Genomic DNA, 112933 nt, shown 5'->3' with positions numbered 1-112933 from the left:
ACATGCCCGAGCCGGACAGGCCGTCGCACACCACCGGGCTGCTCGAAGGCGCGGCAGGGGTGCTGCTCGCCCTGCTCGGCACGGTCTCACCCGGAGCCTCCCGATGGGACGAGGTGCTGTTCCTGACACCGACGGCCACGAGCGCGGCATGAAGCACACCGGCCCCTACAAGGCGAGCGGGTTCTTCCTGCTCAGGGCACCCGCGCTGCCTGTCCGCCCGATGCTGGACATCCTGGAATCGTTCCCGGCCGGGGCGGGCGACGCCGGGGACGCCTGGCGGGACGGCCATGCCCAGGCCCTCCTGAAGCTGTGGAGCGTGCGCGGCGTGTCGTCCGCGATCCGGTCCGCGACCTCCGACCTCGCCGACGCCGTCGACCGCCTCGATGACCTTTCCCCCAGGGACCGGCGCCGGGCCGTCCTGAGCCTCGGCCGCTACCTCAACAGGATGAGCTTTCGCGCCACCCCGTTCGGGCTCGTCGCAGGGGTCGCCGGCGGCTTCTTCGGCCGTCCCGGCGGCCGAGCACACCCGCGGCTCGACGCCGGAGCACAGGCGCGGCTCGGTGACACCGCGATCGGCCAGGCGCGGGCCAGAGCCGACATGGGCTGGGTGATGCACCTGGCGAAACGCCTCGCCAAGGATGCGGGCTTCGCCCCTGAGCTGCTGGTACGCCACAACGATCTGCTCTGCACGGGACGCGGCAGGGTGTGGCTTCAGTCCGCCGACGGCTACGGGGCGAAAGAGAACCGCGCGGTCAGTGTCCGCTTGAACGGACCCGTCCTCGCCGTCCTCGAACACACGACGTCACCGAAGACCCTCGGCGACATACGCGCTCACCTGGTCGCCGCCTACCCCGGTGTCGCGGCGGAGAAGATCGACGGCCTTCTCCGGGAGCTTCTCGAACTCGACTTCCTCGTCACCGCCGAACGCCCCGGGATGCTGGCCGGTGGCGCGGGCGCCCCGCTCCGCTCCCTGCTGCCGGCCGTCGTGGACCCGGTGACGGCGCAGGCCCTCGACGACGTCGACACCGCGATCCGGGTGTTCAACCGGAACCGCGACGTGCACGGCGGCCTGCGCGCCCGCATCGAGTCACGGGCCAGGGCCGCCGCAGGGGACTACCAGGGTCAGGTACTGCAGATCGACTCCGCGCTGGCCTTCGCGGCGCCCCCCGTCCTTCCCGCGGAGGTGGCGCGCCTGGCGGAGGACGCGGCGCGGGTGCTGTCCGTCGTGGGATCCGATCAGTATCCGCCGGCACTGCGGGAGTACGCCGGCGCCTTCGTCGAGCGTTACGGGCTCGGCGCCGAGGTACCCGTCCTGGAGCTTCTTTCCGAGGAGTCCGGTCTCGGGCCCCCGGCGGGCTACCTGTGCCCGAAGCGGTCGTACCCGCTGCCGGGCGAGGAGGCCGATCCGCCGGCCTGGACCGAACGCGAGGCGCTGCTCGTGCGGCTGGTGTCCACCGCACTGGCCCGGCGCAGCATCGAGGTCTCCCTCGACGACCACCTCCTCGCCGAGTTCGCCGAGGCCGCGCACACGACCGGCGACGACCGGCCCCGGTGGCCCTCGATCGACGTCCACCTGCAGCTCACGCCCCCCGGCACCGGTGGCGAAGGGTGGCGCGGCGCCGTCACCGGGATCGGCGTCACCCTCGGCGGCCGGACCTTCGGACGGTTCCACGACCTGCTCGCGCCGGACGTCCGGTCCGCGCTGCGGGACCTGGCCGCCGCCGAGGAGGAGCTCATCGGTGACGCGCTGACCGTCGAGCTGACCTACCTTCCCTCGGACGCCCGCGCCGCGAACGTGTCGATACGGCCGCTGCTGCACGCGTGGGAACTACCGGTCAACGTGGCGACCGACCGGCCCGCCGACCGGCGGGTCGAGCTCGCGGACGTCGTCGCCGGCGTGGACGGCGGACGGCTCTACCTCTTCAGCCCGCGGCTGGGCCGGCGCCTGCACGTGACCCAGCGCTCGATGCTGAACCTGGGAAAGGCACCGAACGTCTGCCGTTTCCTCGTCGAGGTCTCCACCGCCCAGGCGCGGCGGGTCTCGCCGTTCGAGTGGGAGCGCCTCGCCGAAGCCACCCCGTTCCTGCCGCGGATCGAACGGGCCGGCCTCGTCCTGCGGCGAGCACGCTGGAGGCTGCGGGAGGACTCCATCGCCCGGGACGCGGGGTGGCGGCACACGGATCCGCTGGGCCCCTTCGCCGACGCCGTGCGGACCTGGAGGGAGACGTGGATGGTGCCGCGCCGCGTCCACCTGATCCAGTCCGACAACTCCATCCTGCTCGACCTCACGAGCGCGCCGTCCCTGGCCGAACTGCGCGCCGCGATGGCGCAAGCACGGGCCCAGGGCGGTGACGTGCTGCTGGAGGAGGCGCTGCCCGAACCGGACGAGGGCTTCCTCGCCGGTGCCTCCGGGGAGCGGTACGTCTCGGAGGTCGTGGTCCCGCTCGTGCGTGTCGATCCCGCTTCCGCCGGGCGGACCGCGCCGCGGAGATCCGGGACGCGGCGTGCGCCGTTCACCGAGCGCGTCAAGCCGGTCGGGAGCGACTGGCTGTACATCAAGCTCTACACCGAACCGGACGCGCACGACGCCCTGGTGACAGGCGACCTGGCCGCGTTCGCCGAGCGGCTGACCGCCCGGTACGGCGTCGCGGAACCGTTCTTCATCCGCTATCGCGACCCCGCGCCCCACCTCCGCGTCCGGTTCCACGTTCCGGACGAAGCGCTCCGCGAGAAGATCCTCGGCGAGACCGCGCGATGGGCGCGCATACTCACCACCAGCGGCCGCATCATCGAGTTCACGTTCGCCGCATACAACCGCGAGATCGAGCGCTACGGCGGCACCGAGCTGATCGGACACGCCGAACGCTGGTTTCAGCGGGACAGCACCGCCGCCACGCTGCTGCTCGGGCACCTGCGCCAGGCGCCGCCCGAAGATCGTGTGGCGATGACCGCGCTCAGCCTGGAGCACATGGGCCGGCTGCTGCTCCCCTCGCTCGAAGACCGCCGCCGCCTCGCCCGGTCGGCCGCCCCCGGCCGCATCGGTGGCGCGGAATACCGTGCGGCGGGACGCGCGCTCTGGGCGGACCTCACCGGCGGTGGTCCCGGCAGCCCCGTGCTCGGCGAAGCCGTGGAGATCTGGCGGCCCGCCGCGGCCGGGATCACGCACCGCACGGCCGAACTCGGAACGGACCGCGTGGCCCTCGCCGGGAGCTTGCTGCACCTCCACTGCAACCGGATGGGCCTGCTCCGCGACAAGGAGGAGATCGCGTTCGGCATCTGGCGTCGCCTCCTGGACAGGATCGCCAACACCTCGAACGCAGAAGCAACGCCACCCGAGCACCAGATCGCCGAGTTGAACGAACGCCCCGACGTGTGATTTCCGTGTGTGCTGTCCTTCTCGACGGGCGCGCACCAGGTACCCGACCTTGCTCCACTGTGGATCGATCCGGCTGCCCCACCGGCCAACTTGATCCCGCACTGTGCGCAGGCCTCGCGGTGACGCGGAACACCTGGGCACAGGACCCCGGCGTCGCAAGAGCACGCGCCGCTGCGACCCTTCTGGGCGGCTGGAGTGAGCGGGGCATTGTTCCGCCGCGCCGAAAGGCTGCCGACGCGTGCCGGACGCGGCACGCTGCGGCGGGGCGGCTCGGTGTGGGCCGGCCCGGCGGTGGGCCGCCGGGCCGGGGGCGGTGCGTCAGAGGCCGAGGGTGGCCGGGATGGAGAGCGGGCCGATGGTGAAGAAGGACGGGGAGTAGGGGATGTCGTCCGGGTCGACGGCGAGGGCGAGGCCGGGCACCCGCCGGTACAGCGTGGAGAGCGCCAGCCGTCCCTCCAGGCGGGCCAGTGACGCGCCGATGCAGTAGCGGGGGCCGTGGCCGAAGCTGAGGCGCGTGTTCTGTTCCCGGGTGATGTCGAACCGGTCCGCGGTCTCGCCGTGCTCGGCCGGGTCGAGGCCGCTCGCCTGGTAGACGACGCCGACCGCCTGGCCCTTGGGGATGTCGACGCCGGCGATGGTCACGTCCTCCGCGGTGAAGCGCCAGCTGGTCATCATCACCGAGTGGCGGTAGCGCAGGGTCTCCTCGACCACGTCGCCCCACCGGTCCTCGGCCTTGGCCAGCGCCAGCTGGTCGGGGTGCTGGGCCAGCGCCAGAATGGCGTGGCCGAGCAGGTGGACGGTCGTCTCGTGGCCGGCGACGAGCATCAGCCACAGCACGCCGACGAGTTCGTCGGTGGTGAGCCGGTCCCCTTCGTCGTGCGCCTGCACCAGGCCGGACGTGAGGTCGTCGCCCGGGGTCTCCCGTTTGCGCTCCACCAATTGATGCAGGTACGTCTGGAGAGCGTTCTGCGTCGCGAAGGCCTCCTCCGGCGATGTCGTGTGCGCGAGCAGAGCGGCGGTCCACCGGCGCATCTGCGGCCGGTCCTGGACGGGCACGCCGAACAGCTCGCAGATCACCCACATCGGCAATGCCTCGGTGAAGGCGGGGACCAGGTCGACGCCGTCGCCGACGGCGATCACGTTGTCGACCAGGTCGTCCACGATCTGCTGGACGCGCGGCTCCATCGTCTTGATCCGCGCGGGTGTGAAAGCCTTCCCGATCAGGCCGCGCAGCCGCCTGTGGTCGTCGCCGTCCTTGGTGGACAGATGGCCTCCCTGGACGACGGCGCGCAGCGGCCAGTCCTCGGGGATCGTCCCGTCGTGGAGGGCGGGCCAGTTCGCGGGCTCCCGCAGGAAGGTCCGGTTGTCTCCGGCGAGGATCTCCTGCACGGCGTCGTGGGTCAGCGCCAGGTAGCCGGCGACGCCTCCGGGAAACTCCACTTCGACCACGGGGGCGATCTCGCGCAGCCGGATGCAGGTGTCGAGCACCTTTTCGTCCGCGGCGGGAAAAGAAGGCAGAGTCTTCGACATGTGGTCCCTTTTGGGTGCGGGGAATGGGGGCATGCGAAAGCCATTGTAATGGCCCTCTTGATCATCCAGGGACCGAGTTATTTCAAAAGGCCGAGAAATTCAGCGCCCGGACGTGGTCTTGGCGAGAACGTACTCGACCATGGTTATCAGCACTTGCTTGGCCGAATTCCTGCTGCGCACGTCGCACATCACCAGCGGGACGTCATCGTCCAGGTCCAAGGCGATCCGCACGTCCTCGGGACGCTTGCGCTCGGCGCCGTCGAAGCAGTTCACCGCGACCATGAACGGGGTGCGGCGGTCCTCGAAGTAGTCGACGGTCCCGAAGCAGTCGGCGAGGCGGCGCACGTCGGCGAGCACCACCGCGCCGACGGCGCCGAGCGCCAGCTCGTCCCACATGAACCAGAACCGCTCCTGGCCCGGCGTCCCGAACAGGTACAGCACCAGGTCGTCCGGGAACGTGATCCGGCCGAAGTCCATGGCCACGGTGGTGCTGACCTTGCCGTCCACGCCCGTGGTGTCGTCGACGCCGACGCTCCGGTCGGTGAGGAGCTCCTCGGTGCGCAGCGGGCGGATCTCGCTGATCGAGCCCACCATGGTCGTCTTGCCGACCCCGAATCCGCCCGCGATGAGGATCTTGGCGGCGGTCAGCTGACCGCCGCCCCCGCCGGCGCCCGGATGGTGGACGGCGGTGTCAGAGTGCGCGTAGTCCATTCAGCAGTTTCCTTAGTACGAGCTCGTCCGGGACGTCGCCGGTGGGAGTCGGTTTCAGCACCCTGAGCGCGTTCTCGTCCCGTAGGTCGTCGACCAGCACCCGCACGACGCCGACGGGCAGGTCGATCTCGGACGCCAGGTCGGCGAAGGTGATCGGCCGCCGGCAGATCGTCAGCAGCCTGCGGTGCTCGGGATCGAGCCGCACCCGCCGGGGGATCGGCACACCGGTCGCCTCCAGCACGGAGATCAGGTCGAGGCCGTCGTCGCGGAGCCGGGTCCGGCCCCGCGTGACGGTGTAGGGACGGACGACGGGACCCGCTTCGCCGTCGAGCCATCGGTCATCGCTCATCGGTCACCCCGGTCTCACCTGGTGCCCGATCCCGCCAGCCGAGGAATGAACGGCGGCCGCTCGGCCAGCTCCTCGGCCAGCTCGACCATCCGCAGCACGACCGCGCCCGCGTCCGCGTTGGCGTCCGCCAGCAGGGCGAGGCACGCGTGCTCGCCCGCCGGCACCATGAACACCAGCATCGTGTCCATCTCGATGACGCTCTGCAGCAGCTCGCCGCCGTCGAACCGCCGGCACGCGCCGCGGGCGAGCCCCTGCACGCCCGACACCAGCGCGGCCAGATGCTCGGAGTCCTCCCGGGCGAAACCGGAGGAGCAGGCCGCGACCAGCCCGTCCCTGGACAGCAGGACCGCGCCGACCACCAGCTCCGCCCGGCCGCCGAGGCCGTCCAGGCGCCGGCGCACCTCAGCGGTCGAGATCGATGGTTCCGTCAACGTTCGCCCTCCTCGTCGCGTCCGGTGGGCCGGGCCGGCGGCGGTTCGCTGCGCCCGCGCCGCCACCCGCTCTGCATCGAGGCCATGACCGAACTGGCGCGCTCCGGCGAGCGGGCGCCCCGTCCGGACGGCCGCTTCTCCTCCCGGGCGGGCGGTGCGGCGTCGCGCAGCTGCGGCGCCAGGTTCGCGCGGCGCACGCGGCGCGGCATCCCCGCGTGGGTGCCCGCGGCCGGGGGCGCCGGCTGGGGCGGCTGGGTCGGCTGCGGCTCGAACGGAGTGCTCGGCTCGGCCGGGGCCGGCGGCGGCATGTTCAGCGGGTCGTGCCCGCCTTCCGGCTCGGTGCCGGCGGCGCGGTGCCGTCCGACGGGGTCCATCGCGTTCTCCTGCGTCTCGTGGCCGATGATGTCCAGAGGCCCGGTGTACGCCGGGTCGAAGGCCCCGTCCGCAGCGGGCAGGTCCGGGGCGTCCGCCCGTTCGGTGCCGGTGCTCCTGCTGCTCGCGCGGCCGACCTGGTCCGCCGGGACGACCAGCGAGTGCGGCAGCAGCACGACGGTCTTGATGCCGCCGTAGGAGTTCGGCTCCAGCGCCACCTTGATCCCGTGCCGGTGCGCGAGCGTCCCGACGACGAACAGCCCGAGCTGGTCGCCATGGGTCAGGTCGAACTCCGGCTCGCGGCGGAGCTGCTCGTTGATGGCCGCCAGCTTGTCCGGGTTCATCCCGAGGCCGCGGTCCTGGATCTCGACCACGAAGCCCTGGCCCACCAGCCCGGCGTCGACCTCGACCGGCGTGTTCGGCGGCGACATGACGGTCGCGTTCTCGATCAGCTCGGCCAGCAGGTGGATCAGGTCGGCGACGGCCGAGCCGACGATGCCCTCCTCCGCCGTGCTGACCACCTCGACGCGGGCGTACTCCTCGATCTCGCCGATGGCGCCGCGCAGCACGTCCAGGACGCCGACCGGGTGCCGCCAGCCGCGGCCGGGCGCGGCGCCGGACAGGATGATCAGGCCCTCGGCGTGCCGCCGCATGCGGGTGGTGAGGTGGTCGATGGCGAACAGGTCGGCGAGGGCGTCCGGGTCGGACGCCTTGCGCTCCAGCGTGTCCAGCATGGCCAGCTGCCGGTGCAGCAGCGACTGGTTGCGCCGGGCGAGGTTCTGGAAAACCTGGTTGACCGCCGCGCGCAGCTCGGCCTGGCGGACCGCGGCCTCGACGGCGGTGCGCTGCACGGACGAGAACGCGGCCGACACGTTGTAGACCTCGGCCGTCCGGCCGACCTCCAGCGGCGCGGCCTCCGTCGCCACGTCGACCTCGTACCCGCGGCTCAGGCGGCGCACCACGTCGGGCAGCCGCTCCTCGGCCATGGTGCGCGCGGCGCCCTGGAGACCGAGCAGGTCGCGGCTGATGCGGCGGCTGAAGCGGAACATGAGGAGCGCCGTCAGGGTGATCGCGACGAGGCCGAGGGCGCCGATGAGGGCGAGGCGCAGCAGGGTCTCGTCGGAGTCCTCCTTCGCCTGGGCGGCGTTCACCGCCCGGGACTTGCCGAGCGCGCCGTCGATCTCCACGATCGAGGCGCCCGCGACGGCCTTCCACTCGGTCGGAGTGATCCGCAGCCTTGCGCCGGGACGGGTCGCGAGGATCTTGTCCTCGGTCGTGGTGAAGTTCCTCTCGGCGGGGGACGCCAGCGCCTGCTTGAAGGGAGCGGCGATGGCCGGGTGGAGCTCGGCGAGGTTCGAACCCTCCAGGAATCGCCGCTCGTACACCAGCCTGCTGATCGCCGTGTACTCGCCGAAGGACATCCGGCCCCCGTCGGAGAGCACACCGCCCACCAGCGCGATCTCCCGTCCGCGCAACTCGATGCCGCGCGACATGGCGGCGGTGTGGGCGGACTGCTGGAGCCCGTCACCGGCCACCAGCACGTTGACGTATTGGAAGTGGGCTTCGAGGACTTCGTTGTACGCGTCGAACGCCTCCAGCCTCGTCAGGGTGCGGGAGTCGACCTGGCTTCGCAGTTCGCCGATGCCATTGAGCCTCTCCAGCAGCACCGACAGCCGCTGCTTCATCGCGCGGGTCAGCGTGGCCTGGAATTTGTCAGAGTTAACAGCTTTGTTCATTTGGACGATCGTGCCGTCCATCTTCCTGCGGACGGTGTCCATTGACGTGCGCGGCAGCCGGTTGTTACGGCTCAGCCAGATCACCGACTCCTGCCGCTCCTGGGCCAGGGCGACCAGCGTCGGCTGCGCGGCGCCGCCGTAGATCTCGTTGGTGGTGTCGAGGTTGCGCTGGTTGATGGCCTTGGACGCGGTGCTCTGCGCCGCGAAGCCCCACAGCGTGATCAGGGAGACCATCGGAACGATGATCAGGCCGACAAGGGAGAACCGGATCGAACGCCGGCGGCGTGGGCTCCTCACCGGGCGAAACGGCCGAGGTCAACGCGGTCATGATTGACGTGGTCGTTCATGGTGTCTCTCTCAGGCTCGGTGGGCACCGGATGGCCGAACTCGGCTTCACCGGGCCGCAAGTTTGATCATGCGTCTGGAATTCCGGTCACCTTGATGGTCCGCCGATGGCAACATGTGGCAACATTCGGCCGTCCCCGAACCCGCCTAATTTTTCGGAAGAGGAGAAGCCACGTGACGCAGCTGCGAGGCGATTCGACCAACCGGCTGGATTGGCTGATCGACGGGCTCGTCGAACGCGTGCCCCAGGTGAACAAGGCGGTGGTGCAGTCCGCGGACGGGATCCTCATGGGGGCGTCCGCCGGCCTGAGCCAGGAGGACGCCGAGCACCTGTCCGCCCTGGCCGCCGGCGTGCAGAGCCTCGCGCAGGGCGCGCGGGCCCAGTTCGGCGCGGGCGAGGTCCATCAGACGATCATCGAGATGCTCAACGCGTTCCTGTTCGTCACCGCGGCGGGCAAGGGCGCCTCGCTGACCGTGCTCTCCGACGCCAGCGCCGACCCGGCCCAGATCAGCTACGAGATGACCCTTCTGGTCGGACGGGTCGGGGAGCACCTCGCGTCCCGTCCGCGGAACCACGTCGGCCCCTGAGCCCGGGCCCCGCCGGTCGGCGCGGGAGGAAGGCGACCATCGCCCCCGACCGCGCCGCCCGCGACCGGTCCCGGACGAACTCCGGTGTCGGGAGCGCGCCGACAGCGCCGGCCGACCGAAGGCGGGTGTCGCCCTAGCAGAAAAGTTATGAAAGCGCTGACCAGTTTGGCGAAGTCCGGGTTTGTCTGACACCTGTGTGTTAAGGGAACGGCAGTATCCGCGCTTTCCTCGGTCGGACAGGCCATCGCTTATGACACAGAGCGGTGCTCGTTCAGCCGACTGATTCAAAACTGGCATTTTCGGCCTGGTCACCGGCGTCGGGCGGGGCGGTGATGCAACAGTCTTGAACCTTGTATTCAGGGGACGTGGCCATCGCATCGCCGTGCCGATCGGCGCCAGATTTGACCGAGGCGATGACGCCTTGGTCGACCGGCCGGATCGTGCACGATCACCGATCCGCCGGTGATCTCTGACAGCGCCGGTGATCTCTGACAGCGGCGGCGACGAGCACCCGGTCGCCGTGCGTTCGACGGTGCGTCGCGGCTGTCCGAAGTCCTCAGCCGGTCGAGCAGTGCATCGTCGGCGACCCGGCAGGACTGCCCCAGGCGCGCGACCACCCGGGGCCGTCACCTTTCGCGGATCGGTGACGCATTTTTGTGGGCTTTTGTGCTGGATCATGCCGATCTGCGTGGTCATCATGACGGCTGTTCGCTCCCGATCCCGACGTGGCCGGCCCGATGAGGGGGAACTTCTCCGGGAGGTACTCGTCGTAGGAGGCACCTGTGCTCGGAAAGCGCTCCCGACCGTCCTGGCCAACACGGGCCGCCGTCACCCTGGTCGCCGCGACGTGCGCGACGGGCGTCGCGGTCGACGTCCCGGCAAGCGCTACGGTCTACGACTCCTGCACGATCTCCCGCTGCTCCGACGGCCGCTACGCGGCCTCGGTGTGGGGCGGAAAGGGATGGCCGTCCAGCGCGGGCTGGTACTCCTGGCCGGACGGCCTGTCCAACTACACTGGCGGCGTCTACCACAACTACGACGGCCAGCTGCCCGCCGGCGCCACCTACCACGAGTACGACGTCTACTCGCGGACGGAGGGCTCCTCAAGGGACGCGTACCGGATCGTCCACAGCAGCACCGGCACGGTCTACTTCACCCCGGACCACTACTCGAACTTCTACCGGATCTCCTAGGACAGGCCCGCCCGATGACCTCGCTGCCGCCCTGGTTGACGGTGACCAGCGACCCGGTGCCGGCAGTCGTCGACGGGCACGCCTGCCGAACCCGCGCCGCCTTCTTCCGCGAGGCGGCGCGGGCCCTGGGATTCGCGGCCTACTTCGGGCACAACTGGGACGCCTTCCTGGACTGCCTGCGCGATCTCGACCGCCCCACCCTCACCGTGTCGCACGCCGACGAACTCCTGGCGGACGAGAGCCCGCACCAGCTCGCGATCCTCCTTGAGATCCTCTCCGAGCAGAACCTCCCCGCGACCTTCGCCACCACCCCCGACCGGATGCCCGCCCTCCACTCCCGCCTGTCCGCCGCCCTCCCGTGACAAGCCAGGCCGCCGCCACCCGGCACCCCGTACGTCGCCGGCCCGCCTGAGCGCAACCGCTGTCGGCGCGCACCCGTGCGGAGAGAAGGCACAGGGACGCAGCCGGAGTGACGACGAACCCGCCTGGTCTTGGCCCAAGTTTTCCCCGCCGGGGAGTCTCGAATGCGGCGGTGAGAGCGACCACGAGTCGGCGTAGGGGAGCCGTCGCCGCCAGATTCGCGGCCGGCCGTCGCGTGACCTCCTCGGCGGCGTGCCCCAGCCGCCGCTGTGCGGCCCGTTCCGGGACACGACGATGCCGTGCTCGTCCACCACCCATGGCGGCGTCGTCCCCGGGCCCGGGTACCTGGCGCCGGCCCGAGGGGCGCTGGGTGCACAAAGGTCACCCGGCATCAAGCGCGGCGCCGCCCTCGGTGATCGGGTTCCTTCGGACGGGAGGGCGCCCATGCGCCAGGCGTCCCGTCGCGCTTCTCTTCCAGCGCGAGCCGGGACAGCGCCCCTTTCAGGTGGCCGCAGACCTTCTCGATCTCCTCGAGGGTGTGGTTCCGTTCGGTGACGACCGCCGAGAGCAGCAGGGCCGTCAGGGCCACAGTGCCGTTGAAGGCCTGCAGGATGATCATCATGGCGAGCAGATCCCGGCCCGAGAACGGGCCCGACTCGACGGCCCCCGCGTAGACGGCGATCACGGAGGCGATCAGCGCGCAGGGCGCTGCGCCGACCAGCTGGAAGCGGAACGCCGCCCAGATCAGGAACGGGACGACGAGGAAGAGAAGTTGGAGCGAGGTGTCGGTGGCCAGCGCGGTGACCGCCGCCGTGCCGCCCAGCAGGGCCACCGCCTCGGCCCAGCGCAGGACGGGGACGCCGCGCGGCCATCGGACGGTGCGCGCGGCCAGCAGGAGCGGCGCGATGATCAAGACACCCATCGCGTCGCCCGTCCACCACACCGACCAGGTCGGCCAGAAGTCACGGGTCGACACCGCGTCAGAGGCCAGTAGGACGCCGGCGCCGATCGTCGCGCTGATCAGCATGCCGCCCAGCGCGCCGAGGAAGACCAGCGCCAGGGCGTCCTGCAGCCGGTCGAGAGTGAGACGGAATCCTGCCCGCCGCAGGAGGAGGTAGGCGCAGACGGGAGCGAGCGTGTTGCCGACCGTGATGGCGAGCACGGGGACGATCCCCGGCCCGAGCATCACGTTCACCAGGAATGCCCCGAGAGCGATGCCCGGCCACATGCGCGGTCCCCAGAACATCAGGGCGACGAGAGCGATTCCGGTGGGCGGCCAGAAAGGCGTGACCTGCCCTCGCACCAGTTGCTGCTCCAGTCCGATCTTGGCGGCGACGTAGTAGGTGACCACGACGGCAGCCAGCCGCAGGCCGTCGGCGGCGTACAGCCGACGTCGCTCAGCCGCACACGACACCGCCGCTCACCCTTCGTCCTGCCGCTGCTGGAGCCCTCCGTAACGGATGACGAGAGCCGCGGCGTCGTCGGTGTGGCCGGTGAGCTCCGCCACCTTGATCACCCGAGCGGCCAGCTCGCCCGGGTCGGTCCGGCAGGCGTCGACGGCCAGGTTCGCCACCTGTGCGAGCCCTTCCTCGATGGGGTAGCCGGGGCCTTCCACCACGCCGTCGGTGAGCAGGACGAACGCCCCCACGTCGGTCAGCACCCGGCGGGTCGACGGGTAGCTCTCGCCGGCGTAGATGCCCAGCGGCAGACCGCCGTCGGTCAGGACGATGTCGCAGCGGCCGTCGGCCGTGACCCAGACGGCGGGTACGTGCCCGGCGCGGGCGTCGGCGAGCTCGTTCGTGACGGGGTCGAAGCGCAGGAACGTGCAGGTCACGAACAGCTCGGAGTCCATGGCGACGAGCAGATCGTTGGTGCGCTGGAGCACCTCCGCCGGGTCCGTGGTGGCGACCGCGACGGCGCGCAGACAGGTGCGCACCTGCCCCATGAGGGCCGCGGCCTCGACGTCGTGCCCCTGGACGTCTCCGATCGCGAACCCCACGGATCCGTCCGGCATGAGGAAGCCGTCGTACCAGTCGCCCCCGATGTCCAGCCCGGCCCGCGCGGGTGCGTACCGTCCCGCCACCTGCAGGCCGGCCAGGACCGGTAGTCGGGCGGAGAGGACCTGGCGCTGCAACGCGGCGGCGAGTTCGACACGGGCCTGCTGGAGTTCGATCCCCTCCAGGATCCGGCCGGTGAGGTCCTCGAGCGTCTGCAGCAGCTCTCCGGAGCCATTGGAAGGCGCGGTGCGGTGACGGGGCATGGCATCACACCCCGGCCGGTTGTCTCGGAATTAGGTCATATATGCCAAATTCCACGACATCACGGTACCAACACCGACCTGACATAGGACCAGGTCAGACCGTGCCTTTGCCGCGGGCCGGGCGGATCCGGACGCGCCGTTCAAGCCGGGCGGGCGCCCCGACGCCGGGCTGCCGCCTGGCTGAGCGTGGTCACGGCCACCGTCATCAGGACTGCGCTCGACGCCCTGGGCGGCGAGCGTGCGCGCCCGGGAGCGGTACGTTGGCACCTGGCTGCCCGCACCGCTGGTCAGGCCCGCTTCCACGACCCGGCCGACCCGGTCACGCTGGACGAATGGCGTTGCTCGTCGTCCTGAGCGATGTTCTTCCGCCAGCGTCCCCGTGCCTGAGATCGTCGAGGTCGTCGGCCGCTCACCCGCTGCGGTGCACCAGCTCGCCTCGCGGGCGCGCCGACAGGGGCGATGGCGGGCCAGGGTCGCCTGTGCGTCCAGGTCTGATCACGGTCCTGTCGGCGCTTGATCCATCTTGGTGCAGTTCGGCCACGTGCCCTACGCGACATATGCGCTGAGTTCATGGCAACTAATACAAATCTGAAGTGGTGCTCATAGCGAGGTCGGTTGATGCTGCTTCTATGACCCCCGGCTCACCATCACACCGATCGGCCAGCGGCCGGCGTGCGTCGGCTCTGCCGGGTGGACCATCGCCGTCTGGACTCACGCCGATCCGCTCATCCGATCGGCCGGCACCGCCGGAACACCCCAGTGTTCCCAACCGGATCCGGGAGGCCGCGCCACGTCTACGGCCATCACTGATGGCCGTGAACCCGGACGGCCCTGCCAAGAGGAGGAAGCAATGCAGATCGCCATCGCCCTGTTCCCCAAGGTGACCATCCTGGACGCTCTGGGCCCCTACCAATTCTTCTCGGCCGTCCCAGATGCCGAGGTCGTCGTTTGCGCCGCGCAAAGGGGCCGGCTCGCCGACGCCAAAGGACGGCTGCACATCGACGTCGACCACGTCTTCGAGGATGTTCCGAATCCCGACGTCCTGCTGGTGCCCGGCGGAAACATCACCCGGGAGATGGCCCGTCAGGGCGACCCCGTCATCGACTGGATCCGCTCAACGCACGAGCACACCACGTACACCACGTCCGTCTGCACGGGATCCCTGCTGCTCGGGGCGGCCGGCCTCCTGCAAGGAAAGAAGGCGACCACGCACTGGTTGGCCTACGACGAACTGCGCAAGTACGGCGCCGAGCCCACCGAGCAGCGGGTGGTGTTCCAAGGAAAGATCGTCACCGGTGCCGGAGTGTCCGCCGGAATCGACCTGGCCCTGGAGGTCATCGCCCGGCTGAGCGGAGCCGAGACCGCCCAGTCCGCCCAGCTCCTCCTTGAGTACGACCCGCAGCCGCCCTACGACACCGGCTCTCCCCGCAAGGCCCCCCAAAGCATCAGGGACATGCACAGCGACCTGGTCGGTTGGTGGAGTTAGTCGTCGACGACGCACACGAAACGCGGACCTGCGAGCCGACGCCGGGACGGCCATCGGGCGGCACGGCCGCCCCGTGGCCACCGCCGCGCTGGAGAGCATCGGCCGATCCACGATGCTCCACCGAACCGGGCGGCATCTCTCACAGCTCCTTCTCACCCCGGTCGGTTCGATGCTGTGCGGCGATGGCGGTGAGCAGGGTGAGCATCGCCGACACCGCCGGCGGCCGGTATGGAGATGCGGTCACGGCGGCGAACAGCCGGCGCGCCGGCAGCGGCGGGCTGGTGGTGCGCAACGCAACGTCCGCGCGGATCGTGGCCCGCGCCAAGGTGGGCACGAGGGTCACGCCGGCGCCGGCGGCGACAAGAGCTTGCTTGCCGTTCCAGTCGTCGCAGGTGAACCCGATGCGGGGTGGGTTGCCCAGCACGTCGGCGAGGCGCGGGATGGGGCCTAGGCAGTCGGGGTGGGCGCCTTCTATCCACGTTTCGTTCCGCAGGTCACGGAGGCGAACCGAGGTGTGCCGGGCCAGTGGGTGGTGCGAGGGCAGGGCGAGGAGGAGTTCCTCGTCGAGCAGCGGGATCAGTTCCACGGCGGCCTGGTCGTTCACTGGTTGCCAGGAGGTGACCAGGGCCAGATCGACGCGGCCGTCCCGGACCGGCATCAGCGGATCACCCTGGTCGGTCTGGTTGAGGCTGAGTGTCACGCCGGGATGGGCGTCACTGAAGCGGCGGATGGCCTCCGGCACGAGGAACGTGTTCGCACTCGGGAAGGCGGACAGCCGCAGCTGGCCGGCGTCCAGGGTGGCGAAGGCGGCCAGGTGGTCTTCCATCGCCCGCAGGCGGGCAAGGATGTCGCGGGCGAGTTCGATCGCGACCTCTCCGGCGGGGGTGGGGCGCACTCCGCGGGGCAACCGCTGGAAGAGGTGGATGCCGAGCCGCTTTTCCAGCCCGGCGATCTGGCGTGAGACCGCCGGCTGCGTCATGGTCAGCGCCTCGGCGGTCGCGGAGAACGAGCCGCGGTCGGCCACTTCCACCAACACCCGCAAGGTCCACGTATCAAGCATGTGTTGAGTTTATGGGAAGTCATACAAACCCGCAGTGGCGCTCATGGCGAAGCCGGTCGAGGCTACTGCCGTGACCATCACATCGACGGCCCAGCAACTGGCCTTTCTCGCCGAACACCTGCCCGCGCCCCCCGCCCGCGTCCTGGACGCCGGATGCGGCCGCGGTGAACTCGCGGCCGCTCTGCAGGACCGCGGCTACGAGGTGACCGGCATCGACAGCGACCCGCACGAGGTGGCCGCCGCCCACGACAACGCAGCCCCGGTCATCGAGGCCGACATCACCCGATACCGTGACCGACCCTTCGACGCTGTGCTGTTCTCCTTGTCCCTGCACCACGTCGACCGCCTCGACGCGGCGGTCGCACGGGCCAAGGCCCTCCTGAAGCCGGACGGTCTTCTGATCGCCGACGAGTTCGCCTGGGAACGCGCCGACCGGGCGACCGCCGCCTGGTTCTACGACATCGCCGCCTTGATCTCGTCCGCCGGCCTGCCCGGATGGCGCGGGCCCGCCGAGCCGGCCGACCAGCCGCTCCAGCAATGGACCCGCCGCCACCGCGACGGCGACCCGTCGCACACCGGAGCCGCGATGACCGACGCGATCGCCACCCGGTTCGACCTGACCGAATCCGCCCGCGTGCCCTACCTGCACCGCTATCTCGGCGGATGGCTGCCCGACGATGCCACCGGCCGACGCTGGTTCGCTGTACTGCGGGACATCGAGCAACGTCGCGTCGCCGACGGAACCCTCACCCCGGTAGGGCTCCGACTAGTAGCACGACCAAGTGAGACGACGCCGAGGCCGGCGCACTAAGCCACCGCCGTCCCGACCCCGCAAACCCCGCGTACCCCCTGAGCTGCTGGGACGCGCCGTCCGGTCAGTTCGGCGCGGCGTGTCCGGCAGCGGACTGGACGACGACCACCGGGAGACCGGGGCCTGGATGAAGTGATGGGTCGGCGTGCGATGAATCGAGCCACCGAGCAGCCGGTGCCAGAAGGCGCGCTCCGCGTCGACGTTGGCAGCGTCGATGACCACGGAACTCAGGGTGATGGCCCTGTTCTTCGCGCTGGCCGGTGCTCAGACGGTCGGGATGATCCCGCCGTCGCTGCAGCATCCCGCGCTCGACCGGCTTGCACTGCCAGACCGCATCCCAGCCCCGCCGAGTCCACCTGCGAGCCGACAGGCCCCCGGGCCATGCGCCTAGGCGAGATCCACCAACCGTCCGCCGTAAAACCTCGTTTCGCTTGGGGAGTCTCGGCGGTGGCAGATGAGCGTGGCGGCGATGCCGACGAAGGCCGGGAAGTGCTCGGGCTTGGCCCCTGCCGGCGAAGGTGTGACAGATCTGGAGCATGCGGCGCTTGCTAGCTAAGAGGTTGCGGATTCCCCGCCGTGACCGTGTGCCGGGATGTTGATCGGACTGAGGCATCCCTCGGCGCCGGCCCCGCCCCTCGCCCCCGTAGGGGCGGGGCCTTCCCGGTGGATGAACTGCTTGCCGGCAGAGGCCGGCGCGGGCGCCGCCGAGGGCGGTGAGCGTACGAGGCCCGGGCCCAGTGGCGGTCTGCGATGGCTCCAGCGTGACGTCGCTGTCGCTGCGAGCGCTCTAAGAGGAAGGACACGGGTCGATCGGACGATCCGGCTGGCGCCACCTGGCGACGGACGTTGTGGTGGCGTTAATGGGAACTGGGGTTATGGGACGACATGGACGCACGGCCGATGGCACGGTGTTGCTGGCGGGCCGTTACCGGCTGATCGAGCCGATCGGCCGGGGCGGGATGGCCGAGGTGTGGTGCGCCGAGGACATGTCGCTGGGGCGGCGGGTCGCGGTCAAGCTGCTGGATCCCGCGTCCCCGGCCGCGGGGACCCGCGACGAGTCGGTCGGCACGGTCGGTGAGCGGGTGTGGCGGGAGGCCCGCGGCGCGGCGCGGCTGGTGCATCCCAACGTGGTGCAGGTCTATGACGTGGCGGCCGACGGTGACCGGGTGTTCCTGGTGATGGAGCTGGTCACCGGCCAGGACCTGGCCGCGATGTTGGACGTGAGGGGACCGTTCCCGCCCGGGCAGACGGCCGGGCTCGGGGCGCAGGCGGCCCGCGCGCTGGCCGCCGCCCACACCGCCGGCGTGGTGCACGGTGACGTCAAGCCGGCGAATCTGCTGCTGTCCGACGACGGCGTCCTCAAGCTCACCGACTTCGGCATCGCCCGTCCCCTGCACGTCCCCGCCACCGAAGAGGCGGCCGGAAAGGTGGTGGGCACCGCCGGGTACCTGGCCCCCGAAGTCGCTCTCGGGCAGCCACCCGGCGAGGCCAGCGACCTGTACGCGCTGGGCTGCGTGCTCTATGAGCTGTCCACCGGACAGCCGCCGTTCACGGCCGACACCTCCGTGTCGGTGCTCCACCGGCACCTGCACGACCCCCCGGTCCCGCCAGGACGGCTGCGTCCGGAGGTCCCGCCGAACCTGGAGCAGGTGATATTGCGGCTTCTGGCGAAACACCCCGAGAGGCGGACCAGTGACGCCGCCCGCGTGGCCGAGGTGCTGGAGCTGATCGGTCAGGCTGGAACCCCGAGCCCGGTGACGGACAAGCCGTCCAACGTCACCGAAGTGCTTCCCGCCCTTGCTCCGACCGGCGCCCGGCACGCCCGTCCGCACACCAAGGTGCTGCCGCCTCAGTCTTCCCTGGTGGCATGGCTCGCACGGCGCCCGCTGCTCGTCGCCGCACTCGGCGCGGTGGCCGTCATCATGGTCGCCGTCATGGTCGCCGTCATCGGGCCGGAAGACCGACCCGCCGCGGCTCCCTCCCAGTCCACTGGTCCGTCGGCCCAAGGTCCGAGCCGGGCGCGATCAACCGAACCGGCGACGCGCCCGCCGTCCACGGCATCGACACTGATCGCCCTCCAGCAACGCATAGCCCGGCAGGCCGACAGCGGACGGCTCGACGAGGAGACCGCCGACAAGGTCACCGAACACCTGGAGAAGATCGCCGAACACCTCCGCGAGGGCAAGGACGACGAGCTCGCCGAAAAGGTCGCCGAGATACGCGACAAGCTCGACGAGGCCTCCCGCCGAGGCGGCTGGACGCCCGACCCCACCACCTTGCGCCTCCTCGACACGTTGTCCGGCGCAGAGTGACAGCCTCCAGATCAACGGTCATGTCGGCGTTTCGATATCGCTTTGGTCTATGGGAGCTGCGAATGGCGAACGAGAAGAATGAACCACACAGTTTGTGACGACGAGTTCGCACGCCCCTACAATGCGTGGGCATGGCACATCCTCCCCCGTACGGTCAAGATCCCCGCCACGCTCCCCCATACGGCCAGGGCCCTCACCCGCCGCCGCCTCACCCTGGGGTAGACCCGTATCAGTCGCGCCACCACGCCCGCCGCCGCCATGACGGCTCAGCGGCTGTGGCCAACGTCGTTCGCGTGGTCACCGGCACCGTCGCCGTGATCTTCCTGCTGCACATCCTGTTCGTGGTCTTCGACGCCAACCAGGGCAACGGCTTCGTCCACGGCGTCTACAGCGTCGCCAAGGCCCTCGTCCTCGGCCTCGGAGACGTCTTCACCCCCGACGACGCCACACTCGGTGTTGTCCTGAACTACGGATTCGCCGCGCTGCTCTACCTCGTCGTCGGCCAACTCATCGTTCGTGCCCTGAACCGCCCTTGATGCCTCGACACGGCGACCGGCCTTCAGAGTCATACGGGTCTGGGCCTGCCGGGTTCGGGGAGCGGTCACACGCGGCGGGATCACCGCGATGGTCCGGCCGCCTGGGTGGCAAGGACAAAAGGTGGCTTGGTGGAACGGTGGCGGTGGCGGCCTGGATCACGTCCTCGATCCGCGATCGTTCTCGATGGGATCAGGTTCGTAGGCGCGTGACCGCCTCTGCTGCGTTGTCCTCTATGCGTCGTCCGAGATGGGCTAGCAGGGCGACGAATGTGTCGGCGGTCGGGCTGATGAGCACGGGCTCGGCGAACATGCCGGCTCGACGCTGGGCATCGCCGACTCCCTGCCTGGCGTATGCCCAGACCGCGTCGATGATGTCCTCGTCGGCTGGATGGTCGAGCTTGGCGCCTTGGGCGATGTCCCATCCGTGGACGAGGCTTTCGACGAGGGAGATGGAGGCGAGTTCCGTTCCGTGGGCCGGTCCGGCGAGGAAGGGGAATTGCCGTTCCAGCGCCCCGGGTTCGCTGAAGGCGGCCAGCGAGCGTTCGGCCACCGCGCGGAAAGCCGTGGCGGGGTCGGTGCCGAGATGGTCGGTGTCGGCCTGGCGTTGGGCGTCGGCTTCGGCGGGGTCGAGGGGGGTGCCCTCGGCTACCTGGGCGATCAGGAGCAGCCCGCCGGTCAGGTGGTCGGCGGTCTGCCGAACCGTCCATCCGTTGCAGGGGCCGGGGGAGGCCCAGCCTTGAGTGGTGATCTGTTCGATCAGTTCGGCCGTGGCGTCGTAACTGCGCCGCAGCAGCCGCAGCAGGTCGCTCGTCCTGACCGTCGCGCGGCGCAGGTCTTCGGCGTCGTAGATCAGCTCTGCCCGGACGATCTGCCCGTCACGGATGTGCAGCAGTTCGGCGGCGGTGAGGGTGCCGGGCAGCGGGTCCATTTCCCAGTCGATGATCGAGCAGACCGTCTGGCCGGTGACGAATCGGTGCCGGACGCGGAAGCCGCGCACGGCGGCGCCCGCCTTCCGGGCCATCGCCCGGTAGCCGTCGGCGGTGCGGAAGCTGGCGACCGGGCCGGTGAAGGTGAGGTCGGCGGCCAATGGGACGTCGGTCATGTCACCGGCATGGTGGATCCAGGCGTCGTAGTACTGGTCGGCGATGGCGAGGACATCCACGGTTTCTCCCGGGGATCGGGCCGCGGCGCGGCCGTGCACCCTGACAGATCCTCGGGAGCATGACGACTCATCGGTGCCATGGCGCTCGTCCTACGGCCATTTGCCCCGGCGGCCGGCGCGCCCAACTCCGCGAGTGGCCAATGAGGTGGATCTGGTTCTTGCAGACCCTCATGACCTGTGCGATGGCCGCCTCGCGCTGACCTTCGGTTGCGCCGTCACACGTGGATGGGGGCGTTGACCGGCGGGTGCGAGGGCGGGAGAGCGAACCAGCCGAAGACGTCGGCGTTCGGAAACCCGGTGATCTCGGCGATTCCCGCCGGGTGGATGGTCAGCACCATGATGCCGTAGCCGAGGCAGGTACCGGTGGCGTCCGGCAGGTAGGCGGCCAGGGCGGGCTGGCGGTTGGCGGCGGTCTGCACCAGCCGGATCCGCTCCAGGCGGCCGCCGGCGGGCTGGGTGGCGAAGAAGCCGATGACCGCCGCGCGTCCGACGAACTCGACCGGTTCGGGCGGCATGCGCAGGACGGCGTCCTCACGCAGCAGGGCCGCCAGCGCATCAAGGTCGCGTCGTTGCCAGGACCGGACGAACCGTCGCAGGATCCGCTGCTCATACGCGTCCAGTGCACGCTCTGGAGGTGCGGCCTTGGAGCGCAGGGTGGCGCGGCCGCGCTGCAAGGCGCTGTTGACCGCGGGGACGGTGGTGCCGAGATAGTCGGCGACCTCGGCTGCGCTCCAGCACAGCACCTCGCGCAGCAGTACCACCGCGCGCTGTGTGGCGGGCAGTAGTTGCAGGGCCGCCACGAAGGCCAGGGCGACCGATTCGCGTTGCTCGACCACGTGGACGGGGTCGAGTTCGTCCAGAAGCCGGTCGGGGTATGGCTGCAGCTGGCCGACCTCGGCCAGCACGGTGGGTGTCCGGTTGCGGCGCTCGATGCTCTTCAGGCAGGTCGTCGTTGCGATCCGGAACAGCCAATGATGAAACGGGGCGCGAGCCTGGTAGGTGTGGAGGCTCCGCCAGGCCCGCAGCAGGGTGTCCTGAAGGGCTTCCTCGGCCTCGGTCAGTGAGCCGAGCATGCGGTAGCAATGCAGGTGCAGGGCTCGCCGGTGCGGTGCCATCAGGGCTTCGAAGGCCACCTCGTCACCCGACCGCGCGGCTTCCAGCAGCGCCGCCGCGTCGGCGTCGGCCGTTTCCATGCCCAGCACAGTAGCCGCCCTCCCCGACACGACCGATGAGTCGGCCGCCCACGGCGGATCGAACATGGCGACGACCGACGACGGCACGGGAGGGCACTGTGACTCCGGAAGAGCTGTTCTGGGAGCTGGCCGAGCCGATGCTCGCCGACAGCGCGATCACGCGTTCGACCATGATGGGGCTGCCATGTCTGCGGCATCATGGACGTTTCTTCGCCGCACTGGACCGCCGGAGCGCGGCGCTGCTGATCAAACTGCCCCGGTCACGTGTCGCGCAGCTCATAGCCGACGGTCGCGGCCGTCCGTTCGCTCCGGCGGGACGAACGTTCCGTGAGTGGGTCGCGTTGCCCTCGCCGGATCGGCGACTGTGGAGGGCTCTTCTGGAAGAGGCCCGGGGATTCGCCGCCGCTTCGACGGCGTAGCCGGCCGTGACCGGCACCGCCTCGGGCGGCCGGCTACGCCGGAGGAAGCCGCGTTCGGCCGATCGGGCTTTTCCTAGGTGCGGCGCTGCGGTCAGGTTCCGGCGACGGCTGCGAACGGGCGGACCTCGATCGGGGCGCCGATGGCGGCGGTGACCTTGGACGCCCAGTTCAGCGCGACGTCCAGATCGGCCGCCTCGATGATGTAGAAGCCGCCCAGGTGCTCTTTGGACTCGGCGAAGGGACCGTCGGTGGTCAGCACTTCGCTGCCGGACATGCGCACGACGGTGGCCGTGTCGGGCTCATGCAGACGGGCGGAGAACACCCACGCCCCGGTCGACTTCAGCTCCTCCTCCACGGTGGCGAGCCGCTCGTAGGACCGCCGCATCTCTTCCTCCGACGTGGGTGCGCGCGAATGGTCCTGGGTGCTGTGGACCGACAACATGTAATGCGTCATGAGGTCCTCCTGACATGGCGGGCGCTTCCCGCTTCACCCTCACTACGAATGGGCTGCCCTCGAATCGACACCTCCACCGAGATTCGTCGGTCTGGCGTCTCTCACAACTCGGAGTTCGAGGATTCGCCGCTGTTTGCGCCGCGATGGCTCCCGTCACGGCGACCGCGACACAGCTGAGGAGGGCAGTGTCGACCGCATCGGTGAACGCGGTGTGGACCATCGTCCGGATCTGTTCCGCGTCCGGGCTGAGGCCGTCTCTACTGAGCGCTTCGTTGGCGGCTGTGACGAAGCGGTGTTGCCATACTCCCGAGACCACCGTCACACCGGCGGTGATCCCCAGGAGGTAGGCGACGTAGGAGACGTTGCGCCCGCTGATCGACCGCTCGGATGGGACGTGCTGCAGGGTCGCGGCGGCGGTCGGGTCTTCCTGGAGCCCGAAACCGGCGCCCGCGATCGCCGGCGGGGCCAGGAAGAACGTCCAGCCGGGATGGGCCCCGGGGCCTTGCCGGTGAGGGATTCGGCGATGGGCGCGACGACGACCGCACCGGCGATGATCGACATCAGCAACGCCCCGGCTACCAGGGCCGAGTGGCCGAGTTGGACCTGCAGGAGATGGGACAGGCCGAAGAACAGGCCGAGGCTGGCGAACTCTCCGAGGCCGCGCGTTAGATTGCCGGCGGCGAAGCGATGCGAGGCGGCCAGGTCGCGGTCCACGAGCGGGGCGTCGGCGCGCCGCTCGTGGAGGACGAAGAGGCCGAGGAGGACGACCCCGGCGACGACGAAGGCCACGATCGGCGGTGAGCTCCAGCCGCGCGACGGGTCGTCCTTCGAGCATCGATCCTCAGTGCGCACCTGGCTGTACCGGATCGCGACGAACGCCTGCCTGACGGCTTCCGCGCAGAACGCCCGCAGACCGCTGCCGTCTGGGATGGCCGGCCCGAGCAGTGACATCAACGTGCCGGGCACCCCCGACGGAACCGACATCGGCTGGTTGCAGCCGTTCCCGACCGCATCGACCCGGCCAGGACCTTCTGACCCGCCGTGGGTCATCGAGTCACGCGGGAGCCTGCGTCTCGCGTTCATCGCGGCACTGCAACTGCTGCCACCCAGGCAACGTGCCGTGCTCATCTGCGCGACGTCCTCGCCTGGCGAGCCGCCGAGGTGGCCGACCTGCTCGGCATCTCGCCGGTCGCGGTCAAGAGCATCCTGCAGCGTGCCCGGGCCCGACTGGCAAGGACGGCTCCCAACGAGGCTGAGATCACCGAACCGGCGGAGCCCCGACTGCGCAGGCTGCTCGAAGCCTGTGTGTCGGCGTTGGAGAACGCCGACATCACCACACTGGTGCAGTTGCTACGGGCGGACGCCCGTTTCGAGATGCCGCCGTTCTCGACGTGGTTCGAGGGACGTGACGCCGTCGCACGCTTCATCGGTTCCCGGGTGCTCGACCGGCCGGGCACGTCGCGGCTCATGCCCACGCAGGCCAACGGACAGCCGGCCGTCGCGGCCTACCGGCGCGGCGTCGATGGTATGCACCGGGCACACGCCATCCATGTGCTCACGATCGACGACACGTCGATCACCCGGATCGTCGCCTTCCTCGACGCTGACCTGTTCTCCCGCTTCGACCTACCCAAGCGAGTACCCCACCGCCGCGCAGAAGTGAAGGCCAGCCTCCCTGCCGACGAACGCACCGCTTGGATCATCCAGGGGTGCCGAGCGAAGTGAAACCTCCGACTATTGCTCCGAAGGCAACGTGGGCGAGGACGGTGACCAGTGGCGTGCTGGGTCCGTAGTTGAGCATCAAGAAGCCCGGGGGTTCCAGCTGGGCGGCCTTGGGAGCGCTGGTCATCGGGCTGCCCATCCGCGGGTGGACCAACGGCAGCAGGACGTTCACCAGCGCGGTGCCGGCGAAGATCCCGTGCATGAGACCGAAGAGTGCTCCGAGCCACCAGCCGGCGTGGCCGATGGCGAGAAAGACGGCGTAGTAGACGAACGCGAACAGCTCCCCGTTGACGAAGTGCATGAGGTAGCCGATCGCCTTGGCGCGGGCCCGGTCGCCGGTCACGGCGGTGCCGAGCAGGAACGGCAGGTCCATCCGGGTGAGTTTGAACTCGCTGGCGGTGCGCAGGACGGTGGTCAGGACCAGTGTGCCGACGAACGCGCCCGCGGCGGTTCCCCCGGCGCTCACCTGCCCGCCTTCCCCGCGACCGAGTCGATGGTGCACGCGGCACTGATCAACGCCAGGTGGCTCAGCCCCTGGGGCAGGTTTCCCAGGAAGGCGCCGGTGTCCGGATCGATCTCCTCGCCGTAGAGGCCGACGTCGTTGGCCAGCCTGATCAGGTCGTCCATCAACGCGACGGCCTGGGCGAGGCGCCCGGTGCGGGCGAGGCACTCGGCCAGCCAGAAGGAACAGGCCAGGAACGCGCCCTCGGTGCCGCTCAACCCGTCCTCGCCGGAGTACCTGTCGACGAACGGACCGTGCCGCAGTTCCTGTGCCACCGCGTCGACCGTGGCGCGCATGCGGGGATCGCCGGGATGCGAGTAGCCGTGGAGAAGGCCGGAGAGCACGGCGGCGTCCAGGTCCGAACTGCCGGCGGAGCGCGTGTAGCAGCGGCGACGGGGGGAGAAGCAGCGTGTCTCGACGAAGTCGCGCACCTGGGCGCGGGCGAGTCGCCAGCGGTCCGAGCCGCGGTCGGGGATCAGGCCGCGCTCGCAGAGGTCGATGGCACGGTCGAGCGCGACCCAGCACATGATCTTCGAGTGCGTGAAGTGCAGGGGAGCGCTGCGGACCTCCCAGATCCCCGAGTCCGGCGACCGCCAGGCGGCGCAGACGAAGTCGGCCAGCTCGGCCAGGCGCCGGGCGATGTCCGCGTCCAGGCGTCCGGCGGCGCCGGCGTGCAGCCAGCCGGTCTGCATCAGCTCACCGTAGGTGTCCAGCTGGTCCTGGGCGCCCGCCGCGTTGCCGATCCGCACCGGTCTGGAACCGCGGTATCCGTCCAGGGGGAGTACCCGTTCCGGCGTGTCGGGGCCCCCGTCCAGCCGGTAGAGCACCCGCAGTCGCGGATGCGTGAGCTGGGTGGCGTGCATGAGCCACCAGAAGTAGGCGTGCGCCTCGGTGGAACATCCGAGCCGCAGTAGTGCGTCGAGGGTGAACGCCGAGTCGCGGACCCAGGAGAAGCGGTAATCCCAGTTGCGTTCGCCTCCGATGTGTTCCGGCAGTGAGGATGTCACCGCGGCGGCGATCGCCCCCGAGGGCGCGAAGATCAGGAGCTTGAGCGCCAGTGCGCTGCGCAGCACGGCGTCGCGCCACATGCCTTCGTACGAACGTTCCCGCGACCAGCCCTGCCAGACCGCGATGGTGTGCTCCATACGGGCATCGCATTCGGAACGGGTCGGCAGGACGAGCGGTTCCTGGTGCGCGAACGGCATCGCCAGCAGGGCTCGCCGCCCCTCTCTCAATTCAAGGCGGCCATTGATCGCCTGGTCAGCGCACTCCGGCTCACCCGCGTCCCAGGCACAGACGGCGAGGGCGTCCCCGCCTGCCTCCGCCACCGGTACACCGGCGCGCCTTGTGATGCGTGGACGGTGAGCGCCGTAACCGAACCGCGGCTGCACGCTCCAGCGCACGGGCACGGTCCCGGCCACACCGTCGAAACGCCGTTGCAGCTCCCGCATCGGCCCCAGCGTCCCGTCGCCCTCCAGGGTCAGCGCATCGGTGACCCGCAGACTGCCGCGGGCGGTGGTGAACGTGGTCTCCAGCACGTTCGTGCCCGGCAGGTACCGGCGCGCGACCGTGAACGGCTCCGCCGGCTCCAGCAGAAAATGCCCGCCCCGGACGGGGTCCAGGACGGCGGCGAACACCGAGGGTGAGTCCAGGTCCGGCATACCCAGCCAGTCCACCGACCCGTCGGCGGCGATCAGCGCGGCACTCCGCCCGTCCCCGATCACGGCGTAGTCGCGCAGCCGGGCGTAGCCGTCCCTCCGGAAGGCTGTCATGCGCCTGGACCGTGCGAGGCGTCACCACCAGGGCCGCCGACTTCCATGGATCCATGCTCTCACCTGGTCACGGTCCGTTGCTTCCGTCTCCTCCACATGTGACGTCAAGGCTTCGCGTGTTTCACCGCCGTCCGCCAGAAGGCTCCGGGAGATCCTCAAGCACGCAGTCCGACGAAGAGGTAGAGGCGCGCTTTCAGGATGCACGCCGAGACGGCGAGGATCACTGTTCGGTGGCGGGCATGGGTTTGCGGGGCTTCGCCGGTGCGCCCTGGACGGCCGCGTGGACGACCTCCGCGACGTTGTAGCCGAGGATGCCCGCCACGTCGGTAAGTCCCGGAGTGCTGAGGACCGCGTTGGCCTCGCCGGCCTTCAGGCTGCGCCGCCAGCGGGTGTCCTCCCGGGGCTTCTCGTCGTTCCAGTACGCCCGCGCATGCCTCACGAAGTCCTCAGCCTCCGCACGCCCGGGACCGTCGAGCCGCCGAATGTAGCCCTCCAGCTGCTCCTTCCCCACATATGGGACGAAAGAGCTCCAGTTGCCGCCGGTGTCATGGATCCTCGTGTTGTCGGGCTCCGCGTCCAGCGGAAGGTGCAGGAAGCCGGCCAACCGCTCCAGGGACCGTTCCGGGCGCGCCATGTAGTCCTCGTAGCGGACGACCATGTGCGGCAGACCGTACGTGTTGACGGTGCGGAGGGCGTCCACGTACGTGTCCCGCCAGATGCCCGCGCCCCGCCACAGCGGCTCCCCCGTCCGGTTCTGGTAGCTGAGCGCGAAGGCGATCGGGTTCCGCGCCGTGACGATCACGGATAGCGTCGCCCGGCTCGTCGGGTCGGCGAGCTGCTGCTCGACGGCCTGCCGGAGCCAGGCGACGTACTTGCTTCCGTCGACGACCACCGAAACCCCCAGTGACCGGGCGAACCGCCGGTGCATGCCGAGGATGTCGTCGTACGACACCCGCTCCCGGAGCGCGTCCGTGAAGTGCCGGCACTCCTTGCCGAGCAGTGAGCAGGGCCCGCAGACCAGTCCGGCGTCTTTGTGGCTGTACTCGGGCATCTGCGTGAAGTTGTTCAGCTCACCGACGTAGTGGGCGCCCCGGATCCGAGCGGTCATGTCCCGCCCGAGCAGGGTCGAGCCCGAGAACAGCGTGCCGACGACGAAGACCGAGGTCGGCAGGCGGTCCTGCCCGTCGCGGAGCCTGGACCGGAGGTTCGCGAACCGGCCAGGCTGAACGGGGACCGCATGCTTCTCAACGTCCATGTTCACGCCTACGGGAAAGATGAGGACCAGCCGGCCGGAAGGAGGTGACCGTGCAGAGCATTGTGCACGCTACCGCCGTCCACTGCGAGCGGCCCGGCAATCGCTCTGCCAGCATGAATCCGGCTCCGCCGCTTCCCTGCGGACCCCGGATCTTCCATCAGTCGATCCGGCTGCGGCGTCCTCGCGAGGCGCGATGTGGGCGATGCCCTCTCAGGTACTGCCGATCGGGTGCTCACGTGTAGTTGAGTATCAGTGCTCAAGGCCGGGCACCGGTCGCCGCCTACGTTCTAGACCATGAGTTCTGGACAGCAGACCGTCGGGTCGATCGGCGAGGCGCGGGCTTCGCGGAAGGCGAGGGGGTCGGCGTCCCTGGTGCTCGGTGCGCTCGCCGTGGCGATGATCGCTTGCCCTTGGTCGCCGTCCTTCGCGTCGCCGTGGATTCGGTTTCTCCCCGTATACCTGTTCGTGCCCACCGTCATCAGCGCGCTGGTCTCCGGAGGCGTCGCTCTCCAGCGCATGCGGGGTGACGAGGACGCCGACCGTCGCCGGGCGCGGGCCGGGATCACTCTCGGGCTGGTGGCCATCGCGCTGGCGCTGGCGACGGTCGCCTGGGCGATCTGGACTCTGAGTCAGGTTGAGACGTACTGACGAGGGGCAGGGCGCCCGGAGCCGGCCGAGCGCCCTCTGGTGACCGCTGGCGTGACATCGGCGCTGTGCGGGGTGGGCGTAGCTGTTGTCGCCAACATCCCCGGTGAAGGTGTCAACGAGTACCAGCGCACCGGGCGGCGTCCGGACGATCCGGAAAGCTGGTCTGCTGGGCTGGCTCTGGCGTTGACGGCCTGGGACATCACCACTGGCGAACGGCACGGCCCGTTCCATCCGGCCGGCGTTCCGGACGAGGAGTGGTGCTTGACCCGGTCCCTGGGTGCCGGTGCGGTGGCGCCGGACGACTCCGGTCAGCTCGCGGAACTCTCCGCGGGGCCGCTCCACAAGGGTTCGGGGACCTCGGCGCCGAACGGGCGGCTCCAGTGGTTGCGGGAGGCCACCTCGTGCACGGGGCGCCGGTTGGCCGCGACGCCCCACCGGCCCAGCGGGTAGCCGAAGGCCAGCATCGCCGTCAGCCGCCACCCCTGCTCCACGGGGACGCCCAGCATGTCCGTGACCGTGTCTTCGGCGTAGCGGAGGACGGTGCTCATGACACCGCCGACGCCCTCGGCCCGCGCGGCGAGGAACGCGCTCCAGATCGCGGGATAGATGTTCGCGCCGCCGTGGTCGTCCACGGCGAACACGAAGATCAGGAGCGGGATCTCCTCGAAGTGGTCGGTGAAGTACCCGCCGGACGCCTTGATCTTCCGCATGGTCTCGGTGCGGCCCGCGTCGTCGCCCGGGACCGTCATGCCCAGGGTGCCCGCCGCGAGGTCTCGGCACTCCAGCTCCCGGCACTCGCGGTAGAGCTCGGCGAGCCGCCGCTTGTGGTTCGGGTCGTCGACGGCCAGGAAGTGCCAGCGCTGCGTGTTGCCCCCGTTCGGCGCGCGGATGGCCGCGTCGAGGATGCGGCACTGCGTCTCCAGCGGGACGGGGTCGGGCCGCATCCGGCGCATCATCCGGGTGGTGTAGAGCGCTTCGTGGACGTCCAAGGGTCATCCTCCCGCCGGCGGGTTCGTGGCGGGGATATTGCCACGCTGATTCATTACAGTCAATAGCTGTAACGAAAGTCGCCCGAGATGTCGTGCGAGGTCACGGCGCCGCCGGTGTTCCGCGAAGGTAGTTAAGTTACAAGTCTTGACTGTAACTAATCTCCCCAGCAAGATGAGCGCACCACGCCGCAGGGCCGGTCCTCCAGGCGAGGTGTTCATCATCTTCGGCGACGGGAGAATCTCGTGGCGTCCATGAACCTCACAACACGATCGTGGCTGGTGGTCTGGGGGAGTACCGCGGCGCTGACCGTGAGCGCCTCACCGCTCGTCCTGCAGACCGTCGGCCTGTTCATGAAGGAACTCGGCGAGGACTTCGGCTGGACGCGCACCGAGGTCAGCGGCGCGAAGAGCCTCGCCGGGCCGGTGGCCGCGCTCGGCGTCCTGCTCTTCGGCTTTCTCATCGACCGGTTCGGGCTGCGCCGGGTGATGATCCCGGCGCTCGTCCCCTTCGCCGGCAGTATCGCGCTGCTCGCGCTGACGCCGGACTCGCTGCCGGTGTTCTACGCGATCTCGATGCTGGTCTCCCTGCTCGGCGCGGCCCAGCAGCCGCCCCCCTACACCAAGGCCGTCGCCGGATGGTTCGACGCGCGGCGGGGTCTGGCGATCGGCATCGCCGTATGCGGCATCGGGCTCGGCACCTCGCTCATACCGCAGTACACGCAGTTCCTCATCGACCACGTGGGCTGGCGGGGGGCCTACGCGGGCCTGGCGGTGCTCCTGCTGGTCGTCGCGCTGCCTCCGTGGATCCTGGTCATCCGCGAGCCGAACGCGCAGGAGCGCCGGCGGCTCACCGGGGACGCCCCGCGCCCGGCGCCCGGCACGGAGCAGGCCGGCGAGGCGCCCGGGATCGAACGCCGCCGGGCGCTGCGCACGCGGTCGTTCTGGATCCTCGCGGCGGGGACGTTCGTCGCCTCGGTCTCCCTGAACGGCAGCATGACGCACCTCGTCCCGATGCTGACGGACCGGGGCATGACGGGCGCCGCGGCGGCGGCCGTCCTCATCCCCGTCGGCATCGCCTCGCTCGTCGGGCGGCCGGTCGCCGGGATGCTGCTGGACCGGTTCCGGGGGCCCCGCGTCGCCTTCGTGCAGCAACTCGTCCCCGTGGTGGCCTTCGTGCTGATCGGCACCGGCGTCTCGCCCGTCCTCGGCGCCGTCTGCCTGGGCCTGGCCGTGGGCCTCGAGGTCGACCTGGCCAGCTATCTCACGAGCCGGTACTTCGGCCTGCGCAGCTTCGGGCAGATCTACGGGGCCATGTTCGCGATCTTCGTGCTCGGTGCCAGCGCGGGAGGACTCCTGTTCGCGGTGTTCTACGACAGGCTCGGCGGCTACGACCCGGCGTTCTACCTCTGCGGTGGCGCTCTCGTGGCCACGGCCTTTCTCTTCCTGCTGCTCGGGCCGTACGCCTATCCGACGGCGCGGAAGGTGCGGGGCTCGGCGCCGGCCGCGCCGCCCGCGCGGTCGGCCGCGAGCGGCGAGTAGCCGGGGTCAGCCGTGCGCGCCGCTCCCGGTGCGGACGTCACGGTGGTCGGCGGCGATCGCGGGCCACACGGTGTCGACGATGCGGTCGGCGAAATCGGCGCCGGGGCTTTCGCCCGTGCGGAGGTAGTCCGCGAAGTAACTGCCGAAGCACATGGTCACGACGATGTCGAGATCGATGTCCGGGCGTACCGCGCCGCGCTCCCTGAGCAGATGGAGCGTGGTGATCAGCTCCTGGCAGCGCGGCCCCACGCCGTGCTCGCGCAGTTGTTCCAGCAACCTCGGTTCGCGATCGGCCTCGGCCATGAAGTTTCCATGCAGGGCCATTGCGGCTTTGTTGTTGTAGCGCGGGTCAAGTCGGCGCACGGCCTCCTTGAAAGCGTCGACCGGTTCCAGCCGATCCCAGTCAATGGCGGGATAGGCCTCGCGCTGCATGCGCAGTCCGTATTTGAGCGCGTCGACGACCAGGTCGTACTTGGTCGCCCAGCGGCGGTACAGCGTGGGGCGGGTGACGCCCGCGTCGGCCGCGATGTCGCCGATGGTCATCTGGGAGTAGCCGTCGCTGGCGAGGCGCTTGCGCGCGGCCTGGATGATCGCGTGCTCGATCGCGGGATCGCGGGGACGGCCGCCGGCGCGCGACGAACGGGCGCCGGCGGCTCCGCCCCGGGGCGTCCGGCCCCGGTCGTCCTGGTCGCTGTTGCTCATCTGTGCACCTCCGGCGCCAAGGATAGCCGGGGAGGGGGTGGCCCGAGGTCGTTTCGTTACAGCTATTGACTGTAACGAAACCCTGTGTGAAACTCGTCCGCGGCGGGGCCATCCGCCTGTCGGGGGCGCACGGATCGTCACCGATTTCCGGACATCACTGAATCCTGGAAGGACGGCGATGGACAGCAAGCGCGCACTCATCGAGTGCAGCATTCCGTTCCTGAGCGAGATCAAGAACCGTACCGCCGGAAAGGAGCTCGAATCCTGGCTGAACGCCACGTACTCGGCGGGGACCGGGCTCTACGACGAATTGTCCAGGCTGATCAGAATCGGAGTCCTCGAGGAGGGCTGGGCGGCCGACACCGAGGTCGACGGCCCGCGCTACCGGCGCGGTCTCATCACCGCGCCCTCGGAGGAGACCTCCTACTTCAGCATCACCGCCGTCTACATGGACAGCGTGGCCCGCTACCGGGGGCAGTACCACGCGCACCCGTACGGAGAGGTCAACATGGTCGCGCCCATCAGCCCCGACGCCGAACTCCTCGGCCCGCGGGGCTGGCAGGGCGCGGGCTGGACCGCCCCCGCGCCCGGCAGCCACCACTATCCGGAGGTGCGCGGCGGCGCGCTGATCGCGCTGTTCTACCTGCCCGCGGGCCGCATCTCCTACGACATCCGGCCCTCCGAAGCGGCGCGGTGACGGGCCGATCATGACTCTCGACATCGTCGCCCTCTCCGGCAGCCTGCGCCGCACCTCCCACAACACCGGACTCCTCCGCGCGCTCCAGGCCGTTGCCCCGCCGGGCGTCGCCGTCCACCTCTGCGACCGCCTGCGCGCACTGCCGCTCTTCGACCAGGACCGCGAGCGCGAGGACGTCCCCGCCCCGGTCGCCGATCTGCGCCGGCGCATCAAGGAGGCGGACGGCGTCGTCATCGCCACCCCCGAGTACAACTCCGCGATCCCCGGGGTGCTCATGAACGCCCTGGACTGGATGTCCCGTCCCGCCGACGACTCCAGCCTCCGCGGCAAACCCGTCGCCATCCTCGGGGCGTCCCCGTCCCAGTTCGGCACCGCCCGCGGCCAGACGGTCCTGCGCCAGGTGCTCCACCGCATCCAGGCACCGGTCGTCGTGCAGCCCGAGATCACCGTGTTCCGCTCCCACGAGCGCTTCACCCCTGACGGCACCCTCCTTCCCGACGAGGTCACCGAGGACCTGATGCGCCGCCTGCTCGACGAGCTGGTCCGCCTCATCGAGGCGACCACCCGCACCGCGGCCGCCGCCTCGGCCTGACCGCCCTGTCCGGCTCGCTTCGCCCACCCCACCGATCGAACCCCGAGGAGCCCGCATGCCGATGGAAACCGCCTACGGGCGCGCCGCCGCCACGCACAATCCGGAACTGACACACGTCGGTCCCGGCACACCGGCCGGCGAGCTGTTCCGGCGCTACTGGCAGCCGGTCGCCCTGCTTGCCGACGCCACGACCACCCCGCGCAAGATCAAGATTCTCGGCGAGGATCTCGTCCTGTTCCGGACCCGCAAGGGCGAACCGGGCCTGGTCCACCCCAACTGCGCGCACCGCGGTGCCTCGCTCTACTACGGCAAGGTGGAGGACGACGGCATCCGGTGCTGCTACCACGGATGGCTCTACGGCACCGACGGCGCCTGCCTCGACCAGCCCTGCGAGCCCGAGGGCGGGCGGCACCGCGACCGCGTCCGCCAGCCGTGGTACCCGCTGCGCGAATGGGCCGGGCTGATCTTCGCCTACATGGGCCCGCCGGACCGGATGCCCGTCTTCCCGCGCTTCTCGATCTTCGAGGACCTGGGGGAGGGCGAGGCGCTGGTCGCCGACGACCGGAGCATCGGCGCGGGCGGCCCCGTCATCGTCGACTTCAACTGGCTGCAGCATTTCGAGAACGTGATGGACCCGTTCCACATCCCGATCCTGCACGGCTCGTTCTCCGGCGTGCAGTTCGTCAGCGAGATGGGCGTCCTGCCAGAGGTCCGGTGGGAGCTCACCGGCCTCGGCGTCCGCAGCGTCCAGGACCGCCGCCTCGACGACGGGCGCACCTACCGGCGCCGCACCGAGGTGGCCCTGCCGAACTTGCGGATCGTCCCCGACCCGGTGCTGGACGTCCTCGGCCCGGCCGACTCCCTCGGCTGGGTCGTCCCCCTGGACGACACGGCGTTCCGCGTCTACACGGTGTTCCGCACCGGGAACCCCGAGGCGATCGCGAAGATCCGCACCCGCTTCGACGGGCGTCCGTGGGAGGACCTGACCGACGAGGAGCACCAGCGGATGCCCGGCGACTACGAGGCGCAGAAGGGCCAGGGCGACTTCGCCGACCACGCCGCCGAGCACCTGGCCACCACCGATCGCGGCGTCGTCATGCTCCGCCGGTTGCTCAAGCGGCAGATCGACGCCGTCGCGGCGGGCGAGGATCCGGTCGGCGTGGCCTTCACCGAGGACGACGCGCTGCTCCGGCTGGACGCGGCCGCCTTCATGGTCGAATGAGCGACCTGCTCGTGCGGTCACTGACCTGGGAGGCCGACGGCGTCCTGTCCGTCACGCTGGCCTCGCCCGACGGCGCCGCACTGCCCCGCTGGTCGCCCGGCGCGCACATCGACCTGATCCCCGGCGGCGCTCCCACCCGGCGGTACTCCCTGTGCGGCGACCCCGCCGACCGCCACCGGTGGCGGATCGCCGTGCTCCGCGCGGACCCGAGCCGCGGCGGGTCGGCCTACGTGCACGACTCGCTGCGGCCCGGCTCGCTCGTCCGCTACGACGGCCCGCGCAACAACTTCGCTCTGGCCGAGGCCGCGAGCCACCTGTTCGTGGCGGGCGGCATCGGCATCACGCCGCTTCTCCCCATGGCCCACGCCGTCGCCGCCGCCGGCACGCCGTGGCGGCTGCTTTACGGCGGCCGCACCCGGACGTCGATGGCCTTCCTCCTTGAACTCGGACGCTACGGCGAGCACGTCGTCGTGAGGCCGGAGGAGGAGTACGGCCCTCTCGATCTGGACGCCGCCCTGGCGGAAGCCCGCGAAGCCTCCGGGACGGGCGGGTCAGCGCAGGGCCTCGCCGTCTACTGCTGCGGCCCGGCGTCTCTGCTGGCCGCGATGGAGGAGCGGGTCCCGGACCTGCGTGCGGAACGCTTCGAGCCCCGGACCGAGCCTTCGCCGGGCGAGCCCGGTGCCTTCGACGTCGTCCTGCGGAGATCGGGCGTCACGCTGCACGTCCCGCCGGACCGCACCGTGCTCTCCGTCCTTGAGGAGGGCGGCGTCCCGATCCCCAGTTCCTGCCTGGAGGGAATCTGCGGTTCCTGCGAGACCACCGTGCTCGAAGGCGACGTGGAGCACTTCGACTCCGTGCTGACCGAGGACGAGCGCGCGGCCGGGAACACGATGTTCCCCTGCGTCTCCCGCTGCCGCTCGCCGCGCCTGATCCTCGACCGGTAGAGCCCTCGATCGGTAGAGCCCTCGATCGGTAGGCCTCCGTGAGGAGCCGGCCTTGCACCGGGTCCGGGCCGGGCGAGCGGACGCGCCTCCGGACGGCGCTAGGAGCCCCTGGACGTGCCGGCGACGATCTTGTCCGCGCCGTCGCCGAGCTGCCGCACCTCCCGGTAGACCCGGCCGCGGAGCCGGGCGAAGCCGGGAAGCTCCTTCGTGGTGAGCTGGTCGCGGGGGCGCGGCAGATCGACCTCGACGATGCTGCGCACCCGGGTGGGACGGTTCGTCAGTGCGATCACGCGGTCGGCGAGGTAGACCGCCTCGTCGATGTCATGGGTCACGAAGATCACGGTGACGCCGTACTCGTGGCGGAGCTTGAGGGTCAGGTCCTCGAGGTCGGCGCGGGTCTGCGCGTCCAGCGAGGCGAACGGCTCGTCCATGAGCAGGATCTGGGGCTCGTAGGCGAGGGCGCGGGCGATGGCCACGCGCTGCTGCATGCCGCCGGAGAGCTGCCACGGGAAGCGGGCGCCGGCGTCGGCGAGGCCCACGGCCTCCAGCGAGTCGGCGATCAGCTTCCCCCGCTTCCCGCGGTCGAGCTTCTTGCGCCGCAGCGGGAAGGCGATGTTCTGTTCCACGGACATCCACGGGAAGAGGGACCTGCTGTAGTCCTGGAAGACGATCGCCATGTCCTCCGGGGTGCGGTCGATGGGCCGTCCCTCGATGCGGACCCGGCCCCTCGTGGCGGGCATCAGTCCGGAGAGGCAGCGCAGCAGCGTGGTCTTCCCGCAGCCCGAAGGACCGACAACGCAGACGAACTCGGAGCGTTCGACGGTGAAGCCGATCTCGTCGATCGCGTGCACCGCCTGATCGCCGGTGCCGTACACCTTGCCGAGGCCCTCGACCTCCAGGATCGGCGTTTCGTTGGTCATCAGGACGCTCCTTTTCGTGCTCCGCGGTGCCAGCGCAGCGAGCGGCGCTCGACGATGCCGAAGGCGAAGTTGAACAGGAATCCGAGGATTCCGAGCAGCACCATCCCCGACCACATCTCGGGGATCGCGAAGGTGCGCTGCGATTCGAGGATGAAGTAGCCGATCCCCTTGGTGCTCGCGACCATCTCGCTGATCACCATGAGGATCAGCGACAGCGACAGCGCGACGCGCACGCCGGCGAAGATCTGCGGCGCGGCGGCCGGGACGATGACGTGGACGAGCCGGTCGCGCCGGCTGACGCGATAGGCGCGCGCGCTGTCGAGCAGGTTGGGATCGACGCCGCGCACGCCGTCGATGGTGTGCATCAGGATGGGGAACAGGCTGACCATGAGGATGATGAACACCTTCATCGTCACGCCGACCCCCAGGACGACGATTCCGAACGGGATCAGCGCCGGCGGCGGGATGGCCCGGACGAAGTCGATGAGCGGCGTCACGGCCGTGCGGAGCCTGCGCACCAGGCCGACGAGGATGCCGAGCGGGACGCCGATGACGATCGACAGCGCGAACCCGGCGAACATGTTGATCAGGCTCGGGACGACGTCCGAGCCGACCCGGTCGAACAGCCAGGTGTCCTTGAAGACCGCGAGGATCCGCGTGAGCGGCGGGTAGAACATGTTCGTGCTGCCCGCCGACCACAGCCCCCAGCCGAGCAGGACGAGGACGGGCGCTCCGATCTGGATCCCGAGGAGCATGGCGCGCCGGTTCACTGGACGACCTCCTGGGCTCGCTGCGAAGGGTGCCACCGGAGGAGCCGTTTCTCGATCGCGACGAACACCAGGTTGAGCAGCACCCCGAGCATCCCGGTCGCGATGATGAGCGCGTACATGAGCTGGTACTGGCCGCCCGCCTGCGCCACGGTGATCGACTGGCCGAGTCCGGGCGCACCGATCACCAGTTCGGCGGTCACGCAGAGGATCAGCGCGGTGGTCGACGCCACGCGCAGGCCGGTGGCGATGTAGGGGACGGCGTTGGGCAGGACCACCAGGAACAGCCGGTCGAGCGGCCGCGCCCGGAACGCGTGCGCCGTCTGGAGGGCGACCGGTTCGATGTCGCGCATGCCGTAGATGGAGGCGATGAGAACCGGCCAGCCGGCGGCGAACGCGGCGAGGAAGATCTTGCTCTGCAGGCCGGTGCCGAGGACGAGGACGACGAGCGGGATGAGCGCGACCGACGGGATCGGGCGCATGAACTCGATGAGCGCGGTCGTGGCGGCCCGCAGGAACTCGTTCGAGCCGATCGCGACGCCCAGGAGCACCGCGATCACCACGGCGATGGCGAAGCTGACCGCCCACCCCTGCAGCGTGTGGCCGATCGCGGTCCAGAGTGCCGGGTCGCCGGTCAGGTTCACGAGTTCGCGCAGATCGCTGCTGATCCGGGGGAACGTCTTCTCCGGCAGCGCCCCCGCGATCGTCGCGAGTTCGAGGACGGCCAGCGCGGCCACGAGGCCCGCGGCGCCGAGAACCCCGTCGCCGAGCTTCGGCGATCGCGGGAGGCGCCGTCTCGGTCCGGTGGATTCCGACATCGGCATGGTCCAGGTCCGGGTCAACGGAAGCTCCTTCCGGGCATGTGTCGGCCGCGTCCGCGTCAATGGGGGCGGCCGCCGTCGGCCACATGTGGCGGGTTCGGGCGCACGCCGGGAACTCCGCGAAAGTTCTCGTGGGACGCTGTCCGCCACAGGACGGCGTCCAGCCGTATAATGAAGGTATTCACTATGATGATTATCTGTCAAGGGTGCCGGGGTGCCGCCCGGCACCGCTGACCAGCCGCCATCCGATCGACCCCAGGCATGGAGAGCAATCGATGAGTCGTCCTGACCCCAGTGGCCGCACCGAGTGGCGGCCGTCCCGTGCCGAGGCCATCGCGCACGAGATCGAGCGGAAGATCATCGAGTCCGCGCTGCCCGACGGGAGCAGGCTGGGCACCAAGGAGGACGTGCGCCAGGAGTACGGCGTCGCCGTCGGGACCATCAACGAGGCCGTCCGGCTGCTCGAGACGCGCGGCGTGGTGGCCGCCAAGCCCGGTCCGGGGGGCGGGCTGTTCACGCTGCGCCCGCCGAGCCACGTGCGGGTCAACCATCTGATCCTCGGCCTGCGCGAGAACGGCGTCAACAGCGCGCACTGCCTTGCGGTACGGGACGCGCTCGAGGAGCCCATCCTCATGGACGCCGCCGCCCACCGCACCGACGCGGACATGGCGGAGCTGCGCGAGCTGCTGGACCGCATGGACGAGCAGCGCACCGACGCGAGGGCCTTCCTGCGGGCCAACTGGGCGGTGCACCGGCGGATATCGGCGATCTCCCCCAACACCGTGCTGCGCGTCATCTACAACACGATGCTCGACACGATCGAGAACGAGATCGAGGACGTCAGCTCCGACGACCTGTTCGCGGCGAGCAAGACCTTCCGCGTCCACGTGGCGCTCGTCGACGCGGTCGAGTCGCAGGACCCCGCGCAGGTGCGCCGCGCCGTGCGCCGGCACAGCCCGCCGACCTCGGTCATCGACTGACGCGGGCGCGGGCGCCCCCGGCGCCCGCGCCGGGGGCCGGCGGCTAGGCGCGGTGGCGGATCTCCCCGTCGACCGCGGTGGCCAGGACCGGCAGGTCGCGCAGGTCGTCCGGGGCGCACCGGGCCGGGTCGGCGCCGAGCGCCACCCAGTCGGCGCGCATGCCCGGCCGGAGCACGCCGACGGCGTGGTCGTTGAACGCGGCGTAGGCGGCGTCGGCGGTGTACATCCGCAGGGCGGTCGCGACGTCGAGCCGCTGGTCGGGGCCGAGCGGCCCGGCGCTGGGCGCGTGGTGGCGGGTGACCGCCTGCCAGATCCCGCGCAGCGGCTCGTACGGCGTGACCGGCGAGTCGGAACCGCCCGTGAGCCGGACGCCCGCGCGGTGCCAGGTCGCGAGCGGCGTCGCCGCGGCGGCGGCGTCGTGGCCGAGCTGGGCGATGAGGCGGTCGGCGAACTGCTCCTGCATGGTCGGCTGGGTGGCGACGACGACGCCCAGCCGCCGCGCGTCGGCCACGTTGCGCTCCGACGGCGTCAGGTAGGCGTGGATCGCCTGGCAGCGCAGCGGCTTCACCGGAGCCGTGCGATCGGCGTGGTCGAGCACGTCGAACAGCAGGTCGAGGGCGCCGCCCCCGACGGCGTGCACCCCCAGGGACCAGCCGCGCGCCGCGAGGCCGGACGCCAGCGCGCGCATGGTGTCCGGGTCGAGCAGGAGCTGCCCGTGGTCGCCGCACCGCCCGGGCCAGGGATCGCGAAGGTAGGCCGTCCCGAGCGAGCCGCCGCCGTCCAGGAACACCTTGACGGGGCCGAGGCGCAGCCGGTCGTCGCCGAAGCCGGTTCGCACCCCGAGGCCCGAGAGCCGGGCGATCTCGTCCTCGACGGACGCGCCGGCGGTGAGCAGCGGCATCGCGGTCACCCGTAGCGGCAGCTCGCCGTCCGCGTGCATCCCCTGGTAGCCGGCGATCTCCTCGGTCCGCAGCCCGGGCTCGATCACCGACGTCAGGCCGGCGGCCAGCGCCTGCCGCGCCGCGACCGCGATGGCGGCCCGCCGGGCCCGGTCGTCCTGCGGGGGCACGTGGCGCCGGACCAGCTCGATCGCGGGGGGCTCGATCAGCTCGCCGTCGAGCCGTCCGGAGGCGTCCCGGCCCAGGCGGCCGCCGGACGGGTCGGGGGCGCCGTCGGTCAGGCCCGCGAGGGCCAGCGCGACCGAGTTCGCCACGCCCTGGTGCCCGCACCGCAGGATCAGCACGGGGCGGTCGGGGCAGGCGCGGTCGAGTTCGTCGCGGGTCGGGAGGCGGCGTTCGGCGATGTCCTCGATCTCCCAGCCGTCGGCCGACACCACCCAGGGAGCGTCGGGGTGGGCGTCGGCCCAGGCGCGCGTCGCCGCGACGATGCCCGCGATGCTGCGCTCGCCGGACAGATCGAGCAGGACGTGCGCGAGTCCGGTCCACAGCAGGTGCATGTGGGTGTCGATCAGCCCGGGCACGACGGCCGCGCCGCCCAGGTCCAGGACGGGCGCGTGCTCGCCGAGGGCCGCGCGGGCGGCGTCGAACGAGCCGGCCGAGACGATGCGCTCACCGCGGACCGCGAGGGCCTCGGCGCGGGGCGCCGCCGCGTCCATCGTGTGGACGGTCTCGGCTCGGACGATGTAGCCATCCTCATGATTCATCATAACGATTGCAGGTTATCAGGTGCATCTTCCCTCGGTACACCGTTGCTTTCTCTGGTGAATTGAAGATAATCGTTCTACTCAGTACGGCACGATCGCCGTGTCCCACTCACGAGGAGTGCAGCCATGATGAGAACGATCCGACGCGGTGGGCTCCGGGTGGCCCTTGCGGCGCTGACGGTCGGCCTGGCCGCGGGCTGCGGCTCGGGGGGCACCTCGGCGGGCAGCACCGACGCCGACGGTGTGACGACCGTGAAGGTCGGCCTGATCCCGATCACCGACGTCGCCCCGCTGTACCTCGGCGTCCAGAAGGGCTTCTTCAGCGCTCAGAAGCTCAAGATCGAGCCGCAGCTGGCCGCGGGCGGCGCGGCGATCGTCCCCGCCGTCATGAGCAACAGCAACCAGTTCGGCTTCTCCAACAACGTGTCGCTCATCATCGCGAAGAGCAAGGGGGTGCCGCTGCGGGTCATCACGCCGGGCGTGGGCATCGCGCCCAACGCCAACGAGGCGTGCCAGGTGCTGGCACCGAAGGACGGCGACATCCGGGACGTCGGTGACCTGGCGGGCAAGAGCGTCGCGGTCAACACGCTCAACAACATCGGCGACGTCACGATCCGCGCCGCACTGGAGAAGCGCGGCGTGGACCCGAACTCGATCCAGTTCACGGAACTCGGCTTCCCTGACATGGTCACCGCGGTCGATACCGGACGCATCGACGCCGCCTGGGAGTGCGAACCGTTCGTCACGACCCTCCTGGAGCAGGGCGCCCGGCCCATCCTCAACAACTACGCCGACACCCATCCGAATCTGGCGGTGGCCTCGTACTTCACCTCGACGGCCTACGCCAAGAGCAACCCGGACGTGGTGCGCCGGTTCGACGCGGCGGTGCGCCGGTCGCAGGCGTACGCCAACGCGCACCCGGACGAGGTCCGCGCGATCCTTCCGTCCTACGCCAAGATCCCGCCGGCCCAGGCGAAGAAGATCAACATGATCGCCTGGCCCGCCACGTTCCAGCGGGACTCGATCGAGGAGCTGGTGCGGCTGAGTGAGAAGTACAAGCTCATCAAGAAGCCGGTCAGAGTGGAGGAGCTCATCCAGGAGCCGGCGGGCTGAGTCCCTCGCACCACGGGCGGAGGCGGGCCGGACGCGACGTCCGGCCCGCCTTTCGCGCATCGGCACGGTCGTGTCCCGGGAAACGACTGAACCGGGGAGGACGCGGGTCCTCCCCGGTTCGGGGCCGAGGCCCGGGGGCCGCGGCCTTCCCTCAGCCGCGGCGGCCCACCGCGGACACGCTGCCGAGCCCGGCGACGTCCGCCACGACCCGGCCGGGCGGGAACGGGGCCGCGGCGGTCGCCCCGCCGGCGAGGACGACGTCCCCGGCGCGCAGCGCCATGCCCTGCCGGCGGGCGATCTCCAGCAGCGCGGGAAGGGCGCGGTCCGGATGCCCGAGGATCGCGCTGGTGGACCCCGTCTCGACCGTGTCGCCGTTGACGGTGAGCCGGACGGCGAGGTCGTCCAGGTCGACGCCGGCCGGCTGCCAGGAGCCGATGACGAACCCGGCGGACGACGCGTTGTCGGCGATCACGTCGGGCAGGCTGAAGCGGAAGTCGCGGTAGCGCGAGTCGATGATCTCCAGCGCGGGCGCGACGGCGTCGACGGCCAGTTCCCCGTCGTCCGGGGTGACGTCGCGGGCGATCCGGTAGGCGACCTCCGGCTCGACGCGCGGGTGGATGAACCGGTCGAGCGCGACCTCGCCGCCGTCGGGGACGCGCATGGCGTCGGTGAGCCGCCCGACGATCACCTCGGACACGCCCATCTGCTCCATCTTGGCCTTGCTGGTGAAGCCGAGTTTGAGCCCGGCGGGGCGCTCCCCCCGCGCCAGGCGGCGGCCGATCACCGAGTCCTGGATCGCGTACGCGTCCGCGGGGGTGAGCCCTCCGGGGAGTTGCTCGACCGCCTCGGCGGTGTGCTGCGCGGTGTCCAGGCGCTCCGCCGCCCGATCGAGCGCTCCGGTGTCGTTCGTCATGGGCGGACCTTCTCTGTCATCTCGGTTCGGGAGTCGCGCCGGTGGATCCGCCCCACCGGCGGCATCCCCACGTAGTTCTCGCAGAAGCTCTTCATCGCCGCTTCGGACGTGCAGAGGTGCTTCAGCTCGGCGTGCTGCAGCCGCCATTCCATCGGGGTGCTCGGGTCGTGGTGCAGGAGCGACGTCATGGACCGGGAGAACTGCTGCGCGCGCCACACGCCGCGCAGCGCGTCCTCGGAGTAGCGGTCCAGCGCGGACCGGTCGCCGGACTCGTACCAGGTGCACAGCGCGTCGGCGAGCAGCCGGACGTCCGCGGCGGCCAGGTTGAGGCCCTTCGCCGCGGTCGGCGGGACGATGTGGGCGGCGTCCCCGGCCAGGAAGAGCCGTCCGTACTGCATGGGCTCCACCACGAAGCTCCGCATCGCGGTGATGCTCTTCTTCGTGATGGCGCCCTCGGCGAGCGTCCAGCCGTCGTCGGTGCCGAGCCGCACCCGGAGCTCGCGCCAGATGCGGTCGTCGGGCCAGTCGGCCAGATCCTCGTCGGCCGTGACCTGGAGGTAGAACCGGCTGACCTTGCTCGACCGCATGCTGTGCAGAGCGAACCCGCGCTCGTGGCACGCGTAGATCAGCTCGAACGTGGACGGCGGGACGTCCGCGAGCACGCCGAGCCACGCGAAGGGGTAGTCGTGCTCGTAGGCGGTCAGCACGCCGTCCGGGATCGAGCCGCGGGACACGCCGTGGAAGCCGTCGCAGCCCGCGATGAAGTCGCAGGCCAGCACGTGCTCGGTGCCGTCGGCCGCCCGGTAGCGCACCGTCGGCCCGGCGCCGTCGAGGCCCTCCAGCCGCACGTCGTCGACGTCGAACTCCAGGGGGAGGCCCGAGGCGACGCGGGCCTCGACGGCGTCGCGGACGATCTCCTGCTGGCTGTACATGACGGCGGTGCAGCCGCCGGTCAGCTCCGCCATGGGGATCTGGTGGCGCCGGCCGTCGAACCGCAGCTCGAACAGGTGGTGGACCGCGGCCTCCGCCCGCATCCGCCCGTCCAGGCCCAGCTCTTCCAGGAGCCGCGCGGTGCGGTGCTCCAGCATGCCCGCCCGGATCCGGCCCTCGACATAGGCCCGGGTCCGGTTCTCCAGGATCACCGCGTCGACACCGGCGAGTTCCAGCATCCGGCCGAGGAGCAGCCCGGCCGGGCCCGCGCCGATGATGGCGACCTGCGTTCGTTCCATATTGATTTCTCCCTGAGACCGCACGGGGTCGGCGGCGCGACGGGTTCAGTAGGGCTGGAGCACTTCGCCGCAGGCGCCGCAGGTGCGGGCCTCGACGTCGTCGAAGAAGCGCTGGTACGCCTTGCCGACCGGGTCGACCGTGTAGTCCTCGACGAAGCACGACTCCTCGTGCAGGAACTCGCCGCATCCCTGGCAGAACCACTGGAAGCGGTCGAGCTCGCCGGGACGGCGGAGGCGTTCGATGACGATGATGAACGCGTCCGGATCGAACCGGGGCGAGTGCGGGAGGCGGGACGGCGTGAAGATCGCCGACCCCTCCGGGATCACGTCGACCACTTCGGTACCGTCCGGCTGCCTGCTGTGCAGGCGCAGCTCGCCCCGGATCGTGTACATCACCTCGTCGCTCGGGTTGAGGTGGAACTCGGAGCGGTACTCGCGCCCGCGCGCCACGAAGGCGAGCGACTCGCTGTGCTGCCACAGCACTTCGACGCGCTTGCCGCTCTTGCCCAGACGCTCGGCGATCGCGTCCAGATCGACGACCGGCATGCGGTACGGCTCGGTCATGGTCGGTGGCCTTTCTCTCGTGCGCGTCCGATGCGCGGTTTCGTCACCCGGCCGGTTCAGCGCTTCTCGGCGACGGCGGCGACGCACTCCACCTCGACGAGCACGCCCGCGCGGTGCGGCGGGGCGTTGACGGTCGTGCGCGCGGGAAAGCTCTCGCAGTCGGCGAAGAACTCCCGGTACGCCTGGTTGAACTCGGGGAACTGGGAGGCGTCGCGCAGGTAGCAGTTGCACTTGAGGATCGAGTCCTTGGTGCCGCCCGCGGCCTCGACGACCGCGACCAGGTTGGTGAGCGTCTGCCGCACCTGCTCGGCGAGGTCGTCGGAGACGATCGTGCGCGTGGCCGGGTCCAGCGGGCCCGTCCCGGAGCAGAAGATCAGGTCTCCGTGCACGATCGCCTGCGACAGCGGGGGAACGGTCCCCGAGGAGAAGCCGACCTTGGGCGCGTTGCTGGAACTGATCGAGATCTTCGACATGTGCATTCCTCGCTCGACTCGGTACGCGACCGGCGGGCACGACCCGGGAGCACCGGCGCCCACCGCTCGCCCGAGGCTAACCATCATATTGGTTAGAGTCAATAGTCGAGGTCTGTCGCATGCCCTCTGACCTGGGGTGTAACGCAAGGTCATTGTCTAGCGGAGCCGAATCAATCATAATGGTTATTGGAAACTTGATTCGGAGGTAGGCATGAGATCGACCAGCGAGCCCGCCTCGCCGGGGCCCGCTCCCGCACCGGACGGCCCGGCGGCGGTGGACGTCCACGCGCACGCGCTGCCCATGCCGCTGCTCCGGCACCTCGCCGACCGCGGCCTCGCGGACCTGTCCCAGGTGGATTCGGGAACGCTGCTGCTGGACCCGGGCCTGTCCGGGGTCGCCCAGGGCGCCCGCATCCCGCTGCCCGCGGACCAGTACGACGCCGGACGGCGCCTCGCCTCCCTGGAGGCGGCGGGCATCGATGTCCAGCTGGTCGCGGCGCCGCCGTTCGTGTTCGGATCGACCTCGCCGGACGACACGCTGGTCATGGAGGTCACCCGCCGGTCCAACGACGCGCTCGCCGCGTACACGGCCGAGGGGGACGGCCGGCTCGCGGCGCTCGGGACGGTGCCGGTGGGCCTGCCCGGCGCGGCCCGGGAGGCGGCCCGGTGCCTGGACGAACTCGGCATGGCCGGGCTGACGGTCGGCACCTTCGGCGGCGGCCGCGAACTCGACGACCCGGTCAACGAGGACCTGTGGGCCCTGCTGACCGAGCGACGGGCGTTCTGCCTGGTGCATCCCAGCCGCGCGTCGTCACCCGCCCGGCTCCGCGACTTCCACCTGGTGCAGTTGCTGGGCTACCCGGCGGAGACGGCGCTCGCCGCCGCCCGGCTGATCTTCGGGGGCGTCCTGGACCGGCACGATCCGGTGCTGTGCCTGGTGCACGGCGGCGGCTGCCTGCCCGGGCTCGTTCCCCGGCTGGACCTCGGCTGGCGGCGCAAGCGGGAGGCCGGAACGATCCCGGCGTCGCCGCGCGCTCATCTGCGGCGGCTGTACTTCGACACCGCTGTGTTCGACGACGCCGCGCTCCGCCGCCTGATCGAGGACGTCGGGCATGAGCGGGTGCTGCTGGGCACGGACCTGCCGTTCGATCTCGCCGACGTCGACGCGGTCGCGACGATCCGGAACCAGGGACTGGACCCGGCGGTCGAGCGCGCGCTCCTCGCGGGCAACGCGCTGCGGCTCATCCCCTCCCTGACGGCACAGCGGTGAAATGGAGGACCCGATATGCCTCTCGTCCACATCAGCCTGGCCGAGGGACGGCCGCCCGACCAGGTCCGGGCCCTGATCGGTGAGGTGCACGACGCGGTCGTGCGCGCCACCGGCACCGATCCCGCACGGGTGCGGGTGCTCGTCCACGAGCTCCCATCGACGCACTGGGCCGCCGGCGGCGTCACGCTCGCCGAGCGAGAAGCCGCCGGCACGCCGGCTCCCGGCACAACAGAGGAAGAGGGTTGACAGCACATGGAGTTCTTCGGGCACTTCATCGACGGTGAGGAAGCCGACTCCCAGGACGGGGCGCGCTTCGACACCGTCGATCCCTGGACCCGGCGGGCCTGGGCCCAGGTGGCGCTCGCTTCCGCGAGCGACGTCGAGCGGGCCGTCACGGCCGCCCGGCGGGCGTTCGACGACGGGCCCTGGCCGCGCATGGGCTACGCCGAACGCGGCCGCCTCCTGCACCGGCTCGCCGATCTGGTCGAGGAGCACGCACGGGAGCTCGGCATGGCCGACACCCGTGACATGGGCAAGCCGGTCTCGCAGAGCGTCGGCAACGACGTCGGCCGGTCGGCGCACAACCTGCGGTTCTTCGCCGACCACGCGCAGCTCGCGGCGGCCGACACGCTGCCGATGGACAGCGGCCACCACGCCTACACCGCCTACGGGCCGGCCGGGGTGGTGGCCGCCATCGCCCCGTGGAACTTCCCGCTGATGCTGGAGACCTGGAAGATCGCGCCCGCGCTGGCCTGGGGCAACACGGTCGTGCTCAAGCCCGCCGAGGACACCCCGTCCTCCGCGACGATCCTGGCGCGGCTCGCGGCCGAGGCGGGACTGCCCTCCGGCGTCCTCAACGTCGTGCACGGCCACGGCCCCGGATCGGCCGGTCAGGCGCTGATCGAGAACCCCGGGATCAACCGGATCACGTTCACCGGCGCGTCCAGCACCGGCCGGGTCATCGGCCGCACCGCGGGCGGCGGCCTGGTGCCGGTGAGCCTGGAGCTCGGAGGCAAGGGCGCCAACCTGGTGTTCGCCGACGCGGACCTGGACAACGCTGTCGACTGGTCGATCCGGGCGATCTTCACCAACGCCGGCCAGGTGTGCCTGGCGGGCAGCCGGCTCTACGTGCAGCGCGAGGTCTACGACGAGTTCCTCGGCCGGTTCGCCGCCGCCGCCGAGGCCATGGAGGTCGGTGACCCCTCCGACCCGGACACCCGGCTGGGCCCGCTCGCCTCGGAAGAGCACTACAAGAAGGTGCGCGGGTACGTGGAGACCGTCGAGGCGGAGGGCGGCCGGATCCGCACCGGTGGGCTCGGCGAGGGCTGGTCGATCCGCCCCACGGTGATCACGGACATGCCGCCGGAGGCGCCGCACTGCCGCGAGGAGATCTTCGGGCCGGTCGTCGTGGTGTCCCCGTTCGACACCGAGGCCGAGGCGGTCGGCCAGGCCAACGACACCCCGTACGGCCTCAACGCCATGGTGTTCACCGAGAACCTGAGCCGGGCGCACCGGGTGTCGGCGGCGCTCCGCGCCGGCACTGTCTGGGTGAACTGCTTCTTCATCCGCGACCTGCGCGCGCCGTTCGGCGGTGTCGGGGCGTCGGGCGTCGGCCGCGAAGGCGGCGACTTCAGCCGGGAGTTCTTCACCGAGCCCAAGGCGGTCGTCATGCAGATCGACCAGAACCGCCCCTAGGCGCGACTTGACGCCTCTCTTCCCCACGCGTGGCGGGCACGCCCGACGCCCGCCACGCGTATGGCCTCTGTACGCGGGATGCTTCTGGGCGGGCGCCACCTCGCTCGCGCGGTCCGCCCATTTCTTCGGGGGTGGCGGCCGCGTGAGACGTCGGTGACATGACACACCCGGCCCGACTTGCTTAACTATGGACGATCTTGTCGTTACTGTCGTACGCCAGGGTCGGCGAAGCGGTCACTGGAGGTAGCGATGAGGTCCGGACGGTGGATGCTCGTCGCCTGGCTGATCATTGGAGCGCTCGCCGCGGGACAGCGCGACTACTACGCCCAGTTCGACGGCAGCTGCGCCAAAATCGCCACGATCGGAATCACCTTGGCCTCCGGTCCGCTCAACTACATCGGTCTCAACCCCACCGCCAACTGCAAGGTCCCCCAGCCGAGCACATGACACGTCGGCCTCATCGTGAGGGCTTCTGACGGCATGGTCGCCGCATCGCCTGTCCAGTGCGACGCAGGTCAGTGGCGGGGGAGCACACCCAGGAGGGTCGCGGTCAGGGTCACCTTCAAGGAGTCCTTCAGGTCCAAGTGGAAGCGGGCCAGGTCGGGCTCGGCCTGGTAGGCCGCCTGCAGGCTGGGCGGGGGGGTGCTGTACGCCGACAGCGCGCCGGCCATGACCATGGCCTGCAGGCTGAACTGTGTCGCGTTCTCGCCCAGCTCCGGCAGGTACTTCTGGATCAGCGCGGTCATGGTCGTCAGGCGCTCCAGGGAGGCGCGCTTGTAGCGTGCTACGACCTCGACGGAGACGTTGTGTTCCAGGACGCTGCCCTGCGCGCCGAAGAGGTCGCACAGCACCACTCGCCCGGAGAGTGAGCGGCTGAGGATCTCGGCCACCGCTGCCGCCCGCTCGGCCATGGGGAGATTCTCGTCGACGCCGGCGGCCAACTCGCCTGCCAGTTCCGTGAGCCACTCCTGCAGGAACCGGTCCAGCAGTTCCAGCAGCACCGCCTCGCGGGACTCGAAGTAGCGCAGCACGTTCGGCTTCGCCAGGCCCACCCGGCGGCTGAGCTCGTTCAGGGTGACCGCGGCGACAGGCATCTCGTCGAGCATGGCCGACGCCATGTCGAGGATCGTCCGCCGGCGGATCTCCCGCTGCTCTTCGGTTCGTGCCCGCTGGAAGGTCACGATCGCCAGCCTAACTTAAGTACCATCGGTACGTTGACAGCGTACCGGCGGTACCTTATTGTCGTCGACACAAGATACCTCCGGTACGTTAGGAGCCCGGCATGGGCGAGAAGTGGACGACGGCGAACATCCCGGACCAGCGCGGGCGGGTGGCCGTGGTGACCGGGGCCAACACCGGACTGGGGTACGAGTCCGCCAGGGCGCTCGCCGAGCGCGGGGCGTCCGTGGTGCTCGCCGTGCGCGACGTCGAGAAGGGCGAGCAGGCCGCGGCCCGCATGACCGGTGACGTGACCGTGCAGGCGCTGGACCTGACCTCGCTCGACTCCGTCCGGACCGCGGCGGCGGCGCTGCGGTCCCGGCTCGACCGGATCGACCTGCTGATCAACAACGCCGGCGTGATGTACACCCCGAAGCAGGCCACTCGGGACGGCTTCGAGATGCAGTTCGGCACCAACCACCTCGGCCACTTCGCGCTCACCGGGCTGCTGCTGGACCTGATGCTGCCGGTGCCCGGCTCGCGCGTGGTGACGGTCAGCAGCACCGGCCACCGCATCCGGGCCGCGATCCACTTCGACGACCTGCAGTGGGAGCGGTCGTACAGCCGGGTCGCCGCCTATGGTCAATCCAAGCTGGCCAACCTGATGTTCACCTACGAGCTGCAGCGCCGGCTCGCCGCGCACGGCACCACCGTCGCGGTGGCCGCGCACCCCGGCATATCCAGCACCGAGCTCGCCCGCAACACCCCCGCGGCCTTCCGGCTCCCGCTCACCTGGCTCGCGCCGCTGATCACCCAGACGCCGGCGATGGGCGCGCTGCCGACCCTGCGCGCCGCCACCGACCCCGCCGCGCTCGGCGGCCAGTACTACGGTCCCGGTGGACGCAACGAGGTCATGGGCCACCCCCGGCTGGTCACCTCCAGCCCGCAGTCGTACGAGGTGGCCGTCCAGCAGCGGCTGTGGGCCGTCTCCGAAGACCTCACCGGGGTGAAGTTCCCCACCGTCCGGTCCTGATCGTCCATCACGCCCGCAGGAGGCGCCGGCTCGTCGCCGTGCGGTACTCAGCCGCGCGCGGCGGTGATCAGGGGTCGGCGATGTCGAGGGTGACCTTCGACAGCGGGCAGCCTATGCAGGTCAGTATGTAGCCGTCCGCCTTTTGTTGCGGTGTGAGGCAGTTCGGTTCGTTCTGCGTGATTTCTCCGGTCTGAAGTTTGACCATGCAGTCGCCGCAGTTGCCGACGGTGCACGAGTACGGCATCGGGAGCCCTGCCGCGAGTCCCGCGTCGAGGAGGGTCTGGCCGGGTTCGACCATGACCGTGCCCACGGGGCGTCCGTCCTCCTCGATGGTCATTTGCTGCGGCGCGGTCGCCGCGGTCGCCGCGGTCGCCGCGGTCGTGGCGTCCGCTCCGCTGGTGTAGCGCTCGTGGTGCACCCGAGTGTCCGGGATCGCGAGACCCGCGAGGACGTCTCGCACGGTGTCCATGAGCGGTTCGGGACCGCAGAGGTAGTAGTGGGCGTCCCGGCTCGGTTGCAGCTCGGTGATCCAGCGGCCTACACCTGCGGCGTCGAGTCGGCCGTCCCTGCTGGTCAGTACATGGGTGACCGACAGCCGACCACGATCGTCCTTCTCCAGCCGGGCCAGGTCGTCCGCGAAGATGATCTCCTCTTCGCTGCGGCTGCTGTAGAGCAGCGCGATCCGCCCCCGGCCCTCTCGGTCGGCGAGGCGGGTGCGGATCATGCTCATCATCGGGGTGATGCCGCTGCCCGCGGCGACCAGCACGATCTCCTCGGGAAGCCGCGGCTCGGTGTGGAACGAGCCGGACGGGCCGCGGACGGCGAGCCGGTCTCCGGCGCGGAGGTTGCGATGTGCGTGGGTGGAGAAGCGCCCGTCCTCGACGTGCTTGACGGTGACCTCCAGCCGGGACGAGCCGGGCGCCGAGGTGGCCGAGTAGGCGCGCCGGACCGTGCGACCGTCGATGTCGGCGACCAGCGTGAAGTACTGGCCGGGCCGGAAGTCGAACGACCCCTGGCCGTCGCCGGTGTCCTCCAGCACGAAGGTGAGCGCGGTCGGTGTCTCCCTGCGCACCTCGGCGACCCGCACTTCCCGCAGGGGCTTCCGCGCCCCGCCGTCGTCGGCGCCGTCGTCGGCGGGGCGCCGGAGCAGGCGGCGCACGAAACCGCGGCGCCGATCGCCCGCGCCGTCCTCGATGTCCTCGTAGCCTTCCTTCTGCAGCCCGGACCGGTAGAGGCGGTTGGTCGCCAGCCTGAGCAGCCGGTTGATCCCAGGGATCGCCCCGACGGCTTTGAGCAGGAACGCGGGTGGTCCGCCGTCGGTGTTGACGGAGTTGGCGGTGAGGTGTTCTCCCGCCAGGGCGACCAGGTCCGGCGCGGCGCCGCGGTCGAGGTGCGCGCCGGGGCTCCACAGCCGCGAGCGCGCCACGGCGTCGTTGCCGGTCAGTTCGGCGTGTTCGACGTCGATGAGCAGTGCCGCGTGCGGGGGCATCCCGCGCAGCGCCATCGTCTCCAGCAGCGTGTGATCCGTCGTGATCGCGCCTCGGCCGCGGACGTGCAGCACTCCGCTGCGTCCCGGGACGAGCACGGCCAACGAGATCCGGTCGTCCTTCAGGAGGTTGTGGAGCGTGTCGGCGCGCTTGTTGCCCTTGCGGTCCGGGATGACGAGCGTGCGGCCGTCCAGGATCCGCGCCACCGCCTGCCGGTCGCCGCGCGGACTCGTGTCGCTCCCACCGGAGGAGTCCCAGGAGGACAGCGCGAGGAACGGCGCCGCGGCGAGGAAATCGGCGACGCCGGGACGGCACAGGGGCCCGTCACCGGTGATCTCGGCGGCGGGCTCGGCCGGGGCGGGCGGCTGCCACAGGCGGGAGCGGAGGACGGCTTGCGCGCAGTGGACGTACGCCTCCTCGATGTCGACGGTCGTCTCCGCGCCCCTGCGGTCGGCCACCGAACCGTTGACGCGCAGGATCTCCCCGACGCCCGGCAGGAGGAAGAAGAAGGAGACCGGGCCGCGCGGGGCGCCGGGCTCGGACAGGGCGAACGAGATCCGCGTGGGGGAGTGGACGCGCGCGAACCCCGGGGTTCCGCCGATGAAGGTCGTCCTGCCGGTGCCGTTCCCGTCCCTGTAGCCGAAGGCCGCGATCGGGCACTGGGCGAGGACGGCCCGGCAGCCCTCGTCAAGGGCGCTGATCTGCTTGAGCATGACCGCCGACACCGGGCGGCCGACGATCGTCTCGACCCCGTCCACGGTCGTCACCCGGTGCGGGACGTTCCACGGGCCTTCCTGCTGCGGCGGCACCTGCCCCATATCGATCACCGCTTTGTTTTCCCAGCTCATAAGGCTATTGTGAGCAATAGCTCAGCTCCTTGGCTACTCGCTTTTCCGCACCCCAGGAGGACCCCGGATGCCGTCGGCCGACCGCCGTCTTCAGCCACGTCGCAAGCCCAGCCAGGTGCGCGCCGAGCTCACCCGCGAGCGCATCCTCACCGCCGCTGCTCACGTTTTCACCGAGTACGGCTACGCCGCCGGCACCACCAACCGCATCGCCGAACGCGCCCGCATCTCCATCGGCTCGCTGTACCAGTACTTCCCGAACAAGGACGCCATCCTCGCCGAGCTGGCGGTGCGGCACCTCGACCGCGGCACCTGGACGCGAGCCGACCAGTTCGATCTGTCCGCCGGGAGCCTGGAGGCGGCGGTGCGGACACTGGTCCGCGACGCCATCGACAACCACCGTGACGACCCGCGCCTGCTGCGCATCATGATCGAGGAGGTGCCCCTTTCGCGGGAACTGCTCGACACGATCGACCGGCACGAGAAGACGCGCGTCGGTCAGGTGCGCGATCTGCTGGCCCGCCACCCGGACGTCCGCGTGCGCGACCTCGACACCGCCGCGGACCTCATCGTCACCACCGTCGAGCTGAACACCCACAAGATCATGGCCCGTCCGCAGACCACCTCTGTCGAGACGTTCGAGAACGAACTGGTGGACATGGTGACCCGATACCTGCGCGGCGACCGGTAACCGCCCGACAGCCCGTCCCGGGTGCTCCGATCACGGACCTCGTGGCGTTCAGTAGTGCACCGTGCCGTGGTTACCGCCCGCCACGGTCACCGCGTCGCCGGTCACTGCGACCGCCCGAGGAGAGCAGAGGAAGACGATGACATCCGCGACCTCGTCGGCGGTGACCAGGCGGCGCAGGCTCGTCGTCGCGCCGAGAGCGGCGCGCACCTCGTCCTCGGTGGACCCTGTGGACGCGGCCCGGTCCGCGATGAGCCGGGGAGTGCGCTCGGTCTCCACCATTCCGGGGTGCACGACCGTGACCCCCACGCCGTGAGGTCCGAGTTCGTCGGCGAGATTGGCGGTGAGGGCGGCGACGGCGACATTGCGTATCGTGCCCGAGACGGAGCCGGTGCGGCGCGCGTTGAGACCGGAGATGTTGACGATCCTGCCCTGGCCCTGCGCGGTCATGTGCGGGGCGACGGCGCGGGCGCATCTCAGGTAGCCCAGCACCTTGGTGTCGAAGTCTCGTTGCACTTCGTCATCGGTCAGATCGGTGAGGGCCGGGGGCGCGGAGGCGAACGATGGCTGGGCGGCCGCGTTCACCAGGACGTCGACGCCGCCCCACGCGGCCACGACCCCGTCGACCATGGCTCGGACGGAGGCGTCGTCGGTGGTGTCGGTGGGGATCGCGAGGACGTCGGCGTCGACGTACGCGGCGCGAAGGTCGTCCGCGGCCGTTTTGAGGCGCCGTTCGTCTCGGGCGGCGAGCGCTACCCTTGCCCCCTCCACCAGGAGGCGGTGGGCTACGGCGAGCCCGATTCCGCGCGAGCCCCCTGTCACGATCGCACGCGCACCGCTCAGACGCAGATCCATGGGTGTCCTCTCGTATCGCTAGCGTTGGAACCGCGGCGCGGTTCTGATGGACGTCGTTGTCGAGGTGATGGCCGAGTCGTTCGCGTCGCGCAGGGATGTCAGGATTCGCTCGACCGCCGCCGGTGCGTTCTCCGTGCATTTGTCGACGAGGCCACGTGCGGCTGCCTCGTGGCCGTTCCAGCGCTCCCCTCCGTACAGGAGCAGACCGGCCGGTCCAGAACCCACGACCTCCACCAGTCGTCGCACGAAGACCGGTTCGTAGGCGAGGCCGTTCTTGAGCGCGGGTATGCCGAACTGCGAAGTCGGCGAACAGATGCGAACATCACAGGCCAGGGCGAGGCTGCAACCCGCTCCGAAACACCCGCCGTCGATCTCGGCGAACTTCGGCGGCCCGAGTTTCATCAGTGCCACGACGGCCGTCTCGGCGAGATCCCGGTAGCCGCTGATCCGCGCGGGATCCGGCGCCCTCAACTCGGCCAGGTCCCCACCAGCCGAGAAGCTTCCCTCGACGCCTCGCAGGACGACCGCGCGGACGGCGGGGGTCTTCTCGATCCTCCTGATGTGCGCCAGGAGCCTCCGCCACATCCGTGCTGACATGGCATTCCGCTTCTCGGGCCTGTTGATCGTGAGCAGAGCGACCCGATCAATGACATCGAGTCGCATCACATCCGTCATTCTCGGCTCGCCCCCGAGTCCACGGAAGACGGCGCGGCCGTGCCATCGCCGACCACCTGGTCACGCAGCAGCGCTCCGATGCCCTGGTCGTCGATTCCCAGCTCGCGTAGAAGCGTGACCGTGTCCTGTCCGATGCCGGGCGCCTTATGTCGTGCACGGGGGGCGCCGTCGGAGATCAGCGGCGTGTTCACTATGCGGTGGTGTCCGAACCTGTCGACGTCACTGGGGAACATCTCCCGGATCGCATACTGGGGGTCGTCGAGCATCTGTGGAATGGTGTTGACGGGCCCGCAGGGAACCCCGGCCTCGCGAAGCCGATCGATCCACAGATCCCTCGGTGCCGTAGCGAATCGCGCTTGGAGCAGCTCGGCGAGCTGCTTGCGGTTGACGAAGCGCGCGTACTCGCCGTCGAAGCGCGCGTCGCCGGAAAGGTCGATATCAAGGAGTGCGCAGAAAGCCTCCCAGGAACGCTCGGTCACGCCGATGACGAGCACCGTTTCGTCTCCACAGACGAAGGCCTCGTACGGTGCGACGAGTCTGTGTGCGGTACCCAGCGGGGCCGGGGCCTCCCCTGTCCCGGCGAAGTCCGCTACCTCCCACAATGACCAGCCGGCGATCGTGTCCGCGAGGGACACGTCGATGTGGGAGCCGCCGAGTCCGGCGCGGACTCGGATCAATGCGGCCAGCACACCGATCGCGCCCCACATGCCGGTGCCGAGGTCGCCGATGGGATAGCCGGCCTTCGCGATCGCTCCACCGTCGCTTCCCGTCACGCTCAGCAGTCCGCCGTACGCCTGGGCGACCAGATCGATGCCTTTCGCATCCCGCATCGGCCCGTACTGACCGAAGCCCGAGAGCGAGCAATAAACCAGATTCGGGCAGTCGTCCTTGAGATCGTTGTAGGACAGACCCTGTCGCGCGAGCGCGCCGACCCGGAAATTCTCGACCAGCACATCCGACCGCCTTGCCAGAGCCTTGACGATGTCCCGGCCGCGGTCGGTCTTGATATCGACGGCGATGCTCCGCTTGTTGCGGTGGATGAGGTCGAAGGGCAGAGGTCGCTGTTCCGGGCCCACCAGGCGGCGCCGGAGCGTGTCGCCGTCCACGGGCTCCACCTTGATGACCTCGGCGCCCAGGTCGGAGAGGATCGTCGTGCAATAGGGGCCCGCAAGCGCCCCGGTGATGTCGAGAACTCGGACGCCGCTCAGGAAATGCGCAGTCACCGGTGGCTCGCCGGACACGCTCGCATCAGACATGTGATCGCTCCAAGACGCCCCTCAGCACCGCGATCTCCTCCGCTAGCTGACGTCGGCTCACCGCCGCTTCCCGCGCCGCCATCGACCCGTGGTAGGTCCCTGGAAAGAGGTGCAACTCGACGGTGACGCCTGCGTCCAAGAGCGACCGCGCATAGCCGATCGCCTCGTCGCGCAATGGGTCGAACTCCGCTACGGAAACATAGGCCGGTGGCAGTTTCGTCAGATCTGCTGCCCGCGCGGGGGCGGCATACGGTGAGACCCCATTGCCGCCCCTCACGGTCCGTCCGAGGTAGGCCGACCAGCAGATCTCCGCGTCGCGCCGAGTCAGCGCGGGCGTGTCCGTGAATCGTTTGCTGCTGGCGGTCGAGAGCCGATCGTCCAGTACCGGTGAGGCGAGGAACTGGAAGCGGATCGGCGGCCCCTTTCGATCGCGTGCCAGCAGCGCTGTCGAGGCGGCGAGCGCGCCGCCGGCGCTCACTCCGTGAATGACGATGAACGACGGGTCGATCTCCAGTTCCTCGGCCCGCTCGTGCAGCCAGACGAGACCGCTGTAGACATCTTCGACCGGTGTCGGATAAGGCCACTCCGGCGCCAGCCGATAGTCCACCGAGACGACGACGGAACCGACCTCGCGTGCGATCTCCACATTCCGGAGATGGCTCATCTCAAGATCGCCCAGTATGAATCCGCCGCCATGCACGTGATAGATGACGCCTCGGTTCGTGCGGCGATCGGGCCGGTACACGCGCAACTCGACGATGTGCCCGTCGGTGCCCGTGCACGAGCGGTCCTGAGTGGTCACACCGTCGTCGGCCGAGTCGTACCGACCGGACGCGATGACACGGCTCGACATCATCCCGCGTGCCTGCGCGACGTCCGTGCGGTCGACTTCGGGTAGGGCGGACATCGACGGCACCAGATCGTCGTCTATGTGATACTTGCTCAATTGTTCCTCTTCTCAGACCCTGCTGCACGAGTCACGCCCGCCTAGCGGCTCCGCAGATCCTTCGATGCGAAAGATTGCAGTAGCCGCTGGTCTTCGATCCATATCTGCCGCCGGTAGCGGCGGATGGCGCCGACGTCACTCAGCTTTTTCAGGGCTCGGGCGACCACTTCACGCACCGAGCCGATCGCGTGGGCCAGGTCCGTTTGGTCCGTCTGGACAAGGAGTCCGTTGACCGTGGGCGTGGCCATCTCCAGCAGGTGCCTGCTCAACCTCTGCTGAACGGACCCGAAGAGATTGTCCTCAAGGTAGGCCACGGTTTCGTAGGTGGATTCGGCCAGGTAAACGGCGACCTGGTAGCACAGGTCGGCCCTGGTCCTCATGAGGCGCCGGAAAGTGTTCGGATTCAACTGCGAGACCTCGCAGAAGGTCACCGCTTCCAGCGAGGACGGCGCACCGTTGGTGAGCATCGCCGGCAGCGCGGTGAAATGACCGGCCGTCGCGTACCGGGTGGTGACCTCGCGCCCGTCCACGGACGTCACCTTCGCCCGGATCCGTCCGCGGTGGACCAAGGCCACGCGGTAGTCTCCCTCCTCTCCCCGGCAGATGAGAGCGCCCGCGGGATATGACAGGACCCGGCTGTCCGCGAGGAGCGCGTCGCGGATCTCCGAATCCTGCCCGGAAAGGAAACTCTTCGACCACGCTTCCAGCGCGGCCGCGGAGATACCGGAGCTGTTGCGGTTCATTCCAGGGCTCGCCTCCTCCCAAGCCGCGTGCCCTCGCCTCGGGCCGCTACCGGGCCACCGGCTCGGGCCGATCGAGACCGAACTGCGAGGTGAGCCTCGACCTCGGGTCCCGTTCGGGCCACGCGTTCGCTTCAACGCGCCGGATGAACCGGCGCACGATGTCGTTGAACTGCCGGTGGTCCTCCAGGTTCGGGACATGCCCGCTGTTGGGGAGTACCTGCAGTCCGCACGAGGGAGCCGTTCGTTTGAGCATCATTCCCGTGGACAGGCATGCCTCGTCCTCGTCGCCGTTGACGACGAGAAGGGGGATGGCGAGCCTGCCCAGATCATCGACCAGGTCGTGCAGGGATGGGCGGCGTCCCTGAATCTGAAGGATGGTGAGCGCCAGTCCTTCCGCGGAATGCTCGCAGAACTGCTCGACCATCTCATGCCACGCCGGCTCGTTGTGGAACTTGAGCTGTACCCTGCTGGGCCCCTCACCCATCCCGCGTCCGACGAAGGCCGTTCCGCGGGATCGGAGCCGCTCCGCCACGAGCGCGATCTCCTCCAGATAGGCGGGCCGCGCCGCGGGGTCGGAACCGGATCCGACGCTGACGGCCATGATCGACCGCACCCGGTCCGGGCGGCGCAGGCCCAGTTGGACGGCCGTGTAGCCGCCCATCGAGAGCCCGACGACGTGGGCGCGGTCGACCTCCAGCGTGTCGAGCACGGCGATCGCGTCGTCGACGGCGCGCTGCCACGAGTAGGCCGAAGGATCCGTCGGCACGTCGGAGGGCGGGTAGCCGCGCGCCGCGTAGGCGATGCACCGGTGGTCGTCCTTGAGGTCGGCGATCTGCCGTGACCAGCTTCGGTGGTCCCCGGCGTACTCGTGGAGGAAAAGCACCGGAGCCCCGTCCCCGGCCTCGGTGACGTGAAGCCGAACACCGTCGGTCGTGTCAACCGTTGCGTCCACGTCGAACCTCCTGCCAGGCCAGCGGATGTGACCTGCGTCATCCTTCCTACCAGGCGAGATTCCGTCTGTGACCCAGGTCCGGGTATGCCCGCCGACGAGCCGGGACGTCATCGCGAGCGCCGGCGGCCGCGAGTCGCCGGATTCAGGTCACAGCCTTCGGAGCCGCGGGGGAGCCAGACTCCTGGCACCGGATGCGACGGGGCCGGACCGCGGCCCCGCCCCCCGGGAGCAGCAATCGTCAAGGCCCATTGGAGGAGTTGTGCAGATGAGGGCCGGTCCCGAAGCCGCCTCGGCGGCCGTCGCGGATCTTCATACGGGTCGGCTCGGACACCGGGACGGTGGTTCCGCGCCGACGGTCCGAGCCGAGGCGAGCCCACCCGACTGGAGGCTGGGCCATGACGACTGACAGCCCGTCGCCCCCCGTCGTATCGAGCGAGCTCTACCGTCACGTGCTCGGCCATTTCGTCACCGGAGTGACGGTCGTGACCGCGATGCACGCCGATGGGCCGGTCGGGTTCACGTGCCAGTCCTTCGGCGCGCTCTCGATGGATCCCCCGCTCATCCTCCTGTGCGCCGGCAGGTCCTCGACCTCGTGGCCGAAGATCGCGGCGAGCGGCCGGTTCGCGGTGAACCTCCTGGCGGACGACCAGATCGCCGAGGGTCGCCGTTTCGCGGTGAGCGGTGGCGACAAGTTCGGGGGCGTGCCGTGGGCCGCCGGACGGCTCAGCGGCGCGCCCATGCTGTCCGGCGTGCTCGGGTGGCTGGAATGCGAGCTGGTGTCCGTCCAGGAGGCAGGGGATCACTGGCTCGTCGTCGCCCGGGTCCTCGACCTGGCCGCGGTCCCCGATCGGCAGCCCCTGACGTTCTTCCGCGGCACGCTGGCCGGGTTGGACGGCCAGGAGCGGCGGCGAAACGACCGAGCACCCAGGAAACCTGGTGGTCGTCGATGGCGGCTTGATTCTGGGGGCGGCGGCCCATGGTGAGGACGCAGTCAACGACGAGTAGGAGCACTGATGGACCAGTCACGCATAGCGGTCATCACCGGCGCCGCCCGCGGCATCGGCGCGGCCACGGCGATCCGCCTGGCCGACGACGGCCATCGCGTCGCCGTGGTGGACCTGGACGCGCGGGACTGCGCGGGCACGGTCGACGCCATCGCCGCCCGTGGCGGCAAGGCGCTGGCGGTCGGCGCCGACGTGAGCGACGAGGACTCGGTGGCCGCGGCGTTCGAGGCCGTCGTCACCGGGCTCGGAGAGCCCACGATCCTGGTCAACAACGCCGGCATCATCCGCGACAACCTGCTGTTCAAGCTGAGCACGCCGGACTGGGACGCGGTGCTGGGCGTCCACCTGCGCGGATCCTTCCCCATGAGCCGGGCCGCACAGGGCTACATGACCAGGAACCGATTCGGCCGGATCGTGAATCTGTCCAGCACGTCCGCGTTGGGCAACCGCGGCCAGGCGAACTATTCGGCGGCCAAGGCCGGCCTGCAGGGCTTCACCAAGACGCTGGCCATCGAGCTGGGCAGGTTCGGCGTCACCGTGAACGCGGTCGCGCCGGGCTTCATCCAGACCGACATGACCGCGGCCACCGCGCAACGGGTCGGCCTCTCCTTCGAGGACTTCATCGCCAGCGCGGCCGCGCAGATCCCCGTCGCCCGGGTGGGACGGCCGCAGGACGTCGCCCACGCCGTGTCGTTCCTGGTCAGCGAGGGCGCGGGCTTCGTTTCCGGCCAGATCCTCTACCTGGCCGGCGGGCCGGCCGGCTGACCACAAGTCGCAGGACCCAGGTCACAGTCATCGCCGTCGTGAAGAGCCAGACTCTTGGCACTGGATGCGACGGGGCGGCCTCGCGGCCCCGATTCCCGAAGCGGCAACTCGCGGGTCCCTGGAGGCCCTGTTGGAGGCCATTGTGCAGATGCTCGACCTTGTGGACGCCGACAGCGGCGTCGAGTTCGGACACGGTGTCCACCTCGACGCCCGCTTCGACGGGAACGGAGGCCGCGACATCCTGGTCCTTCCCGGAGCCGAGCGGGCCCAGGAGGACGCGGCGTTCGTGGAGGCCCTGGCGACGGACTTCTCCGCCGTGATCCCGAGTCACCCGGGTTTCGGCCGTTCGCCCCGGCCGGACTGGTGCTCGTCGGTCGCCGACCTCGCCGACATCTATCTCGACTGGCTCGACCGGTCCGGGAAGGTCGGGGTCACGCTCGTCGGGCTCCAATTCGGAGGCTGGGTCGCCATGGAAATGGCGGTGCGCGGCGGCGCGCGGATTTCCCGGCTCGTGCTGGTCGACTCGGTCGGCGTCAAGCTCGGTGGCCCGCTCGATCGGGAGATCGCCGACCTTTTCGCGACGCCCCATGCGGAACTGGACGGGCTCCTCTACGCGGACGCGGGCTTCGGATTGGGTGACCTCGGGCGTGCACGGGAGGAGGACGTTCTGGAAATGGCCCGCAATGAGGAGGCTCTGGCGACGTACGGGTGGGAGCCCTACCTGCACGACCCTCGGCTGGCTCACGTGCTGGGGCGCATCGCCGTGCCGACATTGGTCATCTGGGGCGGCCGGGACGGCATCGTCGCACCCGAATACGGGCGCGGCCTCGCCGAAAGGATCCCCGGCGCACGATTCGAGCAACTCGACCAGGCCGGGCACCGCGCCCAGGTCGAATGCCCCGAGGTGGTCGCCAAGCTGATCGCCGATTTCGCCGTCTGACCATCCCTACACGACAAGGAAGAGCGGTCCCAATGGAGTTCTGGCACTTCAGCGAGTGCGCCTACCCGGATCTGCCGGCCCCGGAGACCTACGACTCGGTACGCGTCACCTTGCCGAACGGCGTCATCGATCCCGAGCGGGCGGCCGGCCTCTGGGACCGCTACATCCGCGAATGGCAGGTCGCGGACGAATGCGGGCTGAACGTGATGGTCAACGAACACCACTCCACCGCGACCTGCATGAACCCGGCCGCGCCGGTGGTCGCCGGAGTGCTCGCGCGGGTCACCGAGAAGGCGCGCATCCTGATTCTCGGTAATCCCGTCGCGAACCGTCCCGATCCCGTGCGGATCGCCGAGGAGATGGCCCTGGTGGATCTGCTCAGCCACGGCCGCCTCGAAGTCGGATTCGTCCGCGGGGTGCAGTACGAGGTCTCCGCGACCAACTCCAAACCGGTGCGCATGTCCGAGCGCATGTGGGAGGCCATCGAACTCATCACACGAGCCTGGTCGACCCACGATGGCCCGTTCAACTGGGAGGGTGAGTTCTTTCATCATCGCCAGGTGAACATCTGGCCGCGGCCGTATCAGCAACCCAGCCCGCCGGTGTGGGTCACCGCCGTCAACCCCGCCAGTATCCCCAGGATCGCCGACCACGGCTATCGGGTCGGAACGTTCCTGTCGGGATTCGAGGGGACGCGAAAGCTGTTCCAGGCGTATCGCGACCACTGTGCGCAGACGGACGAACGGCGACCCGGTGACGAGAGGTTCGGCTACGCCGCCTTGGTCTACACCGGGAAAACGGATGAAGAGGGGATCGAAGGGGCTCGCAAGCTGCTGTGGTACCTGAACAGCAACAAGGTGCCCAACCAGTTCACCTACCCGCCGGGCTATATGCCGTACCCGGTCCGCGCCGCCGGGCTGCGCGCTCAGCGGAATCCCGCGTCCGGTGCCCCGGCGGCGTCCCCGATACCCGATCTGACGTCGATGTCGGTACAGGATCTCATCGATCGGGGACTCCTCTTCGCCGGGAGCGCGAAGAGTGTTACCGCGCAAATCGAACGCTTCTACAACCACGTGGGCGGATTCGGGCACTTGCTGGTCATGGGCCAGGCCGGTCACCTGGGACACGAGGAGACGGTCCGCGGGATCAGGCGTTTCGCCGAAGACGTCGTCCCCGCCCTCGACCGCGTGACGGACCGCGTCGCGGTCTGAACCAAGCAAGGCAGATTTCTGGCATCACCCATCGATCGGAGGGCTGTGATGTCCCACCCTTCCCCGCTGGACTCGGAAAGCAGGCCGCCGTCGCAAGAGGAAGGCCCTCGCGCCGCCTCGGTCACGCGCCGGACCGTGCTCGCCGCAGGTTCCGGCAACGCCCTCGAATTCTATGACTTCGCGGTGTTCGCGTCGTTGACCCCGGTCATCTCCAAGCTCTTCTTCCCCTCCGACGACCCGCTGGCCGCGATCCTGTCGACGTTCGCCGTCTTCGGGGCCGGCTTCGTGATGCGGCCGGTGGGCGCCATCGTCTTCGGGCGGCTCGCGGACCGGCGGGGGCGCAAGACCCCCCTCGCGGTCGCGATGCTGATCATGGGCGTGACCACGGTGCTCATCGGCGTCATGCCGACCTATCCCCAGGCGGGGGTCCTGGCGCCGGCACTCCTGTGCGTCGCCCGGCTGCTCCAAGGGGTCTCCGTGGGCGGCGAGTTCGGTACCTCGGCCACCTTCCTCGTCGAGCACGCCCCCCGGCGCCGGCGCGGACTCTACGGTTCCTTCGCCTTCTTCTCGTCCACCGTGGGGAGCGTCATCGGCGTCCTCGTGGTGCTGGTCCTGACGGGACTGGTGTCCACGGACCAGCTCAACAGTTGGGGCTGGCGAATTCCGTTCCTGCTGGGGTTCCCCCTGCTCGCCGTCGGGGTCTACCTGCGGTACCGCATCGCGGAGTCACCGGAATTCGAGCGGCTCAAGGCCGGAAGCGCCCGAGCGAAGAGCCCGCTGCGCACGCTGTTCACGCAGCATTGGCGAGCATTTCTCACGGTGATCGGGATCTGCGCGGGCTTCAACATCGCGTCGTCCACCCTCCAGGCGTTCGTGCTCAGCTACATACGGACGGTGGTCGGCATGCCCGCCGTGCAGGCGCTGACCACCGTGCTCATCGCCTCGACCGTCGGGGTCTTCCTCGTGCTCGTGTTCGGGTATCTCTCGGACCGGTACGGCAGGAAGCCGATCCTCCTCTTCGCCTGCGTCATGGCGGTGGCCGTCCCCATCCCCTCCCTGCTGATCATCGGGATCAACGGATTCGCCTCGGTGATCCTGGGGCAGCTCATTCTCTGGGTCCCCGTCGCCGCGTTCGGTGGCGCCATCCCGTCCCTGTTCGCCGACCTGTTTCCCGCGCAGGTCCGGGTCTCCGGATTCGGCATCGGCTACGGATTCGGCTCCGCGATCTTCGCCGGCACCGCGCCCTTCGTCGCGACCCTGCTGATCGAGGTCTCGGGGAGCGACCTGTCGCCCGCCTGGTACCTGATGGCCGCCGCCGCCATCACGCTGGTCGTCGTGCTCGTGGCCGTGGACCGAAGACGGTCGCGGGTGGGTGAGCTGGGTCGCCTGGAAAAGGGCTTGGTCTGAGGGAGTGAGCATGGGATCGACAGCGGGACGATTGACCGGGAAGTCCGCACTGATCACGGGCGCGGGCTCGGGAATCGGAGCGGCGACGGCGGAGCTGTTCGCCCGCGAGGGCGCGAAGGTCGTCGTCGCCGACAAGGACAAGTCGAGCGCGTCGACGACGGCGGACCGCATTCGCGACGACGGCCATGTCGCCGAGCCGTTCGCCGCGGATGTCTCGGACGAGGCGCAGGTGGCCGACCTCGTCGCGTTCGCCGTGGAGAGCTTCGGCGGTCTGGACGTGCTGCAGAACTACGCTTCGGACCGGAGCCTGGTCGCCGAGGACGTGTTCGTCGCCGACGCCGACCCGTCGGTGTGGGTGAAGCAGCTCAGCGTGGATCTCCTGGGCTGCGTCCTCACCTCGAAGCATTGCCTGCCGCACATGATCCGAGCGGGCGGCGGCAGCATCACCAACGCCTCCTCGCTCGCCGCGTGGCTCTCCCTGGAAACCCGTCCGGCCTACGCCACGGCAAAGGCCGGTGTGATCGGCCTGTCCAAGACCCTGGCCGTCGAGTACGGGAAGCAGGGCGTCCGATGCAACGTCATCGCCCCCGGCTACATCGTCTCGCCCGGGACGGAGAAGCTGTATTCCGCGGTGCAGACCGAGGTGATGCTGGACCACGTGACCGCTCCGCGGCTCGGCCGGCCGGACGACGTCGCGCTGGCCGCGCTGTTCCTGGCCTCGCCGGAGTCGGCGTTCATCAACGGCCAGGTGCTCGTCGTCGACGGCGGGATGTCCGCCTACGCGCCCATGATCCCTTCGTTTCGCCGCCTCGCGGCGGAGAACACCGAACAGTAGGGAGCCGGCATGCGCGTGATGGTGACGGGCGGGTTGGGGGTGAACGGCGCGTGGGTGGTCCGAGCCCTCCTCGCGCGAGGCCACGAGGTGGCCGTCTTCGAGAACCGTGACGACACCTCGCTCATCGAGGACGTGGCGGCGAAGGTCGAGGTCGTCATCGGCGACATCTGCGACGCCGGACATCTCACCGACGCCGTGTCGCGGCTTCGGGCGGAATGCGTCATCCACCTCGCCGCCTGCGTCGATTGTGAAAGAGATCCCGACAAGGCGATCTCGGTGAACGTCGGTGGAACCGCCAAGGTCTGCGCGGCGGCGGTCGCCGCGGGCGTCAGGCGTGTCGTCTACACCAGTTCGAAAGCGGTCTACGCGCCCGCCATCGGCGAGCGGGGATTCCCCGCCTACACGCCGGTCCGGGAGGACGATGACCTGCGTCCGACCGGAATGTACGGCATCACGAAGGCCGCCGCCGAGAACGTCCTGGCATGGTACGGGCGGAACGCCGACATCGAGTGCGTCAGCCTGCGCTTCGCCACGGTCTTCGGGCCCGGGAGGCTGCAACGCCACGCCGGATCGATCAACACCTACAGCTCGATGATCGAGCTGCCCACGTCCGGCCGTGCCTTCACGCTGGAGCACGGCGGGGACGAGCGGGACGACATCATCTACGTCGTCGACGTGGCCGACGCCATCGTGCGCGTCGCGTCGGCCCCGGCGCCGCTTCGTCATCGGGCGTACAACGTCGCCCACGGGTGCACGGTCTCGATCAACGATTTCGCGGCCGCGATCCGGAGGGTCATTCCCGGCGCGGTGCTCGATGTGGGCCCCGGAACCGACCCCATGAACATGCCGGACCCCTACTACATGGCGCTGGACGGCGCTCGGATGGAAGAGGAGTTTGGATGGCGTCCACGCTTCGACCTGGACAGCGCGATCCGGCACTACCACGAATTCGTGAGGTCCCGCCCCTCGTGACGGGCCCGCGGGTGGTGGGCGCGTGAAGGCGGCACTCTACCGCCGCCCCGGCCCCGCCGCCGAGGTGCTGGAGGTCGTGGACCTGGACCTGCCGAAACCGGGACCGGACGAGGTCCGGGTCCGGATCACCACGTCGGGTATCAACCCCACCGACTGGAAGACCCGCGCCGGGCTCACCGACCGGCTGCCGGACGGATTCCAGGTCCCGCACCATGACGGCGCCGGTGTCGTGGACGCCGTGGGGGACGGCGTCGCCGGCCTCGCGGTCGGGCAGCGGGTCTGGCTCTATCTCGCGGCGTTCGGCAACCGTTACGGGACCGCGGCCGAGTATGCGGTCGTCCCCGCCGGGCGGGCGGTACCGCTGCCCGACGACGCCTGCGACGACCTGGGCGCCTGCCTCGGAGTCCCCGCCCTCACCGCGGCGCACTGCCTGGGCGGAGAGCCGGCGGATCTGAAGGGGCGGACCGTCCTGGTCGCCGGGGGAGCGGGCGCGGTGGGCCACTACGCGATCGAGCTGGCCAAGCATGCCGGTGCGCGGGTGGTGGCCACCGTGAGCTCGGACGAGAAGCGCGCCCTGGCGGAGGCCGCGGGCGCCGACCTGGTCGTCCGCTACACCGACGACGACGTGGTCAAGCGCGTCCGTGACTTCGCGGGTCACGTCGACCGCGTGGTCGAGGTGGCGTTCGCCGCGAACCTTGAGCTGAACCTGGCCGTTCTCGGCACCGGCGGCACCATCGCGACCTACGCGGCGGCGGGGGAGCTGACCCTGCCCGTCGGGTGGCTGATGCAGGCGAACATCACGCTCGACTTCGTGCTCCTCTATGGGCTGAGCCCCGAACAACTGGGCGGGGCGGTCCGGTGGACGTCCGAAGCCCTCGCGTCCGGTGCCCTGTCGGCTCTGCCGGTGATCCCCTATCCGCTGCGGCAGGTGGCCGACGCGCAGGACAGGGCGGCGCAGGGACCCGTGGGCAAAGTCGTCCTGAGAATCGCCGCGAGCTGATGGGAAACACGCGCATGGACACCTGGATCACGGAACTGACGCCTTTGTCGTTTCTGCGGCGATCGGCGGACGTCCACGCCGACCGTGCGGCCGTCGTGCACGGCGAGAGCACGTGGACCTTTCGGGAGTTCGCCGCGCTGGTCGAGCTGCGGGCCCGCATGCTGCGCGCCGCCGGGGTGCGCCCGGGGGACCGGGTCGCCTACCTGATGCCCAACGTGCCGGAGATGCTGGCCGCGCACTTCGCCGTGCCCCTGGCCGGGGCGGTGCTGGTCGCGATCAACACCCGGCTCGCGCCCGACGAGGTCCGCTACATCCTCGACCACTCCGGCGCCACCGTGCTCGTCGTCGACTCCGAGTACGCGGCCACGGTCGCCCCGATCGCCGGGGTGCTGGAGACGGTGGGCACGATCGCCGTCGCGGTCGACCCGCTCGGCCCCGGGCAGGCGGCCCCGATCCCGGGCGCGGTCGCGTTCGACGACCTGCTCGCCGGGGCGGCCCGGGACCGGAGCGAGCTGGCCTGGACGGTCCCTGACGAGCGCTCGCCCATTTCGATCAACTACACCTCCGGCACGACCGGCCGTCCCAAGGGCGTCGTGTACACCCACCGCGGCGCGTACCTCAACTCGTTCGGGGAGATCTTCCACTCCACGCACGACGCCGGCAGCGTCTACCTGTGGACGCTGCCGATGTTCCACTGCAACGGCTGGTGCACCACCTGGGCGCTGGTCGCGGCGGGCGGGACCCAGATCTGCCTGCGCGAGGTGCGCGGCGACAGGGTGTGGGAGCTCATCGACCGGCACGGGGTCACCCACCTCAACGGGGCGCCCACGGTGGTGACGACGATCCTGAACTCACCGCGTGCGCACAGGCTCGACCGGCCGCTGGTCATCACCGTCGCGGGCGCGCCGCCGAGCCCCACCACGCTTTCCGAGGCGGAGTCGATGGGCTTCTCCATCGTGCACGTCTACGGGCTCACCGAGACCTATGGCCCGTACACCGTCTGCGTGTGGCAGGACGCCTGGCGGCACCTGTCCGCCGAGGAGCGGGCCACGATGCAGGCCCGCCAGGGGGTCGCGATGGTGCAGGCCGACCCGGTCCGCGTGGTGGAGTTCGAACCGCGCGACGGCCACCTCGTCGACGTGCCGGCGGACGGGCGGACCATGGGCGAGATCGTCATGCGCGGCAACAACGTCATGCGGGGGTACCACCGGGATCCGGAGGCGACGGCGGCCGCGTTCGCCGGTGGCTGGTTCCACTCCGGAGACCTGGGCGTCATGCATCCCGACGGCTACATCGAGCTTCGGGACCGGGCCAAGGATGTGATCATCTCCGGCGGCGAGAACATCTCGACCGTGGAGGTGGAGCACGCCGTCGCCTCGCACCCCGACGTTCTGGAGGTCGCCGTGATCGGCGTCCCGGACGAGCGCTGGGGAGAGCGGCCCAAGGCGTTCGTCGTCCCCCGGCCGGGCCGCGCACCTGCCGCGGCCGACGTCCTCGAGCATGTGCGGGCACGCATCGCCCGCTACAAGGCACCTCGCGAGGTCGAGATCGTTCCCCACCTGCCCAAGACCTCCACCGGCAAGGTGCAGAAGTACGAGCTGCGCGAGAAGGAATGGTCAGGCGAGACCGGCCGCATTCGTGGATAAGGAGTGGCATGAGATACAAACTGGAAACGCTCGCCGACGATTTCGTGTTTCTTGAAGGTCCGCGCTGGCACGAAGGTCGGTTGTGGCTGTCGGATCAGTGGGGGAATGCCGTCTACACGCTGTCCGAGTCCGGCGAGCGGACCGAGATAGCGAGCTTCCCGCGGCGCCCCTCGGGCATCAGCGTTCTGCCGGACGGCCGCGTGGTGATCGTGTCCATGGCCGATCGACGTCTGATGCTGCTGGGCGCCGACCGTACTCTCTCGGAGTACGCCGACCTGTCCGGGGCGGTGCCGTACGACCTCAACGACACGGTGTGCGACAGCGTCGGCAACATCTACGTCGGTACCGTCGGCTACGACATCGTGAACGGCGCCGAATTCAAGCCCGCCGAACTCCTCATGGTGAGGCCCGGCGGACCGTACGAGGTCGTCGCCGAGGATCTGGAGTTTCCCAACGGCGCGGTCATCACCGCCGACGGCGGCACGCTGATCATCGCCGAGACCTTCGGCACCAGGCTGACCGCGTTCACCCGCGCGGCCGACGGCACGCTCTCAGGGCGCCGCGTGTGGGCCGATCTCGGCGAGCGCACGCCGGACGGCATCTGCCTCGACGCGTCGGGCGCGGTGTGGGTGTCGTCCTTCATGACCGACGAGTTCGTCCGGGTACGGGAGGGCGGCGAAGTGCTCGACGTCATCCGGCTGGACGGCAGGCGCGCCGTAGCCTGCAATCTGGGCGGCGCCGACGGGCGCACGTTCTTCGGCCTGACCTACGAAGGCGCGCATGAAGACATCGTCTCGGGCAGGAAACTCGCCCGGGTGGAAACCTGTCGCGTGGAAACACCCGCCGCAGGCTCCCCTCGGTAAGGCGCCGCCACGGGCGGCGGGGTCCACGCCCCCGCTCCGGGTGGCGGCCGCCATCTCCCAACGGGCAGCGACCGCACTCCTGTCCGTTGTGGAGTCACCGGAGCTGCCGCTGTGGGTGCTATTCGGCAACCACGCCTGCGACGTCGCAACGGCCATGTACCCGCAGCGCCTCACCACCTGGGCACACTGGGAGGCGGGTGTGGGACGTGGGTTGGCTGCGTGTCAAGAATTCCCTGTAATGACTCGGCGTCGATCAACCTCCGGTGAGGGCTTCAGGTGTCGGCGGAAGGCGTTGGCGGCGGACGTATCGATGATCGTGAGCTGGGTGTGGATCTGGTCGACGGTGGTGGAGGCGAGGTCGCCGAGGAGGGCGTATGCGTGGCGCCACTGCTCGCGGGCGGCTTCGAGGTCGCCGGCGAGGTGGTGGCAGGCGCCCACGTGGGCGAGGGTGCTGGCCTCGGCGTACGGGTCGTCGAACTTTCGGAACAGGTCCCTGGCCTGGTGGTAGCAGGGGATGGCCCGGGCGGGGTCGCCCATCCGGAGGTGGACGTCGGCCAGGCACGACCACGCGTGGGCCTCGTAGGCGAGGTTGCCGAACTTCTGGTGCAGGACTAGCGCCTGCTCGCACAACTCAAGCGCTCGGCCGTGGTCTCCCAGGCGGCCGTGGTACCAGCCGAGGTCGGTGAGCGCGATGGCCCGGCCGACCTGATCGCCCAGCTCGTCGAACAGCTCGTGTGCGCGTCGCGCGGCGTCGAGCGCGTCGGCCTCCCGGCCCTGAAGGGCGTACACGATGTCGCGGCGGTAATGCGTCCACGCCTGTCCGGCGAGGTCGTCACGTGAGTGTTCCAGGGCCAGGTCGAGGCTGCGGTGGGCTTCGTCGAAGCGGCCGAGGTCAGCCAGTGCGAAGGCCAGGTTGCGGTACGCGCGCGACTGTTCCACCAGGTCGCCCAGCCGTCCGGCGGCGGCCACGGCGGCTCGCTGTGTCTCCGCCCGGTCGTGCCAGTGGCCCCGTCCGTGCAGGAACACGAACAACGCCCGGGCCAGTCGGCAGACCTGCCGGTCGAGGCGAAGGTCCTCGGCGAGACTCAGCGCGGCGAGCAGGGCCGGACGCTCTGCCTCGAACCAGGCCATCGCCTCATCACGTCCCGAGAAGTCGGTCACGCAGACACCCGGAGTGCCGGGCGCGGCGAGGTCGGCACCGATGTCGTCCTCTACATCTCCGCCGACCAGCCGCTGGGCGGCGCTTGCGGTGCGGACGTAGTGATCCACCAGGCGGTGGCGCGCGGCCTCCCGGTCCGTGTCGTGGGCCTGGCTGAGTTCGCATGCGTAGGCGCGCAGCAGGTCGTGGCATGAATAGCGGCCCGGGACGTGCTCGCTGAGCAGGTTGGCGCGAGTCAGCTCGGCCAGCGGCGCCCGTACCCGCGAGGCCGGGGCGCCCGCCAGGCTCGCCGCGGTCGCGGTCGTGCCGTCCCGGACGGGGTGCAGCCCGGCGACCAGCCGGAACAGCCGTGCCGCCGCGTCACTCAGCGCCTCGTAGGACCAGGAGAAGACCGCTCGCATGTCGGCGGTGCTCTCCAGGGCACTCAGGCCGTCGCGGAGCTCGTCGGCGAGGGCGGCGAGCGGGTGCCTGGGATGGATGGCGGCGCGGGCGGCGACGATCGCCAGCGCCAGCGGCAGCCCGGCGCAGCGATCGACGATGTCGTCCGCCGCCTCGACCTCGGCGGCGATCCGGTCGGCGCCCAGCCGGAGAGCCAGCAACCGCCTGGCCTCCCCCGGCGGCAGCAGCCCCAGGGTGATCGGATGCGCGCCATAGGTCATGACCAGCCCGGCCAGCTGATCGCGGCTTGTGACGATGGTCAGGCAGCCGGGTGCCCCGGGCAGCAGCGGGGCGACCTGGTCGGCGTCGCGGGCGTTGTCCACCAGGATCAGCATCCGCCGCCCGGCCAGCAGGCTGCGGTACAGTCCCGCCTGCGCGGCCGGACCCTCCGGGATTCGCTGCGGTGGAACCTGTAAGGCGTCGAGGAACTCGCGGAGGGCCGCCGCCGAGGACACCGTCTCTCCTGACGGGCCGTATCCGCGCAGATCGATGCAGAGCTGACCGTCCGGAAAGCGGTCGGCAATGCGGTTCGCCCACTGCACGGCCAGCGTGGTCTTCCCTATGCCGGCCGTGCCGGTGATCACCGCGATGAGCGGCGACCGAGACCCCGCCCCGTCCGGCCCGGCCTGATCCGGCGGGCGCAGGAGCGAGTCCAGAGCCGCCAGCTCCGCCACCCGTCCGGCGAAACCATCGGTGCCGGCGGGCAACTGCCTGGGCACCGCGCCTCCGCCACGCGGGACGCCGCCGGCGAGGAGGGTGGCGTGGAGTTCCCGCAGTTCAGAGCTGGGGTCGGCGCCGAGCTCGTCCGCCAGCCGCCGACGGATCAACTCGTACCGCTCCAGCGCTTGGGCGGGACGGCCGGATGCTTCCAGCACCCGCAGCAGCCGCGCCCAGAGGGATTCCCGCAGCGGATGCCGCTCGGCCGACTCGGTGAGTTCGGTTGGGTCGGGCGGTGCTCCGCTTGCGAGGCCCAGATCGACCCGCCGCTCCAGGGCGGTCAGGTACCGCTCCTGCAGCGCGGGCGCCACGGACTGCTCCAGCCAGTCGGACGCGATTCCGTCGAAGGGCGTGCCGCGCCACAGTGCCAGCGCGGCGCCCAGCCGGGACTGCTCGACCACGAGGTCGGGCGCCGCGGCTGCCTCGTCCAGCAGGCGGCCGAAGCGGAGGGCGTCGACACTGTCCTGGTCGACGTCGAGCTGGTACGCGCCCGGCCGGGCCACGACCAGTGGGGCCGCGGAGCCCAGGGCTCGACGCAGCCGTTTCACGTTCGCCCGAACATTGGTCCCCGGGTCTCCGGGTGTGTCCGCGCCCCAGACCGCGGTCGCCAACCTGCTCGTCGGGACGGTGCGGCCCGCCGACATCGCCAGCACGGCCAGCAACGCGCGCAACCGCCCGGCCGGCAGCTCCACCGGCCGCCCGTCCACTGAGACGCGCAGCGGCCCGAGCACGTCGACGGCCAGCACGCGGAACATCACCTCCTTGTACCAGTGGCGGGTTTCACCCGAGTGTCACAACTCTGTCACTTGCCATCGCCAGGCTGGCGAGCATCCCGGACCTCTCCGGTTCGGGCCGATCGGCACGGACCGACCGGCCGTCTTCGCCCTACCGGTTCGGATCGACACCCCTGGAGGTTGAAATGTCTGTGTCAGTGCTCGACATGTCGATGTCGCTCGACGGTTACATCGCCGACCCCGACGATTTCCTCGGCGGCGAGGACGGCGAGCGGCTGCACAAGTGGGCCGACGCCGGCGCCGGTGGCCCGTCCGAGCCCGTCGGGCGGTTCAACGACGAATGGAAGGCGGCGGGCGCGGTCCTCGCGGGACGGCGCACCGCCGAGCTCATGGACCACTGGGGTGGTGATCACGGCGGTCTGCCGATCTTCGTGCCCAGTCACCGGCCGCCCGGGCCCGCCGCCCGCTGGGGCTATCCGATGGTGACGTACGTGACCGACGGGATCGAGAGCGCGATGGCGCAGGCCAAGGCCGCCGCCGGGGACCGGGACGTGCAGGTGCGCGGTGGGTACACGGCGCAGCGGGCGCTGGAGGCCAAGGTGCTGGACGAGGTGCAGATCCACCTGATCCCGGTGCTTCTGGGCCGTGGCCGCCGGCTGTTCGACGTCCTGCCGTCGGAGGTCGAGCTGGAGATCGTCCGAGTGATCGACACACCGGAGGCCACGCACATCCGCTACCGCGTCCTTCGCTGAGCCGCTCGACCTGCTCCGGCGTCCAACGACCACTCCAGGAGCGACCGGTGGCCCATTGAGGTCGCATGGCGATTCCGACGTCGGACAAAGCCCATCAGCTCCCGGACCGGCACATCCCGGCTCCCCAACGGCGCCGGCACGGACCTGGCCGCACCGGCCCGGCCTGGGACCGCCACCTGCGCACCCTGGCCACCGCGCTGCGCCACCCTGGCGGGCGCGCTGACGCAACACGTCCCGCAATGGCAGATCGCTCGCACCCCGACGGGCGCCCTTCACCTGTGGAGAACAGACCGGCTGCCAGGACGACACCGCCGAAACGGCCAGGGAGCGTGGTGTAGCGGTCGATCCCGCTCAGGACTTCTTCGCCGACGAGGCGCCGAGCCGGTCCGTCCGGCCGAGTTTCGCCGCCGCGCCCGCCGCCCTCCAGATCCGGCGCTGAATCGGGCCCGGGGCGCTCCCACCGGTCCACGGCAGCCACCACTCACGGTGACCGTTCAGGCCGGTCAGACCTTCTGCTCAGCGCTTTGGGCGATGCGGACGCCCGCTTCGACGGCCTCCTCCCAGGTCGGGTACTCACCGTCGAAGTCGTCCGGGCCGTCCAGGCTGCCGTCGACGTAAAAGTCGCCCTGCCACTCGATGTTCGCCCGCTGCTCCTCAAAATCCTCGGGTCGCTGTATCCATCCCAGCGGCCAGACCGGCATCATGACGCGCACCAGCCACCGATTCGCGATCTTGAGGCGGAAGGACCACTCCTCCGCGCCGTCGGCGTCCGGCTCGTGTTCCACATCGGAGACGACGACACCACGCCGCTCCAGCTCGGCCACATAGGCGAGCACGTTGGCCGCCACGTCGGTTTCCACGTCGGCCGACGCCATGAAGTCCTCAGCTCTCAGCATGATCGATACGACGCCCATCCGACGGCACCGGTTCCGGAGCGCCGCAGGTGAACCTCAAGACCGTTCTCGGCTGCGCCCACCGAGGCGGTGCATGAGTTTTACCTGGTCAGAGGTCGTGGTGTCGTAATGACTCGCGAGGGACTTGGGCCCCGGTAACTCCGACGGCAAGCTCGTCACCGCGGCCCCCACTCCCACCTGGGCCGCCGCTTTCCCTCCAGGACGGGCCTGCGGAACGCCAGCCGGCCCGCCTCGGCTTTCCCCTTCAGGCCGAGGACGCCGCGAGCAGCGGCGCCGGCACGGTGGACCTTGTAGGTCTGGTTCATCTCGCTGACGCGCAGCTCCTCACCTCGGCCGCGTCGCCGGGCGGCGCTGCGACGACCCGGACCTTCTCAGCGTCGAACGGACGACGGAAGGGAGATCAGCACGGCTCGCCCGCACCAAGGCCATAGCGGTCTTCGGCGCCGTCTCGATGGCGCCCGGCGCCCTCGGCCCTCTTCTGGCCGGCGACGTTGTCGTCGATCCGCACCACCTGCGGAAATGACGCACCGACAGGCCGGTGAACACCGGCGCACATTCAGCCCGATCCGCGCCGATCACCTGCTCCGCAGCAAGATCATCGAACCGGACGCCCGAGCGTTACGGAACAGACTTTAGGCAAGGGTGCCAGAACAAATGTCGGGTCCACGGCATCGAAGGTTTTGCGCTGTGACGGTTGAAGCAGGCAGGCAGTACGGTGATGGGAGGTACTGTTGATCGGGGAGTGCGGCTCGGTGTTCACTGCTTTGAGAGATGTTCTGCGACTTCTGCTGCGGCCTGAGTGGGCGCGCAACCTTGCTCGGTCAGCCCCTCGGTCGGGAAAGGTTGTGGCCGACAATGCGGAGCCGGTCGTGGTTTTCCTGGTGGGCATCAGGATCAACAAGTGGCGTAGGGTCGGGCACTGGCTGCCGCTCCTGCTCACGCTGCCGGGCATGCTGCGGGAGTTGGTCACCAGTGCGGACAGTGGACTGCTTGCATATCGCTTGCTGATCGGGCCTGGCCTGCGGCAAGCGACACTGGTGCAGTACTGGGACCGGCAGGACAGCCTTCTTCGGTTCGCCCGAGATCTGTCAGGCACGCACCGGTCGGCGCAACGGCGCCTGTGGCGGCATTACGGCTCTGGCGATGCGGTCGGCGTCTGGCACGAATTGCTCCCTGTCGCCGAGGGGGCTCATCACGGGGTGTACGGCAACATGCCGCCGATGGGGCTGGGCGCTCTGTATCACGTCCGTTCCGAACTGTGGTGGCTGCAGAGCACACATTCCGCTGCTGGCCGGGAGAACGACAATTCAGGAGAGCAGACCGGAAAAAGCTAACCTGCATTTAGTGCAGCGCATGCACTCAGCTGATTCCAACCCCATCCGGCCTGGTGGTGGAGGTGGAGAACGGCCTGCACAACGGCAGTGAATCGGATGGGCGAGCCCCGAGCCTTCCGCAGATTGTGCCACTGCTCAAGCGCGGCGGCGCCACGTCATGCCCGTCACGCAGGTCCTCATCGACCGGGCCCTGGAGTCCGACAGCGGCTGGCGGGTTCCGCCACTGCCGGAGCTGCCACCGCCTTTGGGACTCTTCGGGGTCACCGATACGGCGGACGTCGCCTGGCTGAAAGCGATGCTGTCGGATCAGCCGGTGCGCTGCCTCCAGCAGCCCGTTCAGCTGGGCAACCCGGCCGCGGACGCGATCGCACGGACGCACATCCACTGCACCGTCGTGCCGGAAGGCTTCGAACGCCGCCCCGTTCCCGCAATTCAGCCCAACGGCGCCCCCGCGCAGATCTGGGAACTGCCGACAGGTCACGACTGCATGATCACCATGCCGGTCGAGCTGGCCGGGCTGCTTCTCAAGCTCGCCGTGCCCCCTCATTCCTGACGTCGCACCCGCTGCAACGCCTCCGGGCCGTCGGCTTCCCTGTGCGGTCCAACGGGCCAGGAAGGCGAACGTCGGCATAGTGCGGATCACCGTGCCCGTCCTCCCGTCCGGAGCCTGTCCCTGAGCCGGCCCGAGGGGCGAGTCGAGCGTGGAGGAGGCGTGTACTACGGTTCGTAGTACACGCGGTGGTGCACACCTGATGAGCGAAGGACGAACGCGTTCCCGATGACAGAGCATCCGGCCGGAGGTACGGCGGAGGCCGCTCGCGCCGATCCGGGCATGCGGGTGCTCCGGGCGGTGGCGTTCTCCGCCGTCTGCGTGTCGGTGTCCGGATGCGCGCATGCTCTGGCCTCGCATGCGGGACTCCCGTGGCGGTCCCTGCTTGCCGGGTGGCTGGTGATGCTGTGCCTGGTGCCGCCTCTGGCGGGACGGGAGCGATCGAGGCCGGGCATCATCGCGACACTGCTGTGCGGCCAGATGGTCCTGCACGTGGTGTTCGCCGTGGGGCAAGGCCACGATGCGGTCGCGGGAGGCCCTGACGGCGGGATGCCACCGGCGGCTCAGGCGATGCCGGGTCACGTGGCCGGGTCGGGCATGGGCGCGTCACTGATGCCGGGACCGGCGATGTTCGCACTGCACCTGGCCGCCGCCGCTGTGCTCGGATGGGTGGTGCACCGCGGTGACCGCGCTCTGTGGACCCTGGTCCGGGTATCACGGCGCGCGACGGGCACGCTCACCGCTCCGCTGCGAGCGCTGCTCGGCGCGATCCTCGCGGGCCTGCCCGCACCGCCTGTAGTACCCGCTGCCGGGGCCGCTCCCGGGGCGGAGGACGTGCCCGGTGAGATCGTCCTGCTGCACCACGCGGTGATACGCCGGGGCCCGCCGCCGGCCGTGTGAACCGCTGACGGCGCGGGCGGCGTCATCGCCGCTCGGCCTTTTCCCGTACCGGCTGCTCGGTCGCGGTCGCCCGTGATCGTGGACGGCTTGGTGCGGATGCCCCCTGCGGCCGTGCCGCGCGCTCCTGCCGCGCGAGTCGGGCCGCCTCCCTTCGTGCGCCATCGCGTGAGCCTTCGGGCCGATGGCGAGTCCTTCAATGGAGGCTTTTGTGCGTGCTTTCACGCATGCTTCATCCCGTTCCTCCCGCCGGCGTGCCGGCGTGGCGGGCGGAACCGCCGTGATCGCGGCGATCTGCATGGGTGCCGCGGCCTGCGGCGACGACCCGTCGGACGGTCAGGCGCCCGCCGCGGCGTCCGCGCCGGTGTCGCCCCCGGCTCCCGGAGCCGGTAACGCCGTGCGGCCGAACCGGCCGATGCCCAAACCGGACCTGGAACTGACCGACGACGACGGCAAGCCCTTCGACCTGGCCGAGCGGACGGCGGGCAGACCGACCGTGCTGTACTTCGGGTACACCCACTGCCCGGACGTGTGCCCGACGACCATGGCCGACCTGGCCAACGCGGTCAAGAAGCTGCCCGCGGCCGACCAGGGCAAGCTCCGGGTGGTCTTCGTGACGACCGACCCCGGCCGTGACACACCCAAGCGCCTGCACCAGTGGCTGAGGGCGTTCGACGACCGGTTCATCGGGCTGAGCGGAGACTTCTCCGCCGTCCGGAAAGCGGCCCGCAGCGTCGGCGTCTCGGTGGACAAGCCGGTCAAGAACGCCGACGGAAGCTGGAACGTCACGCACGGCGCGCAGGTTCTGGCGTTCTCACCGGCCGACGACCAGGTCCACATGATCTACACCTCCGGGACAACGGCCCAGCGCTATATCGCAGACCTGCCCAAGCTCGTCAAGGGGGAGATGTGAGGCGCCTGGCAGCCGCGGCTGCCGTGCTGGCGTCCGTCACCGTGCTGGCGGCCTGCTCATCGTCGAGCGCGTCCTCGTCGTCCGGGGCGTCCTCGCCGGACGAGGCCGCACAGGGCCGCCCGCGGCTGTCGGTGTCCGGCGCCTACGTGCCCGAGCCGCCGTTGGCCGACCTTGCCGCCGGATACCTCACCATCGCCAACACCGGGACGAAGGCGGACCGGCTGACGTCGGTGACCAGCGACATCGCGGCAGAGGTGGCCATGCACCGCACCACCTCGGACGGCGCCATGAAGCATGAGAAGGAACTGCCCGTCCCGGCGGCCGGCCGGCTGACGCTGCGCGTCGGCGGACTCCACCTGATGCTGATGGACCTGAAACGCAGGCCGCGGACCGGCGACACCGTCACCTTCGTCCTGAACTTCGCCGCCTCGGCACCGATCACCGTCAAGGCGCCGGTCAAGCCGGCGACGTACCGCCCCGACCAGTGACCGATCCCCGCGCGCCGGCCCCCTGGTCATGCGGGGGCCGGTGCGCGGGAACGCCCCGGGAGAACACCCATGGAACGACCCGATCAATCTTCCGGCGTCACCCGGCGCCGAGTGCTGAGCGTGGCGGGCGGCGTCGGCATCGCGGGGCTCGCGAGCGGCGCCGCGGCGGGCGCGCTCGGCCGGCCTTCGAGCGGCGGCACCGAAACGCCCCTCGCCGTGGTCGGCGCCACCGCCGTCCCGTTCCACGGCCGCCACCAGGCCGGGATCACCACTCCACCGCAGGCGTGCGGACACCTGGTCGCCTTCGACCTGGAGCCCGGCGCGGACCGCGCCGCGGCGGCGGCGCTCATGCGCCGCTGGTCGCGAGCGGCCGAGGCGATGACGGCCGGGCGCCCGCCCGCCGGCGACGACCAGATCGCCCTCGACGCCGGGCCGTGCTCGCTCACCGTGACGTTCGGGTTCGGCCGCACGTTCTTCGCCAAGACCGGGCTGGAGGACCGCATGCCCTCCGCGCTGGTGGAGATGCCGCCCTTCCCCGGCGACGCCCTCGACCGCTCTCGAAGCGACGGCGACCTGTGGGTGCAGATCGGCGCCGACGACCCGCTGGTCGCGGTGCACGCCCTGCGCGTGCTGCAGAAGACCGCGTCCGGTACCGCGCGGGTCCGCTGGCAGATGAACGGCTTCAACCGTGCCCGGGGAGCCGCCCAAGGCCCGCGCACCGTCCGCAACCTGATGGGCCAACTCGACGGCACCGGCAACCCGGCCCCGTCCGACCCCGGCTTCGACGGCAAGATCTTCGCCAGCGCTACGGGTCCCGAGGCTTGGATGGACGGCGGTTCGTACGCGGTCGTCCGCCGCATCCGGATGCTGCTGGACGTCTGGGAACAGCTGTCCGTCGACCGGCAGGAACGTGTGATCGGTCGCCGCAAGGACAACGGGGCCCCGCTGTCGGGCGGCACCGAGACCGCACCGGCCGATCTGGCCGCGACCGGTCCGGACGGAACTCTCGCCATCCCCGGCGACGCCCACATCCGGGTCGCCGCCCCGGCCTCCAACGGCGGGGCGACCATGCTGCGCCGCGGCTTCTCCTACCACGACGGCCAGCGGGAGGACGGCGCGCCCGACGCCGGCCTGCTGTTCGTCGCCTGGCAGGCCGACCCCACCACCGGCTTCATCCAGGTGCAGCGCAAACTCGCAGGTGCCGACGGCCTCACCCGCTACCTCCGGCACGAGTCCAGCGCCATCTTCGCGGTCGCTGGCGGCGCCACCGCTCCCGGCGACTACATAGGCCGCCCCCTACTGGAACCCTGACCCACCCAAGGCGACATCCCGTGCTCCAACTCCTTCCCGATCGCGCAGCGACACCGGCAGCGGCTGCACGAGGACAGAGGTCCGCACGTGGCCGCCCACCAGGGCTCCGGCCTCTACACCCTGGACACCGCGCTGCTGACCGACCTGCAACCCGACGTGGTCCTGACCCAGGACTTGTGCGAGGTCTGCGCCGTCTCCTACCGCCGGGTGGCGACCGCGCTGCGCATCATGGACGCCGGCCCCCGGGTGGTGGGCCTGGAACCCCAGACACTGCCGGACGTACTCGACACGCTGGCGCAGGTGGGAAAGATCCTCGACGTCCCAGAGATCGCCGCGGACCGGGTTCGGGAACTGGAAGAACGGCTCGCACGCGTCCGCGCCGCAGTCGCGGGGAAACATCGGCCCCGGGTGGCGGCGATCGAATGGCTCGACCCGCTCTGGCCCGCCGGGCACTGGGTGCCCGAACAGGTCCACACCGCCGGCGGTGAGCCGCTGCTGGCCTCACCGGGGGAAACACACCGTCCCCATGACGGCCGAAGCGCTCGCCACCGCCCGCCCCGACGTGATCCTCCTCATGTCCTGCGGCTTCAGCCCCGAACGCACCAGAGCCGAAGCCGAGCCCGAAGACTGGACGGGACGGGCCGATCAGGTGTGGGTCCTGGACGGCCCCGCCTACTTCAACCGCCCAGGTCCCAGAGTCGTGCGCGGAGCAGAGATCCTCGCCCACGTCCTGCACGGCGTCACCGTCGGCGATCCCGTCCACGACAGCGAGGCACACCGCCTGGCCTGAACAGAGGCCGCATCGCCGCTCATACATGGGCAGCCCACGGTCGGCTTCGGCGCGTACGGCATCGACGATCGTCGTCTTCCGGCCACCGTGGTCCGGGGCCGCTTGCGCCGCGCGCTGAAGGGCCTCCAACCCAACCTGGGGCGCTCCAGCGTTGGGACGCCTGAGAGCTGTCGCTACCGCCCGAGCCGACGTGACGCGGTTCGCGGTGATGGCGTGGGCATGGGCGGCGGGGGAGGGCCAGACATCCCTGGAGCTCGAATGTCAAGCTGCGAGGGCGGGTGTGCGGTGTGACCATGCGGTTGCTTGGTCGTAGGTGGTTCGGGTCTTGAGGCAGCCGTGCAGGATGCCGACGAGTCGGTTGCCGACCTGGCGGAGGGCGGCGTTGTGGCCGGTGTCGCGTGCGCGTAGCTCGTTGTAGTAGCCGCGGACAGCGGGATCGTGCAAGATCGCGGCGCTGGCCTGCATGTGCAGGGCGTCGACCAGGCGGTCGTTGTGGACGAACCGGGCGTGGACGCTCTTGGACCTGCCGGACTGGCGGGTGGTGGGGCTGGTGCCGGCGTAGTTCTTGCGGGACTTGGCGCTGGCGTAGCGTCCGTCGGCATCGCCGAACTCTGCGATCACCCGGGCGCCGAGCACCCGGGCGCCGATCACCCGGGCGCCGATCACCCGGGCGCCGAGGACCGCGCCGAGGCCGGGCTGGCTGAGGTAGATCTCAGCGTCCGGGTGCCGCCCAAAATGTGCCTCGACCTGCCCTTCCAGGGTCTTGATCTCGGCGTTGAGCGTCTGAAGCACCGCCACCATCGCTCGGACCGTCGCCGCCGTAGGCGGTGCTCACGACCTCGCTTTGCCCCAGGTGCTCGGTGCGCAGTTCGGCGCGGATGGCGGCGGCCTTGCCCGGCTTGTCGCGGTGGCCCTTGAGCACCGCGGTAATCTGGCCGGTCGTCAGCCGGGCCGCGGACTGCGGGGTGGGCGCCTTGGCCAGCAGCATCAGCACGGCCGGTGAGGTGAGCCCGAGTGGCTTGCAGGCGGCCAGTGCGGCGGGGAAGTAGTCGCGCAATGCGGCCCGCAGCCGCAGCATGTGCCGGGTCCGTTCCCAGATCAGCGTCTGGTGCGCCCGAGCCACGACCTTGACGGCCTCGGCCTCTTCGGAGTCACCGGCCACCGGCCGCAACTGGTGACGGCGGGTACGGACCATGTCGGCCAGGGCGTGCGCGTCGGCCTTGTCGCTCTCGGCGCCGGAGTTGCCCATCACTTCTCGGTGCCGGGCCGCCTGCTTGGGCACCGTCTGACAGTCCCAGCACGTCCCGGCGTTGTCGGGGCTGCTCCCACCCTCCCCGGCGACTCCCGGATCAGGCTGCCCCCAGCTTCACCTGGCCGCTGCGACGGCCAGGAGGTGAAGGTCTCTCACCTCCACTCGATCCCGCGCGCTTCGTGGCGCACATGGTCCTCGGCCCAGTCATCACCGACGAACAGCACCCGATCCTCCACATCACCCGGCAACACCGTCAGCAGCCTGCGAGAGCCGGTCGGCGTGCTAATGGACCAGTACTCACGCCGCCACGGGCGGGCACGACATCCCATCAGTGATCCAGGCTCCCGGACCACCGGTGAGGACACGGTCTGACCCAAGGACTCCAACATCGGTCAAGCGGGCGGGAGTGCTCCCTCACCGGCGGCCACCAGGCACCGAGTCCGCCCGACTGGCCAACCCGGTAGTTCCCATTAGCGGGTGAGCATGATGCCACCGTCGACCGGGAGGACGATCCCGGTGACGTAGCCGGCGGCGCGGGAGCCGAGGTAGACGACCGCGCCGGCGATGTCGTCGGGACCTCCGACGCGTCCCAGCGGGGCCCGGGCCATGAATTCCTGACCGCGGTCTTCTATCGTCTTCGCCATCATCTTCGAGGGGAACCATCCGGGGGCGATGGCGTTACAGGTGATCGCGCGGGGTCCGAGTTCGGCGGCCAGGACGCGGGTCAGGTGGTGCAGGCCGGCTTTGCTGGACGAGTAGGCGTAGGTGGGCAGGCCCGGCACGCTGAGCCCGTCGATCGACCCTATGTTGATGATGCGCGCCGGATCGGCCGCATCGGCGGCTTGCTCCAGCAAGGGTAGAAAGGCGCGCGCGAGGTAGAACGGCGACTTGAGGTTGAGATCGAGGACCTTGTCCCACGCCGACGCCGGAAACTCGGCGAGTGGCGCGCCCCAGGTCGCGCCGGCGTTGTTGACCAGGATGTGTACGGCGTTGTGGCGGAGGGCCACCTCCGCAGCCAGCCTCCGGCATTCGTCCTCGGTCGACAGATCTGCCGGCACGGCACTGATGTCGCCGAAGCCGGCGAGTTCTTCGCAGGCCCGCCGGCAGGCGTCCGCTTTGCGGGAGGAGATGATGACCGCCGCGCCGGCCTGGAGCAGGCCGCGTGCGGCCATCAGGCCGATGCCGCGGCTGCCGCCGGTGACGACGGCGGTGCGCCCGGTGAGGTCGAAGAGGTTGTTCATGCGCGCTCCGCAGGATCGTGGCAGGGAGGACCCGGTCAGACGGAGACGCCGCCATCGACGGGCAGGACGACGCCGGTGATGTAGGCGGCCTCGTCGGAGGCGAGGAAGGCGACCGCGGCCGTCATCTCAGCGGGAGTGCCGTAGCGGCGCATCGGGGTGGCTTCTATCAACTGAGCGAGCTTATCGGCGGGAACCGACTCGATCATCCGCGTCATGGCGTTCGGGGATATCGCGTTCACGGTGATCCCGAAACGGGCGAGCTCCTTCGCCGCCGTTTTGGTGAAACCGATGATCCCGGCCTTTGCCATGGCGTAATTGGACTGGCCGGGATTGCCGCGAAGGCCGGTGTAGGAGGTCACGTTGATGATCCTTCCTGTTCCTTGCTCGCGAAAGTGTGGAACCGCGGCACGGGTGAAACGGAAGGTTCCGCCGGCGTGGACCGCCATGACGGCCTCATAGTCCTCATCGGTGAGTTTCCACAGTATCGCATCACGGAGAATTCCCGCGTTGTTGACCAGTACGTCGATTCGGCCGGTGTCGTCGATGACCCGCTCGACAACGGCGTTGACCTGATGGGTGTCGGAGACGTCCGCGACCAGGCCGACCGCTCCGATCTCCTGTGCCGCCTTTTCGACCTCGGCGGCGTCGAAATCAACCAGATAGACCGCCGCCCCGGCGTTGTGGAAGTGTTCGCCCAACGCCCGGCCCACTCCGCGCGCCGCGCCGGTCACCACGACGGTCCGGCCGCTGAAGTCGAAGCTCAAATTTCCCATCTGAACACCTTTCTGAGACGAGGGCGGCGCCGTATCTTCAAGGTTCCGACACCGTCTCCGTTCACAACCATTCTGGGTGTGTGTCGAGGGTGGTGCGATCACCGCGAGCCAAGAGGTTGAACTGCGTGGAGGTCTTCGGCAGCTCATAGCGGAAGAAGTAGCGCGCGGCCTGTCGTTTGCCGTCGTAGAACTCGCCTTGCCGGTCGCCCAGGGCGAGTAGTTGTTCGAGCCACATCCAGGCGATGACGACATGCCCGGCGGCCTCGAGGTAGACGGAGGAGTTGGCGAGCGTCACCGTCACGTCGCCGAGCGCCCAGAGCGTCTTGGTCACGTCGGTCAGTCGCTCCGCGGCGGAGCGCAAGGCGGTGGTGAACTCAGCCAGGTCCGCGTCCGCGCGCTCCGCGCGTTGGACCGTACCGCTGATCGTGGACACCAGCACTTCCAGGCCGGCGCCATCGTGCATGCGCACCTTGCGGCCGAGCAGGTCGAGGCCCTGGATGCCGTGCGTGCCCTCATGGATGGGATTGAGCCGGTTGTCGCGGTAGAGCTGCTCGACGATGGAGTCGCGGGCGTAGCCGTAGCCACCGTGGATCTGAATGGCCAGGTCGTTCGCCTCAAGGCACCACTGGCTGGGCCAGCTCTTGGCCACCGGCGTGAGCACGTCCAGGAGCAGGGCGGCACGCTGTCGGCCGTCCTGGTGGACCGCCGTCTGCTGCTCGTCGACAAGTCGAGCGCAGTACAGGCTGAGCGCCAGGGCGCCCTCCACGTAGGATTTCTGCGCCAGCAGCATGCGTCGCACGTCGGCGTGTTCGACGAGGGCGACGGGCGGTGCGGTGGTTCCCTTGTCGGCTGGCAACCGTCCCTGTCGGCGCACTCTCGCGTAGTCCAGCGACGCGAGGTAGCCGGCGTAGCCGATGGCGGTCGCGAGGAAACCGATGCCGATGCGAGCATCGTTCATCATGTGGAACATGTGCGTCAGACCGTGGTGTTCCTCGCCGACGAGGTAACCGACCGCGCCCGGCCGTCCTCCCACCGGATGTCCGCCGTCGCCGAAAGCGAGCAAGGTGTTCGTCGTTCCCCGCATGCCCATCTTGTGGTTGAGGCCCACCAGGGTGATGTCGTTGCGGGTACCGTCGGGCAGGTACTTCGGCACCGCGAACAGCGAGATGCCCTTGACGCCCACACCGCCACCCGGGATCTTGGCCAGGACGAGGTGGAGGATGTTCTCGGCCAGGTCGTGGTCTCCTCCGGAGATCCACATCTTGGTGCCGGTCAGCCGGTACGTGCCGTCCTCCTGTCTGGTGGCCCGCGTCGTGATGTCGGCGAGCGACGACCCGGCCTCCGGTTCGGACAGGCACATGGTGCCCAGGCAGCGGCCCTCGAGCATCGAGGGGACCCAGCGCTCCACCTGCTCGGCGGTGCCGTGAGCGATCAGCGTTGCCGCGTTGGCCGTGGTCAACAGCGGGTAGGCCGACGTGCTCGCGTTCGCGGCCTGGAACCAGGCCATCGACGCGCGCGCGATCACCGATGGCGCCTGCAGCCCGCCGTACCGCTCGTCGAACTGGGCCGCGGCCAGCCCGGCCTCGAAGTAGACGCGCAACGCGGTGGTGACGTCCTCGATCATCTGCACCGTGCCGTCCGGCCGCATGACCGGTTCGTGTGTATCGGAAAGCCGGTTGTGCGGCGCGAAATGCCGCATCGCCATGTCGGCGCTGAGGTCGAGAAGGGCGTCGAACGTCTCGCGGGAATGCTCCCGGAAACGGTCGCGGGCAGTCAGTGACGTGACGTCGAGCCACTCGTAGAGGAGGAACTCGAGGTCGCGGCGGGACAGGACGGGTGCCGACATGGTGTTACTCCCTAGATCGACGGAGGTCCCTGATCACCCAAGGTGTGGCGGGCGCACGTCACGAGGCTCTCGCAGCGCGTCGAGCGCTCTCCGGACTTCCGCGGGAATGCCGGTGGGCCGCCGCGTGACGTGATCGACGTACACGTGCACGAACCTCGCCAGCGCGACGGGCCCCTCGTCGTCGGTGAAGAACCCGACCTCGTACCGGACACTTGAGTGACCCGTTCCCTCCAACCGGATCCCGAGCTCCGGCGTGGCGGGGAAGTGGATTTCGCGAAGGTATCGGCAACCGGTCTCCGCGACGACGGCGAACCCGGAGAGCTCCGAGCGGATGTCCACGCCGACGGCTTCACCGAGCCACCCATTGATCGCGGTGTCCATCAGCAGGTAGTGAACCGCGTTGTTCACGTGGCCGTACGTGTCCACGTCGGCCCAGCGCAGCGGCGTCGTGCGAAGGACCGGGTAGTCACTCCTGCGTCGTTCGCGCATCTGCCCGGTGGTCGCGGCCGCGTCGGGCAAGCCCATCATCGACCTCCGGAGATGTCCGAGGGCGCCCAGGGAAGCGGCGCCGACGCGTACTTCCACGCCCGCACGTCGCCTGACCGGGCGTGTCCCTCGAAGAGCTCGACGCGGGCCGCGCGGCCACAGAGCTCACCGAGCCTCGCGCTGGCCGCTCCGTCCGTCACCTCCTGGTAGGTGACCGTCTTGAGGTACTTACCGACCCACAGTCCGCCGGTGTAGCGGGCGCCGCCGCGCGTGGGAAGGGTGTGGTTGGTCCCGATGACCTTGTCACCGTAGGAGACGCAGGTGCCTTCCCCCAGGAAGAGGGCGCCGAAGTTGCGCATCCGCCGCAGAGCCTGCCGCGGCTCGCGGGTGAGAATCTGCACGTGCTCGCTCGCATACTGGTCCGCCACCCGGTACGCCTCGTCGAGGTCGTCGGTGACGACGACCTCGCCGTGGTCTCGCCAGGCGGGGCCCGCGAAGTCGGCCGTGGGCATATCGACCAGGATCTTGTCCACGAGGGCGATGACCTGCTCCCCCAGCTCGCGGGATGTCGTGACGAGGACCGCCGGCGAGTCGGGGCCGTGTTCGGCCTGGCTCAGCAGGTCCACCGCGACCACGAAGGGGTCGGCGGCGTCGTCCGCGACCACCAGGGTCTCCGTTGGTCCCGCGATGAGGTCGATGCCGACCTCGCCGAACAGCTGGCGCTTGGCCTCGGCCACATAGGCGTTGCCGGGACCGGCCAGCATGTCGACCTTGCCGATCGTCTCCGTACCGACGGCCATTGCCGCGATCGCCTGCGTTCCGCCGAGAAGGAGGATCTCGTCGGCTCCGGCGAGATGCATCGCGGCCACCGTGGTGGCCGGGACCTCTCCGCGGATGGGTGGGGTGCACGCCGTGACGTGCTCGACACCGGCGACCTTCGCGGTGACCACCGTCATGTGCGCCGACGCCACAAGCGGATACCTTCCGCCCGGAACGTAGGCTCCGACCCGGCCCACCGCGATGTTCTTCTGTCCGAGAAGGACGCCGGGCTCCGTCTCCTCCTCGAATTCCCGCAGCGAGTCCTTCTGGTGCCGCGCGAAAGCGCGCACCCGCGACTGCACCGCCCGAATGTCCTCGATGACCTGGGCATCCACGCCGGCCACGATCTCTTCGATCTCCTGCGCTGACAGCCGGAAGTCGTCCGGTGACCAGGCGTCGAACCGTGCGGAGTACTCGCGGACCGCCGCGTCGCCGCGTGTTCGGACGTCGGCGATGACGTCGCGGACCACGCCGGCCACTGAGTCGGATGAGGAGGGGCGGCCGTCGGCGATCGAGCCGGCCGCGTGTTTGAGGTAGGTGGGCATGTGCGGTCTCCCTCCGCTGTTGACCGCACACTCTGTATTGTATACGTATACATGTCAAAGGACGTGGTATGACAAAGACCGTGACAGGGCACGATGTCGCCCGGCTCGCCGGTGTCTCGCAGGCGACCGTGTCGCGCGCGCTGAGGAATCTCCCCGGCACCTCTCCGCGAACCCGGGCCGCCGTTCTCGCTGCCGCCGATGCTCTGAACTACCTTCCGAGTGACAGCGGACGCGCTCTTTCCACCCGGCGGACCCGCCGCGTCGCCGTTGTGGTGGCGGAGTTGACGAATCCGTACTACCCGGAACTTGTCGAGCCCCTGAGGCAGGCGTTGCTCGCCCACGACCTCCGCACGGTGCTGGTGAGCGACCGTCCCGAACGCTCGGACCATGGAGCGCTCGTGGATCAGCTGGCCGACGGGTCCTATGACAGCGTCATCCTGACGACGACCACGCGCGACTCCACATTGCCTCGCGACCTGACCGAGCGGGAGGTGCCGCACGTTCTCGTCAACCGCGTCCTGGACCACCCCGAGTCACCCGGCTGCACGTTCGACAACGTTGACGGCTCGGCTCAGGTCGCGCGGCTTCTCGCCGGTCTCGGCCATCGCGCGATCGGCGCCATCCTCGGTCCGGTCGATACCTCGACAGGACGGGACCGGGCGTCCGGGCTGCAGGATGCGCTGCGAACGCTCGGGAGGCCGTTGACGCGACGCTTCACCCGTCGCGTGTCCGCCTTCGAACACGACACGGCGTTCCGTTCGGCACACGAGTTGCTTTCCATGAACCCTCGCCCGACGGCCATCGTCTGCGCGAACGATGTCGTCGCCTTGGGTGCGCTCTCGGCGGCCCGGGAGCTGAACCTGGCCGTCCCGTCGGAGGTCACCGTCGTGGGTTTCGACGACATCGCCATGGCCGCGTGGCCTCTGGTCGATCTCACGACAGTGCGCTGTGACCTCCACGTTCTCGCTTCGCGAAGCGTCGAGCTGATCACTGGGCGCCTCTCGGGCGCGTCGCGCGAAGACGCCCTCGTGCGCGTGCCGGTCGAGCTGATCGAACGTGGCACGCACGCGCCTCCACCAAGGGATGCGTGGGACCAGTAGGTTCGCACCCCCGTCGAGAAGCGAGGACGGCGCCGCCGCGGTCGTGGTCACGTCCGGCCCCGGGAGGAAGCGGCTTTCACGCCGCTCGCGCGGGTCACCGGCGGGGGCCGGCGGTTCGCCCGAGGCCATCTGCTCGGCCAGGAATCAGCGTTAGCGTCCCATGACATTGAGGTCAGTTTTCCTTGGAAAATAAGCTCTCAGCACGATCATTCCTAATGAGTGACTGTTGACAACGTCGATGTGACCTGGCTTACTAGCGCCGGAGCCCGACGGTGGGACGGAACTCACAGACCCGACACGAGCGGGGAGTGACCGGCCGATGTCCGGTGACGTGAACCGTCCGGCTCGGGGAGGGAAACGGCTACGGCTTCGGCCCCGTCGCGGAGGCGCGACAGCTCAAAGGAGATCCCGGCATGGACGGCAACCGACACACGGGTTTCAAGCGAATGATGGGGATGGCGGCTGCGATGGCCCTCACCGCGAGCCTCGCGGCGTGCGGTGGCGAAGGCAGCGGATCGGCCAGGTCGGTCGGGGTCCAGTTCTGCACCGAGAGCAACGCGTGGTGCGCGGCGTGGCTCAAGGCCTTCAACGCGGAGATGAGCGCCGCGGGTGTCAAGACCACGGTGCTCACGTCGGCGTTCAACCAGGCGGAGGACAACCAGCACATCGGGCAGCTCGTGGCCAAGAAGCCGGACGTGCTCGTTATGGGCGCGGCCGACGGGAACGCCGCGATTCCCGCGATCGAGCGCGCGGCCGGCGCCGGGGTGAAGCTCGTGAACGTCGTCGGTCCCCTGCCCGCCGTGGTCCAGAAGTCCTTGACGGCCAACGTCCGCAGCGACAATCCCGCGCTCGGAAGGTTCGCCGCGCAGAATCTGGTCGCGGGCCTGAAGGAGGCGGGATACGCCGACGGCAACGTCGTCGTCCTGTCGGGAACCCAATCGTCGCCGACCGTCCAGGAAACCCTGGACGGGTTCAAGAAAGAGCTGGCGAACTCTCCCGAATACAAGATCGTGTCCATCCAGGACGCGCAATGGGATCCGCAGAAGTCTCAGCAGATGGCTTCGCAGTTGCTTGCCGAGTACAACGCCAAGGACGGGGTCCAGGGCATCTACGCCTACGCCGACTACATGGCGGCGGGTGCGATTCGTGCCGTCAAGCAGACGGGCAAGCCGCTCGGCGCGTCGGCGAAGGACGGCGTCATCGTCGTCGCCTCCAACTGCTCGCCGGAGGGGCCCGCCCTGCTGCGTGCCGGCGAACTGTACGGCTCGGCCACGTCGGCTCCCTCGGTCGAGGCGAAGGCCGCGGCGAAGGTGGTCATGGCGATCCTGAACGGGCAGCCGTTCGAGAAGAACACCTTCGTCAAGGAGGAGAAGATCACTCGGTCCAACGTCGCCGAATTCGCCGGCGTGTGCGAGTACTGAGGGCCGGTGACATGCATCAGCCTGGTGTTGCGACGGAGTCGTATCAGCCGCCATCGAACGGTCGGCTGCTGGTCGCGTCGGATCTCAGCAAGTCCTACGGGGCGGTCCGAGCACTTCGAGGCGTGTCACTCAGCGTCGCGGCCGGCGAAGTCGTCGGCATCTGCGGCCAGAACGGAGCGGGAAAGAGCACGTTCGTCAAGATCCTGACCGGCCTCATCCGACCTGACTCGGGTTCCCTGGAGTTCGGGGGTGTTTCGCGACGCTTCAAGAGCACACTCGACAGTCAGATCGCCGGAATCGCGATCGTCGACCAGGAGCTGGCGTTGGTACCCCAGCTGACTGTCGAGGAGAACATGTTCCTGGGGCACCGCGACACCCGTTTCGTCGGGGGCGGGCCGCGCCGTCGAGCGCGGTGCCGCGAGATCCTGCGGGAGCTCGGTCTCGAGCGCGTCTCCCCGCGTGATCGTGTCGGGGGCCTGCGCATCGGGGAGCGACAACTCGTCGAGATCGGCAGACTGATCGCCCGAGATGCCCAGCTGCTGATCCTCGACGAGCCGACCGCCACGCTGAGTGACGTCGAGATCGAGCACGTGTTCCGCGCGGTGCGGAGCCTGGTCCGCAAGGGCCGCGGTGTCCTCTACGTCTCGCATCGGCTGGGCGAGGTCCTCGATCTCTGCGATCGGGTCGTGGTCTTCGGTGACGGACGGCTCCGGGGCGATCATTCCGTTGCCGACCTCGACCGCGAGAAGCTCGTCCGGCTGATCGTCGGCGAGGCGGGGACGGTGCGCACACCCGCGGCGTCCCCATCCGAAGGAGAGTCAGCGCCCGAACGAGTGTCAGCGCCGGCCACGACGTCACTGGTCATCGAGGGATTGGCGATCCCCGGCCGGTTGCGGCCGTTCGACCTCGACGTGCCGGGCGGCACGATCGTGGCACTCGCCGGACAGGTCGGTTCCGGTGCCGGCGAGGTGCTTCGCGCCCTGGCCGGTCTTACCCCCGAAGCGCGGGGAACGGTGCGGGTCGGTGGAGTGTCGCCACTCGGTTCCCCACGCCGAGCGCGACGAGCCGGTGTCCGGTTCGTGACCGAGGACCGCCGTGGCGAGGGGCTGTTCCTCGCCGATACGGTGCACCACAATCTCACCGCGGCACGTCTGACCGAGATCGCCCGGCTGGGCGTACTCATCCGGCGCCGCACCCTCGCGGTCGCCCGTGCGATGTCGCGATCGGTCGGCGTCAGCGACGACAAGCTCCAGGTGGCCGCGGGTGATCTGAGCGGCGGCAACCAGCAGAAGGTCCTCATCGGCCGCATGCTCGAACCACGTCCGGACGTCCTGCTGTTCGACGAGCCCACGCGGGGTGTCGACGTCGCGGGACGGGCGGAGATCCACCAAGTGATCAAGCGGGCGGCGGCGGCCGGCAGTGTCGTGCTCGTCGCCTCGACCGAACTCGACGAGATCTTCGATCTGGGATCGAAGATCATTGCCATGGCGTCGGGACGGGTGGTCATGGCGGCGCGCACCGTTGACGTGAGTCCCGGTGCCGTGCTCCATGCGATGACCAGGTCACTCGCTCCGGAGGCGAGCGATGACTGATCAGGTCGGCGCGGCTCCCGCCGACGCGGTGCCGAGGTCGGGCTCCGCCGGGAAACCCTCGGCTCGTGGCCTGATCGCGGTGCTGGCGGTCGCCGGACTGCTCGCGATCGCGTCGGTGACGACGGACGGTTTCGCGACCTGGGCGAACGCCAAGGCGATCGTCGCCTCGGTCGCGGTCATCGGGCCCGTCGCGGTAGCGGCCACGCTCATCATGCTGAGCGGCAGCCTGTTCTCGCTGTCGCTCGGTGTCACCGCGGCGATCTCAGGAATGCTGTTCCTGTCGTTGCTCGAACACGGTGTACTCACCGGCATCGTCGTGACCTTGGTGGTCGGAGCGCTGGTTCTCGCGGTACAGGGGTGGGCGATCGGTGCGTGGGGAGCCAACCCCGTGATCATCACGATCGGCGCCGGTTCGGTTCAGGCCGCCGTGGCCGTCAAACTGTCCAATGGCAACAACGTCCTGGCGCCCGCCGGCTTCGCCGGGCTGGACTTCTTGAGCCGAAACATTCTGGGACTCCCCATGGGCGTCTACCTGTTCGCGGTCGTGGCGGCCATTGTCCATGCGCTGCTCAGCCGCACCTCACTGGGACGAGGGATCTACCTCGTAGGGCAGAACCGGCAGGCCGCCCACGTCGCCGGCCTGCCGGTGACGACCATCTTCGCCGCCACGTTCGCCATTGCCGGGGTGTGCGTCGCACTGGCGGGGCTGGTGCAGGCGGCCTCGATCACCAGCGCCAACCTGGCAGGCCAGGGCACCCTGACATTCGACGCCACCGCCGCGGCCGTGGTGGGGGGCAACGCCGTGGCGGGCGGACGAGGCTCCGTGCCGCGGACGCTGGCGGGGGTAATGATCATCGCGATCGTGAGCGATCTCCTCCTGATCCGCGGCTATTCCACTGGCATGCAACTCGCGCTCAAAGGTCTGCTGGTCGTGACGTTCGTATTCATGTCCGAGAAGTCGAGGGTGGTCCGATGAGAAAGGACGGCAGTGCCATCAGCGTGTGGTCGGTCGCCGGTCCCGCCACAAGAATTGCGGCGCCCTATTGGCTGATGTCGTCGTTCCTTATCGCTCTGGTCGTTTCTCCGGCCTTCGGCGGGACGGAACTCTCGACCGTGAACTTCTTCAACATCGGTCAGACGTTCGCGGGCTACGGCCCGCTGGCGCTCGCGCTCGGCCTGCTGATCGTCGCGAGTGAGTTCGACTTGTCGCTGCCCGCCGTCTACGGGCTCGGCGCCATGATCGCAGTCCAGACCGGTGCGGGGAACCCATGGTTCGGACTCGCTCTGGCCGTGGCGTGCGCGACCGCGGTAGGTCTGGTCAACGGGTTCCTGGTCGCGGCGGCGAAGCTGAGCTCGGTACCCGTGACGCTCGGAACGTTCATCGCGGTCAGCGGACTGGTGCTCATGTTGAGCGACGGGAAAAGCGTCCCCTACGACAACTACACCTTGGGCCTGCGACTCGATGAGCCCATCGCCGGGCTCGTGTCGATCAGAAGCCTCGTCGCCATGGGTTCGTTCGTCGCGGTAGGGCTTCTCATCCGCGGAACGCGGTGGGGGCGTGACCTGAAGGCCACGGGCGGCGATCGCCGCGCCGCCGAGGTCGCCGGAGTCCGGACACGGCGGATCCTGCTCGAGTGCTTCGGGCTGAGCGCCGCGCTGGCCGGGCTGTCAGGAGCGCTCCTCGGGTACGGCCTCTCGAGCGCGAACCCGGCTTATGGCGGCTTCTCCAGCCTGATCTTCGCCGCGACCGCGCTGCTGCTGGGCGGAGTACGGCTTGCCGGTGGCGAGGGGAGCGCGACCGGAGTTGCGGCGGGTGTCATCTCGATGGCCCTGCTGCAAGAGCTGTTGGTGGTGACCGAGGCCGAGTCGTATGTCCAGGACCTGCTGACCGGTGGCCTGCTCGTACTCATCGGGATCGCGGTGAGCCCGCACGTCTGGCGGCGGGCGCGAGCCCGCGGCTGGACGAATCCGGCGACCCGGTGAAAGGCGGCACCCTCGGCGGAGGTCTTCTCGGCCGCCTCAGCCCGTGGGGCTATTCCTCGAGTAGGAACTGGACACTCTCATAAGATTCCACGGCATCCCGGGGCACGGCCCGGTGCGCTGGGTGATCGAGGAAGCTGTAGAAGTCATCGGCACTCTCGAATTCATTGACCAGTCCGTAGTGGGCGTTCGACGGCCGCTCGCCTAGATCACGCCCGTGCCGCGTACGGACAGGAAGGTCGATCTGGTCCGGCAATGCCGCGAGCGCCGCGTGGAAAGCGTCGATCTGCTGGGGAGTCGCCGACTCCTTGAACCTGACCGTAAGGCAGTGGATCAGCATGCGCCTGACCTCCTTGTCGCTTCATCAAGGTCTTGGGACATCAAGCGCTTCATCGCCCGCTCCTTCCATTGTGTGCGACGCGCTCAACGATACTTCCCAGGGAAACAAGTCTCTGGCTACTAAGCCGATAAGCGCCAGGTTGCCTTGTGAAGATGCCAGTTAAACACTACGTTGTCAATGAGCACTAACGGAAACATTGCGGCAGCCCTGCCGCTTCGGGAGGTAGGAATCATGAGCCAGCTATCCGGCAGGATCGCCATCATCACCGGTGCCTCGATGGGCATGGGTGAGGCCCACGCGCGTTTGTTCGTCGAACGCGGCGCCAAGGTCGTCCTGGCCGACATCGTTGTCGACCTGGGTGAGGCGCTGGCCGACGAGCTCGGCGAGAACGCGCTTTTCGTACGCCTCGATGTGGTCAACGAGCAGGATTGGGCTCACGCCCTCGACGCCGCGAACCGGCGATTCGGCGTGCCCAACGTGCTGGTCGGCAACGCCGGCCTGGCCGGGCCCAACACGCGTACCGCCGACCTCACGGCCAAGGAGTACCAGCGGACCGTCGACGTCGACATGCGCGGGATCTTCCTCGGTATGAAGGCCGTGCTCCCCGGCATGGTCGAGCAGGGCGGTGGTTCGATCGTCAACATCTCCTCGATCGCCGGGTTCGCCCACCAGCCCCAGAGTCCCAACATCGCCTACACCGGGTCGAAGTTCGCCGTGCGTGGCATGACGAAGTCCGTCGCGTCCGAGTACGGCGGGTACGGCGTCCGGGTGAACTCGGTCCACCCGGGTGCGATCCTGACGCCGATGCTCCAGGAGGCGTTCTCGGCCGAGGTCCAGGCAAGGGTCGTGGCGGACATCCCGATCGGCCGCATGGCGGCTCCGCGCGAGGTTTCCGAGGTCGTCGCGTTCCTCGCCTCGGATGCCGCGTCCTACATCACCGGCACGGAGCTCGTGGTCGACGGCGGGATGCTCTGCCAGTAGCCCCTGTCCGCCGGACTCCCATCATGTGTTAGTGACTAATGACATAAGTGCGTTGGCTGCGGGTTCCGTGGGCGACCCTCTTTGCGGCAGATGCCAGCTCAAGAGGTAGTTGTGCCTGCTGGCCTCATGGTTGTCGAGCGGCTGTCGATCGGACTGGCGATCGAACGCACTGGTTGACAAGCGATGGTGCTCTACATCAAAGTTAGCGTAGATAGACTAAGGGTGGGGCGAGGCACGCGCTCGGCCGGTCCCCCGCCGTCCTCACCATCCGCAAAGGAGCTTCACGTGTCCGATCGGCGAGTTCTCGTCCTCGGCGGCCACCAGACCGACTTCCAGATCAAGTGGCCGGCCGACGACCTGTTCGGAATGCTCAAGGCATCGCTTCTCGGTGCCCTGCGGGACGCGGATGTCGCGACCGGGGCTGTCGACTCGATCCACATCGCCAACTTCGGGGCGGAGATCTTCTCCGGTCAGTCGCTTCTCGGAGGCATGGCGGTCTCGACGCACCCGGACTTCGCCGGCCTGCCCACCGCGCGCCACGAATCGGCATGTGCCTCGGGCAGTGTGGCCATCCTGCAGGCGATGGCCGAGATCGAAGCCGGTCGCAGCGACGTCGTCGTGGTCGTCGGCGTGGAGATCCTCAGGAATGTCCCGGGCCCCGAAGCGGCCGAGCGCATGCGCGCCGGCACCTGGCAGGGAAGGGAGGCCGTCGACGAGCCCCTGCCGTTCACACGGCTCTTCGGAAGGATCGCGGACGAGTACAACCGGCGCTACGGACTCGACCATGCCCATCTCGGTCGAATCGCCGAGAAGAATCTGACCAACGCCCGGAGGAATCCGAATGCGCAGACGCGCGCCTGGGATCTCGACAGGTTGAGTTTCGGCGAGGACGACGAGACGAACCCCATCGTCACGGGATTGCTGCGCAAGCAGGACTGCGGGCGCATCACGGACGGTGGGGCCGCGGTCGTGCTGGCATCGGAGTCATTCGTCGAACGTCACCTCGCCCAGCGCTCGATCTCGATGGCCGATGTCGCCGTCATCAGCGGGTGGGGACACGCGACAGCGCCCCTCCTCCTTGAGGACAAGTTCCGCCTGAGCCAGGACGACCCGTTCGTCTTTCCGTTCGTCAGGTCGGCGATCACGAGCGCCTACGGCCGAGCGGGTATCGACGGCCCGCGCGACCTGGACGTCATCGAGACCCACGACTGCTTCTCCATCACGGAGTACCTGGCGCTCGACCACTTTGGGATCACGGCGCCCGGCGAGTCATGGGTCGCCGTCGAGAAGGGCGAGATCGACTTCGACGGGCCGCTGCCGGTCAATCCGAGCGGCGGGCTGATCGGACTGGGCCATCCGGTCGGAGCGACGGGCGTGCGGATGCTGCTCGACTCCACCCGGCAGGTGACAGGGAGCGCCGGCGACTACCAGGTCGAGGGAGCGGCGCGCGCGGCGACGTTGAATCTCGGCGGGTCGACGACATCGGCGGTTTCCTTCGTCGTGGAGCGCGCTGGATGACTCATCCGGAGTTCACGCCGGTCGCGCCCGACCGGTGGAGCCGCAAGACCCGATCGTTGATCGTCGACGGCCGGGATCGGTCGCGTTACGACAATCCGCTGTTCCTCATCCTGGCCCACCACGAACCGCTGCTGCGCGCCTGGTACCGGTTCACCGGACGGCTGGTGACACGAACGAGCCTGACAGACCGCGAGCGAGAGATGCTGACGCTTCGCATCTCGTGGCGGACGGGCACTCCACTGCAGTGGGGCGAGCACGTGGAGGCCGGCCTACGCGCAGGTCTTTCGCGGGAGGAGATCGCGTCCTTGGCGGGGGAGGAGATATCCGCTGGGTGGAGCCGGCGGGAACGGATGCTCATCGAGGCGGCCGATCAGCTGTGGGGCGCCGGACGGATCGGCGGAGATCTGCTCGCGAGGCTGGCGGATCACTTCACCGCGAAGGAGATGCTGGAGGTCATGTTCATCGCCGGCAACGCCGCCATGATCGCGGCGGTCATCAACACGCTGGGCATCGCCGGCGGCTTCGAGGGACTTCGCAACCTCACCGCGCTGCCTCCCAGCGGTCCGGTCGCAGCGGGGCGCATCGAACCGATCGGAGCGGCCCTGGACCCCTCCGGCTCGGACCCCTCCGGCTCGGACCCCTCCGGCTCCCGATCCGGCCGCACGACTCCGACGACGTGAGCCGCTCACGCGATGCCGGGATCACATTATTGCTCATGTACTAAGAGAGACCCCGCTCTGTGGCCATCGCGTCTGACTGCCGTGACATACGAGCCTCGTAGTGGTGGTACTCCGTAAACCAAGGGCGGGGAAGCCTCCATGTGCAACTGGACCATCGAGTACGGTTCTAGAAAAAAAGTTATTGACGATTGACATTGGCCGACGAGCTGGCTTAACTGGTGACGTCCGACACACATCGCAGGGAAACCGCGTGATCCCCGGCGCATCCCCTCACACGCGGATCGGGTCCGCGGGGTCCACCCCGACCGAGGAGACAAGACCATGAAGCTGGCATGTTCCTTCGCCACGTCGCTCGAGACGCCAAAGCACATGCGAATCGCCGAGCAGCTCGGATACGAGAGGGCGGTCTGCTACGACTCGCCCGCCCTCTACCCGGACGTCTGGGTCCAGCTGTGCCGCGCCGCGGACATCACCGAGCGGATCGAGCTGGGGCCTGGCGTCCTGATCCCGAGCCTGCGGCACCCCATGGTCACGGCATCAGCCATCTCCACCCTCGTGTCCGCGGCGGGCCCGGAGCGCGTGATCGTGGGGGTGGGCGCCGGTTTCACCGGGCAGCTCGCGATGGGGCAGCCGCCGGTGCCGTGGGCCCAGGTTCGACGCTACGTGCTGGCCGTCCAAGCGCTCCTACGCGGCGAGCGGGTGGAGTGGGACGGCGGGATCGCCCAGATGATCCACCCGGATGGGCGGTTCGCTCCGGCCCTGCCCATCACCGTTCCGTGGGCGATCGCCGCGGAAGGGCCCAAGGGCCTCCAGGTGGCGCGTGACCTGGGCGCGGAGCTGTTCCGGACCTCCTATCCCGACCCTTCGTTCAGCCGGCAGGCGATGCTGAGAACGGGGACGGTGCTGGACGAGGGGGAGGACCCGGGGTCGGAGCGGGTCGTCGACGCGGCCGGACATGCCGCCGCACTCCTCCTGCACTGGGCGCTGGAGCACGGGCAGATCGATGAGCTTCTCCCCGATGGCGGTAGGGAGTGGGCCGCGGCGTACGACCACATTCCGGAGAACGTCCGCCATCTCGCCGTCCACGACGGCCACCTCGTCGGGGTCAACGAGATCGACAAGCCGTTCGTCACGGGCGATCTGATGACCGCCTCGGGGCTGGCGGCCAGCCCGAAGCAGTGGCAGGAGAAATTCGCGGAATACGAAGCCGACGGGTGCACCACGGTGTCCTTCCAGCCCGCCGGCCGCGACATCACGCGTGAGCTGGAGGCGTTCGCGGCGGCGTTCCATGGACGGTGATGCCTTGATCATCGTCACCGGCGCACCGACACGAGGACGAGAGTGATGAGAGAGCTGAAGTTCATCGAGTGGGAGCAGGACGGCGCGGTCGCCACGGTCTGGCTGAACAGGCCCCCGGTCAACGCGACCGATGGAGAGACCTACACCGAGATCAAAGAGTTCTTCGACAACGTCCTCGTGTACGTGCCGGATGCTCGCGCGGTAGTGCTCGCGGCCAGGGGCAAGCACTTCTGCGCGGGCAACGATCTGTCCGAGTTCCAGACCATGGATCCGGCCAACGCGGCAGCGTCGCTGAAGAGGGCACGTGAAGCGTTCTGGGCGATCTACGACTGCCCGCTGCCGATCATCGCGGCCGTCCAGGGCGTCGCGGTCGGTTCGGGCCTGGCCATCGCGGCGTCGTGCGATGTCGTCATCGCGGCTGAGGGGGCGCGGTTCGCGACTCCCGAGGTCGACGTCGGAGTGCTGGGCGGCGCGAAGCACCTTTCGCGGTTGGTGCCACAGGGTGTGGTGCGCCTCATGTACTACACCGGCGACCAGTACCCGGCAGAGAAGCTGCAGCCTTTCGGCGGAATCGCGGAGGTCGTCCCACAGGCGCAGCTGTTGCGGACCGCGCGGGCGCTGGCTCGATCGATGGCCCGGCACAGCCCGGTGACGCTTCGGCTCGCCAAGCGCAGCCTCAACGCCATCGAGTACATGGACCTGAAGGCGGGTTACGAGTACGAGCAGGAGCGGACTCGTGAACTGTCGGGCTATGAGGACTCCAAGGAGGCGGTCAACGCACGCGTCGAAGGCCGTCCGCCGGTATACACAGGGCGCTGATCGGTGACGACGACTCGACTCCGCGGGAGCACGCTCCGCAACCTTGCAGTGACAGGACCGAGGAGACAGCAATGAAGCCGACAACGAGGCTCGACACGGACCTCATCCGCCAGTACACCGCATCGGGGCTCTGGCAAGGGAACCTGATCGACGACTACCTGGCCGGCTCCGCGGCCGCCGCGCCGGAGAGGATCGCGGTCGTGGATCGGGGCCGTTCCTGGTCCAACGGTGACCTGAACCGCAGCGTGGATCGCCTGGCGTCCGCGTTGAGCGCTCGTGGCGTGGTCGCCGGTGACGTCGTGTCGTGGATGCTTCCGAACTGGGTCGAGGCCGTCATCGTCCATCACGCCGCACTGCGGATCGGGGCGATCAGCAACCCGATCATTCCCATCTATCGCCACAGCGAGACGGCCTTCATCCTGCGCCAGGCCGGTTCGAAGATCGTTGTTGTCCCGCGCAGGTTCCGGAACTTCGACTATCCGGGCATGATCGACGACATCCGGGCCGACGTTCCCGAGTTGCAGACCGTCGTCGTCGCCGGTGCCGCGCCCGGCGATTCCTGTCTCCGATTCGAGGAACTGATTGAGGAGGGTCGGGCCGATCCCTTCGAGGCCCCTGGCCGCGACGGTAACGACATCGCGTTGCTGCTCTACACCTCCGGCACGACCTCAGCGCCCAAAGGCGCCTTGCACAGTCACAACACGCTCAACTTCGAGAACCGCAGCATCATCGACTTCTACGGCCTGTCAGAATCCGACGTCATCTTCATGCCCTCCCCGGTCGGCCACATCACGGGTCTGCTCTACGGGGTGCAGTTGCCGTTCATGCTCGGCACCACCGTCGTCATGCTCGACATCTGGGAGCCCGGAAAGGCGTTGGAGCTCATCAGCGAACACAAGTGCAGCTTCGTGGTTGCCGCCACTCCGTTCCTCCATGGAATTCTCCATCACCCGTCGCTGCCCGAGTCGGACATCGCTTCGCTCAGGGTCTTCGCATGTGGAGGCGCTGACGTGCCCCCGGAACTCATCAAGGCGGCGACGGCGACCTTGGATTGCATGGTCAGCCGAGGCTACGGGTCCACCGAATTCCCTACGGTCACCGGCGCCAACGAAGCGGATTCCCTCGACAAGCGCGCCCGGACGGACGGGAGAACCTACGGCCTGTCCGACGCCCGTGTGGAACCTGACGGAGAGCTCTTGGTACGCGGGCCGGAGATGTTCCTCGGCTATCTCGACCACTCGTTGAACATCGACGCCTTCACCGCCGACGGCTGGTTTCGCACCGGCGACCTCGCACGCATCGACGCGCACGGATACGTCGAGATCACCGGCCGGCGGAAGGACATCATCATCCGCGGCGGGGAGAACATCAGCGCCAAGGAAATCGAGGATCATCTGTTCGAGCATCCGAAGATCGCGGAGATCGCCGTCGTCGCCTCGCCGGATCCCGTGCTCGTTGAGCGTATCTGCGCGGTGGTCGTCCCCGAACCGGGAGAGGACGTCGGCCTGCCTGAGATCGTCGACTGGCTCATGGCCCGAAAGATAGCGCGTCAGAAGCTCCCCGAACGCCTGATCCTGCTCGATGATCTTCCACGCAACGCCAGCGGCAAGGTGCAGAAGTTCCAACTCCGCGAGCTGGCGCGCGCCGAGAGCGCCCCGAGCCGAGTCCGGTAAGACGTTCGAAGGGCAGCCGCCAACCCGAAATGGAGTGAACATGAAACTGCACGAACTCACCCAATTTGCAGCGGGCCACCAGTTCCTCGAAGCCCTGCGCTGGCACGCGGGTGCGCTTTGGGCCAGTGACTTCTTCAGCAAGGAGGTTCTCACCTTCTCCGCTGACGGAACGGCGAACGTGGCGGCGGAGATTCCCGGGGCGCCCTCGGGGCTGGGCTTCCTTCCTGACGGTTCCACCCTCGTGGTGTCGCAGGCCGATGCCGCGGTGCAGCGGATCGCCGCCGACGGAGCGGTGAGCATATACGCGGACTTCAGCGCTATCGCCGGCGGCTTCGGCAACGACATGCTCGTCACCCCGAGCGGTCATGCCTACGCCGGCAACTTCGGATTCGCTCTCGGGGCGGAGGACCCCAAACCGACGAACCTGGCCCACATCGACCCGCGAGGCCATGTGAACCGTGTCGAAGGCGACGTCTTCTTCCCCAATGGAATGGCTCTCACACCCGAGGGCGTTCTCCTGGTGGCCGAGACGTTCATGCACCGGATCGGCGCATTCGACATGGGGCCGGACGGGGCGTTGTCGAACCAGCGAGTGTGGGCCCAGCTCGACGACTCGTATCATCCCGACGGCATCGCCCTCGACAGCGACGGGGGCGTATGGTTCGGAAACGCTCTGACTCTGGGCGACGACAGCGGCTTCTACCGCGCCGTGGAGGGCGGGGAGATCACTGACAAGATTCCCGTCTCGGGCGCCCAGGCGACCGCCTGTGCCTTCGGCGGTGAGAACCTCGGCACGCTGTACATGAGCTGCAACCACACCACGCTGGAGGATTTCGGTGCGGGGCGCTCGTCCGCGGTGATCGCCGCCGCCGACGTCGGGCGCGCTGGTGCGCCGACCACGTCGAGCGCCGCGCCCGTCTGAGACCCGAATTCCTCCTCAGCGGGGCCGGGGCGTGCGGACGCCCGGCATCTGGTCCTCGTGTCGATATGATTATTGGACCGCCAAAGAGGAGACTCCAGCAATGGACAAAGAAATCGCAGGGTCGTCCAAAGCACGCCCCCGTGACCGACGACTCCAGATCGCCAAGAACGCGGGCGAGCTTTTCAGCGCCCGGGGTTTCCATTCGGTCCGAATGGAAGACATCGCCGAGGCGAGCGGAATCACCGCACGCGCTCTTTACCGTCACTATGAAAACAAACAGGCGCTGCTGGCCCACGTCGTGCTCGAGGACCAGCAGCGAATGCTCGAGACGCTGTCCGAGCTCACGACGAGGCCCAACGAGAAACGCGACCTCGGCGGCAGCCTCAGCGCCCTCGCCGAGGCCGCGCTGGAAGGTCGCCGGCTGTCACTGCTGTGGCAGCGCGAGGCCCGTCATCTGGGCGCCGATGACTATCGCCGCGTGCGCTCCCAGACGCGGCTGATCGCGAGGCAGTTCGAATTGCTGCTGATCAAGTCCGAGTACCCCGATCTCGACGACGCGGCCTCCGATATCAGGAGCTGGGTCCTGATGAGCATCCTGTCCAGCCATGCCCACTATGAGTACGCACTCTCGCGCCAACGCCTCACCCGGGAACTGATCGCCGCGAGCGAACGGGTTCTCGCCGAGCCGACGGTGGATCCGGTCGCCGGATCCGGCGCCGAGGGCGTCGCCAGGACGCCCGGTTCACGCCGTGAACAGCTGATCGCTTCGGCGGCGAATGCCTTCCGGCGCCATGGATACGCCGGGGTCAGCATCGATGACATCGGAAGCGAGATCGGCATCGTCGGCCCGGCGCTGTACCGGTATTTCGACAACAAGGCCGACATCCTGATCGCCGCGGTCACGCGTCTCCACGAATGGCAGGCGCTGGAGATGGCGCGGGCGATGCACACCTCGCGATCCGACGAGTCCGTACTCACCGCTCTGGTCGAGGGCTACATCCGCGTCGCGCTCGAAGCGACCGACCTTCTGGCGGTCTCGATGACCGAGCGTCTCTATCTGCCGGAACCTGTCAGTGAACGCTTCGACCGGATCCGAGCCGACTACATCGGCGAATGGCAGCGATGGATGTCGATTTCGCGGCCCGAGGTCCCCGAGGCACAGGTAGCCGTGCTGGTCAACATCGCCAAGACGATCATCGACGACTGCGTGCGGATCCCGCACCTGTGCAAGTACCCACGCTTTGCCGCCGAGCTGGCGTCTGCCGCATTCGCGACGCTCGGGCTCCGGAGCCCGTGAGCTCGGCACCACCGGACCGCCGTCGACAGCCTTCTGAAGCGCTGTTCTGTATCGAGAGGACTCCACACATGAGCTTCAAGTCACGTCAGATCGAACTGGTTTCCCGTCCACACGGCTGGCCGGACCCGACGAACTTCCGGATCGCCGAGACCGAGGTGCGCGACCCCGGCGACGGGCAGATCGTGGTCCGCAATCTGATCATGAGCGTGGATCCGTACATGCGAGGGCGCATGAACGCGGCGAAGTCCTACGTGGCGCCGTACGCGATCGACGAGCCCCTTGAGGGCGATGCGATCGGTGAGGTCGTCGCGTCGCAGGTCGCGGACTTGAGTGAGGGCGACATCGTCCTGCATTCGGCCGGGTGGCGTGAATACGCGCTCATCGACGCCGGCTCCGCCGAGAAGGTGTCGGCCGACGAGGCGCCGCTGGGCGCCTATCTCGGTGTTCTCGGGATGCCCGGCATGACCGCCTACTTGGGCTTGTACAAGGTGGCGGAGTTTCGCGCCGGGGACGCGGTGTGGGTCTCGGGTGCCGCGGGAGCGGTCGGCCAGATAGCCGGCCAACTCGCCAAGATCGGTGGCGCCGCGCGGGTGGTCGGCAGTGCGGGCTCGGCCGCGAAGGTCGCCCTGCTGACCGAACGGTTCGGCTTCGACGCCGCGTTCGACTACCACGAGGGGAGCCTCAAGGACCAGGTGGCCGAGGCGGCGCCGGACGGGCTCGACGTGTACTTCGACAACGTGGGCGGTGAGCATCTGGAGGCCGCGATCGGCGCGGCGAACCTCCACGCGAGGTTCGCGCTCTGCGGAGCCAGTTCCGCCTACAACCTCACGACCGTGCCACCGGGACCGCGCAACATGACCATGATCCTCTCGAAGCGTCTCCGCCTCCAGGGATTTCTGGTGTACGACCACGAGGCGGTCCGCAAGGAGTTCATCGAGACGATGGGACCGTTGGTCGGCAGTGGCCGTTTGGTTTGGGACGAGACCACTTTCGACGGCCTCGAGAACGCACCCGAAGCGCTCCTGGCCATGCTCACTGGAAAGACGACCGGCAAGACGCTGGTCAGGCTTGCGAACTGAATTCACCATAGGCCGCCTGGGCGGGGGCCGGACGACTCCGTATCCGGTCCATGGGATCACCGTCTCGTAGCACCGGTGCCGGTCTGACCTGGGGCCCAGCTTCTTGCCGCGGTCCCAGGTCACCGCCCCAGTGCGACTGAGTCGGCACGTTCACGCCGGTCCGGGCGTGATGTTGCTGGCGGAGCACTCTTCCTCTCTGGTGAAGAGCACGGGCATGGCGACGCTCCTGGTCAAGTTGGGTGGTTTCAGTGCAAGACGGTGGGTGACGGCGCTGGTCGGGTGGCTGCTCGTCCTGGGTGTGGTGGCCGGTCTGGGTGTTCTGCTCGGGGGCACGTTGCAGGACAGTGACTCCATTCCCGGTTCACGGCCGAAGCGGCGTTGACCAAGCTGGAGCGGCACTGGCCGGAGCCTGCCGGCACGCCTGGGCAGATCGTGTTCCAGGCGCCGTTGGGCCGTTCTCTGGCCGCGAGCGGGCTGCGGGAGTCTGTCGCGTCGACGCTGGAAGCGACCGGTCGGGTGGACGGTGTGGTCGGGGTCGGTGATCCGCTTGAGGACGGTGAGGTCTCCGCGGACGGGCGTACTGCGGTCGCCGAGGGTCTTTTCGAGGCCAAGCTGGAAGGGGAGGCGGCCAACAAGACGTTGCTGGCCGTCAAGAACGCGGCTGGTGAGGCGCGCGCGGCGGGTCTTGCGTGCGCAGCGCGGCGCCGGGGAATTCGGCGTCAGGCATCGGCCTGCGTCCGCGGCGTATGGGGCCGACGACCGATCGGGCGCCAGCGTTCTGGATAGCCCGTTCCAGTGCGTGGTCGGGGTCATCACCCTCGCTCGTGTCCGTGACAAGCGTGGATTCGACCTGATCAAGACGTTCCCGGCGCAGAATCCGCGCGTCATCTGGTGCAGCGGCGACCGAAGCGTGGCGTCCCGGCCTGCCTGGCGAGGGTAACCCCCGGGGGGTTAGGCGGCGGGTCATCCCTCGGGATCGGGGTTCCCGCAGGTCTGCGCGGCAAGGGTATTGCGGGATCGATCCCGCACAGCTTACGCTTCGGGCTCCAGCATGCGTCCAGCTTCATTGCGGAATCGATTCCGCATGAAAAGCCGGGCGAGGGGACGAGGAAAGAGGACAGCCCATGACCGGGACAGTCCACTCGCAGGCGCCCGCCAGCGGCGGCGGCTCACCGCCGCTGGGAGCGGAGGCGCGGTCGATCGACTTCATTCCGAACGAGGAGCGGACCGGCAAGGCGTGGCATCTGGGCACGGTCTGGTTCGGCGCGAGCGTCAACCTCACGGGCCTGGCGACCGGCTTCGCCACGCTGTCGATCGGTGCATCGCTGTTCTGGACGGTCGTCGCCACGGTCTTCGGTTCACTCTTCGGCACCTTCTTCATGGCGTTCCACTCCGCGCAGGGCCCGCAGCTCGGACTGCCGCAGTTGGTGCAATCCCGCCCGCAGTTCGGCTATGTCGGTGCGGCGCTGACCGTCTGGGTGTTCGTGCTGGTGAACTATGTCGCGTACAACACCTCGGACGCGCTGCTCTCGGGGGCTTCGGCGAATTCGCTCAGTGGGATGTCGAAGAGCCTGGGGTACCTGATCGCCGCGTTGCTCGCAGCGGTGCTGGCGTTCTGCGGCTATCACTGGATCCACCGCGTGTACCGCTGGCTGATGTGGCCGATGCTGGTCCTGCTGGTGCTGTGCACGTACGCGGCCTTGACCAGCGACAGGCTGCCCTCGTTCACTCCGGGTCCGTTCGAGCTCGCGCCGTTCATGTCGGTGTTCGTGATCGTCGCGGGCTTCCAGCTCGGCTGGGCGCCGTATGTGTCCGACTACTCGCGTTATCTGCCGGCCGGTGTGGGCGTCCGCTCGACTCTCTGGTGGACCTACCTGCCCAGCGCGATCTCCGGGATCTGGGTGTTCGTGCTCGGTTCGATCGTGTCGGCCGCCGTGCCCGGCGCCGATCCCGTGACCGCGATCCGACGCACCGGCGACTCGCTGTTCGCGGGCTTCGGCGCGGTCCTCGTGCTGTTGATGCTCGTCGGGCTGGTGGCGATCATGGCGGTCAACCAGTACGGCGGCAGCCTGACGATGCTCTCGATGGCCGATTCGTTCTGGGCGCTCAAGCCGACCAAGCGGGCCCGCGCCGGGTCGATCGCGCTGATGTCGCTGGTGGTCTTCGGCCTCGCGCAGTCCGTGGGGATCGACAGGTTCAACGAGTTCTACGGCAACGCGCTGGTGTTCCTGGCCTATCTCTTCACGCCCTGGACCGCCGTCAACCTCGTCGACTTCTTCTTCGTCCGGCGCGGCAAGTACGTGATCGGGGAGATCTTCAACCCGAACGGGATCTACGGCCGCTGGGGTTCGCAGGGCATCACCGCGTATCTCGTCGCGATCGCTTTGATGGTCCCGTTCATGGTCACGACGCCGTTCACCGGCTTCCTCGCCAAGCAGCTCGGCGGCGTCGACTATTCGATCTTCGTCGGCCTGCCGGTCGCCGGTGGCCTGTACTGGCTGCTCACCCGCAACCTGGACCGGACGCGGGAGGAGGCGATGGTCCGCGACGAAGCCCTGCTGCCACGGCACTGAACGCCGCCACCGGAGAACCCCACATCGAGCACCTGAACAGGAGCCACAGGTAGATGCGTGTACTGACCGCGTTCGAGCCCCCGGCGTCGCCCGCGCGTACGCGCGACCCCGAGCGCGCGCCGCTGCGCGTCGGGGTGGTTCAGCAGCGGTTCCACCCCGACCCCGCAGAAAACCGGCGCGCCCTGTCCGAAGGCGTGCGCATCGCCGCCGAGCATGGCGCACGCCTGGTCTGCCTGCAGGAACTGACACTGTCGCCCTATTTCGCCAGCACCCCTGACGGCCTCACGTCCGGCGAGGTGGTCCCGGAGGACCTGATCACGGGACCGACGTACCGCTTTGCCGCCGAGCAGGCCGAACGCTTCGGGATCCACGTCCACGCGTCGCTTTTCGAGCGCGTGGACGGAGAGAAACGCGGTTACAACACGGCGATCGTCGTCGCTGCCGACGGTTCGGTAGTGTGCCGCACCCGCAAGCTGCACATCCCCGTGACCAGGGGCTATCACGAAGACCATTACTTCCTGCCCGGGCCGGCGGGGAGCGGTGCCTTCCCTGTACTGCCACTGGACGACGCGCGCCTCGGCTTCCCGACCTGCTGGGACCAATGGTTCCCGGAAGTCGCCCGTGCGTACTCGATCGCCGATGCCGATGTGCTGGTCTTCCCGACGGCGATCGGCTCGGAGCCAGGCCATCCCGACTTCGACACCCAGCCGCTCTGGCAGCAGGTGATCACCGGGAGCGGCATCGCCAACGGCATGTTCATGGTCGCGGTCAACCGCATAGGCGCGGAGCCGCCGCTGACCTTCTACGGCAGCTCGTTCATCTCCGATCCGTACGGGCGCGTCCTGGTCCGGGCGCCGCGCGACGAGCCGGCCGTGCTCGTCGCCGACCTCGACCTCGACCAGCGCCGGGACTGGCTCGAACTCTTCCCGTTCCTGTCCACTCGGCGTCCCGACGCCTACGGGACGCTCGCCGACACGCCCTAGCCGGGCGGTCGCCACCCCAGGTGCGGGCTCTTCACCCGCATGCCTGAGAGGAGAAACAAATGGTCCGTGTGTTCAGACGAGGCTGCTCGACGGACCGCCGAGCGGTGCTGGGCATGGGTCTGGCGTCCGTCGCGGTCGCGGTGGTGCCACAGCCGGCCGCCGCGAAGGCGAAGAAGGCCGACACGGTGTTCACGAACGGCTACGTCTATACCGTCGATGCCAGAGAGACGATCGCCCAGGCGGTCGCCGTACAGGCCGGAAAGATCCTCTTTGTCGGCAGCGACCATGCGGTCAAGCGGTTCATCGGTTCCCGCACCAAGGTCATCGACCTCCAGGGCAAGATGCTGATGCCCGGTCTCCAGGACGCGCACATGCACCCATTGAGCGCCGGCCGGGCCCTGGCCGGATGCGATCTGCAGCAGGCTTCGCTGACCGTCGCGCAGACCCAGGCCAAGATCCAGGAGTGCTTGGACGAGACCGCGGAACGCGAGGAGCCGGACGGGCTGTTGCGCGTCACCGGCTGGTACTACGAGTCGATGCTCCCCGACGGCGTCAAGGTGGACAAGTCCATGCTCGACGCGCTCAACACCAGGCGGCCCATCATCGTGAACAACCGCGACGGCCACACGAGCCTGGTGAACTCGCGGGCGCTGGAGTTGGCGAACATCACCGCGGCCACGCCCGATCCACCCGACGGCCGGATCGAGCGGGACGAGCAGGGCAACCCCACGGGATTCCTGGCCGACGGCGCCCGTGACGGCATCAAGGCGGGTCCGACCGCGCCGCCTCCGCTGGAGCCGGACGGCCCGACCGCCGTCCGGGCCGCGTTGAAGGCGATGAGGGCCCAGGGCGTCACCAGTGCCCGCGAGGCGGCGACCACCGAAGCGTCGCTGGCCTCCTTCGAGGCGGTTCGCCAGGAAGGAGACCTCACCGCCCGTATCTTCGCCTCGCCCCGGATGGGCGACGACGACGTGGCGGACCCGGGCGAGGCGGCTCGGCGCGTGCTGGCGCTGCGTGACGAATACGACTCCGGGACCACGGTCGCGCCGGGCCTTCGGATCAACAACGTCAAGATCTTCGGAGACGGCGTCGAGCAGTACCCATCACAGACGGCCGCGATGCTGGAACCGTACTGGGTCAACACCGGCACGCCCGAGGATCCCCACTGGGAGCCCGGCACCCATACCGGCGAACCGTTCATCAAGCTCCCGGCGCTCAAGGCCCTGACGCTGAGGCTGGCGCAGGAGGGCATCGGCTCGCACGTTCACGCCATCGGCGACCGGACCGTGCGCGAGACGCTGGACGCGTTCCAGCACGTCCGCCGGAAGGTCCGGGGCAAGCCGCCGCGCCTGTCGATCGGCCATGCCGAGAACGTCGACCCGGCGGATTTCGGACGCTTCAAGGAGTTCGACGTCACCCCGGTCATGTCGTTCCAATGGGCCAAGCCCGGTCCGAACATGATCGACGCTCTCAAGGACTATCTGGGGCCCGAGCGCTTCAACCGGGTCGAGCCGATGGGCAGCCTGCGGCGGGCCGGAGCGCGGGTCGCCTACGGCAGCGACTGGCCGGTGGACCCGCTCGACGAATGGTTCGCCTTGCAGGTCGGCATCACCCGGATGACCAGGCCGACCGACCCCTACTACGAGATGGGACGGCTCGGCACCGATCCCGGCCTGTCGGTCCAAGACGTGATCAAGGCGGTCACCATCAACGCGGCCTACGACCTCGGCCAGGAGAAGACCACCGGCTCGATCGAGAAGGGAAAGTTCGCCGACCTGATCGTGATCGACCGCAGGCTGCCCCACATCCCGCCGGCGGACATCACGAACACCAAGGTTCTCATGACGATGGTGGGAGGCGAATTCGTGTACGACGCCGCCCGGCCGGACGCCTCGTGATCGCCTGATCCTGGGTCGGTTATCGTGAAAACGTGCCCAAGACGCGTACGGTGACCCTCCTCGATGTCGCCCGCGCGGCCGGCGTATCACGTACGACGGCGTCGGCCGCGTTGGGCGGCAGCGGACGAATCTCTGACGACACACGTGAGAAGGTCGTCATGGTCGCCGAGACCCTGGGCTACACCGCCAACCCTGCGGCGCGCAACCTCCGGCGCGGGCGGCTCGGCGTGCTCGGGATCTCCCTGCCCGGCCAGGTGGCGGGCATGGAGTTCTACATGCGCTTCGTCCTCGGAGCCGCGGAACGCGCGCGCGCCGACCACTTCGCGGTCACGCTGCTCGAGGCCTCGGACATGCCCGCGGCACTGGTGAGCGATTACGTCGACGGGCTCATCGTCGTCGACCCGCTCGTCGACGATCTCGACGTGGCGGCGCTGATGGCCTCCGGCAAGCCGGTGGTGACCAGTGAACGGTACCTCGGGGACGGGCCGCCCCCCGTGGGCGTCGTCGAAGGCGATCACCAGGCCGCGCTCGTCGAGCTGCTCGACCACCTCGTCGCCCAGGGAGCGACCATGCCCGCCCTGATCGCGCCGGGCGACAACTCCTCGTGGGGCCGGACCCTGCACTCGGCCTACCTCGGCTGGTGCGAAGCGCGCGGAATCGTCCCGCAACTGTCCGACACGGCCTTCAACGCCACCCGGTCGAAGGTGTGGCAGGTGACACGGGAACTGCTCACAAAGTCGCCTCGCCCGGACGCGATCGTCAGCGCGCCCGACGGCGCCGCCCTCGGCGTGCTCGACGCCGCGCGGGAGCGGGGCCTGCGCGTCGGCCACGACCTGCTGGTCGCGGCGTGCGTCGACAGCACCCCGTTCGAGTTCGTCCAGCCGTCGATCACCGCGCTGGACCAGCACCCACGAGACCTCGGCGGCCACTGCGCGGAGGCCCTGCTCCGACATCTCGCCGGCGGCCCGGCACGGGAAACCGCCGAGCGCCATCGCATCGACCTGGTGGTACGGGAGTCGACGGCGGGCGGCATCAGCGTCCACTGAACGCGACACGGGCCGCTGGTCGAGCGGCGGCCGTCGCCCCGGGGGGATTCGTGCCCCGGCCGTTGGGTTCACGCGGCGCGTCCGCGCCTGACCCGACCGTCCCCGCCCGCGCGGAGATCTTGAATACCGCCGCGCGGGCGTCGCCCGGTTCGGTCACGTCACCGCGTGTCACCAGCCTCGCCGCGCACCAGGCCCAACCCGAAGAACTCGCCGCCTGGAGCATCGGCTAAACCAACATCGCCGCCGCTGACCGCCACCAAGCCCCGCCCCAGAGCCCACTCCCTGCCCGATTCACCTGCACGGACGCAATTTTCGGCGGGCACAAAGGTTGGGGTGGGCGTTTGGTTCGGTCCGGGCGGTGACGTCATCGACATGTAAGGGTCGGCGTGGACAGAGCAGATCTACCGTGACGGCATGAAGATGTTCAGTCTGTCCCTCTCCACGCTGGCAATCGTGCTGACCGCATGCGGTGGTGAGACCGCTGAGCCGGGTGTCGCCGCGTCGTCGGCGACGGTTTCAGCACCGACGAGCGCGGCGTCGAGCAAGGCGCCCGTCAAGGAAGCACCCGCGTTGCTGAGGTTCCAGGGAGCCAAGCTCGATGGAACGGCGTTCGACGGCAAGAGCTTGGCAGGCAGGCCGGTAGTGCTCTGGTTCTGGGCGCCGTGGTGCCCCAAATGCCAGGCCGAGGGGCCCGCGGTCGCCAAGGCCGCTCAGAAGTACGGCGACAAGGTCGCCTTCGTGGGCGTCGCCGGGCTCGACAAGGACAAAGCGGCGATGGAAAGGTTCGTTTCGCGCACCGGCACGTCCGGGATCGTCCAGCTGGACGACCGGACCGGTGCCCTCTACAAGCACTTCAAGGTCACCTCGCAGTCCTCTTATCTGATCGTGAACCCCGAGGGTGGCAGCCACTCGGCGGTGGGTCCATTGGACGAGGCCAAGCTGTCCTCCCTCATCGACAAGCACGCCCTGTAAATGGACGACCTCGCACTCGCGTTGGCCGCCGGGTTGGTCGCGGCTTTCAATCCGTGCGGCTTCGCGATGTTGCCTTCGTTCCTGGCCCTGCTGGTTTCCGGGCCCGGTGGTGCGGCGCGGGCGTTGCGGTTGACGGCGGCCATGACGTTGGGCTTCATCACCGTCTTCGGAATCTTCGGCCTGGTGATCAGCATCGCGACCGCTCCGATCCAACGGCACCTGCCGTGGGTCACCGTCGTGACCGGCGGGCTCCTGATCGTGCTCGGCGTCTGGCTGGCGTCCGGGCGGGAACTGCTGCTGCGGCTTCCGCGCCTGAACGTCGGCGGGCCGACCGGCTCGTTCGTCGCCCTCTACGGATATGGCGCTTCCTATGCGGTCGCCTCCCTGTCGTGCACCATCGCGCCGTTCCTCGCCGTCACCGGGCTGGTCTCCGGGAGCGGCGATCTGCTGGACGGGCTGGCCGCGTTCGTCGCGTACGGTGTCGGAATGGGCCTGGTCGTCGGACTGCTGGCCCTCCTGGTCGCCCTTGCCCAGGAAGCCGCCGTCCGAAAGACCCGAGCGGTCCTTCCCCACGTCTCGCGAGCCAGCGGGGTGTTCCTGCTCCTGGCAGGCGTCTATGTCGGCTACTACGGCTGGTACGAGTTGCGCCTCAACGCCGGAGCCTCCGCCGACGACCCGGTCGTTGGTACCGTCACTGACATTCAGGGGCAGGTCACCACATGGCTCGACGCCCTCGGCGTCCGCTGGATCGCCGGAGCCTTCGCTCTCGCGGTCGTCCTGGCAATGGCGCTCCGCACCCACAGACGCAGGAAGCAGTCCGCTTCTCCTTCGGTAACCGACAACGTGATGTGAGCCGTAGGCTCCGTCATCAGCATGAGCATCCCCTTGTGCGGACGCGACCCGGCCCACGTCCGAACGTGATCGAAGCGACACGTTCACACCAGATCCCCCGCAGTCCAAGCCCCTGGTGCATTGACCGCATACGTTCACTGGTCTGATGACTCGGCACGGTGGTGGTCGTTCACGTGGCCACTGGCACCTCGTTCATCCGCCTCAGCGCTCCCTGGTGGCTCTACGCCGCGCGGTGGCCGCCGCCGGGTGACCCTCGCGCGGCCAGCACGTGGAACACATTCAGCCGCTCCAGCCACCACTGCAGGTATTTCGCCTGGCCATAGGCACGAGAAACGGGACCCCGGCGGCGATCGCTCGGGCGATCATCACCTCGCCCCACCCGGACACCCAGCCTGGCCGCCCACTCACCGGCATCGACGTCCACCGACCAAGCCCGCCGCGCCGACCAAGAGCAAGCCCCAGGGCCGTTGCAGTATTAGGTATCCGTAAGAGCGCGGCCCCGAGCGACGCGCTAATGCTGGTCTCAGGTTGGTCGGGGACAATGAGCGGCAAAGTATCGACTGGAAGGGGGCGGGCCGGCGTGCGGATCATGATCGCGGATGATGAGAGGGCGATCCGTGAGTCGCTGGAGCGGGTGCTCCAGGTCGAGGGTTACGAGACCAGCACCGTCGCCAACGGTCTCGCCGTGCTCGACGGGGTCGGTGGGGCCGGCGGTGACACGCTGGATCTGCTGATCCTCGACGTGATGATGCCCCGCCTCGGCGGGTTGGAGACCTGCCGGCGGTTGCGGGCCGCGGGTCGGGATCTGCCGGTGCTGATGCTGACCGCCCGTGACCAGGTCTCCGACCGGGTCGCGGGGCTGGACGCGGGCGCCGACGACTACCTGCCCAAGCCGTTCGCCACCGAGGAGTTGCTGGCCCGGGTGCGGGCCCTGCTGCGCCGGCGCACGCCGCCCGACGAGGAGTCGCAGATCCTGTCGTTCGCCGACGTCC

111 protein-coding genes (2 of these 111 cut by a window edge) are annotated in these 112933 nt (G+C 69.4%); 66 read left to right on the top strand and 45 right to left on the bottom strand.

Going from position 1 to position 112933, the window contains the following annotated elements:
• Together K8Z49_RS24390 and K8Z49_RS24385 are read left to right on the top strand one after the other, a co-directional pair.
• Window positions 1-152 carry the end of a lanthionine synthetase C family protein gene (locus tag K8Z49_RS24390; protein WP_412515302.1) on the top strand. The gene continues 1087 nt to the left of window position 1, outside the view, so 152 of the gene's 1239 nt are visible here — the last part of the coding sequence; the start codon falls outside the window, past its left edge; the stop codon is at window positions 150-152.
• A complete protein-coding gene (locus tag K8Z49_RS24385; protein ID WP_412515301.1) occupies window positions 104-3376 on the top strand; it encodes a lantibiotic dehydratase in 3273 nt (1090 codons plus the stop codon). The genes K8Z49_RS24390 and K8Z49_RS24385 overlap by 49 nt, the downstream gene beginning before the upstream one ends.
• Window positions 3377-3694: 318 nt before the next feature.
• Here the strand turns inward: K8Z49_RS24385 and K8Z49_RS24380 are convergent, their stop codons facing one another.
• From K8Z49_RS24380 to K8Z49_RS24360, 5 genes are all read right to left on the bottom strand, one after another.
• Window positions 3695-4906: a cytochrome P450 family protein gene (locus K8Z49_RS24380; protein WP_083597709.1), complete on the bottom strand. Its 1212-nt coding sequence runs from the start codon at window positions 4904-4906 to the stop codon at window positions 3695-3697.
• 99 nt (window positions 4907-5005) lie between these two features.
• Window positions 5006-5617 carry a GTP-binding protein gene (locus tag K8Z49_RS24375; RefSeq protein WP_083597708.1) on the bottom strand — a complete coding sequence of 204 codons (612 nt, stop codon included), beginning with the start codon at window positions 5615-5617 and terminating at the stop codon, window positions 5006-5008.
• On the bottom strand, window positions 5598-5966 hold the full coding sequence (locus tag K8Z49_RS24370) for a DUF742 domain-containing protein (RefSeq protein ID WP_021592828.1): 369 nt from the start codon (window positions 5964-5966) through the stop codon (window positions 5598-5600). The genes K8Z49_RS24375 and K8Z49_RS24370 overlap by 20 nt, the downstream gene beginning before the upstream one ends.
• Window positions 5967-5980: 14 nt before the next feature.
• Window positions 5981-6397 (bottom strand): roadblock/LC7 domain-containing protein, encoded by a 417-nt coding sequence (locus K8Z49_RS24365; RefSeq protein WP_024934533.1) that lies wholly within the window; start codon window positions 6395-6397, stop codon window positions 5981-5983.
• Window positions 6394-8739 carry a nitrate- and nitrite sensing domain-containing protein gene (locus tag K8Z49_RS24360; protein ID WP_412515300.1) on the bottom strand — a complete coding sequence of 782 codons (2346 nt, stop codon included), beginning with the start codon at window positions 8737-8739 and terminating at the stop codon, window positions 6394-6396. Before K8Z49_RS24360 ends, K8Z49_RS24365 begins: the two co-directional genes overlap by 4 nt.
• Before the next feature lie 285 nt (window positions 8740-9024).
• Between K8Z49_RS24360 and K8Z49_RS24355 the strand changes: the two genes are divergently transcribed.
• The 3 genes from K8Z49_RS24355 (at window position 9025) to K8Z49_RS24345 (ending at window position 10993) form a co-directional block, all read left to right on the top strand.
• The gene (locus tag K8Z49_RS24355) at window positions 9025-9438 is read left to right on the top strand and encodes a roadblock/LC7 domain-containing protein (protein WP_338071941.1); all 414 of its coding nucleotides are present in this window, start codon (window positions 9025-9027) and stop codon (window positions 9436-9438) included.
• Window positions 9439-10220: 782 nt separating this feature from the next.
• On the top strand, window positions 10221-10631 hold the full coding sequence (locus tag K8Z49_RS24350) for a ribonuclease domain-containing protein (RefSeq protein WP_075021568.1): 411 nt from the start codon (window positions 10221-10223) through the stop codon (window positions 10629-10631).
• 14 nt (window positions 10632-10645) lie between these two features.
• Window positions 10646-10993, top strand: coding sequence for a barstar family protein (locus K8Z49_RS24345; protein WP_111830544.1), 348 nt, complete (start codon window positions 10646-10648; stop codon window positions 10991-10993).
• A 389-nt stretch (window positions 10994-11382) separates the two neighbouring features.
• On the opposite strand, the gene K8Z49_RS24340 is transcribed toward K8Z49_RS24345, so the two are convergent.
• Entirely contained in the window at window positions 11383-12405 is a 1023-nt protein-coding gene (locus K8Z49_RS24340) for an MASE1 domain-containing protein (RefSeq protein WP_021591444.1), read from the bottom strand.
• Window positions 12406-12411: 6 nt separating this feature from the next.
• Window positions 12412-13251, bottom strand: coding sequence for a PP2C family protein-serine/threonine phosphatase (locus K8Z49_RS24335; protein ID WP_021591443.1), 840 nt, complete (start codon window positions 13249-13251; stop codon window positions 12412-12414).
• Window positions 13252-14101: 850 nt separating this feature from the next.
• Between K8Z49_RS24335 and K8Z49_RS24330 the strand changes: the two genes are divergently transcribed.
• Window positions 14102-14737, top strand: a complete 636-nt coding sequence (locus K8Z49_RS24330; protein WP_021591442.1) for a DJ-1/PfpI family protein — start codon at window positions 14102-14104, stop codon at window positions 14735-14737.
• Window positions 14738-14876: 139 nt separating this feature from the next.
• Here K8Z49_RS24330 and K8Z49_RS24325 read toward each other — a convergent pair whose 3' ends face one another.
• Window positions 14877-15797 carry a LysR family transcriptional regulator gene (locus K8Z49_RS24325; RefSeq protein ID WP_033330490.1) on the bottom strand — a complete coding sequence of 307 codons (921 nt, stop codon included), beginning with the start codon at window positions 15795-15797 and terminating at the stop codon, window positions 14877-14879.
• 70 nt (window positions 15798-15867) lie between these two features.
• Between K8Z49_RS24325 and K8Z49_RS24320 the strand changes: the two genes are divergently transcribed.
• From K8Z49_RS24320 to K8Z49_RS24310, 3 genes are all read left to right on the top strand, one after another.
• Entirely contained in the window at window positions 15868-16608 is a 741-nt protein-coding gene (locus K8Z49_RS24320) for a class I SAM-dependent methyltransferase (protein WP_412515299.1), read from the top strand.
• Window positions 16609-17483: 875 nt separating this feature from the next.
• Window positions 17484-18920 (top strand): serine/threonine-protein kinase, encoded by a 1437-nt coding sequence (locus tag K8Z49_RS24315; RefSeq protein WP_412515298.1) that lies wholly within the window; start codon window positions 17484-17486, stop codon window positions 18918-18920.
• A gap of 293 nt (window positions 18921-19213) precedes the next feature.
• Window positions 19214-19456, top strand: a complete 243-nt coding sequence (locus K8Z49_RS24310) for a hypothetical protein (protein ID WP_111831021.1) — start codon at window positions 19214-19216, stop codon at window positions 19454-19456.
• 190 nt (window positions 19457-19646) lie between these two features.
• Here K8Z49_RS24310 and K8Z49_RS24305 read toward each other — a convergent pair whose 3' ends face one another.
• Both K8Z49_RS24305 and K8Z49_RS24300 read right to left on the bottom strand, forming a co-directional pair.
• On the bottom strand, window positions 19647-20618 hold the full coding sequence (locus K8Z49_RS24305) for a TIGR03086 family metal-binding protein (protein ID WP_021591436.1): 972 nt from the start codon (window positions 20616-20618) through the stop codon (window positions 19647-19649).
• A 215-nt stretch (window positions 20619-20833) separates the two neighbouring features.
• A complete protein-coding gene (locus tag K8Z49_RS24300; protein ID WP_412515297.1) occupies window positions 20834-21898 on the bottom strand; it encodes an RNA polymerase subunit sigma-70 in 1065 nt (354 codons plus the stop codon).
• A gap of 11 nt (window positions 21899-21909) precedes the next feature.
• Here K8Z49_RS24300 and K8Z49_RS24295 point away from each other — a divergent pair, with 11 nt between their 5' ends.
• Window positions 21910-22230 (top strand): hypothetical protein, encoded by a 321-nt coding sequence (locus K8Z49_RS24295; RefSeq protein WP_412515296.1) that lies wholly within the window; start codon window positions 21910-21912, stop codon window positions 22228-22230.
• A 91-nt stretch (window positions 22231-22321) separates the two neighbouring features.
• On the opposite strand, the gene K8Z49_RS24290 is transcribed toward K8Z49_RS24295, so the two are convergent.
• Together K8Z49_RS24290 and K8Z49_RS24285 are read right to left on the bottom strand one after the other, a co-directional pair.
• The gene (locus K8Z49_RS24290; RefSeq protein ID WP_412515295.1) at window positions 22322-22684 is read right to left on the bottom strand and encodes a YciI family protein; all 363 of its coding nucleotides are present in this window, start codon (window positions 22682-22684) and stop codon (window positions 22322-22324) included.
• A 318-nt stretch (window positions 22685-23002) separates the two neighbouring features.
• Window positions 23003-23635: a hypothetical protein gene (locus tag K8Z49_RS24285; protein WP_412515294.1), complete on the bottom strand. Its 633-nt coding sequence runs from the start codon at window positions 23633-23635 to the stop codon at window positions 23003-23005.
• Window positions 23636-23725: 90 nt separating this feature from the next.
• Here K8Z49_RS24285 and K8Z49_RS24280 point away from each other — a divergent pair, with 90 nt between their 5' ends.
• Entirely contained in the window at window positions 23726-24409 is a 684-nt protein-coding gene (locus tag K8Z49_RS24280; protein ID WP_412515293.1) for a nuclear transport factor 2 family protein, read from the top strand.
• On the opposite strand, the gene K8Z49_RS24275 is transcribed toward K8Z49_RS24280, so the two are convergent.
• The 3 genes from K8Z49_RS24275 to K8Z49_RS24265 form a co-directional block, all read right to left on the bottom strand.
• On the bottom strand, window positions 24384-24872 hold the full coding sequence (locus tag K8Z49_RS24275) for a hypothetical protein (protein ID WP_021591429.1): 489 nt from the start codon (window positions 24870-24872) through the stop codon (window positions 24384-24386). The genes K8Z49_RS24280 and K8Z49_RS24275 overlap by 26 nt on opposite strands.
• Window positions 24869-26680 (bottom strand): glycoside hydrolase family 15 protein, encoded by a 1812-nt coding sequence (locus tag K8Z49_RS24270; RefSeq protein ID WP_412515292.1) that lies wholly within the window; start codon window positions 26678-26680, stop codon window positions 24869-24871. Before K8Z49_RS24270 ends, K8Z49_RS24275 begins: the two co-directional genes overlap by 4 nt.
• 220 nt (window positions 26681-26900) lie before the next feature.
• Entirely contained in the window at window positions 26901-27935 is a 1035-nt protein-coding gene (locus K8Z49_RS24265) for a hypothetical protein (protein WP_075021558.1), read from the bottom strand.
• Between the two features lie 294 nt (window positions 27936-28229).
• Between K8Z49_RS24265 and K8Z49_RS24260 the strand changes: the two genes are divergently transcribed.
• Window positions 28230-28583 carry a hypothetical protein gene (locus tag K8Z49_RS24260; protein ID WP_220126568.1) on the top strand — a complete coding sequence of 118 codons (354 nt, stop codon included), beginning with the start codon at window positions 28230-28232 and terminating at the stop codon, window positions 28581-28583.
• Window positions 28584-28891: 308 nt separating this feature from the next.
• Here K8Z49_RS24260 and K8Z49_RS24255 read toward each other — a convergent pair whose 3' ends face one another.
• Window positions 28892-29572, bottom strand: a complete 681-nt coding sequence (locus K8Z49_RS24255) for a nitroreductase family protein (protein ID WP_412515291.1) — start codon at window positions 29570-29572, stop codon at window positions 28892-28894.
• Window positions 29573-29824: 252 nt separating this feature from the next.
• On the opposite strand from K8Z49_RS24255, the gene K8Z49_RS24250 reads away from it, so the two are divergent.
• The gene (locus tag K8Z49_RS24250) at window positions 29825-31111 is read left to right on the top strand and encodes an MFS transporter (RefSeq protein ID WP_412515290.1); all 1287 of its coding nucleotides are present in this window, start codon (window positions 29825-29827) and stop codon (window positions 31109-31111) included.
• 6 nt (window positions 31112-31117) lie between these two features.
• On the opposite strand, the gene K8Z49_RS24245 is transcribed toward K8Z49_RS24250, so the two are convergent.
• Window positions 31118-31813, bottom strand: a complete 696-nt coding sequence (locus K8Z49_RS24245) for a TetR/AcrR family transcriptional regulator (protein ID WP_075021554.1) — start codon at window positions 31811-31813, stop codon at window positions 31118-31120.
• A gap of 178 nt (window positions 31814-31991) precedes the next feature.
• On the opposite strand from K8Z49_RS24245, the gene K8Z49_RS24240 reads away from it, so the two are divergent.
• The 4 genes from K8Z49_RS24240 to K8Z49_RS24225 are packed head-to-tail and all read left to right on the top strand — an operon-like array spanning window position 31992 to window position 35268.
• On the top strand, window positions 31992-32510 hold the full coding sequence (locus K8Z49_RS24240) for a DUF4863 family protein (protein ID WP_021591421.1): 519 nt from the start codon (window positions 31992-31994) through the stop codon (window positions 32508-32510).
• 10 nt (window positions 32511-32520) lie between these two features.
• Window positions 32521-33102, top strand: a complete 582-nt coding sequence (locus tag K8Z49_RS24235) for an NADPH-dependent FMN reductase (protein WP_021591420.1) — start codon at window positions 32521-32523, stop codon at window positions 33100-33102.
• A 55-nt stretch (window positions 33103-33157) separates the two neighbouring features.
• On the top strand, window positions 33158-34324 hold the full coding sequence (locus K8Z49_RS24230; protein ID WP_412515289.1) for a Rieske 2Fe-2S domain-containing protein: 1167 nt from the start codon (window positions 33158-33160) through the stop codon (window positions 34322-34324).
• Window positions 34321-35268 carry a PDR/VanB family oxidoreductase gene (locus K8Z49_RS24225; RefSeq protein WP_412515288.1) on the top strand — a complete coding sequence of 316 codons (948 nt, stop codon included), beginning with the start codon at window positions 34321-34323 and terminating at the stop codon, window positions 35266-35268. Before K8Z49_RS24230 ends, K8Z49_RS24225 begins: the two co-directional genes overlap by 4 nt.
• 98 nt (window positions 35269-35366) lie before the next feature.
• On the opposite strand, the gene K8Z49_RS24220 is transcribed toward K8Z49_RS24225, so the two are convergent.
• The 3 genes from K8Z49_RS24220 to K8Z49_RS24210 are packed head-to-tail and all read right to left on the bottom strand — an operon-like array spanning window position 35367 to window position 37797.
• Window positions 35367-36188 (bottom strand): ABC transporter ATP-binding protein, encoded by an 822-nt coding sequence (locus K8Z49_RS24220; RefSeq protein WP_412515287.1) that lies wholly within the window; start codon window positions 36186-36188, stop codon window positions 35367-35369.
• Window positions 36188-36958 carry an ABC transporter permease gene (locus K8Z49_RS24215; RefSeq protein ID WP_021591416.1) on the bottom strand — a complete coding sequence of 257 codons (771 nt, stop codon included), beginning with the start codon at window positions 36956-36958 and terminating at the stop codon, window positions 36188-36190. The genes K8Z49_RS24220 and K8Z49_RS24215 overlap by 1 nt, the downstream gene beginning before the upstream one ends.
• A complete protein-coding gene (locus tag K8Z49_RS24210) occupies window positions 36955-37797 on the bottom strand; it encodes an ABC transporter permease (RefSeq protein WP_412515286.1) in 843 nt (280 codons plus the stop codon). Before K8Z49_RS24210 ends, K8Z49_RS24215 begins: the two co-directional genes overlap by 4 nt.
• A 254-nt stretch (window positions 37798-38051) precedes the next feature.
• On the opposite strand from K8Z49_RS24210, the gene K8Z49_RS24205 reads away from it, so the two are divergent.
• Window positions 38052-38756, top strand: coding sequence for a FadR/GntR family transcriptional regulator (locus K8Z49_RS24205; RefSeq protein WP_021591414.1), 705 nt, complete (start codon window positions 38052-38054; stop codon window positions 38754-38756).
• A gap of 43 nt (window positions 38757-38799) precedes the next feature.
• On the opposite strand, the gene K8Z49_RS24200 is transcribed toward K8Z49_RS24205, so the two are convergent.
• A complete protein-coding gene (locus K8Z49_RS24200; protein WP_412515285.1) occupies window positions 38800-40419 on the bottom strand; it encodes an amidohydrolase in 1620 nt (539 codons plus the stop codon).
• Window positions 40420-40545: 126 nt separating this feature from the next.
• Between K8Z49_RS24200 and K8Z49_RS24195 the strand changes: the two genes are divergently transcribed.
• Complete coding sequence (locus K8Z49_RS24195) at window positions 40546-41532, top strand: ABC transporter substrate-binding protein (RefSeq protein ID WP_052357317.1); 987 nt, start codon at window positions 40546-40548, stop codon at window positions 41530-41532.
• Window positions 41533-41683: 151 nt separating this feature from the next.
• Here K8Z49_RS24195 and K8Z49_RS24190 read toward each other — a convergent pair whose 3' ends face one another.
• The 4 genes from K8Z49_RS24190 to K8Z49_RS24175 are packed head-to-tail and all read right to left on the bottom strand — an operon-like array spanning window position 41684 to window position 44711.
• Window positions 41684-42445, bottom strand: coding sequence for a 2-keto-4-pentenoate hydratase (locus K8Z49_RS24190; protein WP_075021549.1), 762 nt, complete (start codon window positions 42443-42445; stop codon window positions 41684-41686).
• Window positions 42442-43674, bottom strand: coding sequence for a 4-hydroxybenzoate 3-monooxygenase (locus K8Z49_RS24185; protein WP_412515284.1), 1233 nt, complete (start codon window positions 43672-43674; stop codon window positions 42442-42444). The genes K8Z49_RS24190 and K8Z49_RS24185 overlap by 4 nt, the downstream gene beginning before the upstream one ends.
• A 45-nt stretch (window positions 43675-43719) precedes the next feature.
• Window positions 43720-44238 (bottom strand): 3-hydroxyanthranilate 3,4-dioxygenase, encoded by a 519-nt coding sequence (locus K8Z49_RS24180; RefSeq protein ID WP_021591408.1) that lies wholly within the window; start codon window positions 44236-44238, stop codon window positions 43720-43722.
• A gap of 56 nt (window positions 44239-44294) precedes the next feature.
• Window positions 44295-44711 (bottom strand): RidA family protein, encoded by a 417-nt coding sequence (locus tag K8Z49_RS24175; protein ID WP_021591407.1) that lies wholly within the window; start codon window positions 44709-44711, stop codon window positions 44295-44297.
• A gap of 211 nt (window positions 44712-44922) precedes the next feature.
• Between K8Z49_RS24175 and K8Z49_RS24170 the strand changes: the two genes are divergently transcribed.
• From K8Z49_RS24170 to K8Z49_RS24155, 4 genes are all read left to right on the top strand, one after another.
• On the top strand, window positions 44923-45981 hold the full coding sequence (locus K8Z49_RS24170; RefSeq protein ID WP_111830528.1) for an amidohydrolase family protein: 1059 nt from the start codon (window positions 44923-44925) through the stop codon (window positions 45979-45981).
• Between the two features lie 15 nt (window positions 45982-45996).
• A complete protein-coding gene (locus tag K8Z49_RS24165) occupies window positions 45997-46227 on the top strand; it encodes a tautomerase family protein (RefSeq protein WP_021591405.1) in 231 nt (76 codons plus the stop codon).
• Between the two features lie 6 nt (window positions 46228-46233).
• Window positions 46234-47676: an aldehyde dehydrogenase gene (locus tag K8Z49_RS24160; RefSeq protein ID WP_021591404.1), complete on the top strand. Its 1443-nt coding sequence runs from the start codon at window positions 46234-46236 to the stop codon at window positions 47674-47676.
• Between the two features lie 249 nt (window positions 47677-47925).
• Window positions 47926-48123, top strand: a complete 198-nt coding sequence (locus K8Z49_RS24155; protein ID WP_024934543.1) for a hypothetical protein — start codon at window positions 47926-47928, stop codon at window positions 48121-48123.
• A 68-nt stretch (window positions 48124-48191) separates the two neighbouring features.
• Here the strand turns inward: K8Z49_RS24155 and K8Z49_RS24150 are convergent, their stop codons facing one another.
• Complete coding sequence (locus K8Z49_RS24150; RefSeq protein WP_412515283.1) at window positions 48192-48857, bottom strand: TetR/AcrR family transcriptional regulator; 666 nt, start codon at window positions 48855-48857, stop codon at window positions 48192-48194.
• Between the two features lie 101 nt (window positions 48858-48958).
• Between K8Z49_RS24150 and K8Z49_RS24145 the strand changes: the two genes are divergently transcribed.
• Window positions 48959-49867 carry an SDR family NAD(P)-dependent oxidoreductase gene (locus K8Z49_RS24145; protein WP_412515282.1) on the top strand — a complete coding sequence of 303 codons (909 nt, stop codon included), beginning with the start codon at window positions 48959-48961 and terminating at the stop codon, window positions 49865-49867.
• 67 nt (window positions 49868-49934) lie between these two features.
• Here the strand turns inward: K8Z49_RS24145 and K8Z49_RS24140 are convergent, their stop codons facing one another.
• The gene (locus tag K8Z49_RS24140) at window positions 49935-52202 is read right to left on the bottom strand and encodes a 2Fe-2S iron-sulfur cluster-binding protein (RefSeq protein ID WP_412515281.1); all 2268 of its coding nucleotides are present in this window, start codon (window positions 52200-52202) and stop codon (window positions 49935-49937) included.
• 67 nt (window positions 52203-52269) lie between these two features.
• On the opposite strand from K8Z49_RS24140, the gene K8Z49_RS24135 reads away from it, so the two are divergent.
• On the top strand, window positions 52270-52890 hold the full coding sequence (locus K8Z49_RS24135) for a TetR/AcrR family transcriptional regulator (protein ID WP_021591398.1): 621 nt from the start codon (window positions 52270-52272) through the stop codon (window positions 52888-52890).
• 48 nt (window positions 52891-52938) lie between these two features.
• Here K8Z49_RS24135 and K8Z49_RS24130 read toward each other — a convergent pair whose 3' ends face one another.
• From K8Z49_RS24130 to K8Z49_RS24105, 6 genes are read right to left on the bottom strand one after another with little or no spacing between them, the layout of a single operon-like run.
• Complete coding sequence (locus tag K8Z49_RS24130; RefSeq protein WP_412515280.1) at window positions 52939-53742, bottom strand: SDR family NAD(P)-dependent oxidoreductase; 804 nt, start codon at window positions 53740-53742, stop codon at window positions 52939-52941.
• Between the two features lie 18 nt (window positions 53743-53760).
• Window positions 53761-54417: an enoyl-CoA hydratase/isomerase family protein gene (locus tag K8Z49_RS24125; RefSeq protein ID WP_412515279.1), complete on the bottom strand. Its 657-nt coding sequence runs from the start codon at window positions 54415-54417 to the stop codon at window positions 53761-53763.
• Window positions 54414-55673, bottom strand: a complete 1260-nt coding sequence (locus tag K8Z49_RS24120; protein ID WP_412515278.1) for a CaiB/BaiF CoA transferase family protein — start codon at window positions 55671-55673, stop codon at window positions 54414-54416. The genes K8Z49_RS24125 and K8Z49_RS24120 overlap by 4 nt, the downstream gene beginning before the upstream one ends.
• Window positions 55666-56619 (bottom strand): alpha/beta hydrolase, encoded by a 954-nt coding sequence (locus K8Z49_RS24115; protein WP_412515277.1) that lies wholly within the window; start codon window positions 56617-56619, stop codon window positions 55666-55668. Before K8Z49_RS24115 ends, K8Z49_RS24120 begins: the two co-directional genes overlap by 8 nt.
• 41 nt (window positions 56620-56660) lie before the next feature.
• Window positions 56661-57362 (bottom strand): Crp/Fnr family transcriptional regulator, encoded by a 702-nt coding sequence (locus K8Z49_RS24110; RefSeq protein ID WP_412515276.1) that lies wholly within the window; start codon window positions 57360-57362, stop codon window positions 56661-56663.
• A 46-nt stretch (window positions 57363-57408) separates the two neighbouring features.
• On the bottom strand, window positions 57409-58314 hold the full coding sequence (locus K8Z49_RS24105; protein WP_412515275.1) for an alpha/beta fold hydrolase: 906 nt from the start codon (window positions 58312-58314) through the stop codon (window positions 57409-57411).
• A gap of 395 nt (window positions 58315-58709) precedes the next feature.
• Between K8Z49_RS24105 and K8Z49_RS24100 the strand changes: the two genes are divergently transcribed.
• From K8Z49_RS24100 to K8Z49_RS24055, 10 genes are all read left to right on the top strand, one after another.
• Entirely contained in the window at window positions 58710-59297 is a 588-nt protein-coding gene (locus K8Z49_RS24100; RefSeq protein WP_021591391.1) for a flavin reductase family protein, read from the top strand.
• Window positions 59298-59327: 30 nt separating this feature from the next.
• Window positions 59328-60083, top strand: coding sequence for a 3-oxoacyl-ACP reductase FabG (gene fabG / locus K8Z49_RS24095; protein ID WP_412515274.1), 756 nt, complete (start codon window positions 59328-59330; stop codon window positions 60081-60083).
• A gap of 130 nt (window positions 60084-60213) precedes the next feature.
• A complete protein-coding gene (locus K8Z49_RS24090) occupies window positions 60214-61023 on the top strand; it encodes an alpha/beta fold hydrolase (protein ID WP_412515273.1) in 810 nt (269 codons plus the stop codon).
• Between the two features lie 32 nt (window positions 61024-61055).
• A complete protein-coding gene (locus K8Z49_RS24085; protein WP_412515272.1) occupies window positions 61056-62234 on the top strand; it encodes an LLM class flavin-dependent oxidoreductase in 1179 nt (392 codons plus the stop codon).
• 48 nt (window positions 62235-62282) lie between these two features.
• Window positions 62283-63641, top strand: coding sequence for an MFS transporter (locus tag K8Z49_RS24080; protein WP_081842355.1), 1359 nt, complete (start codon window positions 62283-62285; stop codon window positions 63639-63641).
• A gap of 10 nt (window positions 63642-63651) precedes the next feature.
• Entirely contained in the window at window positions 63652-64476 is an 825-nt protein-coding gene (locus tag K8Z49_RS24075) for an SDR family NAD(P)-dependent oxidoreductase (protein ID WP_412515271.1), read from the top strand.
• Between the two features lie 9 nt (window positions 64477-64485).
• Entirely contained in the window at window positions 64486-65448 is a 963-nt protein-coding gene (locus tag K8Z49_RS24070; protein WP_021591385.1) for an NAD-dependent epimerase/dehydratase family protein, read from the top strand.
• 22 nt (window positions 65449-65470) lie between these two features.
• On the top strand, window positions 65471-66448 hold the full coding sequence (locus K8Z49_RS24065) for an NADPH:quinone reductase (protein ID WP_412515270.1): 978 nt from the start codon (window positions 65471-65473) through the stop codon (window positions 66446-66448).
• A gap of 14 nt (window positions 66449-66462) precedes the next feature.
• On the top strand, window positions 66463-68094 hold the full coding sequence (locus K8Z49_RS24060; RefSeq protein ID WP_412515269.1) for a long-chain-fatty-acid--CoA ligase: 1632 nt from the start codon (window positions 66463-66465) through the stop codon (window positions 68092-68094).
• A gap of 8 nt (window positions 68095-68102) precedes the next feature.
• A complete protein-coding gene (locus K8Z49_RS24055) occupies window positions 68103-68957 on the top strand; it encodes an SMP-30/gluconolactonase/LRE family protein (protein WP_412515268.1) in 855 nt (284 codons plus the stop codon).
• Between the two features lie 222 nt (window positions 68958-69179).
• Here K8Z49_RS24055 and K8Z49_RS24050 read toward each other — a convergent pair whose 3' ends face one another.
• On the bottom strand, window positions 69180-72026 hold the full coding sequence (locus K8Z49_RS24050) for a BTAD domain-containing putative transcriptional regulator (protein ID WP_412515267.1): 2847 nt from the start codon (window positions 72024-72026) through the stop codon (window positions 69180-69182).
• Between the two features lie 164 nt (window positions 72027-72190).
• Between K8Z49_RS24050 and K8Z49_RS24045 the strand changes: the two genes are divergently transcribed.
• Window positions 72191-72757 carry a dihydrofolate reductase family protein gene (locus tag K8Z49_RS24045; protein WP_024934550.1) on the top strand — a complete coding sequence of 189 codons (567 nt, stop codon included), beginning with the start codon at window positions 72191-72193 and terminating at the stop codon, window positions 72755-72757.
• Between the two features lie 503 nt (window positions 72758-73260).
• Here K8Z49_RS24045 and K8Z49_RS24040 read toward each other — a convergent pair.
• A complete protein-coding gene (locus K8Z49_RS24040) occupies window positions 73261-73671 on the bottom strand; it encodes a hypothetical protein (RefSeq protein WP_412515266.1) in 411 nt (136 codons plus the stop codon).
• Between the two features lie 155 nt (window positions 73672-73826).
• Window positions 73827-73976, bottom strand: coding sequence for a hypothetical protein (locus K8Z49_RS24035; RefSeq protein ID WP_412515265.1), 150 nt, complete (start codon window positions 73974-73976; stop codon window positions 73827-73829).
• 540 nt (window positions 73977-74516) lie between these two features.
• Between K8Z49_RS24035 and K8Z49_RS24030 the strand changes: the two genes are divergently transcribed.
• The 6 genes from K8Z49_RS24030 (at window position 74517) to efeB (ending at window position 79164) form a co-directional block, all read left to right on the top strand.
• Entirely contained in the window at window positions 74517-75005 is a 489-nt protein-coding gene (locus K8Z49_RS24030) for a monooxygenase family protein (RefSeq protein WP_412515264.1), read from the top strand.
• A 157-nt stretch (window positions 75006-75162) separates the two neighbouring features.
• A complete protein-coding gene (locus K8Z49_RS24025; protein WP_412515263.1) occupies window positions 75163-75558 on the top strand; it encodes a hypothetical protein in 396 nt (131 codons plus the stop codon).
• A 225-nt stretch (window positions 75559-75783) separates the two neighbouring features.
• Window positions 75784-76455 carry a hypothetical protein gene (locus tag K8Z49_RS24020; protein ID WP_412515262.1) on the top strand — a complete coding sequence of 224 codons (672 nt, stop codon included), beginning with the start codon at window positions 75784-75786 and terminating at the stop codon, window positions 76453-76455.
• A gap of 259 nt (window positions 76456-76714) precedes the next feature.
• Window positions 76715-77365, top strand: coding sequence for an SCO family protein (locus K8Z49_RS24015; protein ID WP_412515261.1), 651 nt, complete (start codon window positions 76715-76717; stop codon window positions 77363-77365).
• Complete coding sequence (locus K8Z49_RS24010; protein WP_412515260.1) at window positions 77362-77853, top strand: copper chaperone PCu(A)C; 492 nt, start codon at window positions 77362-77364, stop codon at window positions 77851-77853. The genes K8Z49_RS24015 and K8Z49_RS24010 overlap by 4 nt, the downstream gene beginning before the upstream one ends.
• 69 nt (window positions 77854-77922) lie before the next feature.
• Window positions 77923-79164: an iron uptake transporter deferrochelatase/peroxidase subunit gene (gene efeB, locus K8Z49_RS24005; protein ID WP_412515259.1), complete on the top strand. Its 1242-nt coding sequence runs from the start codon at window positions 77923-77925 to the stop codon at window positions 79162-79164.
• On the opposite strand, the gene K8Z49_RS24000 is transcribed toward efeB, so the two are convergent.
• A complete protein-coding gene (locus K8Z49_RS24000) occupies window positions 79150-79638 on the bottom strand; it encodes a hypothetical protein (protein WP_412515258.1) in 489 nt (162 codons plus the stop codon). The genes efeB and K8Z49_RS24000 overlap by 15 nt on opposite strands.
• A 52-nt stretch (window positions 79639-79690) precedes the next feature.
• Here K8Z49_RS24000 and K8Z49_RS23995 point away from each other — a divergent pair, with 52 nt between their 5' ends.
• Window positions 79691-79954 carry a hypothetical protein gene (locus tag K8Z49_RS23995; protein WP_412515257.1) on the top strand — a complete coding sequence of 88 codons (264 nt, stop codon included), beginning with the start codon at window positions 79691-79693 and terminating at the stop codon, window positions 79952-79954.
• Window positions 79955-80215: 261 nt separating this feature from the next.
• Here the strand turns inward: K8Z49_RS23995 and K8Z49_RS23990 are convergent, their stop codons facing one another.
• The 7 genes from K8Z49_RS23990 to hisD form a co-directional block, all read right to left on the bottom strand.
• Window positions 80216-80755, bottom strand: coding sequence for a transposase (locus tag K8Z49_RS23990; RefSeq protein ID WP_412515256.1), 540 nt, complete (start codon window positions 80753-80755; stop codon window positions 80216-80218).
• Window positions 80667-81236 carry an IS110 family transposase gene (locus K8Z49_RS23985; RefSeq protein ID WP_412515255.1) on the bottom strand — a complete coding sequence of 190 codons (570 nt, stop codon included), beginning with the start codon at window positions 81234-81236 and terminating at the stop codon, window positions 80667-80669. Before K8Z49_RS23985 ends, K8Z49_RS23990 begins: the two co-directional genes overlap by 89 nt.
• 440 nt (window positions 81237-81676) lie before the next feature.
• Window positions 81677-82447, bottom strand: a complete 771-nt coding sequence (locus tag K8Z49_RS23980; RefSeq protein ID WP_250358289.1) for an SDR family oxidoreductase — start codon at window positions 82445-82447, stop codon at window positions 81677-81679.
• A 35-nt stretch (window positions 82448-82482) separates the two neighbouring features.
• Window positions 82483-83220: an SDR family NAD(P)-dependent oxidoreductase gene (locus K8Z49_RS23975; protein WP_412515254.1), complete on the bottom strand. Its 738-nt coding sequence runs from the start codon at window positions 83218-83220 to the stop codon at window positions 82483-82485.
• Between the two features lie 61 nt (window positions 83221-83281).
• The gene (locus tag K8Z49_RS23970; RefSeq protein ID WP_412515253.1) at window positions 83282-85066 is read right to left on the bottom strand and encodes an acyl-CoA dehydrogenase; all 1785 of its coding nucleotides are present in this window, start codon (window positions 85064-85066) and stop codon (window positions 83282-83284) included.
• 33 nt (window positions 85067-85099) lie between these two features.
• Complete coding sequence (locus K8Z49_RS23965) at window positions 85100-85594, bottom strand: acyl-CoA thioesterase (protein WP_412515252.1); 495 nt, start codon at window positions 85592-85594, stop codon at window positions 85100-85102.
• Window positions 85591-86916: a histidinol dehydrogenase gene (gene hisD, locus K8Z49_RS23960; RefSeq protein WP_412515251.1), complete on the bottom strand. Its 1326-nt coding sequence runs from the start codon at window positions 86914-86916 to the stop codon at window positions 85591-85593. The genes K8Z49_RS23965 and hisD overlap by 4 nt, the downstream gene beginning before the upstream one ends.
• Window positions 86917-86984: 68 nt before the next feature.
• On the opposite strand from hisD, the gene K8Z49_RS23955 reads away from it, so the two are divergent.
• The 5 genes from K8Z49_RS23955 to K8Z49_RS23935 all read left to right on the top strand — a co-directional run bounded on the left by K8Z49_RS23955 (window position 86985) and on the right by K8Z49_RS23935 (window position 93012).
• The gene (locus K8Z49_RS23955) at window positions 86985-88016 is read left to right on the top strand and encodes a LacI family DNA-binding transcriptional regulator (RefSeq protein ID WP_412515250.1); all 1032 of its coding nucleotides are present in this window, start codon (window positions 86985-86987) and stop codon (window positions 88014-88016) included.
• 413 nt (window positions 88017-88429) lie between these two features.
• Window positions 88430-89437, top strand: coding sequence for a sugar ABC transporter substrate-binding protein (locus K8Z49_RS23950; protein ID WP_412515249.1), 1008 nt, complete (start codon window positions 88430-88432; stop codon window positions 89435-89437).
• A 122-nt stretch (window positions 89438-89559) separates the two neighbouring features.
• Complete coding sequence (locus K8Z49_RS23945; protein ID WP_412515248.1) at window positions 89560-91029, top strand: sugar ABC transporter ATP-binding protein; 1470 nt, start codon at window positions 89560-89562, stop codon at window positions 91027-91029.
• The gene (locus tag K8Z49_RS23940) at window positions 91022-92005 is read left to right on the top strand and encodes an ABC transporter permease (RefSeq protein ID WP_412515247.1); all 984 of its coding nucleotides are present in this window, start codon (window positions 91022-91024) and stop codon (window positions 92003-92005) included. Before K8Z49_RS23945 ends, K8Z49_RS23940 begins: the two co-directional genes overlap by 8 nt.
• The gene (locus K8Z49_RS23935) at window positions 92002-93012 is read left to right on the top strand and encodes an ABC transporter permease (protein WP_412515246.1); all 1011 of its coding nucleotides are present in this window, start codon (window positions 92002-92004) and stop codon (window positions 93010-93012) included. Before K8Z49_RS23940 ends, K8Z49_RS23935 begins: the two co-directional genes overlap by 4 nt.
• A gap of 49 nt (window positions 93013-93061) precedes the next feature.
• On the opposite strand, the gene K8Z49_RS23930 is transcribed toward K8Z49_RS23935, so the two are convergent.
• Window positions 93062-93349 carry a Dabb family protein gene (locus tag K8Z49_RS23930; RefSeq protein WP_250358279.1) on the bottom strand — a complete coding sequence of 96 codons (288 nt, stop codon included), beginning with the start codon at window positions 93347-93349 and terminating at the stop codon, window positions 93062-93064.
• 231 nt (window positions 93350-93580) lie between these two features.
• Between K8Z49_RS23930 and K8Z49_RS23925 the strand changes: the two genes are divergently transcribed.
• The 18 genes from K8Z49_RS23925 to K8Z49_RS23840 all read left to right on the top strand — a co-directional run.
• Complete coding sequence (locus K8Z49_RS23925) at window positions 93581-94330, top strand: SDR family NAD(P)-dependent oxidoreductase (RefSeq protein WP_250358278.1); 750 nt, start codon at window positions 93581-93583, stop codon at window positions 94328-94330.
• 285 nt (window positions 94331-94615) lie between these two features.
• The gene (locus K8Z49_RS23920; protein WP_412515245.1) at window positions 94616-95848 is read left to right on the top strand and encodes an acetyl-CoA acetyltransferase; all 1233 of its coding nucleotides are present in this window, start codon (window positions 94616-94618) and stop codon (window positions 95846-95848) included.
• Window positions 95845-96528 (top strand): carboxymuconolactone decarboxylase family protein, encoded by a 684-nt coding sequence (locus K8Z49_RS23915; protein WP_412515244.1) that lies wholly within the window; start codon window positions 95845-95847, stop codon window positions 96526-96528. The genes K8Z49_RS23920 and K8Z49_RS23915 overlap by 4 nt, the downstream gene beginning before the upstream one ends.
• A 321-nt stretch (window positions 96529-96849) precedes the next feature.
• Window positions 96850-97827: an LLM class flavin-dependent oxidoreductase gene (locus K8Z49_RS23910; RefSeq protein WP_250358275.1), complete on the top strand. Its 978-nt coding sequence runs from the start codon at window positions 96850-96852 to the stop codon at window positions 97825-97827.
• Between the two features lie 45 nt (window positions 97828-97872).
• Entirely contained in the window at window positions 97873-98646 is a 774-nt protein-coding gene (locus K8Z49_RS23905) for an enoyl-CoA hydratase-related protein (protein ID WP_412515243.1), read from the top strand.
• A 71-nt stretch (window positions 98647-98717) separates the two neighbouring features.
• A complete protein-coding gene (locus tag K8Z49_RS23900; RefSeq protein ID WP_412515242.1) occupies window positions 98718-100319 on the top strand; it encodes an AMP-binding protein in 1602 nt (533 codons plus the stop codon).
• A 40-nt stretch (window positions 100320-100359) separates the two neighbouring features.
• Complete coding sequence (locus K8Z49_RS23895) at window positions 100360-101241, top strand: SMP-30/gluconolactonase/LRE family protein (RefSeq protein WP_412515241.1); 882 nt, start codon at window positions 100360-100362, stop codon at window positions 101239-101241.
• Window positions 101242-101341: 100 nt separating this feature from the next.
• The gene (locus K8Z49_RS23890; RefSeq protein WP_412515240.1) at window positions 101342-102538 is read left to right on the top strand and encodes a TetR/AcrR family transcriptional regulator; all 1197 of its coding nucleotides are present in this window, start codon (window positions 101342-101344) and stop codon (window positions 102536-102538) included.
• 68 nt (window positions 102539-102606) lie between these two features.
• Window positions 102607-103617 carry an NADP-dependent oxidoreductase gene (locus K8Z49_RS23885; protein WP_412515239.1) on the top strand — a complete coding sequence of 337 codons (1011 nt, stop codon included), beginning with the start codon at window positions 102607-102609 and terminating at the stop codon, window positions 103615-103617.
• 214 nt (window positions 103618-103831) lie between these two features.
• Window positions 103832-103999, top strand: coding sequence for a hypothetical protein (locus K8Z49_RS23880; RefSeq protein WP_412515238.1), 168 nt, complete (start codon window positions 103832-103834; stop codon window positions 103997-103999).
• Window positions 103996-104403: a hypothetical protein gene (locus K8Z49_RS23875; protein WP_412515237.1), complete on the top strand. Its 408-nt coding sequence runs from the start codon at window positions 103996-103998 to the stop codon at window positions 104401-104403. The genes K8Z49_RS23880 and K8Z49_RS23875 overlap by 4 nt, the downstream gene beginning before the upstream one ends.
• 338 nt (window positions 104404-104741) lie before the next feature.
• Complete coding sequence (locus tag K8Z49_RS23870; protein ID WP_412515236.1) at window positions 104742-106190, top strand: purine-cytosine permease family protein; 1449 nt, start codon at window positions 104742-104744, stop codon at window positions 106188-106190.
• 53 nt (window positions 106191-106243) lie between these two features.
• Window positions 106244-107173 carry a nitrilase-related carbon-nitrogen hydrolase gene (locus K8Z49_RS23865; protein ID WP_412515235.1) on the top strand — a complete coding sequence of 310 codons (930 nt, stop codon included), beginning with the start codon at window positions 106244-106246 and terminating at the stop codon, window positions 107171-107173.
• A 59-nt stretch (window positions 107174-107232) separates the two neighbouring features.
• Window positions 107233-109071, top strand: coding sequence for an amidohydrolase (locus K8Z49_RS23860; RefSeq protein ID WP_412515234.1), 1839 nt, complete (start codon window positions 107233-107235; stop codon window positions 109069-109071).
• 32 nt (window positions 109072-109103) lie between these two features.
• Window positions 109104-110117: a LacI family DNA-binding transcriptional regulator gene (locus K8Z49_RS23855; RefSeq protein WP_412515233.1), complete on the top strand. Its 1014-nt coding sequence runs from the start codon at window positions 109104-109106 to the stop codon at window positions 110115-110117.
• Window positions 110118-110531: 414 nt separating this feature from the next.
• On the top strand, window positions 110532-111089 hold the full coding sequence (locus K8Z49_RS23850; RefSeq protein WP_075021522.1) for a TlpA family protein disulfide reductase: 558 nt from the start codon (window positions 110532-110534) through the stop codon (window positions 111087-111089).
• On the top strand, window positions 111090-111941 hold the full coding sequence (locus K8Z49_RS23845) for a cytochrome c biogenesis CcdA family protein (RefSeq protein WP_412515232.1): 852 nt from the start codon (window positions 111090-111092) through the stop codon (window positions 111939-111941).
• A gap of 580 nt (window positions 111942-112521) precedes the next feature.
• Window positions 112522-112933, top strand: partial view of a response regulator transcription factor gene (locus K8Z49_RS23840; protein WP_021591347.1) — the 5' portion only. The gene runs 281 nt beyond the window's last position; the window shows 412 of its 693 coding nt (coding positions 1-412); it begins with the start codon at window positions 112522-112524; the stop codon falls past the right edge of the window.

The sequence above is a fragment of the Actinomadura madurae genome (assembly GCF_047130825.1).
Lineage (GTDB): Bacteria > Actinomycetota > Actinomycetes > Streptosporangiales > Streptosporangiaceae > Spirillospora > Spirillospora madurae.
This window is presented reverse-complemented; position numbering and strand designations above follow the sequence as displayed.

Coding starts and splice junctions, on each gene's coding strand:
- K8Z49_RS24385 (WP_412515301.1), top strand. CDS start 104: ATGGGACGAGGTGCTGTTCCTGACACCGACGGCCACGAGCGCGGCATG.
- K8Z49_RS24380 (WP_083597709.1), bottom strand. CDS start 4,906: ATGTCGAAGACTCTGCCTTCTTTTCCCGCCGCGGACGAAAAGGTGCTC.
- K8Z49_RS24375 (WP_083597708.1), bottom strand. CDS start 5,617: ATGGACTACGCGCACTCTGACACCGCCGTCCACCATCCGGGCGCCGGC.
- K8Z49_RS24370 (WP_021592828.1), bottom strand. CDS start 5,966: ATGAGCGATGACCGATGGCTCGACGGCGAAGCGGGTCCCGTCGTCCGT.
- K8Z49_RS24360 (WP_412515300.1), bottom strand. CDS start 8,739: ATGGTCTCCCTGATCACGCTGTGGGGCTTCGCGGCGCAGAGCACCGCG.
- K8Z49_RS24345 (WP_111830544.1), top strand. CDS start 10,646: ATGACCTCGCTGCCGCCCTGGTTGACGGTGACCAGCGACCCGGTGCCG.
- K8Z49_RS24335 (WP_021591443.1), bottom strand. CDS start 13,251: ATGCCCCGTCACCGCACCGCGCCTTCCAATGGCTCCGGAGAGCTGCTG.
- K8Z49_RS24330 (WP_021591442.1), top strand. CDS start 14,102: ATGCAGATCGCCATCGCCCTGTTCCCCAAGGTGACCATCCTGGACGCT.
- K8Z49_RS24325 (WP_033330490.1), bottom strand. CDS start 15,797: ATGCTTGATACGTGGACCTTGCGGGTGTTGGTGGAAGTGGCCGACCGC.
- K8Z49_RS24315 (WP_412515298.1), top strand. CDS start 17,484: ATGGGACGACATGGACGCACGGCCGATGGCACGGTGTTGCTGGCGGGC.
- K8Z49_RS24290 (WP_412515295.1), bottom strand. CDS start 22,684: ATGACGCATTACATGTTGTCGGTCCACAGCACCCAGGACCATTCGCGC.
- K8Z49_RS24285 (WP_412515294.1), bottom strand. CDS start 23,635: ATGTCACTGCTCGGGCCGGCCATCCCAGACGGCAGCGGTCTGCGGGCG.
- K8Z49_RS24270 (WP_412515292.1), bottom strand. CDS start 26,680: ATGACAGCCTTCCGGAGGGACGGCTACGCCCGGCTGCGCGACTACGCC.
- K8Z49_RS24265 (WP_075021558.1), bottom strand. CDS start 27,935: ATGGACGTTGAGAAGCATGCGGTCCCCGTTCAGCCTGGCCGGTTCGCG.
- K8Z49_RS24260 (WP_220126568.1), top strand. CDS start 28,230: ATGAGTTCTGGACAGCAGACCGTCGGGTCGATCGGCGAGGCGCGGGCT.
- K8Z49_RS24250 (WP_412515290.1), top strand. CDS start 29,825: ATGAACCTCACAACACGATCGTGGCTGGTGGTCTGGGGGAGTACCGCG.
- K8Z49_RS24245 (WP_075021554.1), bottom strand. CDS start 31,813: ATGAGCAACAGCGACCAGGACGACCGGGGCCGGACGCCCCGGGGCGGA.
- K8Z49_RS24240 (WP_021591421.1), top strand. CDS start 31,992: ATGGACAGCAAGCGCGCACTCATCGAGTGCAGCATTCCGTTCCTGAGC.
- K8Z49_RS24235 (WP_021591420.1), top strand. CDS start 32,521: ATGACTCTCGACATCGTCGCCCTCTCCGGCAGCCTGCGCCGCACCTCC.
- K8Z49_RS24230 (WP_412515289.1), top strand. CDS start 33,158: ATGCCGATGGAAACCGCCTACGGGCGCGCCGCCGCCACGCACAATCCG.
- K8Z49_RS24225 (WP_412515288.1), top strand. CDS start 34,321: ATGAGCGACCTGCTCGTGCGGTCACTGACCTGGGAGGCCGACGGCGTC.
- K8Z49_RS24220 (WP_412515287.1), bottom strand. CDS start 36,188: ATGACCAACGAAACGCCGATCCTGGAGGTCGAGGGCCTCGGCAAGGTG.
- K8Z49_RS24205 (WP_021591414.1), top strand. CDS start 38,052: ATGAGTCGTCCTGACCCCAGTGGCCGCACCGAGTGGCGGCCGTCCCGT.
- K8Z49_RS24200 (WP_412515285.1), bottom strand. CDS start 40,419: ATGAATCATGAGGATGGCTACATCGTCCGAGCCGAGACCGTCCACACG.
- K8Z49_RS24195 (WP_052357317.1), top strand. CDS start 40,546: ATGATGAGAACGATCCGACGCGGTGGGCTCCGGGTGGCCCTTGCGGCG.
- K8Z49_RS24190 (WP_075021549.1), bottom strand. CDS start 42,445: ATGACGAACGACACCGGAGCGCTCGATCGGGCGGCGGAGCGCCTGGAC.
- K8Z49_RS24185 (WP_412515284.1), bottom strand. CDS start 43,674: ATGGAACGAACGCAGGTCGCCATCATCGGCGCGGGCCCGGCCGGGCTG.
- K8Z49_RS24180 (WP_021591408.1), bottom strand. CDS start 44,238: ATGACCGAGCCGTACCGCATGCCGGTCGTCGATCTGGACGCGATCGCC.
- K8Z49_RS24175 (WP_021591407.1), bottom strand. CDS start 44,711: ATGTCGAAGATCTCGATCAGTTCCAGCAACGCGCCCAAGGTCGGCTTC.
- K8Z49_RS24170 (WP_111830528.1), top strand. CDS start 44,923: ATGAGATCGACCAGCGAGCCCGCCTCGCCGGGGCCCGCTCCCGCACCG.
- K8Z49_RS24165 (WP_021591405.1), top strand. CDS start 45,997: ATGCCTCTCGTCCACATCAGCCTGGCCGAGGGACGGCCGCCCGACCAG.
- K8Z49_RS24160 (WP_021591404.1), top strand. CDS start 46,234: ATGGAGTTCTTCGGGCACTTCATCGACGGTGAGGAAGCCGACTCCCAG.
- K8Z49_RS24155 (WP_024934543.1), top strand. CDS start 47,926: ATGAGGTCCGGACGGTGGATGCTCGTCGCCTGGCTGATCATTGGAGCG.
- K8Z49_RS24145 (WP_412515282.1), top strand. CDS start 48,959: ATGGGCGAGAAGTGGACGACGGCGAACATCCCGGACCAGCGCGGGCGG.
- K8Z49_RS24140 (WP_412515281.1), bottom strand. CDS start 52,202: ATGAGCTGGGAAAACAAAGCGGTGATCGATATGGGGCAGGTGCCGCCG.
- K8Z49_RS24135 (WP_021591398.1), top strand. CDS start 52,270: ATGCCGTCGGCCGACCGCCGTCTTCAGCCACGTCGCAAGCCCAGCCAG.
- K8Z49_RS24130 (WP_412515280.1), bottom strand. CDS start 53,742: ATGGATCTGCGTCTGAGCGGTGCGCGTGCGATCGTGACAGGGGGCTCG.
- K8Z49_RS24125 (WP_412515279.1), bottom strand. CDS start 54,417: ATGACGGATGTGATGCGACTCGATGTCATTGATCGGGTCGCTCTGCTC.
- K8Z49_RS24120 (WP_412515278.1), bottom strand. CDS start 55,673: ATGTCTGATGCGAGCGTGTCCGGCGAGCCACCGGTGACTGCGCATTTC.
- K8Z49_RS24110 (WP_412515276.1), bottom strand. CDS start 57,362: ATGAACCGCAACAGCTCCGGTATCTCCGCGGCCGCGCTGGAAGCGTGG.
- K8Z49_RS24100 (WP_021591391.1), top strand. CDS start 58,710: ATGACGACTGACAGCCCGTCGCCCCCCGTCGTATCGAGCGAGCTCTAC.
- fabG (WP_412515274.1), top strand. CDS start 59,328: ATGGACCAGTCACGCATAGCGGTCATCACCGGCGCCGCCCGCGGCATC.
- K8Z49_RS24085 (WP_412515272.1), top strand. CDS start 61,056: ATGGAGTTCTGGCACTTCAGCGAGTGCGCCTACCCGGATCTGCCGGCC.
- K8Z49_RS24080 (WP_081842355.1), top strand. CDS start 62,283: ATGTCCCACCCTTCCCCGCTGGACTCGGAAAGCAGGCCGCCGTCGCAA.
- K8Z49_RS24075 (WP_412515271.1), top strand. CDS start 63,652: ATGGGATCGACAGCGGGACGATTGACCGGGAAGTCCGCACTGATCACG.
- K8Z49_RS24070 (WP_021591385.1), top strand. CDS start 64,486: ATGCGCGTGATGGTGACGGGCGGGTTGGGGGTGAACGGCGCGTGGGTG.
- K8Z49_RS24060 (WP_412515269.1), top strand. CDS start 66,463: ATGGACACCTGGATCACGGAACTGACGCCTTTGTCGTTTCTGCGGCGA.
- K8Z49_RS24055 (WP_412515268.1), top strand. CDS start 68,103: ATGAGATACAAACTGGAAACGCTCGCCGACGATTTCGTGTTTCTTGAA.
- K8Z49_RS24050 (WP_412515267.1), bottom strand. CDS start 72,026: ATGTTCCGCGTGCTGGCCGTCGACGTGCTCGGGCCGCTGCGCGTCTCA.
- K8Z49_RS24045 (WP_024934550.1), top strand. CDS start 72,191: ATGTCTGTGTCAGTGCTCGACATGTCGATGTCGCTCGACGGTTACATC.
- K8Z49_RS24040 (WP_412515266.1), bottom strand. CDS start 73,671: ATGGGCGTCGTATCGATCATGCTGAGAGCTGAGGACTTCATGGCGTCG.
- K8Z49_RS24035 (WP_412515265.1), bottom strand. CDS start 73,976: ATGAACCAGACCTACAAGGTCCACCGTGCCGGCGCCGCTGCTCGCGGC.
- K8Z49_RS24025 (WP_412515263.1), top strand. CDS start 75,163: ATGCCCGTCACGCAGGTCCTCATCGACCGGGCCCTGGAGTCCGACAGC.
- K8Z49_RS24020 (WP_412515262.1), top strand. CDS start 75,784: ATGACAGAGCATCCGGCCGGAGGTACGGCGGAGGCCGCTCGCGCCGAT.
- efeB (WP_412515259.1), top strand. CDS start 77,923: ATGGAACGACCCGATCAATCTTCCGGCGTCACCCGGCGCCGAGTGCTG.
- K8Z49_RS23995 (WP_412515257.1), top strand. CDS start 79,691: ATGACGGCCGAAGCGCTCGCCACCGCCCGCCCCGACGTGATCCTCCTC.
- K8Z49_RS23990 (WP_412515256.1), bottom strand. CDS start 80,755: ATGGTGGCGGTGCTTCAGACGCTCAACGCCGAGATCAAGACCCTGGAA.
- K8Z49_RS23980 (WP_250358289.1), bottom strand. CDS start 82,447: ATGAACAACCTCTTCGACCTCACCGGGCGCACCGCCGTCGTCACCGGC.
- K8Z49_RS23975 (WP_412515254.1), bottom strand. CDS start 83,220: ATGGGAAATTTGAGCTTCGACTTCAGCGGCCGGACCGTCGTGGTGACC.
- K8Z49_RS23970 (WP_412515253.1), bottom strand. CDS start 85,066: ATGTCGGCACCCGTCCTGTCCCGCCGCGACCTCGAGTTCCTCCTCTAC.
- K8Z49_RS23965 (WP_412515252.1), bottom strand. CDS start 85,594: ATGATGGGCTTGCCCGACGCGGCCGCGACCACCGGGCAGATGCGCGAA.
- hisD (WP_412515251.1), bottom strand. CDS start 86,916: ATGCCCACCTACCTCAAACACGCGGCCGGCTCGATCGCCGACGGCCGC.
- K8Z49_RS23955 (WP_412515250.1), top strand. CDS start 86,985: ATGACAAAGACCGTGACAGGGCACGATGTCGCCCGGCTCGCCGGTGTC.
- K8Z49_RS23950 (WP_412515249.1), top strand. CDS start 88,430: ATGGACGGCAACCGACACACGGGTTTCAAGCGAATGATGGGGATGGCG.
- K8Z49_RS23940 (WP_412515247.1), top strand. CDS start 91,022: ATGACTGATCAGGTCGGCGCGGCTCCCGCCGACGCGGTGCCGAGGTCG.
- K8Z49_RS23935 (WP_412515246.1), top strand. CDS start 92,002: ATGAGAAAGGACGGCAGTGCCATCAGCGTGTGGTCGGTCGCCGGTCCC.
- K8Z49_RS23930 (WP_250358279.1), bottom strand. CDS start 93,349: ATGCTGATCCACTGCCTTACGGTCAGGTTCAAGGAGTCGGCGACTCCC.
- K8Z49_RS23925 (WP_250358278.1), top strand. CDS start 93,581: ATGAGCCAGCTATCCGGCAGGATCGCCATCATCACCGGTGCCTCGATG.
- K8Z49_RS23915 (WP_412515244.1), top strand. CDS start 95,845: ATGACTCATCCGGAGTTCACGCCGGTCGCGCCCGACCGGTGGAGCCGC.
- K8Z49_RS23910 (WP_250358275.1), top strand. CDS start 96,850: ATGAAGCTGGCATGTTCCTTCGCCACGTCGCTCGAGACGCCAAAGCAC.
- K8Z49_RS23905 (WP_412515243.1), top strand. CDS start 97,873: ATGAGAGAGCTGAAGTTCATCGAGTGGGAGCAGGACGGCGCGGTCGCC.
- K8Z49_RS23900 (WP_412515242.1), top strand. CDS start 98,718: ATGAAGCCGACAACGAGGCTCGACACGGACCTCATCCGCCAGTACACC.
- K8Z49_RS23895 (WP_412515241.1), top strand. CDS start 100,360: ATGAAACTGCACGAACTCACCCAATTTGCAGCGGGCCACCAGTTCCTC.
- K8Z49_RS23890 (WP_412515240.1), top strand. CDS start 101,342: ATGGACAAAGAAATCGCAGGGTCGTCCAAAGCACGCCCCCGTGACCGA.
- K8Z49_RS23885 (WP_412515239.1), top strand. CDS start 102,607: ATGAGCTTCAAGTCACGTCAGATCGAACTGGTTTCCCGTCCACACGGC.
- K8Z49_RS23880 (WP_412515238.1), top strand. CDS start 103,832: ATGGCGACGCTCCTGGTCAAGTTGGGTGGTTTCAGTGCAAGACGGTGG.
- K8Z49_RS23870 (WP_412515236.1), top strand. CDS start 104,742: ATGACCGGGACAGTCCACTCGCAGGCGCCCGCCAGCGGCGGCGGCTCA.
- K8Z49_RS23865 (WP_412515235.1), top strand. CDS start 106,244: ATGCGTGTACTGACCGCGTTCGAGCCCCCGGCGTCGCCCGCGCGTACG.
- K8Z49_RS23860 (WP_412515234.1), top strand. CDS start 107,233: ATGGTCCGTGTGTTCAGACGAGGCTGCTCGACGGACCGCCGAGCGGTG.
- K8Z49_RS23850 (WP_075021522.1), top strand. CDS start 110,532: ATGAAGATGTTCAGTCTGTCCCTCTCCACGCTGGCAATCGTGCTGACC.
- K8Z49_RS23845 (WP_412515232.1), top strand. CDS start 111,090: ATGGACGACCTCGCACTCGCGTTGGCCGCCGGGTTGGTCGCGGCTTTC.